This window comes from Streptomyces sp. MA5143a (assembly GCF_900290235.1).
Lineage (GTDB): Bacteria > Actinomycetota > Actinomycetes > Streptomycetales > Streptomycetaceae > Streptomyces.
This window is the reverse complement of record NZ_OLMK01000034.1, coordinates 1-115,343: the sequence shown is the minus strand read 5'-3', so window position 1 is coordinate 115,343 and position 115,343 is coordinate 1. Positions and strand designations below refer to the sequence as shown.

98 protein-coding genes, 2 pseudogenes and 1 riboswitch (1 of these 101 running past the window's edge) are annotated in these 115,343 nt (G+C 71.7%); of the genes and pseudogenes, 67 read left to right on the top strand and 33 right to left on the bottom strand.

The features are described from left to right. The 3 genes in view from SMA5143A_RS17075 to SMA5143A_RS17065 are tightly spaced (at most 52 nt apart) and all read right to left on the bottom strand, a layout consistent with a single transcriptional unit that may run on beyond the window. Positions 1-130 carry the beginning of an ABC transporter permease gene (locus tag SMA5143A_RS17075; protein WP_107463771.1) on the bottom strand. Its footprint begins 911 nt before the window's first position, so the window shows 130 of its 1,041 coding nt (coding positions 1-130); its start codon is at positions 128-130; the stop codon falls past the left edge of the window. Positions 131-132: 2 nt separating this feature from the next. Further along, complete coding sequence (locus SMA5143A_RS17070; RefSeq protein ID WP_107463770.1) at positions 133-1,761, bottom strand: sugar ABC transporter ATP-binding protein; 1,629 nt, start codon at positions 1,759-1,761, stop codon at positions 133-135. A gap of 52 nt (positions 1,762-1,813) precedes the next feature. After that, positions 1,814-2,866 (bottom strand): sugar ABC transporter substrate-binding protein, encoded by a 1,053-nt coding sequence (locus SMA5143A_RS17065; RefSeq protein ID WP_107463769.1) that lies wholly within the window; start codon positions 2,864-2,866, stop codon positions 1,814-1,816. Between the two features lie 456 nt (positions 2,867-3,322). Here SMA5143A_RS17065 and SMA5143A_RS17060 point away from each other — a divergent pair, with 456 nt between their 5' ends. Genes SMA5143A_RS17060 through SMA5143A_RS17035 form a run of 6 tightly spaced genes read left to right on the top strand, consistent with a single transcriptional unit; the run spans position 3,323 to position 8,558 of the window. Beyond that, entirely contained in the window at positions 3,323-4,174 is an 852-nt protein-coding gene (locus tag SMA5143A_RS17060) for a fumarylacetoacetate hydrolase family protein (protein ID WP_107463768.1), read from the top strand. A gap of 11 nt (positions 4,175-4,185) precedes the next feature. Beyond that, entirely contained in the window at positions 4,186-5,523 is a 1,338-nt protein-coding gene (locus SMA5143A_RS17055; RefSeq protein ID WP_107463767.1) for an L-fuconate dehydratase, read from the top strand. Next, positions 5,520-6,275 (top strand): SDR family NAD(P)-dependent oxidoreductase, encoded by a 756-nt coding sequence (locus SMA5143A_RS17050; protein WP_107463766.1) that lies wholly within the window; start codon positions 5,520-5,522, stop codon positions 6,273-6,275. The genes SMA5143A_RS17055 and SMA5143A_RS17050 overlap by 4 nt, the downstream gene beginning before the upstream one ends. Next, positions 6,272-7,321: an aldo/keto reductase gene (locus SMA5143A_RS17045; protein WP_107463765.1), complete on the top strand. Its 1,050-nt coding sequence runs from the start codon at positions 6,272-6,274 to the stop codon at positions 7,319-7,321. Before SMA5143A_RS17050 ends, SMA5143A_RS17045 begins: the two co-directional genes overlap by 4 nt. After that, on the top strand, positions 7,318-7,629 hold the full coding sequence (locus SMA5143A_RS17040) for an L-rhamnose mutarotase (protein WP_107463764.1): 312 nt from the start codon (positions 7,318-7,320) through the stop codon (positions 7,627-7,629). Before SMA5143A_RS17045 ends, SMA5143A_RS17040 begins: the two co-directional genes overlap by 4 nt. Beyond that, a complete protein-coding gene (locus SMA5143A_RS17035) occupies positions 7,626-8,558 on the top strand; it encodes an amidohydrolase family protein (protein ID WP_107463763.1) in 933 nt (310 codons plus the stop codon). The genes SMA5143A_RS17040 and SMA5143A_RS17035 overlap by 4 nt, the downstream gene beginning before the upstream one ends. Before the next feature lie 41 nt (positions 8,559-8,599). Here SMA5143A_RS17035 and SMA5143A_RS17030 read toward each other — a convergent pair whose 3' ends face one another. From SMA5143A_RS17030 to SMA5143A_RS17015, 4 genes are read right to left on the bottom strand one after another with little or no spacing between them, the layout of a single operon-like run. After that, positions 8,600-9,457 (bottom strand): energy-coupling factor ABC transporter ATP-binding protein, encoded by an 858-nt coding sequence (locus tag SMA5143A_RS17030; RefSeq protein WP_107463762.1) that lies wholly within the window; start codon positions 9,455-9,457, stop codon positions 8,600-8,602. Then, positions 9,454-10,203, bottom strand: coding sequence for a cobalt ECF transporter T component CbiQ (gene cbiQ / locus SMA5143A_RS17025; protein WP_055711212.1), 750 nt, complete (start codon positions 10,201-10,203; stop codon positions 9,454-9,456). Before cbiQ ends, SMA5143A_RS17030 begins: the two co-directional genes overlap by 4 nt. 6 nt (positions 10,204-10,209) lie before the next feature. After that, positions 10,210-10,569 (bottom strand): energy-coupling factor ABC transporter substrate-binding protein, encoded by a 360-nt coding sequence (locus SMA5143A_RS17020; protein WP_107463761.1) that lies wholly within the window; start codon positions 10,567-10,569, stop codon positions 10,210-10,212. Continuing rightward, positions 10,566-11,264: an energy-coupling factor ABC transporter permease gene (locus tag SMA5143A_RS17015; protein ID WP_107463760.1), complete on the bottom strand. Its 699-nt coding sequence runs from the start codon at positions 11,262-11,264 to the stop codon at positions 10,566-10,568. Before SMA5143A_RS17015 ends, SMA5143A_RS17020 begins: the two co-directional genes overlap by 4 nt. Positions 11,265-11,294: 30 nt before the next feature. Beyond that, a riboswitch (cobalamin riboswitch) is annotated at positions 11,295-11,478 on the bottom strand. A 242-nt stretch (positions 11,479-11,720) separates the two neighbouring features. Between SMA5143A_RS17015 and SMA5143A_RS17010 the strand changes: the two genes are divergently transcribed. Continuing rightward, positions 11,721-12,458, top strand: a complete 738-nt coding sequence (locus SMA5143A_RS17010) for a DUF1775 domain-containing protein (protein ID WP_107463759.1) — start codon at positions 11,721-11,723, stop codon at positions 12,456-12,458. Between the two features lie 134 nt (positions 12,459-12,592). Further along, positions 12,593-13,717 carry a HoxN/HupN/NixA family nickel/cobalt transporter gene (locus SMA5143A_RS17005; protein ID WP_107463758.1) on the top strand — a complete coding sequence of 375 codons (1,125 nt, stop codon included), beginning with the start codon at positions 12,593-12,595 and terminating at the stop codon, positions 13,715-13,717. An 85-nt stretch (positions 13,718-13,802) separates the two neighbouring features. Here SMA5143A_RS17005 and SMA5143A_RS17000 read toward each other — a convergent pair whose 3' ends face one another. Further along, a complete protein-coding gene (locus SMA5143A_RS17000) occupies positions 13,803-15,119 on the bottom strand; it encodes an MFS transporter (RefSeq protein ID WP_107463757.1) in 1,317 nt (438 codons plus the stop codon). A gap of 181 nt (positions 15,120-15,300) precedes the next feature. Here SMA5143A_RS17000 and SMA5143A_RS16995 point away from each other — a divergent pair, with 181 nt between their 5' ends. Further along, on the top strand, positions 15,301-15,660 hold the full coding sequence (locus SMA5143A_RS16995) for an ArsR/SmtB family transcription factor (RefSeq protein ID WP_055540448.1): 360 nt from the start codon (positions 15,301-15,303) through the stop codon (positions 15,658-15,660). A gap of 60 nt (positions 15,661-15,720) precedes the next feature. Here the strand turns inward: SMA5143A_RS16995 and SMA5143A_RS16990 are convergent, their stop codons facing one another. Further along, positions 15,721-17,811 (bottom strand): family 43 glycosylhydrolase, encoded by a 2,091-nt coding sequence (locus SMA5143A_RS16990; protein ID WP_107463756.1) that lies wholly within the window; start codon positions 17,809-17,811, stop codon positions 15,721-15,723. A 188-nt stretch (positions 17,812-17,999) separates the two neighbouring features. On the opposite strand from SMA5143A_RS16990, the gene SMA5143A_RS16985 reads away from it, so the two are divergent. Then, positions 18,000-18,569 carry a cysteine hydrolase family protein gene (locus tag SMA5143A_RS16985; protein ID WP_107463755.1) on the top strand — a complete coding sequence of 190 codons (570 nt, stop codon included), beginning with the start codon at positions 18,000-18,002 and terminating at the stop codon, positions 18,567-18,569. Here SMA5143A_RS16985 and SMA5143A_RS16980 read toward each other — a convergent pair. Together SMA5143A_RS16980 and SMA5143A_RS43035 are read right to left on the bottom strand one after the other, a co-directional pair. After that, positions 18,559-18,885 (bottom strand): annotated as a pseudogene (locus SMA5143A_RS16980) (mycothiol transferase); the annotation flags it as partial. The gene SMA5143A_RS16985 and the pseudogene SMA5143A_RS16980 overlap by 11 nt on opposite strands. Positions 18,886-18,930: 45 nt before the next feature. Further along, positions 18,931-19,581 carry a polysaccharide deacetylase family protein gene (locus tag SMA5143A_RS43035; RefSeq protein ID WP_181361892.1) on the bottom strand — a complete coding sequence of 217 codons (651 nt, stop codon included), beginning with the start codon at positions 19,579-19,581 and terminating at the stop codon, positions 18,931-18,933. 561 nt (positions 19,582-20,142) lie between these two features. Between SMA5143A_RS43035 and SMA5143A_RS16970 the strand changes: the two genes are divergently transcribed. Continuing rightward, positions 20,143-20,982 (top strand): patatin-like phospholipase family protein, encoded by an 840-nt coding sequence (locus SMA5143A_RS16970; protein WP_107463752.1) that lies wholly within the window; start codon positions 20,143-20,145, stop codon positions 20,980-20,982. Between the two features lie 251 nt (positions 20,983-21,233). Here SMA5143A_RS16970 and SMA5143A_RS16965 read toward each other — a convergent pair whose 3' ends face one another. Next, positions 21,234-22,013, bottom strand: coding sequence for a (2Fe-2S)-binding protein (locus SMA5143A_RS16965; protein WP_181361901.1), 780 nt, complete (start codon positions 22,011-22,013; stop codon positions 21,234-21,236). 352 nt (positions 22,014-22,365) lie between these two features. Between SMA5143A_RS16965 and SMA5143A_RS16960 the strand changes: the two genes are divergently transcribed. From SMA5143A_RS16960 to SMA5143A_RS16940, 5 genes are all read left to right on the top strand, one after another. Further along, on the top strand, positions 22,366-23,565 hold the full coding sequence (locus SMA5143A_RS16960) for an ATP-grasp domain-containing protein (RefSeq protein WP_107463751.1): 1,200 nt from the start codon (positions 22,366-22,368) through the stop codon (positions 23,563-23,565). A 197-nt stretch (positions 23,566-23,762) separates the two neighbouring features. Further along, positions 23,763-25,448 carry an IucA/IucC family protein gene (locus SMA5143A_RS16955; protein ID WP_258193581.1) on the top strand — a complete coding sequence of 562 codons (1,686 nt, stop codon included), beginning with the start codon at positions 23,763-23,765 and terminating at the stop codon, positions 25,446-25,448. Between the two features lie 242 nt (positions 25,449-25,690). Beyond that, the gene (locus SMA5143A_RS16950) at positions 25,691-27,394 is read left to right on the top strand and encodes an IucA/IucC family protein (protein WP_107463749.1); all 1,704 of its coding nucleotides are present in this window, start codon (positions 25,691-25,693) and stop codon (positions 27,392-27,394) included. Then, positions 27,391-28,581, top strand: a complete 1,191-nt coding sequence (locus tag SMA5143A_RS16945; protein ID WP_107463748.1) for a type III PLP-dependent enzyme — start codon at positions 27,391-27,393, stop codon at positions 28,579-28,581. The genes SMA5143A_RS16950 and SMA5143A_RS16945 overlap by 4 nt, the downstream gene beginning before the upstream one ends. 224 nt (positions 28,582-28,805) lie before the next feature. Next, positions 28,806-29,990 carry a 4-hydroxybenzoate 3-monooxygenase gene (locus tag SMA5143A_RS16940; RefSeq protein WP_107463747.1) on the top strand — a complete coding sequence of 395 codons (1,185 nt, stop codon included), beginning with the start codon at positions 28,806-28,808 and terminating at the stop codon, positions 29,988-29,990. Between the two features lie 18 nt (positions 29,991-30,008). On the opposite strand, the gene SMA5143A_RS16935 is transcribed toward SMA5143A_RS16940, so the two are convergent. Both SMA5143A_RS16935 and SMA5143A_RS16930 read right to left on the bottom strand, forming a co-directional pair. Continuing rightward, the gene (locus tag SMA5143A_RS16935; protein WP_055715812.1) at positions 30,009-30,353 is read right to left on the bottom strand and encodes a hypothetical protein; all 345 of its coding nucleotides are present in this window, start codon (positions 30,351-30,353) and stop codon (positions 30,009-30,011) included. Positions 30,354-30,494: 141 nt separating this feature from the next. Next, complete coding sequence (locus SMA5143A_RS16930; RefSeq protein ID WP_055512508.1) at positions 30,495-30,857, bottom strand: DUF6479 family protein; 363 nt, start codon at positions 30,855-30,857, stop codon at positions 30,495-30,497. A gap of 284 nt (positions 30,858-31,141) precedes the next feature. On the opposite strand from SMA5143A_RS16930, the gene SMA5143A_RS16925 reads away from it, so the two are divergent. Then, entirely contained in the window at positions 31,142-31,522 is a 381-nt protein-coding gene (locus tag SMA5143A_RS16925; protein ID WP_107463746.1) for a four-helix bundle copper-binding protein, read from the top strand. Between the two features lie 148 nt (positions 31,523-31,670). Continuing rightward, complete coding sequence (locus tag SMA5143A_RS16920; RefSeq protein WP_107463745.1) at positions 31,671-32,849, top strand: acyl-CoA dehydrogenase family protein; 1,179 nt, start codon at positions 31,671-31,673, stop codon at positions 32,847-32,849. A gap of 260 nt (positions 32,850-33,109) precedes the next feature. Here SMA5143A_RS16920 and SMA5143A_RS16915 read toward each other — a convergent pair whose 3' ends face one another. After that, on the bottom strand, positions 33,110-34,897 hold the full coding sequence (locus SMA5143A_RS16915; protein WP_258193569.1) for a PucR family transcriptional regulator: 1,788 nt from the start codon (positions 34,895-34,897) through the stop codon (positions 33,110-33,112). Between the two features lie 217 nt (positions 34,898-35,114). On the opposite strand from SMA5143A_RS16915, the gene SMA5143A_RS16910 reads away from it, so the two are divergent. The 10 genes from SMA5143A_RS16910 (at position 35,115) to SMA5143A_RS16865 (ending at position 45,838) form a co-directional block, all read left to right on the top strand. After that, entirely contained in the window at positions 35,115-35,405 is a 291-nt protein-coding gene (locus SMA5143A_RS16910) for a hypothetical protein (protein ID WP_258193568.1), read from the top strand. A gap of 51 nt (positions 35,406-35,456) precedes the next feature. Further along, positions 35,457-37,367, top strand: coding sequence for a molecular chaperone DnaK (dnaK, locus tag SMA5143A_RS16905; protein WP_107463879.1), 1,911 nt, complete (start codon positions 35,457-35,459; stop codon positions 37,365-37,367). 9 nt (positions 37,368-37,376) lie between these two features. Beyond that, entirely contained in the window at positions 37,377-37,994 is a 618-nt protein-coding gene (locus SMA5143A_RS16900; RefSeq protein ID WP_107463744.1) for a nucleotide exchange factor GrpE, read from the top strand. A gap of 6 nt (positions 37,995-38,000) precedes the next feature. Further along, positions 38,001-38,951: a DnaJ C-terminal domain-containing protein gene (locus SMA5143A_RS16895; protein WP_107463743.1), complete on the top strand. Its 951-nt coding sequence runs from the start codon at positions 38,001-38,003 to the stop codon at positions 38,949-38,951. Then, entirely contained in the window at positions 38,948-39,355 is a 408-nt protein-coding gene (locus SMA5143A_RS16890; protein ID WP_107463742.1) for a chaperone modulator CbpM, read from the top strand. The genes SMA5143A_RS16895 and SMA5143A_RS16890 overlap by 4 nt, the downstream gene beginning before the upstream one ends. Further along, positions 39,346-41,985, top strand: a complete 2,640-nt coding sequence (gene clpB / locus SMA5143A_RS16885) for an ATP-dependent chaperone ClpB (protein WP_107463741.1) — start codon at positions 39,346-39,348, stop codon at positions 41,983-41,985. Before SMA5143A_RS16890 ends, clpB begins: the two co-directional genes overlap by 10 nt. After that, entirely contained in the window at positions 41,982-42,452 is a 471-nt protein-coding gene (trxA, locus tag SMA5143A_RS16880; RefSeq protein ID WP_107463740.1) for a thioredoxin, read from the top strand. The genes clpB and trxA overlap by 4 nt, the downstream gene beginning before the upstream one ends. Before the next feature lie 6 nt (positions 42,453-42,458). After that, the gene (locus SMA5143A_RS16875; protein ID WP_107463739.1) at positions 42,459-42,722 is read left to right on the top strand and encodes a UBP-type zinc finger domain-containing protein; all 264 of its coding nucleotides are present in this window, start codon (positions 42,459-42,461) and stop codon (positions 42,720-42,722) included. Beyond that, the gene (locus SMA5143A_RS16870) at positions 42,722-44,512 is read left to right on the top strand and encodes an FAD-dependent oxidoreductase (RefSeq protein ID WP_107463738.1); all 1,791 of its coding nucleotides are present in this window, start codon (positions 42,722-42,724) and stop codon (positions 44,510-44,512) included. The genes SMA5143A_RS16875 and SMA5143A_RS16870 overlap by 1 nt, the downstream gene beginning before the upstream one ends. A 204-nt stretch (positions 44,513-44,716) precedes the next feature. Beyond that, positions 44,717-45,838, top strand: a complete 1,122-nt coding sequence (locus SMA5143A_RS16865; protein ID WP_181361891.1) for a hypothetical protein — start codon at positions 44,717-44,719, stop codon at positions 45,836-45,838. 69 nt (positions 45,839-45,907) lie between these two features. Here SMA5143A_RS16865 and SMA5143A_RS16860 read toward each other — a convergent pair whose 3' ends face one another. Next, complete coding sequence (locus SMA5143A_RS16860) at positions 45,908-47,008, bottom strand: NAD(P)/FAD-dependent oxidoreductase (protein WP_107463737.1); 1,101 nt, start codon at positions 47,006-47,008, stop codon at positions 45,908-45,910. A gap of 227 nt (positions 47,009-47,235) precedes the next feature. Next, positions 47,236-47,727: a hemerythrin domain-containing protein gene (locus SMA5143A_RS16855; RefSeq protein ID WP_107463736.1), complete on the bottom strand. Its 492-nt coding sequence runs from the start codon at positions 47,725-47,727 to the stop codon at positions 47,236-47,238. A gap of 346 nt (positions 47,728-48,073) precedes the next feature. Between SMA5143A_RS16855 and SMA5143A_RS16850 the strand changes: the two genes are divergently transcribed. After that, a complete protein-coding gene (locus SMA5143A_RS16850) occupies positions 48,074-49,249 on the top strand; it encodes a glutathione-independent formaldehyde dehydrogenase (RefSeq protein WP_107463735.1) in 1,176 nt (391 codons plus the stop codon). Between the two features lie 205 nt (positions 49,250-49,454). Here the strand turns inward: SMA5143A_RS16850 and SMA5143A_RS16845 are convergent, their stop codons facing one another. Next, entirely contained in the window at positions 49,455-50,885 is a 1,431-nt protein-coding gene (locus SMA5143A_RS16845; RefSeq protein ID WP_107463734.1) for a family 43 glycosylhydrolase, read from the bottom strand. Positions 50,886-51,590: 705 nt separating this feature from the next. Here SMA5143A_RS16845 and SMA5143A_RS16840 point away from each other — a divergent pair. The 6 genes from SMA5143A_RS16840 to SMA5143A_RS16815 all read left to right on the top strand — a co-directional run bounded on the left by SMA5143A_RS16840 (position 51,591) and on the right by SMA5143A_RS16815 (position 59,994). Further along, a complete protein-coding gene (locus tag SMA5143A_RS16840) occupies positions 51,591-52,589 on the top strand; it encodes a LacI family DNA-binding transcriptional regulator (protein WP_107463733.1) in 999 nt (332 codons plus the stop codon). A gap of 195 nt (positions 52,590-52,784) precedes the next feature. Beyond that, positions 52,785-54,086, top strand: coding sequence for an ABC transporter substrate-binding protein (locus SMA5143A_RS16835; RefSeq protein WP_107463732.1), 1,302 nt, complete (start codon positions 52,785-52,787; stop codon positions 54,084-54,086). Between the two features lie 48 nt (positions 54,087-54,134). Then, positions 54,135-55,019: a carbohydrate ABC transporter permease gene (locus tag SMA5143A_RS16830; protein WP_107463731.1), complete on the top strand. Its 885-nt coding sequence runs from the start codon at positions 54,135-54,137 to the stop codon at positions 55,017-55,019. Positions 55,020-55,025: 6 nt separating this feature from the next. Next, complete coding sequence (locus SMA5143A_RS16825) at positions 55,026-55,922, top strand: carbohydrate ABC transporter permease (RefSeq protein ID WP_107463730.1); 897 nt, start codon at positions 55,026-55,028, stop codon at positions 55,920-55,922. Beyond that, complete coding sequence (locus SMA5143A_RS16820) at positions 55,919-58,537, top strand: alpha-L-rhamnosidase (protein ID WP_107463729.1); 2,619 nt, start codon at positions 55,919-55,921, stop codon at positions 58,535-58,537. Before SMA5143A_RS16825 ends, SMA5143A_RS16820 begins: the two co-directional genes overlap by 4 nt. Before the next feature lie 26 nt (positions 58,538-58,563). Beyond that, positions 58,564-59,994, top strand: a complete 1,431-nt coding sequence (locus SMA5143A_RS16815) for a family 43 glycosylhydrolase (RefSeq protein WP_258193566.1) — start codon at positions 58,564-58,566, stop codon at positions 59,992-59,994. A 100-nt stretch (positions 59,995-60,094) separates the two neighbouring features. On the opposite strand, the gene SMA5143A_RS16810 is transcribed toward SMA5143A_RS16815, so the two are convergent. Continuing rightward, positions 60,095-61,126, bottom strand: coding sequence for an alpha/beta hydrolase (locus SMA5143A_RS16810; protein ID WP_258193565.1), 1,032 nt, complete (start codon positions 61,124-61,126; stop codon positions 60,095-60,097). A gap of 150 nt (positions 61,127-61,276) precedes the next feature. Between SMA5143A_RS16810 and SMA5143A_RS16805 the strand changes: the two genes are divergently transcribed. The 13 genes from SMA5143A_RS16805 to SMA5143A_RS16740 all read left to right on the top strand — a co-directional run bounded on the left by SMA5143A_RS16805 (position 61,277) and on the right by SMA5143A_RS16740 (position 77,455). After that, positions 61,277-61,882 carry a TetR/AcrR family transcriptional regulator gene (locus SMA5143A_RS16805; protein WP_258193564.1) on the top strand — a complete coding sequence of 202 codons (606 nt, stop codon included), beginning with the start codon at positions 61,277-61,279 and terminating at the stop codon, positions 61,880-61,882. A gap of 140 nt (positions 61,883-62,022) precedes the next feature. Further along, complete coding sequence (locus SMA5143A_RS16800) at positions 62,023-62,904, top strand: oxygenase MpaB family protein (RefSeq protein ID WP_107463726.1); 882 nt, start codon at positions 62,023-62,025, stop codon at positions 62,902-62,904. A 68-nt stretch (positions 62,905-62,972) separates the two neighbouring features. After that, a complete protein-coding gene (locus tag SMA5143A_RS16795) occupies positions 62,973-65,258 on the top strand; it encodes a serine/threonine-protein kinase (RefSeq protein ID WP_107463725.1) in 2,286 nt (761 codons plus the stop codon). Positions 65,259-65,334: 76 nt separating this feature from the next. Continuing rightward, positions 65,335-66,945 carry a phytoene desaturase family protein gene (locus tag SMA5143A_RS16790; protein WP_107463724.1) on the top strand — a complete coding sequence of 537 codons (1,611 nt, stop codon included), beginning with the start codon at positions 65,335-65,337 and terminating at the stop codon, positions 66,943-66,945. A 122-nt stretch (positions 66,946-67,067) separates the two neighbouring features. Continuing rightward, positions 67,068-69,557 (top strand): SpoIIE family protein phosphatase, encoded by a 2,490-nt coding sequence (locus SMA5143A_RS16785; protein WP_107463723.1) that lies wholly within the window; start codon positions 67,068-67,070, stop codon positions 69,555-69,557. Between the two features lie 45 nt (positions 69,558-69,602). Beyond that, positions 69,603-70,130 (top strand): hypothetical protein, encoded by a 528-nt coding sequence (locus tag SMA5143A_RS16780; RefSeq protein WP_181361890.1) that lies wholly within the window; start codon positions 69,603-69,605, stop codon positions 70,128-70,130. Between the two features lie 62 nt (positions 70,131-70,192). Next, positions 70,193-70,930, top strand: coding sequence for a flavodoxin family protein (locus tag SMA5143A_RS16775; RefSeq protein WP_107463722.1), 738 nt, complete (start codon positions 70,193-70,195; stop codon positions 70,928-70,930). A gap of 152 nt (positions 70,931-71,082) precedes the next feature. Beyond that, complete coding sequence (locus tag SMA5143A_RS16770; protein WP_107463721.1) at positions 71,083-72,399, top strand: NAD(P)/FAD-dependent oxidoreductase; 1,317 nt, start codon at positions 71,083-71,085, stop codon at positions 72,397-72,399. Further along, complete coding sequence (locus tag SMA5143A_RS16765; RefSeq protein ID WP_107463720.1) at positions 72,396-73,154, top strand: DUF1365 domain-containing protein; 759 nt, start codon at positions 72,396-72,398, stop codon at positions 73,152-73,154. Before SMA5143A_RS16770 ends, SMA5143A_RS16765 begins: the two co-directional genes overlap by 4 nt. After that, positions 73,151-74,422 (top strand): class I SAM-dependent methyltransferase, encoded by a 1,272-nt coding sequence (locus SMA5143A_RS16760; protein WP_107463719.1) that lies wholly within the window; start codon positions 73,151-73,153, stop codon positions 74,420-74,422. Before SMA5143A_RS16765 ends, SMA5143A_RS16760 begins: the two co-directional genes overlap by 4 nt. Continuing rightward, positions 74,419-75,747: an SAM-dependent methyltransferase gene (locus SMA5143A_RS16755; protein ID WP_107463718.1), complete on the top strand. Its 1,329-nt coding sequence runs from the start codon at positions 74,419-74,421 to the stop codon at positions 75,745-75,747. Before SMA5143A_RS16760 ends, SMA5143A_RS16755 begins: the two co-directional genes overlap by 4 nt. Then, entirely contained in the window at positions 75,744-76,763 is a 1,020-nt protein-coding gene (locus SMA5143A_RS16745) for a DUF1295 domain-containing protein (protein ID WP_375136499.1), read from the top strand. The genes SMA5143A_RS16755 and SMA5143A_RS16745 overlap by 4 nt, the downstream gene beginning before the upstream one ends. Further along, complete coding sequence (locus SMA5143A_RS16740) at positions 76,760-77,455, top strand: alpha/beta family hydrolase (protein ID WP_107463717.1); 696 nt, start codon at positions 76,760-76,762, stop codon at positions 77,453-77,455. The genes SMA5143A_RS16745 and SMA5143A_RS16740 overlap by 4 nt, the downstream gene beginning before the upstream one ends. A gap of 24 nt (positions 77,456-77,479) precedes the next feature. Here SMA5143A_RS16740 and SMA5143A_RS16735 read toward each other — a convergent pair whose 3' ends face one another. Both SMA5143A_RS16735 and sigK read right to left on the bottom strand, forming a co-directional pair. Beyond that, a complete protein-coding gene (locus SMA5143A_RS16735) occupies positions 77,480-78,232 on the bottom strand; it encodes an anti-sigma factor (protein ID WP_107463716.1) in 753 nt (250 codons plus the stop codon). Continuing rightward, the gene (gene sigK / locus SMA5143A_RS16730) at positions 78,229-78,813 is read right to left on the bottom strand and encodes an ECF RNA polymerase sigma factor SigK (RefSeq protein ID WP_107463715.1); all 585 of its coding nucleotides are present in this window, start codon (positions 78,811-78,813) and stop codon (positions 78,229-78,231) included. The genes SMA5143A_RS16735 and sigK overlap by 4 nt, the downstream gene beginning before the upstream one ends. 202 nt (positions 78,814-79,015) lie before the next feature. Between sigK and SMA5143A_RS16725 the strand changes: the two genes are divergently transcribed. The 4 genes from SMA5143A_RS16725 to SMA5143A_RS16710 all read left to right on the top strand — a co-directional run bounded on the left by SMA5143A_RS16725 (position 79,016) and on the right by SMA5143A_RS16710 (position 84,469). Next, positions 79,016-80,662: a serine/threonine-protein kinase gene (locus SMA5143A_RS16725; protein ID WP_107463714.1), complete on the top strand. Its 1,647-nt coding sequence runs from the start codon at positions 79,016-79,018 to the stop codon at positions 80,660-80,662. Further along, positions 80,659-81,597 (top strand): hypothetical protein, encoded by a 939-nt coding sequence (locus SMA5143A_RS43910; protein WP_258193563.1) that lies wholly within the window; start codon positions 80,659-80,661, stop codon positions 81,595-81,597. Before SMA5143A_RS16725 ends, SMA5143A_RS43910 begins: the two co-directional genes overlap by 4 nt. A gap of 182 nt (positions 81,598-81,779) precedes the next feature. Beyond that, positions 81,780-82,892 carry an NAD(P)H-dependent flavin oxidoreductase gene (locus SMA5143A_RS16715; RefSeq protein ID WP_107463713.1) on the top strand — a complete coding sequence of 371 codons (1,113 nt, stop codon included), beginning with the start codon at positions 81,780-81,782 and terminating at the stop codon, positions 82,890-82,892. Beyond that, on the top strand, positions 82,889-84,469 hold the full coding sequence (locus SMA5143A_RS16710; RefSeq protein WP_107463712.1) for an acyl-CoA synthetase: 1,581 nt from the start codon (positions 82,889-82,891) through the stop codon (positions 84,467-84,469). Before SMA5143A_RS16715 ends, SMA5143A_RS16710 begins: the two co-directional genes overlap by 4 nt. A 3-nt stretch (positions 84,470-84,472) precedes the next feature. Here the strand turns inward: SMA5143A_RS16710 and SMA5143A_RS16705 are convergent, their stop codons facing one another. Both SMA5143A_RS16705 and SMA5143A_RS16700 read right to left on the bottom strand, forming a co-directional pair. Further along, positions 84,473-85,291 (bottom strand): SAM-dependent methyltransferase, encoded by an 819-nt coding sequence (locus SMA5143A_RS16705; protein WP_107463711.1) that lies wholly within the window; start codon positions 85,289-85,291, stop codon positions 84,473-84,475. An 82-nt stretch (positions 85,292-85,373) separates the two neighbouring features. After that, entirely contained in the window at positions 85,374-87,791 is a 2,418-nt protein-coding gene (locus SMA5143A_RS16700; protein ID WP_107463710.1) for a penicillin acylase family protein, read from the bottom strand. Positions 87,792-88,020: 229 nt separating this feature from the next. Between SMA5143A_RS16700 and SMA5143A_RS16695 the strand changes: the two genes are divergently transcribed. The 3 genes and pseudogenes from SMA5143A_RS16695 (at position 88,021) to SMA5143A_RS43905 (ending at position 90,790) form a co-directional block, all read left to right on the top strand. After that, positions 88,021-89,520 (top strand): acyl-CoA synthetase, encoded by a 1,500-nt coding sequence (locus SMA5143A_RS16695; protein WP_107463709.1) that lies wholly within the window; start codon positions 88,021-88,023, stop codon positions 89,518-89,520. A 70-nt stretch (positions 89,521-89,590) separates the two neighbouring features. Continuing rightward, positions 89,591-90,424 (top strand): annotated as a pseudogene (locus SMA5143A_RS16690) (alpha/beta fold hydrolase); the annotation flags it as partial. 9 nt (positions 90,425-90,433) lie between these two features. After that, positions 90,434-90,790 (top strand): DUF6193 family natural product biosynthesis protein, encoded by a 357-nt coding sequence (locus SMA5143A_RS43905; RefSeq protein ID WP_258193580.1) that lies wholly within the window; start codon positions 90,434-90,436, stop codon positions 90,788-90,790. A 34-nt stretch (positions 90,791-90,824) separates the two neighbouring features. Here the strand turns inward: SMA5143A_RS43905 and SMA5143A_RS16685 are convergent, their stop codons facing one another. Continuing rightward, positions 90,825-92,444 (bottom strand): acyl-CoA synthetase, encoded by a 1,620-nt coding sequence (locus tag SMA5143A_RS16685; RefSeq protein WP_107463708.1) that lies wholly within the window; start codon positions 92,442-92,444, stop codon positions 90,825-90,827. Between the two features lie 212 nt (positions 92,445-92,656). On the opposite strand from SMA5143A_RS16685, the gene SMA5143A_RS16680 reads away from it, so the two are divergent. The 5 genes from SMA5143A_RS16680 to SMA5143A_RS16660 all read left to right on the top strand — a co-directional run bounded on the left by SMA5143A_RS16680 (position 92,657) and on the right by SMA5143A_RS16660 (position 97,055). Beyond that, on the top strand, positions 92,657-93,457 hold the full coding sequence (locus SMA5143A_RS16680; protein ID WP_107463707.1) for a crotonase/enoyl-CoA hydratase family protein: 801 nt from the start codon (positions 92,657-92,659) through the stop codon (positions 93,455-93,457). A 112-nt stretch (positions 93,458-93,569) separates the two neighbouring features. After that, positions 93,570-94,511 (top strand): Zn-ribbon domain-containing OB-fold protein, encoded by a 942-nt coding sequence (locus SMA5143A_RS16675; protein ID WP_107463706.1) that lies wholly within the window; start codon positions 93,570-93,572, stop codon positions 94,509-94,511. Continuing rightward, entirely contained in the window at positions 94,508-95,560 is a 1,053-nt protein-coding gene (locus tag SMA5143A_RS16670) for a thiolase domain-containing protein (RefSeq protein ID WP_107463705.1), read from the top strand. The genes SMA5143A_RS16675 and SMA5143A_RS16670 overlap by 4 nt, the downstream gene beginning before the upstream one ends. Further along, a complete protein-coding gene (locus tag SMA5143A_RS16665) occupies positions 95,557-96,723 on the top strand; it encodes a thiolase domain-containing protein (RefSeq protein WP_107463704.1) in 1,167 nt (388 codons plus the stop codon). The genes SMA5143A_RS16670 and SMA5143A_RS16665 overlap by 4 nt, the downstream gene beginning before the upstream one ends. Before the next feature lie 83 nt (positions 96,724-96,806). After that, positions 96,807-97,055, top strand: coding sequence for a DUF397 domain-containing protein (locus tag SMA5143A_RS16660; RefSeq protein WP_055512994.1), 249 nt, complete (start codon positions 96,807-96,809; stop codon positions 97,053-97,055). A 97-nt stretch (positions 97,056-97,152) separates the two neighbouring features. Here SMA5143A_RS16660 and SMA5143A_RS16655 read toward each other — a convergent pair whose 3' ends face one another. After that, entirely contained in the window at positions 97,153-98,151 is a 999-nt protein-coding gene (locus SMA5143A_RS16655; protein WP_107463703.1) for a glycosyltransferase family 2 protein, read from the bottom strand. A 92-nt stretch (positions 98,152-98,243) separates the two neighbouring features. Between SMA5143A_RS16655 and SMA5143A_RS16650 the strand changes: the two genes are divergently transcribed. The 4 genes from SMA5143A_RS16650 to SMA5143A_RS16635 all read left to right on the top strand — a co-directional run bounded on the left by SMA5143A_RS16650 (position 98,244) and on the right by SMA5143A_RS16635 (position 101,473). Beyond that, positions 98,244-98,714 carry a GtrA family protein gene (locus SMA5143A_RS16650; protein WP_107463702.1) on the top strand — a complete coding sequence of 157 codons (471 nt, stop codon included), beginning with the start codon at positions 98,244-98,246 and terminating at the stop codon, positions 98,712-98,714. A gap of 37 nt (positions 98,715-98,751) precedes the next feature. Continuing rightward, positions 98,752-100,194, top strand: coding sequence for a hypothetical protein (locus SMA5143A_RS16645; protein WP_107463701.1), 1,443 nt, complete (start codon positions 98,752-98,754; stop codon positions 100,192-100,194). Positions 100,195-100,292: 98 nt separating this feature from the next. Then, positions 100,293-100,898: a CGNR zinc finger domain-containing protein gene (locus tag SMA5143A_RS16640; RefSeq protein ID WP_107463700.1), complete on the top strand. Its 606-nt coding sequence runs from the start codon at positions 100,293-100,295 to the stop codon at positions 100,896-100,898. Positions 100,899-100,975: 77 nt separating this feature from the next. Then, the gene (locus SMA5143A_RS16635) at positions 100,976-101,473 is read left to right on the top strand and encodes a hypothetical protein (protein WP_055513004.1); all 498 of its coding nucleotides are present in this window, start codon (positions 100,976-100,978) and stop codon (positions 101,471-101,473) included. Between the two features lie 154 nt (positions 101,474-101,627). Here the strand turns inward: SMA5143A_RS16635 and SMA5143A_RS16630 are convergent, their stop codons facing one another. From SMA5143A_RS16630 to SMA5143A_RS16620, 4 genes are all read right to left on the bottom strand, one after another. After that, a complete protein-coding gene (locus SMA5143A_RS16630; RefSeq protein ID WP_107463699.1) occupies positions 101,628-103,598 on the bottom strand; it encodes an N-acetylmuramoyl-L-alanine amidase in 1,971 nt (656 codons plus the stop codon). 207 nt (positions 103,599-103,805) lie between these two features. Then, positions 103,806-104,918 (bottom strand): ABC transporter substrate-binding protein, encoded by a 1,113-nt coding sequence (locus tag SMA5143A_RS16625; protein WP_375136498.1) that lies wholly within the window; start codon positions 104,916-104,918, stop codon positions 103,806-103,808. A gap of 129 nt (positions 104,919-105,047) precedes the next feature. Continuing rightward, entirely contained in the window at positions 105,048-105,218 is a 171-nt protein-coding gene (locus SMA5143A_RS43030; protein WP_181361888.1) for a hypothetical protein, read from the bottom strand. 200 nt (positions 105,219-105,418) lie between these two features. After that, on the bottom strand, positions 105,419-106,561 hold the full coding sequence (locus tag SMA5143A_RS16620) for an aminoglycoside phosphotransferase family protein (protein ID WP_107463697.1): 1,143 nt from the start codon (positions 106,559-106,561) through the stop codon (positions 105,419-105,421). Between the two features lie 234 nt (positions 106,562-106,795). Between SMA5143A_RS16620 and SMA5143A_RS16615 the strand changes: the two genes are divergently transcribed. Continuing rightward, positions 106,796-108,292, top strand: a complete 1,497-nt coding sequence (locus tag SMA5143A_RS16615; RefSeq protein ID WP_107463696.1) for a DNA-binding protein NsdB — start codon at positions 106,796-106,798, stop codon at positions 108,290-108,292. Between the two features lie 22 nt (positions 108,293-108,314). On the opposite strand, the gene SMA5143A_RS16610 is transcribed toward SMA5143A_RS16615, so the two are convergent. Continuing rightward, positions 108,315-109,739 carry a PP2C family protein-serine/threonine phosphatase gene (locus tag SMA5143A_RS16610; RefSeq protein WP_107463695.1) on the bottom strand — a complete coding sequence of 475 codons (1,425 nt, stop codon included), beginning with the start codon at positions 109,737-109,739 and terminating at the stop codon, positions 108,315-108,317. 472 nt (positions 109,740-110,211) lie between these two features. On the opposite strand from SMA5143A_RS16610, the gene SMA5143A_RS16605 reads away from it, so the two are divergent. Then, the gene (locus SMA5143A_RS16605; protein ID WP_055711411.1) at positions 110,212-110,625 is read left to right on the top strand and encodes an SsgA family sporulation/cell division regulator; all 414 of its coding nucleotides are present in this window, start codon (positions 110,212-110,214) and stop codon (positions 110,623-110,625) included. Positions 110,626-110,651: 26 nt separating this feature from the next. Here SMA5143A_RS16605 and SMA5143A_RS16600 read toward each other — a convergent pair whose 3' ends face one another. The 3 genes from SMA5143A_RS16600 to SMA5143A_RS16590 form a co-directional block, all read right to left on the bottom strand. Continuing rightward, the gene (locus tag SMA5143A_RS16600; protein ID WP_107463694.1) at positions 110,652-111,749 is read right to left on the bottom strand and encodes a baeRF3 domain-containing protein; all 1,098 of its coding nucleotides are present in this window, start codon (positions 111,747-111,749) and stop codon (positions 110,652-110,654) included. A 210-nt stretch (positions 111,750-111,959) separates the two neighbouring features. After that, positions 111,960-112,490 (bottom strand): DUF4232 domain-containing protein, encoded by a 531-nt coding sequence (locus SMA5143A_RS16595; protein ID WP_107463693.1) that lies wholly within the window; start codon positions 112,488-112,490, stop codon positions 111,960-111,962. A gap of 125 nt (positions 112,491-112,615) precedes the next feature. Then, positions 112,616-114,196: an alpha/beta hydrolase gene (locus tag SMA5143A_RS16590; RefSeq protein WP_107463692.1), complete on the bottom strand. Its 1,581-nt coding sequence runs from the start codon at positions 114,194-114,196 to the stop codon at positions 112,616-112,618. Positions 114,197-114,500: 304 nt separating this feature from the next. Here SMA5143A_RS16590 and SMA5143A_RS16585 point away from each other — a divergent pair. Next, a partial coding sequence (locus SMA5143A_RS16585) for a GNAT family N-acetyltransferase (RefSeq protein WP_107463691.1) occupies positions 114,501-115,343 on the top strand: 843 nt, incomplete at its 3' end.

Sequence of the window (115,343 nt, the reverse complement as noted above, 5' to 3'; positions counted from 1 at the left end):
CCAGCACGAGGATGGCGGGGACCAGGGACAGCTCACGGAAGCGACCGAGGTCGAGCCCGCGGCGCTTGCCGCCCGCGGTCTCCCGTGCCACGCCCGCTGCGGGGTCGGTGACATCAGTGGTGGCGGACATGGCTACCTTCCGTGATCTTCGGTGGTGTCGGATGCTGCGGTGCGGTCGGTCCCGTTCTCGTCGGACGTTCCGGTCCGGCCGGCCACGCCCTCCATGGCGGCGACCACCTGCTCGTCCGTCCAGCCGCGGTCGAACTCGGCGACCGTACGGCCGTGGAACATGACGACGACCCGGTCGCACACCCGGAGGTCGTCCAGCTCGTCGGAGACGATCAGCGCGGCCTTCCCGCCGTCCGCGACCTCGCGGATCCGGCGCAGCAGGAACTCCTTGGACTTGACGTCCACGCCGTTGGTGGGCCGGATCGCCACCAGCACCCTGGGGTCGGTGGCCAGCGCGCGGGCCACGACGACCTTCTGCTGGTTGCCTCCGGAGAGGGCGGAGACCGGGGTCGCCGCCCCCGGCGTCTTGATGTCGAGGGCCCGGATCATGCGCTGCGCGAAGACCCGGGTACGGGCCGGCAGCACGGTGCCGTACGGGCCGAGCTGGTCGGTGACGGTGAGCGTCGCGTTCTCCGCCACGCTGCGGTCGTTCACCAGGCCCTGCAGATGCCGGTCCTCGGGGACCAGGCCGACGCCCACGGCGAGCGCCGAGGGGACGTCTCCGGTGCGGACGCGCCGGCCGCCGACCGAGACGGTGCCCTCCTCGGCGGGGTGCAGGCCGGCTATGGCCTCGCCGACCCGTACGTTGCCGCTGGCCGTGGCGCCGGCCAGGCCGACGACCTCACCGGCCCGCACGGTCAGCGACAGGTCCCGGCAGGCGCCGGGCAGGGTGAGCCCGCGCACGACCAGGAGTTCGGCGGAGTCGGACGCGACCGGGCCCCGGTTCTCCACGGTCTCCGCGGCGGTCGTGGTGGACTCCCCGGTCATCGCCTCCACGAGCGCCCGGTGGCCGAGTTCCGCGACGGGCGCGGTCAGGATGTGCGCCGCGTCGCGGTAGACGGTGACCGTGGCGCACAGGTCGTACACCTCCTGGAGGTGGTGCGAGATGTACAGGAACGCCACGCCCTGCCGCTGGAGGTCGCGGAGTTTGTCGAACAGCCGGTTGATGCCGCGGGCGTCGAGCTTCGCGGTCGGCTCGTCGAGGATGATGAAGCGCGCCCCGAACGACAGGGCCCGGGCGATCTCCACGAACTGCCGCTGTTCGACCGTGAGGTCCTTCGCTCGCGCGGCGGCGTCGACGTCCACGCCGTACTCGCCGAGCAGTTCCTCCGCCCGCCGCCGCAGCTGCTTCCAGCGGATCGGCTGCAGCGGCCCGGCGCTCTGCCGGTTCAGGAAGAGGTTCTCGGCGACGGTCAGGTCCGGGATGATCGTCGACTTCTGGTAGACGCAGGCGACCCGTGAGCGCCAGGCGTCGATGTCGCCGACGGCGGGCGCCGGTGCGCCGGAGAAGCGCAGGGTGCCCGTGTCGGCGTGCTGGAGGCCGGTCAGGATGGACACGAGCGTCGACTTGCCGGCGCCGTTGCGGCCGACGAGTGCGTGCGACTCGCCCGCGGCGACGGTGATACGGGCGTCACGCAGGGCGACGGTCGCGCCGAACCTCTTGGTGATCCCGGTGGCCTCGGCCACCGGAGCGGGGTTCCGGCCGGCCGCGGGCCCGCCGCCGTTCGCCGGGGCGGTCGCGGTGTCCGCCATGGTCAGTACCGTCCTTCGTCGGGTGCGTACGAGGGGTCTCCGGTCGGGCCGGTCACGAGCCGACGGTGTTGCCCCAGAGGGTCTTGTCGTCCACGTTGTCCTTGGTCACCAGCGGGGCGGGCAGCTGGTCCTCCAGCCCGCCCGGGATCTTGATGATGGTGGAGTCGTGGTCGGTCGGGCCCGGCTCGAAGGTCTTGCCCTCGGCGGCCGCCTTGGCGTAGTACAGCGCGTACTTGGCGTAGAGGTCGGCGGGCTGGGAGACGGTGGCGTCGATCTGGCCCTTGCGGATGGCGTCGAACTCCTGCGGTATGCCGTCGTTGGAGATGATCGAGATGTGGCCCTTCTGGCCGGCCGGCTTCAGCAGCCCCTTCTGCTCCAGCAGGGCCAGCGTGGGCTGGAGGAACACACCGCCGGCCTGCATGTAGATGCCGTTCAGGTCGGGATGCTGCGCGAGCAGGCTCTGCAGCTTGGCGGAGGCCACGTCGCCCTTCCAGTCGGTGGGCAGCTCGAAGACCTTGATCTTGGGGAACTTCTCCTTCATGCAGGCGGCGAAGGCCTCGGAGCGGTCGCGGCCGTTGATGGAGTCCAGCGCGCCCTGGAGTTCGGCGACCTTGCCCTTGCCGCCGAGTTGCTCGCCGAGGAACTCGCACGCCTTGGTGCCGTACGCGCGGTTGTCGGCGCGGACCACCATGTAGACGTCGCCCTTGTCGGGCCGGGTGTCGACGCTGACCACGGGGATCTTCTTCGACGCGAGGGTGTCGAGGGTGGAGGCGATGGCGCCGGTGTCCTGGGGGGCCATGACGACGGCCTTGGCGCCGGTGTTCTGGAAGACCTGCACGTTGGCGACGAGCTTGGTGACGTCGTTCTGCGAGTTGCTGAGCGGCAGCGCGTTGACGCCCTCGGTCTTGATGTCCTTCTTCATGTAGTCCGCGTAGGAGTTCCAGAAGTCCGAGTCGGACCGCGGCAGGTCGATGCCGATGGCGGGCTTGTCACCGCCCGAGCCCGCCGAGGTGGAGGAGCTGTCGCGGTTGCACGCGGTGAGCAGACCGAGGGCAGCGACGGCACAGGCCGCTACGGCGGTGGAGCGGGTGCGAGCGAACTTCATGGCCGGGTTCTCTCCTTAGCCAGGATGGGGGAAGCCCCCTGAGGGCATGCGCGGACCGATGGGAGGGGCGGGGAGGGGAGGGGAGGGGCGAGGGTCAACCGGTGTGCGAGCAACGGAGTTTGAGCAGACATGACGCCGTGGGAATCCGTGGGAACCCGCGGAACGATTCCTCCGATGTATCTCGGACGACGAGGACGTTACGACGGCATTGCGGGCACTGACAAGAGGTAGTTCGCAGTGATTTCCGTCGGCGGTCCGACGACCCTCTCTCGGTGACCACAGGACTATTTCGCCCATGAAGGACCTTTGACCTGCGGGGAGTGGCCGCATCCGGCAAATACATCCGAGGAATGCGTTGTCAGTCCGCCGTTCGACCTCTACAGTCACGGTGCGCCATTCCTCCGATGACTCCTGATCTCCTGATCTCCTGATCTCCTATGGCAAGGGAACTGCTCAGTGAAACTGCTACGCGTCGGCGCCCCCGGCGAGGAGCGCCCCGCGGTCCGCGCCGCTGACGGCCGGCTGCTGGACCTGTCCGCCGTGACCGCTGACATCGACGGCGCCTTCCTCGGCTCCGGCGGCATCGAGCGGGTCCGCGCCGCCCTCGAAGCGGGCGGACTGCCCGAGCTCGACCCCGGCGGCCTGCGGATCGGCGCCCCCGTCGCCCGCCCCGGCAAGATCGTCTGCGTGGGACTCAACTACCGCGACCACGCCGCCGAGACCGGGGCCGCGATCCCCGAACGCCCCGTCGTCTTCATGAAGGACCCTGGCACCGTCGTCGGCCCCCACGACGAGGTGCTGGTCCCGCGCGGCTCGGTGAAGACCGACTGGGAGGTCGAGCTCGCCGTCGTGATCGGCCGCCGCGCCCGCTACCTGGAGGGCCCCGACGAGGCGGCCGGGGTGATCGCGGGCTACGCGGTCAGCCACGACGTCTCCGAACGCGAGTTCCAGCTCGAGTACTCGCCCCAGTGGGACCTCGGCAAGTCCTGCGAGACCTTCAACCCGCTGGGGCCCTGGCTGGTCACCGCCGACGAGGTCGACGACCCGCAGGACCTGGAGCTGCGGCTGAGCGTCAACGGCGTCAAGCGCCAGCACGGCCACACCCGCGACATGATCTTCCCGGTCCACCAGATCGTGGCGTACCTCAGCCGGTACATGGTCCTGGAGCCGGGCGACGTGATCAACACCGGGACGCCCGCGGGCGTGGCCCTCGGCCTGCCCGGCACCCCCTATCTCCGCGCCGGCGACACCGTCGAGCTCGAGATCGACGGGCTCGGAGGCCAGCGCCAGACCTTCGGCCAAGCGTGAAAGGCACTCCCTTGACTGCAACCCCCGCCCGGATCACCGCGGTCGACACCTACGACATCCGGTTCCCCACCTCACGGGAGCTGGACGGGTCCGACGCCATGAACCCGGATCCCGACTACTCCGCCGCCTACGTCGTGCTGCGCACCGACGCCGGCGACGGGCTCGAAGGCCACGGCTTCACCTTCACCATCGGCCGCGGCAACGACGTCCAGGTCGCCGCCATCGGCGCCCTCCGCCCCCACCTCCTCGGCCGCTCGGTGGACGCGCTGTGCGCCGACCCCGGCTCCCTCAACCGCGACCTGATCGGCGACAGCCAGCTGCGCTGGCTCGGCCCCGAGAAGGGCGTGATGCACATGGCGATCGGCGCCGTCGTCAACGCCGTGTGGGACCTGGCCGCCAAGCGGCAGGGCCAGCCGCTGTGGCGGCTGCTCGCCCACGCCGACCCCGAGTGGCTGGTCTCCCAGATCGACTTCCGCTACATCGCCGACGCCCTCACCCCCGAGGACGCCCTCCGTATGCTCCGCGAGGGCAGGACCGGGCTCGCCGAGCGCGAGGCGGCACTGCTGGAGCGCGGCTACCCCGGCTACACCACCTCACCGGGCTGGCTCGGCTACTCCGACGAGAAGCTCACCCGGCTCGCCGTGCAGGCCGTCGCCGACGGCTTCACCCAGATCAAGCTCAAGGTCGGAGCAGACCTCGCCGACGACGTCCGCCGGATGCGCACCGCACGTGCCGCCGTCGGATCCGGGGTCCGCATCGCCATCGACGCCAACCAGCGCTGGAACATCGGCGAGGCCGTCGAATGGACCCGCGCCCTCGCCGAGTTCGACCCGTACTGGATCGAGGAGCCCACCAGCCCCGACGACATCCTCGGCCACGCCGCCGTCCGCGAGGGCGTCACCCCCGTGAAGGTCGCCACCGGCGAACACGTCCAGAACCGCATCGTGTTCAAGCAGCTCCTCCAGGCGGGCGCCATCGACGTCCTCCAGATCGACGCCGCCCGCGTCGGCGGCGTCAACGAGAACCTCGCCATCCTGCTGCTCGCCGCGAAGTTCGGCGTACCGGTCTGCCCGCACGCCGGCGGGGTCGGCCTGTGCGAACTGGTCCAGCACCTGTCGATGTTCGACTACCTGGCCCTCTCCGGCACCACCGACGACCGGGTCATCGAGTACGTCGACCACCTCCACGAGCACTTCACCGACCCGGTCGTGCTGCACGAGGGCCACTACCTCGCACCACGCACCCCCGGTTTCTCCGCCACCATGCACCCCGGGTCGCTCGCCCAATACCGTTACCCCGACGGCACGTTCTGGGCCGCCGACCTCGCTGGACGGGAGGAAGTCGCATGACGGATCTGACAGGGCTGCGCGCGATCGTCACGGGTGGCGCGTCCGGGATCGGACTGGCCACCGCCCGGCTGCTGGCCGCGCGGGGGGCCGGGGTCGCCGTGTTCGACCTGAACCCCTCCGACGTCCCGCCGCCGCTGCTGGCCGTCAAGGCGGACGTCACGGACGACGCCTCCGTACGGGCCGCCGTGGGCGACGCCGTCGCACACCTCGGCGGTCTGGACATCCTCGTCAACAACGCCGGCGTCGGCGCCATCGGCACCGTCGAGGACAACCCCGACGAACAGTGGCACCAGGTCCTCGACGTCAACGTCCTCGGCATCGTGCGCACCAGCCGCGCCGCCCTGCCGCACCTGCGGAACTCCGACCACGCGGCCATCGTGAACACCTGCTCCATCGGCGCGACCGCCGGGCTGCCGCAGCGCGCCCTGTACTGCGCCAGCAAGGGCGCCGTCCTCTCCCTGACCCTCGCCATGGCCGCCGACCACGTCCGCGAGGGCATCCGCGTCAACTGCGTCAACCCCGGCACCGCCGACACCCCGTGGGTCGGCCGGCTCCTCGACGCGGCCGACGACCCCGACGCCGAGCGCGCCGCCCTCAACGCCCGCCAGCCCATGGGACGCCTCGTCGCCCCCGACGAGGTCGCCGCCGCCATCGCCTATCTGGCGAGCCCCGCCGCGGCCTCCGTCACCGGCACCTCCCTCGCCGTCGACGGCGGCATGCAGGGCCTCCGGGTCCGACCGGCGGCCTCATGAGGACCAGGACCCTCGGCCGCACCGATGTCGAGGTCACCGAACTGTCCTACGGTGCCGCCGGCATCGGCAACCTCTACCGCCCGGTGACCGACGAGGAGGCCGCCGCCGCGATCGACGCCGCCTGGGACGCCGGGATCCGCACCTTCGACACGGCACCCCACTACGGCCTCGGCCTGTCCGAACGCCGCCTCGGCGAGGCCCTGCGCGACCGCCCCCGCGACACCTACACCGTCTCCACGAAGGTCGGCCGCCTGCTCGTGCCCGCCGAAGGCGACGGGGACGGCGACGACCTGGCCAACGGCTTCGCCGTCCCCGCGACCCTGCGCCGCGTCTGGGACTTCAGCGCCGACGGCGTCCGCCGCTCCCTCGAAGCCAGCCTGGACCGTCTGGGCCTGGACCGGGTGGACATCGTCCTCCTGCACGACCCCGACAACCACGCCGAGCAGGCCCTCGACGAGGCGTACCCGGCACTGGAACGCCTCCGCGGCGAAGGAACCGTCGGCGCGATCGGCGTCGGCATGAACCAGTCCGCGCTCCCCGCCCGTTTCCTGCGCGAGACCGACATCGACGTGGTCCTCCTCGCCGGCCGCTACACCCTCCTCGAACAGGAGGGCCTCACCGAACTGCTCCCCGAGGCCGCCGTCCGCGGCAGAAGCGTCCTCATCGGCGGCGTCCTCAATTCGGGCCTCCTCACCGACCCCGCTCCCGGCGCCACCTACGACTACGCGCCCGCGCCGGAGCCCGTCCTCGACCGGGCCCGCCGCCTCAAGGCGGTCACCGAACGCCACGGCGTGCCCCTGCGCGCCGCCGCCCTCCGCTTCCCGCTCGGCCACCCGGCGGTCGCCAGCGTCCTCACCGGCGCCCGCTCCACCGCCGAGGTGCGCGACACCGTGGATCAGCTGACCGCCCCCCTGCCGGCCGCCCTCTGGGACGAGCTGCGCGCGGAAGGTCTGCTCGCCCCGGACGTCCCGGTGCCCACGCCCCGGACGACGACGCCGCCGCACCCGCCCGTCGAGGGAACCCCGTTGCCGAAGGAGCCGTCGTGAGGGTCGCCCTGCACACCAAGGTCCGCGCGGACCGCGTCACCGAGTACGAGTCGGCGCACCGCGAGGTGCCCGAGGAACTGACCGCCGCGATCCGCGCCGCCGGGGTCAGCGCATGGACGATCTGGCGCAGCGGCACCGACCTCTTCCACGTCCTGGAGGTCGAGGACTACCCGGCGATGATCGCGGAGCTGGAGAGACTGCCCGTCAACATCGCCTGGCAGGCCCGCATGGCCGAGATCCTGGACGTCGTCCACGACTACTCCGCGGACGGCTCCGACGCCTCACTGCCCGTGGTGTGGGAACTGTGAGCGGGACGGACACCGGCGGTCCGCCCGCGTCCGCCGGCGCCACCGTCACGGGTGTCGCGGGCGGGGGCACGGAAGGGGGCGTCGGGGTCGTCGACGCCCACCACCATGTCTGGGACCTCTCCGTCCGCGACCAGGACTGGATCACCGGTCCCGAACTCGCCCCGCTGCGCCGTGACTTCTCCCTCGTGGACCTGGAACCGGAGGCACGTGCCGCCGGAGTCGCCGCCACCGTGCTGGTGCAGACGGTCACGGTGGCCGAGGAGACCCCCGAGTTCCTCGCCCTGGCCGCCGGCAGCGACCTGGTCGCCGGGGTCGTCGGCTGGACCGACCTCACCTCGCCCGAGGTCGCCGACACCCTCGCCGGGCTGCGCGAAGGGCCGGGCGGTGAGCACCTGGTGGGCATCCGCCACCAGGTGCAGGGCGAACCGGACCCCCGCTGGCTGACGCGCCCCGACGTACTGCGCGGCATGGCCGCCGTCGCCGACGCGGGTCTCGTCTACGACCTGCTGGTGAAGCCCCACCAGCTCCCGGCCGCCGTGGAGGCCGCCCGGCGCCTGCCCCGGCTCACCTTCGTCCTCGACCACCTGGCCAAACCGCCCGTCGCCTCCGGTGAACTGGAGCCATGGGCAGGGGAGATACGGCGGCTGGCCGCCCTGCCGAACACCGTCTGCAAGCTGTCCGGTCTGGTCACGGAGGCCGACTGGGACACCTGGCGGGTCACGGATCTCCAGCCGTACGCGGACACCGTCCTGGACGCGTTCGGCCCCGACCGGCTGATGTTCGGCTCCGACTGGCCCGTCTGCCGGCTCGCCTCCGACTACCGCCAAGTCCTGGACACGGCCGAGACATTGGTGTCCGGGCTCAGTCCGGCCGAACACCGCGACGTCTTCGCGGGCTGCGCCGTCCGCACCTACGGCCTGCGGATCTGACCCACGCCGCCGAAGCGCCCGCCCCGGCTGTACGGCCGGGGTCAGCCGTCGGCCGGCACCGGGGGAGCGGCACCCGCCAGCGCGGCCAGCTCGTCGGGGGTGCGCGGGCCGGGCGCGTCGTCCTGCAACAGGCCCTGCTCGCGCAGGAGCCGGGTGACCGCGATGCCCCAGGGGAGGCGCAGCCCCGCCTGTTCGAGGAGGTCCGTGCGGGCCAGCATCGCGGCCACCGGGCCCGTCCGCGCGCCGGCCGGGGTGAGCAGCGCCGCGTCGTCGGCCCACCGCAGCGCCAGATCGACGTCATGGGTGGCCATCACCACGGTCGTGCCGGACCGGCGGAGCCCGTCCAGGGTGGCGAGCAGCCGTTCCTGGCCGTCGGGGTCGAGGCCCGCTGTCGGCTCGTCGAGGATCAGCACCCGGGGGCGCATCGCCACGGCTCCGGCGATCGCGGTCCGCTTGCGCTGGCCGTAGGAGAGCAGATGGGTGGGCCGGTCCGCCAGGGCGGAGACACCGAGCGCGGCGAGTGCCTCGTCCACCCGTATCCGCACCTGGTCGTCGGGCAGTCCGAGGTTCAGCGGCCCGAACGACACGTCCTGGGCGACCGACGCCGCGAACAGCTGGTCGTCGGGGTCCTGCACCACCAGCTGGACGGTCGTCCGCAGCCCGGTCAGGCCCTTGCGGTCGTACGACACCGGCCGCCCCTCGACCGACAACTCGCCCGAGCGGGGCCGCAGTCCGCCGCTGAGGAGCCGCATCAGTGTCGTCTTGCCGCTGCCGTTGCGGCCCAGCAGGGCGAGCGCGCGGCCCTCCCGCACCTCGAAGTCGAGATCGCTGAGCACGGCCGGGCCGTCCTCGTACGCGAAGGACACGCCCCGCAGGGCGACCAGCACGGGCTCGCTCATGTCAGCGGCCTTTCCAGGACGAAGGTGAGAGCGGCCACGGCCGCGAGGAGGACCACACTGACCGTGGTGAAGCGGACGGAGACCCGCGCCTCGGGCACCAGGACACGCAGGGTCCCGTCGTAGCCCCGCCCGGCGAGACCCGTCTGGAGCCGCGCCGCCCGGTCGAAGGCCCGCACGAACGCCGTCGCGCCGAGCCCGGCGAGGGACCGCCAGGTGGCGGCCCGCGTGGTGTGCCCGAGCCGGGCCGCCTGCGCGTCGCGGATCCGGCGTACGGAGTCCAGGAGCAGGAAGCTCATGCGGTACGTCACCAGGGCGACGTCCACCACCGGCGCGGGCACGCCGGCCCGCACCAGCCGGGGCAGCAGATCGGACATGGGGGTGGTGAAGGCGAACAGCAGGACGCCCAGGGAGGCGGCGGAGGTTCGCAGCAGCAGCTCCGCCGCACGGACCGGACCGCCCTCGGCGAGGGTCACGAAACCGTCGGGCCCGCCGACCTGGACGAGCAGCGGCAGCGCCCCGGTCACACAGAACCCGAGCGGCACCCGGTAGGCGCGCCACAGTCGGCGGCGCGGCACGCCTGCCGGTCCCAGCAGCACGACCAGCGACGTCAGCAGGACCAGGGCCGCGCCGGGCCAGGGCGGCAGCGAGATCGCGAGCACGGTGAGGCCGAGCCCGAGCACGGCCTTGTCCACGGGGTGGCGGCGGCGCCAGCGACTGCTGTGCGCCGCCTCGTCGATCGGCAGCACGTGGCGTCAGACCTCTTCGGCGCCGGACCCGGCCGGCGTCTTCGCGGTCCCCTGCTGTGCCAGCGACCGCGCCTCACCCTGGCGGCGGCCCCGGTGCAGGCCGAAGTAGTAGGCGAGGACGCCCGCGCCGAGGGCGGCCTGGAGGGAGAACAGCGCGGACTCGATCTCACCGGAGGGCGGCTGGTACAGGGGGGAGAACCACGGCTTGTAGTCCGGCTCGATCTCGGTGATCGCGCTCTCGGCCTCCCCGTCCGACCCCGTGAACGGTTCCTTCTTGTGGTCGCCGAGGCCGAGGGCCAGCGGCAGCACCGCGAGCGCGGCCACGACCACCAGCAGCAGGAGGTTGATCTTCGTGTTCCGGCTCATCGCGCCACCGCCTCGGTCGTCGTGTCCCGCTTGCCCGCCACGAGCACCCCGAGCCGCGTCAGCTCGCCCTTGCTCGACTGCGTCAGGAGCCGCATCACGAGCACCGTGAGCAGGCCCTCGCTCACCGCGAGGGGGAGCTGGGTGACGGCGAAGATGGAACCGAACTTGCCGAGCGCGCCCAGGAACCCGCTGCTCGGGTCGGGGAACGCGAGCGCGAGCTGGACGCTGGTGACGCAGTAGGTGGACAGGTCGGCGAAGAACGCGCCGAAGAACACCGCGACCATCAACGGCACGTCGTAGCGCCGCAGCACCTTGTAGACGGCGTATCCGACCCAGGGGCCGACGATCGCCATGGAGAAGACGTTCGCGCCGAGCGTGGTCAGGCCGCCGTGGGCGAGCAACAGGGCCTGGAAGAGCAGGGTGATGGTGCCCAGCACCGCCATGATCGGCGGCCGGAACAGGATGGCGCCCAGTCCGGTGCCGGTGGGATGGGAGCAACTGCCGGTGACGGAGGGCAGCTTCAGCGCGGACAGGACGAAGGTGAAGGCCCCCGAGGCACCGAGCAGCAGCGTGCTCTCCGGGTGCTCCCTGACCTCACGGGTGAGTGACCGTACTCCGTGGACGACGAACGGCGCGGACGCGACACCCCAGGCGATCGCGTGCGCCGGAGGAAGGAAACCCTCGGCTATGTGCATGGCTCAGCAGACCCTCTCCAGCACCTCGTGGATGGTTGACGTGCCTTGGCCGGTCTCCTGGCTGACGGGTACCACCGCCCGTGCTCCGCCTTCCCGGGTCACAAGGACCCAGTGGCTGTCCGCGAGGACTGGAGCCGGACTTCCCGATCACAGTGGCGAGGGCCGCACCGGCATCACACCGGATTTCCCGTTCACCAAGGCGTGGTGACAGTAGTGCCCGGACAAGGGCGCTGACAAGCGCAGACGGGGGCGTGAGGACGGTGGTGAACAGCACACACCCCGGCGCACACCCCAGCAGTCCCACGCGGCGCACACCCCGGGAGGCACAACACCCCTGCCCCGTACGACGGATTTGCCGGTGCCGCGACCGTCCCGGTGCCGGGGGCCGCCCTTTGCCGGTCCGTAAGCCCTGCGCTTGAATGCAGGCTTCACACCTTCGGCACAAGGGAGTCAGCTGTGCACCGCCCGACCCTGGCACGCAGCACGCGCCGTCTCGGCGTCCTCACCGCGACCGCGCTCGCGGTCGCCGTCGCCACCGCGGCACCGGCCGCGGCCCATACGGAGGTCGAGGCGGAGGGCGCCCGCGCCCTCGACCAGAACGTCGAGCTGACCTTCTCCGCCGAGTCGGAGTCCGCCTCGGCCGGCATCACGAAGCTGGAGGTGATCCTGCCGAAGGGCATCGCCCCCGCCGACGTCACGTACGAAGAGGGCCCCAAGGGCTGGAAGTTCGCCGCCACCGACCGGGGCTACACCGTCTCCGGACCGAAGCTCGCGGTGGGGGAGGACGCCGAGTACGAGGTCACCGTACGGCAGTTGCCCGACGTCACGTCGCTCGTGTTCAAGACCCTTCAGTCCTACAGCGACGGCAAGGTGGACCGCTGGATCGAACTGGACGACTCCGGCGGTGACGGACACGGCCACGGTCACCCGGCGCCCCGTCTGGACCTGAAGCCCGCCGCGCCCGGCGCGAAGCTCGTCAGCCCCACCCCCAGCCCTTCGGAGGAGCCCTCGACGGCGGCCCCTTCGGAGGAGCCCAGCGCCGACAAGTCCCCGGATCCGTCGGCGAAGCCCGCGGCGGACGACACCGACGACGACGGCCTCCCCCTGGCCGTCCCCCTCGGCATCGGCGCGGCCGTCCTCGTCCTGGGCGGCGGCCTGTGGTGGTGGCGAAGCCGCCGAGAAGGCTCCGCCTGACCCCGGCGACCGCAGGCCGTGCCGCGACCTGACCGAAACGTGGCACGGGCTTTACTGCGACCTACTTGCAGCTACTGATCGCCGGGCACAAGGCTGAGGGGGCCGACCGCTCGACGACAGAAGGCGCACGCTCCATGGCCACCGTTCCCGACACCGCCCGCCCGGCCCCCGCCCGGGAGGGCGGCTTCTCCTGGCGTCGGATCCGCGCCTCCATGACCCGAGAGGAGTGGGCGAGCCTCGGCACGATGGCCGCGTTCATCCTGGCGCTGCACCTCATCGGCTGGTTCACCCTGGTCGTGATCGTCGCCCCCGAGCACTACAGCGTCGGCAGCAGGACCTTCGGCATCGGCATGGGCGTCACCGCCTACACCCTCGGTATGCGGCACGCCTTCGACGCCGACCACATCGCGGCCATCGACAACACCACCCGCAAGCTGATGAGCGAGGGGCGACGGCCGCTGTCGGTCGGCTTCTGGTTCTCCCTCGGCCACTCATCGGTCGTCTTCGCCCTCACCTTCCTGCTCTCCCTCGGCGTCAAGGCGCTCGCCAGGCCGACCCGGAACGAGGACTCCGGACTGCACGCCGTCGCAGGCTGGATCGGCACCACCGTCTCCGGGACGTTCCTGTACGCCATCGCGATCGTCAACCTGGTGATCACGGCGGGCATCTGGAAGGTGTTCCGCGCCATGCGGACGGGCTCCTACGACGAGGCCGCGCTGGAGGAGCAGTTGAACAAACGGGGTTTCATGAACCGGCTCCTCGGCCGGCTGATGCGGTCCATCACCGAGCCGTGGCAGATGTATCCGCTCGGACTGCTCTTCGGCCTCGGCTTCGACACGGCCACGGAGGTCGCACTGCTGGTGCTGGCGGGATCGGGCGCGGCCTCGGGACTGCCCTGGTACGCGATCCTGTGCCTGCCCGTCCTGTTCGCGGCCGGCATGTCACTGCTCGACACGATCGACGGCTCGTTCATGAACTTCGCCTACGGCTGGGCGTTCTCCCAGCCGGTCCGCAAGGTCTACTACAACCTCACCGTCACCGGCCTCTCGGTCGCCGTCGCCCTCATCATCGGCACGGTCGAACTCCTCGGCCTGATCGCCGAGAAGGCCCACCTGCACGGCCCGTTCTGGGACCGGGTCGCCGGCGTCGACCTCAATACCGTCGGCTATGTCGTCGTCGCCCTCTTCCTCGCGACCTGGGTGATCGCCCTGCTGGTGTGGCGCCTCGCCCGGATCGAGGAGAAGTGGACGACGGGCTGAACTCCCGTAGTGCGCCAGTGCGCCAGTGCGCCACCGAGTCAGTTGCGCCAGTGAGTCACCAGGGGAGCCGTCTGTACCGGTGTCGTCACAGGCCGGCGTGGAGTCCGTCCGTGAGTCGTCCGTGGCTGTGGCGCCAGCCCGTCGGCACCCGTAGCGCGTTCGCCAGATGCGGGTGGCCGAGGGGCAGGTCGGAGTGCACATGGGTCGCGGGCGGCGCCGGCCAGAGCCGTAGGGCCAGCAGCGCCGCGCCCAGCGCGATCGACCCCAGGGCGAGCGTCGTCCAGTCGAGTCCGGCCGTCGCGCCGAGCCAGCCGGCCAGCGGGTAGGTCAGCAGCCAGCAGCCGTGCGAGAGGGAGAACTGGGCGGCGAACGCGGCCGTGCGCTCCCCGGCCGGCACGGACCGCCGGATCAGCCGCCCGGTCGGCGTGAGCACCGCCGAGCACGCCGCGCCGAACGCGGCCCACACGCCGAGCAGCGCGGGCACCCGCCACGCGCCGCCCGGCGCCGCGGTGACGGCGCCCAGCCCGGCGAAGACGACCGTCAGCAGCAGCGCGGCCGGCAGCATCACCGCGCGGTCGGGCACCCGGTCCAGCAGCCGCGGCAGCCCCAGCGCCACCACCATCGACCCGGCCCCGTACGCGCCGAGCGCCAGCGGTACGGCGCCCTCGGACAGGCCCAGCACATCACGGACGTACACCACGGAGTTGACGGTGACCATCGCACCGGCCGCGGCGACCGCCAGGTCCAGCGCGAGCAGCGCCCGGAGCCGGGGAACGGTGAGGAACCCGCGGATGCCCGAGCGGCGGCCGCCCCCCGGCCGGGGACAGGCCGCGCGTTCGGGCAGCACGGCCGAGACGACCAGCGCGGCCGATGCGAGGAAGCCGAGAACGGTACCGGTGAACAGCCAGTTGTAGGTGATGACGGACAACAGGGCCGCCGCGAGGGCGGGGGAGAAGAGGCTCTCCAGGTCGTAGGCGAGACGGGACATCGACAGCGCCCGGGTGTAGGCGCGCTCCTCGGGCAGCACATCGGGGATCACGGCCTGGAACGTCGGCGTGAACACCGCGGACGCCGACTGGAGGAGGAACACCAGGACGTACACCTGCCACACCGAGTCCACGAACGGCAGGAACACCGCGACCCCGGCGCGCACCAGATCCGCCGTCACCATGAGCGCCCGGCGCGGCAGCCGGTCCGCGATCGCGCCGACGGCCGGGGCGACCGCCACGTACGCCACCATCTTGATCGCCAGTGCGGTGCCCAGCACGGACCCGGCGGCGGAGCCCGCCAGGTCGTACGCCAGCAGCCCCAGGGCGACGGTCGCGAGACCCGTACCCACCAGTGCGATGACCTGGGCGGCGAACAGATGCCGATAGGTGCGGTGACGCAGGACGGCGAGCATACGGGCGGCTCCCCTGTGCACGAAGGCTCGGCGCGACGGGTCGAAGCGACCGCGCGCGATGTCCTCCGAGTGTAGCCCTCATGTGCGCATCTGCGCACATGATGGTCCTGGAGTCGCCGTCTCGACCGTCTCGACCGTCTCGATCGGCCCACTGCCCGGCCGATGGCCCTAGGCTGGCCTCATGCCAGAACGCCACGCCGTGTCACCTGCACCTGGTGCGCATCTGCGCGCTCCCGACAGCGCGCGGCTCACCGAGGCGACCGGGGTGTTCGCGATGCTCTCCGACGTCACCCGGCTGCATCTGCTGTGGCTCCTCGCGCAGGGCGAGTCCGACGTCGGATCCCTGGCCGAACGCTGCGACGCGTCCCGGACCGCGGTCAGCCAGCACCTCGCGAAGCTGAGGCTCGCGGGGCTCGTGCAGACCCGCCGCGAGGGGCGCCACATCCACTACAGCCTCAGCGACGGACATCTGCGGCGCCTGGTCGTCGAGGCGCTCAGCCACGCCGACCACCGCGTCAGCGGACAGGCGCCCCACGACTGACGCCGCGTCCTGGTGAACGGCCGCCGTACGACCGATCCGAGGCGTGCGCCCGGAGGGGCCTCAGACGGGGTCGATGGACCCGAGCGTGGGGACGACCTCCTCGATGGAGCCGTCGGCCGCGAACACCAGCCGGTCCAGGGTCGACTCGCGGTGTGTGCCGTCGCCGCGCGGCGTTTTGGGGCCGGGGATCGCGAACCGGTGGTAGCAGATGAACCAGTCGTCGGTGTCGGGGACGTTGACGACCGTGTGATGGCCGGTGGCGAGGATCCCGTACTCGGGGCGCTTGCGCAGGATCACCCCCTTCTTGGTCCACGGCCCGAGCGGTGAGGGCCCGGTGGCGTAGGCGACCCGGTAGTCCTCGCTGCGGGTGTCGTCCTCCGACCACATGAAGTAGTAGACGCCCCGCCGCTTGATGACGAACGCGCCCTCGCGGAAGCCCTCCGGGGTGAACCGGCGCACCCGCTCCGGGTCGAACGACACCATGTCGTCGTGGAGGGGGACCCCGTACGCCTCGGTGTTGCCCCAGTACAGGTACGTGGCGCCGTCGTCGTCCCGGAACACGGCCGGGTCGATCATCTGGCCGGCGTAGTCGTCCCGTGCGATGAGGGGCCGGTCGAGCGCGTCGCGGAACGGGCCGGTGGGGCTGGCCCCGACGGCCACGCCGATCTGCTGGTTCGCGCAGAAGTAGAAGTAGTACGCCCCGTCGCGCTCCCCGGCGGCCGGTGCCCAGGCATACCGGTCCGCCCAGCTCACATCGGTCTCCAGGTCCAGGACGACGCCGTGGTCCTGCCAGGTGACGAGGTCGTCGGAGGAGTGCACCGTGAACCGGGTGCCGCCCCAGCCCTCGAAGCCGTCCGTCGTCGGGTAGATGTAGTAACGGCCGCCGAACTCCTGGATGTTGGGGTCGGCGGTCAGCCCCGGCAGCAGCGGGCTGCGCATGGGGAGCGCCTCGACCGTCCAGGTCCGCCGGGTGCCGTCGGCGGCCGTGACCGTGTACGGGCGCGGGGTGCGGAAGTCGCGCGGGGTGCCGGACGGAGGGTCGATGCTCGCGCCCGCAGCGAGGTCGAAGTCCGGTGCGAGCGTGTCGAGTTCGGTGCCCGGGTGCAGGGGCAGCACGACCTTCGAGGTGTGCTCGTCGACGAGGGCGTACGCCTTCAGCCCCGCCCGCAGATGGGCGTCGACGACGGACGTGCCCGGCGCGTACGCGGCCAACAGCCGCTCGTACTCCGCCCGGGTCACGGGCAGGACGGAGCCGTGCCGGGCCCCGGGTGGCAGTGCGTGGTCCTCGCAGGGCGTCCACGTGCCGGAGTCGAGGTCGGTGGTCTCGAAGGGGACGTAGCCGCGCCCGCTGAACTCGTCGATGAACAGGTACCACTTGGCCTCGGAGTTGGACCTGAACACGATCGGGCCCTCACCCTGTTCGATCACTCCCTGCCCCACGCCGTCGGCCACGAACGCGTACGACGTCGCCCTCAGGTCGGCCGACTTCTCCACGGTGATGAACTTCCCGCCGGGCGCCTCGGGCGAGTTGGCGCGCTCGTCCTTGGTGAAGCGGTAGTAGGCGCCGTCGTGCCGGACGACCGTCGAGTCGATGACGGAGTGACCGGGGTCGTTCCAGAGCCGGGGTTCGCCGAAGACACGGAAGTCGCGGGTGGTCGCGTACAGCATCACGTTGTGCGTGTCGGCGGTGTGCTCCGGGTCGTCGGTGGCGTACAGCTTGGAGGCCCAGAACACGACGTACTCGTCCCGGTCGGGATCGTGACACGCCTCCGGCGCCCAGAGGTTCCCGGCCGTGCCGGGGGCGAGGCGGACCAGGCGCGGGTCGGTCCAGTTCACGAGGTCGGTGCTGTCCCAGACCATCAGCGCGGTGCTGCCCGTGCGCTGGACACGGTCCCAGTCGCCGTCCTGCTCGCCGTGCATACGGAGGTCGGTGGCGATCAGATGGAACCCGTCGCCCCGCGGCGAGCGGACGAGGAACGGGTCACGCAGGCCCTTCGTCCCGAGGTCCGACGTCAGGACAGGGGCCCCGCCGTTCATCTCGCGCCAGCGGAGGGGGTCGTCGCCCCGGCTGAGCGCGAACCGGATCTGCTCGCCGTCCGGGCTGCCCTCGCCGGTGAAGTAGACGAAGACGTAACCGGCGTAGTCCTGCAAGCCGACCTCCAGGGCTGCGAGCTTTTGGCGCTTCCTGTTGGAAACCCGTCGAAGAGTGTTGCTATCTGCGCTGACGCGCGTCAATCACCGAACTACTCCCTGACGCCCTCGAAAGTTTCGACCGCGAAGGAGGGGTGCAGGACAAGGATCAGACTCGCTCGTTTCCCGACGGAGAAGGAATGGCGACCATGGCGAACAGCGCACTTCTGGTGATGGACGTCCAACGGGACGTCGTGGCCATCGCCGACCACGGTTCCGGCTACCTGCCGCGCCTCCGCAGAGCGATCGACGGTGCCCGGGCTGCCGGCATCCCCGTGATCTACGTGGTGATGGGGTTACGGCCGGGCGATCCGCAAGTCAGCCCGCGCAACAAGGTGATGGCGAACGTGCTGCGGGCCGGCCTGTTCACCGAGGGCGCCCCCGGCACCGAGATCCATGACGACGTCGCGCCCCAGCAGGGCGACGTGGTGGTGACCAAGAGGAGGGGGAGCGCGTTCTCGGGCAGTGACCTCGACCTGGTCCTCAGGGCCCGCGACATCGACAGCCTCGTTCTCACCGGCATCGCCACCAGCGCCGTGGTGCTGTCCACCCTGTGGCGCGCCATCGACCTGGACTTCGGTCTCACCGTCCTGACGGACGCCTGCCTCGACACCGACCCCGAGGTCCACACGATGCTCACCGAAAGGCTGTTCCCGCAGTGGGCGGATGTCGTCACCGTCGAGGACTGGCTCAAAATGATCGCACCGTCTACGCCTTGATCGGCGCGGCCGACCTGGCGGCCCGCTCGATCTTCGCGCAGTACGCTGCACGGTCTTCCTCGTCGATCCGCGTCTCGTGTTCGGCGCGCAACCCGGTCCGGCCGTCGAGGCCCTCGCGGAGGACATCGGCGTGCCCGGCACGCCGGACGGACTCGGAGAGGACATGGACCATGACGGCGAACAGGTTCGTGTCGGGACGGGGCTCGGGCCACCACGGCACATGGCCGGGGGCGTCGAGTGAAAGCTCGTTGGTCGTCGCGTCCGAGTGTGCCCACGCACGCCGGTAGAACCCGATGATCTGCTCGCTGGTCTCGTCGGCCCCGCATTCTGCTGCTGAGCTGCTCCGGAGCGGGCGCCTGCCTCAACCCGGTGGGTTCCCGCGGTCTGCCGGGCCGGCCACCGGGGTGAGCAGGGTGCGGAGGTCGATGACGCGGTAGCCACGTGCGGTGATCGCGTCGAGAATCCGCGGCAGGGCCTGCGCGTCGATCACCTCGGCGCCGCCCTCGGACGTACCGACGTGCATTTGCGTGATCGCCCCTGGACGCAGGGCGTCCAGCGCCCGGCCCACCGCGAGGTCCACGGTCATGCCGCCTTCGGTGCCCTTCCATCCATTGGTGTCGGCGGTGTATTCGATGTCCGCGAAACCCAGGCCGTTGACCTCGTCGATCAGGGCGGCGCCGGTCTCGCTGTAGGGAAACCGGAAGAACGGTGTCAGGGACTGTCCCGCCCCGGCCGCGCGCAGGGCCTGGTCCGCTGCCTGGACCTCGCGGCGTCGTCCGGCTGTGGTCAGGTCCTTGAAGGAGGGATGGCTGTAGGAGTGGTTGCCCAGCCCGTGCCCTGCGGCCGCTACCCTCCTGACCACCTCGGGGTGACGGTCGGCGAAAGCGCCGGTCAGGAAGAACGTGGCAGGTGTACGCCGACGGGCGAGGTCGTCGAGAATGCTGTCGAGGCCGGCGTCGTTCCAAGCCGCGTTGAAGGTCACCGCGGCCACCCGCTCAGACGTACGGATCACGCGGTTCTCCGACCCGAACAGCGCCCGCAGACCGTCCGGGGTCGCTCCCGGGCGCGTGCAAGCAGCTCTCGCCGTCCCGGCCAGAGGCCCGGCCGCCACCTCCCAGGCCCCGGCGAGAAGCCCGGCAGTCATCAGACGGCGGGAGACCTGACGGCGTGCAACGGGCGAGTGCGCTTCCATGCCACCGTCATCGGCCGATCCACACCCGCCCTTGAGCCCGTACCGCGAAGACCTCCACGTCCATGCCGCAACAGCCCTCAGGCACGTCCTGACGGCAACAGCGCTCAGGCGTCCGCGAACCAGGCGGCGGCCCTGGGCCCAGTGGGTCACCCACCCCGTGAAACCAGGCTGGCCGGGCATCAGGGCCTCGGGGGATCACGGCCTCCTTGCCTGGTCGGTGGGGCGGGCGCCCGCCGCAACTCCCTCCCTCCCTTCCCGCCCCCTGTTACCGGGGACTGCTCCCCGGTTCAAGTGCTAAGGTCGACCGGGAAAACGGGGACAGCTCCCCGTTCTGTGTCCTGCGGATCGGGTGTCCGCGGGCCTCAAGGGGGAGGAGCGCCCATGTCCAGTACCGCACTCGTGCTCGGTGGTGGCGGACCGGTGGGCGGAGCCTGGATGGCGGGAGTGCTCGCCGGGCTCAGCGGGGCCGGGGTCGATCTCGGGAGCGCCGATGTCGTCATCGGAACGTCCGCCGGCGCTGTCTTCGGTTCCCGGCTCCGGTCCGGCGTCCCGGCCGCGGATCTCTACGAGCGTCAGCTCTCCGGGGCCGACGCGGTCCGGCTGCCGGTGACGGCCCGCCAGACCGCGACCTACCTCTGGGCGGCGCTCGGCTCCCGTGACCCCCAGCGGTCCGTCGAACGCCTCGGCCGGGCGGCACTCCGTGCCCGGACCGGCCCGGAGTCGGACGTCTTCGACACGGTCGCCCCGCTCCTGGGCGGCGTACGCGACTGGCCCGAGGGGGAGTTGCGCATCGCAGCGGTCGACGCGCGGAACGGGCGGACCGAGGTGTTCGACTCGACGTCCGGGGTCACACTCCTCGAAGCGGTCGCGGCGAGCTGCGCCGTGCCCGTCGTGTGGCCGCCGGTCACCGTGGCCGGCCGACGCTGGATGGACGGCGGCAGCCGTTCGACCGCCAACCTCCAACTCGCCCGCGAGTACGGCCGGGTACTGGCCGTCGTACCCGTCCCACGGGCGGTCGGCCCGCATCCGAGCGCCGCGCGGCAGGCCGCCGAACTCTCCGGCGAAGGGGCGCGTGTCGTCCTGCTCACCCCGGACGCTGCCGCGCGTCGCGCGATGGGCCGCAATCTGGCGGACGACACACACCGCCCGGCCGCGGCCCGCGCGGGCCACGCCCAGGCCGGCGCGCTGGCCCCGTCGGTGGTCGAGGGCTGGCAGGGGTGATGTGCGCCAAGGCGAGGCACGTGGTGCGCTCGCCGTCGGCTACGGGGTCGATGGCACGGCGGTCGGCGGGCCCGCAGTCGACTTCAGGGCGTCGGCTTCGGGGTTGACGCCACCGCCGTTCCTTCCCGGTCCACGGAGCCGCCCCGCAACGGAGTCGCCCCGCAGCCCAGGCGCCCGGCAATCGAGCCGCCAGGCTCCCGACCGCCGCCTACGGGCCGCCGCGCCGTCCGCAGGCCGTTGGCCGCCTCGCCTCAGCCCTCCAGCCGTCGCAGACGTTCCGCGTCGCACGTGCGGGGGCAGGTGGAGCAGGCCTCGGCCGGGCGGATCGTGTAGTAGAGGCAGCAGCCCCTGCGGGTGCGGGTCGGGTGCTCGTGGCCGTCGGCCGTGCGCAGTACGCGGAAGTCGGCACCGCCCGGGAAGGGGGCGCGGGCGGCGGGCAGTACCTCCGACGCGGCCCTGACCCCCGCGGCCTCGTCGCCGCGTACGCGCCCGAGGTACCAGAGCCCGGAGACCAGGTCGTCGGAGACCATGCCCCACAGAGCCCGCGAGCCCCGGCGTACATACGGCCCGAACGCCTCCAGCACCGGCCCCATGTGGTCCGCCACGGCCGCCCGCAACTCGGCCCGCAACGCCTCCTGGTGGCCGACCGTCCGCGCGCCGTCGAGCACCGCCGCGGGATCGTCCGGCAGACAGACGAGGGCGCGTCCCGGGCGGATCTCGTACGTGCCCGACGTGACGTCCACCCGAACGTCATCGGGGGCGATGCGCGGCACCCGTCGCTCCAGGTACCAGACACCGCTCATCAGCAGGGCGACCGACCACACATAGTCATGGAGGGCCCGGGACGCGGCGACATGGCGGGGCGCGGTGTGGTCGTAGCGGCTCCGGATCCGCGTGGCCTCGGCCTCGACGAACGCCTCCACCCCCTCCCGGCCGTCCGTCAACAACACGGCACCGGTGGTCATTGCGGGTGACGCCGCCGTGGGGCCTTGGCCCGGTTCCCCGACCCGTACGGACAGCACCTCGCCCATCTCGTCCAGACGGCGGTAGGCGGCGGCGAGGAGACCCGCGACGCCCGTCTGGGTGGAGGGGAGGAGGTCCGCGACGTGCGTGGGGGTGGCGGCGGGGAGGCCCGGGGTGTGCGGGGGAGCGGCGGCCCGGGGGAGCGCCAGGGAGGCCATGGTCATCGGCAACTCCAGAGCGTGAGGGAGTTTGGTGAGGCGAGGAGGTAAGCCTTACCTTAGCTGCAAGATCAAGTGCTGATGGCCAAGTGGGGTGCGGATCGTGAATCGCGGGGCTGACCAGACCGCCTCCGCGGCCCTCTTCGTCGCCGGCCCGCCCCGTCCGACCCCTCATCCGCCAGCGGAAGCCGTGCACCGTCCCATGCGTCTGTACCTCCTCGCCCTGAACCCCACCGACTCCGTCACCGAGGGTTTCCTGCCCGCCGCCGCCCGGCTCGGTCCGGACGTCACGATCCTCACCGACCAGCCGGACGCCCATCGCGCCGTGTACCCGGAGCACCTCGGTGTCGAGGTCCTCCCGTGCGACGTACGCGACTTCCGCGCCGTCATCACCCGGATCTCCACCCACCATCGGCCCGCCGCGGTGTTCACCAACAGCGACCACCTCCAGACCCAGGCCGCCCTCGCCGCGCAGTACTTCGGGCTGCCGGGCAAGGACTGGCGGGCCACCCTGCGCTGCAAGGACAAGGGCGAGATGCGCCGCCGGCTCGCCGCCGCCGGGGTGGACACCGTCTGGTCCTCCGAGATCGCCGAACCGGCGGACCTGACCGGACCGCCGGTCGCCGACGCGCCGTACCCGTGCGTCCTCAAGCCCCGCGAGGGCGTCGCCAGCGAGGACGTCGTGCTCGTCGAGAACGCCGCCGACCTCGTCGCCCACGGCAAGGAGATCCTCGCCCGCCGCCCCGGCGCCGCCCTGGTCGTCGAGGAGTATCTGCCGGGTGAGCTGTACACCCTGGAGACCCTCGGAGACGGTCGCGTCCGGCACGTCCTCGGCGGATTCCACACCGAGGTCTCCCCGCCGCCGTACTTCATCGAGGAGCGGATGACCTTCGTCCCCGCCCACCCGGAGCCGGTCGTCGCGCAGGTCCTCGCCCAACTCGACGCACTGGGCGTCGGTTTCGGAGCCTGCCACACCGAGTTCGTCGTCCACGAGGGCCGGGCCCGCGTCATCGAGGTCAACTACCGGGCCATCGGCGACCAGTGCGACCTGCTTCTCGCCGAACTGCTCGACCTGCCCCTCTTCGAGTACATCCTGCGCACCCACCTCGGCGAGCCACTCCCCGCCGACCTGGAGCCACGACGCGACGGCGCCGCCCTCCTGGAGTACCCGTGCGCCGACCGGGCCGGAACGCTCGTCGCGGCACCGGAGCCGACCGAGCTCCGCCTCGACGGCGTCCACCTGACGTACCGTCCGCTGCGCCGCGTCGGCGAGCGGCACGAGCTGTACCGGACCAACCGCGACTACCTGGGTGTGCTCCGCGTGACCGGCACCGGTCAGGAGGCCGTCGATCAGGCGGTGGGGGAGTTCGTCGCCGCACACAGATGGGAGATCCAGCCGTGACCTCGACCGCCACCGCCGCCGCCGTCGAGACGGCAGCCCTCGCCGACGCCGCCATCCCGGAAGCCGCCGCCCCCGCCGCCCCGGAAGCCGCCGCCCCCGCCACCCCGGGGACCTCCGATCCCGCCGCTTCCGGGGCACCCCACTCCCTCGCCTCCCCCGACCCAGCCGACCCTGCCGAGGCCGCCCTCCTCGTCCGCGTGCTCAGCGCCCTGCTGCGCGAGAACGTCGTCGGGCTGCGGGGGAACAGCACCCTCGTCGAGCGGCCGGACGGCCCCTGGCTGCGTCTGCCCGTCGGCGACGACGCCCTGCTGCTCCCCGTCACCGAGGACGGCTTCCAGCAGGTGTACGCCGCCCGACTGCCGCTGCTCCTCCGGGAGTCGGACGGCACCGCTTACCCGACCTGCGCGAGTGCCCTCGCCCAACTGCGCGCTCTGGCCGACCCCGTCGACCACGACGGCTTCGACGCCTTCGCCGAGGAGTGCCGCGAGACCCTCGTGGCGACGAGGCTGCACGACGACACCGCCGAGGAGGTCGCCGACGGGCTCGGCGAGCTGTACGGCACCGACCTCGCCGAATGGACCGGGCTGCGTGGTCAACTGGCGTACGAGACCCTCGCCGCCCGGCTCGACCACCCCGTCTACCCGACCGCACACGGCCGCGCGGGCCTCGACGAGAAGCAACTCCTCGCCCACGCACCGGAGTTCCACCCAGAGTTCCGACTCCAGTGGCTCGCCCTGCCCCGCGAGTCGGTCACCGTCGCCGGGCAGCTCCCGGACGGATGGCCCACCCCCTCCGCCCTCGGTCTCGCCGACCTCGACCGCACCCATGTCGCCCTGCCCGTCCACCCGTCGACCGTCGGCGCCCCCCTCGACGCCGCGCTGCGCGAGACCGGACTCGCGGGCCGGGCCGTACTCGCCGACTGGCCGTACCTCGACGTCGTCCCCACCCTGTCGATGCGCACGGTCGCCCCGACCGCCGCTCCCTCCCTGCACCTCAAACTCCCGCTGGCCACCTCGACCCTGGGCCTGCGCAACAAGCGATCCGTCAAGCCCGGCACCCTCGTCGACGGTGCCGCCGGCCAGCGGCTGCTGGAGGCGGTGATCGACCGCGAACCCCGCTTCCGGGGCAGGGTGCTGCACGCCGACGAGACGGTGTACGCGCACGCCGGGCACGAACTGCTCGCCGTTCTGTGCCGCCGCTACCCGGGGGACCTCGACGACTGCGCCGTCGTCCCGATGGCCGCCCTCCTCGCCGAGGCGCCCGGCGGCGGCCTGGTCGTCGACCACCTCGCCGCACGCCACCACGGCGGTGACGTGACCGCCCTGCTCGACGCGGTGCTCACCCTGCTGTTCGACTGGCAGACGACCCTCTTCGGGTACGGCATAGCGCTGGAGTCCCACCAGCAGAACATCTCCCTGGTGTTCGGTCCCGCCCCCGGTGAACTGCGGCTGCTGCTGAAGGACAACGACGGCCCCCGCGTCAACAGCACCCGGCTGACCGCCACACTCGGCGGCGGCACCTGGGGCTTCGACGACGACCGGACCTTCGCTCCCGGCGACCGGGCGGTGGCCGACGTGTTCACCACGATCACCGTGCACCTCTGCGCGGGCGCCTACGCGTTCGGCCTCGCCCGACACGGTCGCGCCCCGCTCCCGGTGCTGCTGGACCTCGTACGGGACCGGCTCACCGAGGCCGTCGACCGGCTCGGTGGCGACGCGGCCGCCGCACTGCGGGAGCGGGTCCTCAATGCCCCCGAACTGCCGGTGAAGGCGATGGTGACCGCCGGGACCCTGCTCAGCAAGGAGCGATCGGGTGCCGCCGACATCAACAAGCACTACACGACCGGCCCCAACTACCTCCTCCGAGGCGGAGGTACGGCGTGACGGCCGACGCACGACCGGCGATGCGTCCGGCGATGCTTCCGAGGAAGCCGCCGATGTGCCCGGCGACCGGTCCGGCGACCTGTCCGACGGCGCGTCCGGCGATGCGTCCGGCGACCCGTCCGACGACGCGGCCCGAAGCCGCCCACGCTCGCCGGGCTCCCAGGTGACGAAACCGTCGCCCCGCCCCTCCCCGTGACCCTCCCGCCCCACTCCACCCCCCGCGTACCCGCTGGAGCCCCCGCATGCCCCCGCTGACCGACTCGCTCGGTACCGCTCACCTGCCCACCGCCGACGACGCGACGGCCCACACCCTCCTCAACTGCTTGCTGCGCGAGGTCTCCGGGCCCGAGCGCCAGACCGCCGTCAGCGACGGCCACCTCCTGCTGAGACTGCCCCGCCGTGGCCCGCTCCTCCGCGTGGCCCTGCGCCGTACCTCCCTGCTCGGCGCCCACCGCTTCACCGGCCCGGTGCACGAGCAGACCGCGACCGGCTGGACGGCACTCGACTGGCGCCGCCTCGCCGAGTACACCCACGACGAACTGACCCTGCGCACCGGTCTCCACAACGACGAGTTCCTGCCCCAGGTCGACTCCAGCCACCGCACCCTCGCCGCCGCGCTCGCCGACCGCGACACCGACCCCCACGGGCGCCCCGACTACCTCGCCTCCGAGCAGTCCCTGCTGTTCGGGCACCGCTTCCACCCCACCCCGAAGGCCCGCACCGGCGACGCCGCCGCCTGGCGGTCGTACGCCCCGGAGGCCCGCGCCGTCTTCCCGCTGCGCCACCTCGCCGTACGCGAGGACCTGATCGCCGAGGAGAGCGCCGAGCCCGGCGCCACCGACGTCCTCGACCCGGAACGCGGCGACGTCCCCGAGGGCTACCGGCTGCTGCCCGCGCACCCCTGGCAGTACGAGATGCTCCGCGACCACCGCCTGCTGCGGGAGGCCCTCGGGCGCGGCGACATCCTCGACCTCGGGCCCGGCGGCCCCGAGTACGCGGCCACCGCCTCCGTCCGCACCCTCTTCGACGGTGACGCCTTCCTGAAGTTCAGCCTCAACGTCCGCATCACCAACTGCGTCCGCAGACACGCCCGTTACGAACTCTCCGGCGCCGTCGCCCTCACCCGCGTCCTCGCCCCCGCCCTGGCCGACCTGGAGGCCCGCTTCCCCGGCAGCGCGCTGCTCCGCGAACCCGCCTACCGCAGCCTCGCCCTGCCCGGCCCCGACGGCACCCCCGACCGCACCCTGCTCGAAGGCTTCGGGGTGATCGTCCGTGAGGGCCTGTCCCGGCGGCTCCCGCCCGGCACGACCCCGCTGCTCGCGGCCGCCGTCGCCGACGAGTACCCGACCGGCCCGGCCCACATCTCCCGGCTCCTGTCCGGACGCGGCCCCGAGGCGGCGCTCGACTGGTGGCGGGCCTACCTCCGCCTCCTCGTCCCGCCCGTCCTGTCCGCCTTCTTCGACCACGGCGTCGTCCTGGAACCCCACCTCCAGAACGTCCTGATCTGCGTCGACACCGACGGCATGCCCGTCCGGGTCCTCTTCCGCGACCTGGAGGGCACCAAGCTCGTCCCCGATCACCACGCCGACACCCTCGCCGCCCTCCCGCCCAAGGTCGCCGGCCCGATGACGTACGACGCCCGGCGCGGCTGGGACCGGATCGTGTACTGCCTGCTGGTCAACCACCTCGCCGAGCTGCTCGCCGCCCTCGCCGATCTCCACCCCGAGACCGAGGCCGACCTGTGGGCGGCGGTCCGCGCAGTGCTGCGGACCCACGCCGACGAGGAGAGCCGTCCACCGCTGCTCGCCGCCCTGCTGGCCGGGGTGCCGCTGCCCGCCAAGGCCAACCTGCTCACCCGCTGGGAACGCAGGGCCGACCGCGAGGCCGGCTATGTCCGTCTGCCCTCGCCCCTCGCCGAGGACATCCTCCGCTGGAGCACCCGATGACCGCCCCGACCCCCGCCGTACGCGACCGCGTCCTGTCCCTGGAGCCGACCGAACTCCCCGCCTATGTCCACGACATGACGGCGCTGCGCGAGCACGCCGCCCGGGTACGGTCCGCGCTGCCCGACCGGGTCGAGCTGTACTACGCCGTGAAGGCCAACCCCGAGCCGGAGCTCCTCACCGCGCTCGGCCCGTACGTCGACGGCTACGAGGTCTCCTCCGGCGGTGAACTCGTCCACGTCGCCGAGTCCGTTCCCGGCCGGCCGCTCGCCTTCGGCGGGCCCGGAAAGACACCCGACGAGATCACGACCGCGCTGGAGCGCGGCGTCGAGCGCTTCCACGTGGAGAGCGAGCACGACCTGCGGATGCTCGCCGACCTGTCCCGGCGGGTCGCGCCCGGCCGCCGCGTGGCGGTCCTCCTCCGCTTCAACCTCGCCGTCGCGGACGGCGCCCTCGCGGGCAGCTCCCTCGCGATGGGCGGGCGCCCCACCCCGTTCGGCATCGACCCCACCCGGGCGGCGGACGTCCTGCGCACCCTCACCGACAGGAGCTGCGCCCACCTCGAACTGCGGGGCGTCCACGCACACCTGGCCAGCGGCCTCGACGCCCCCGAGCACCTGTCCGTCGCCCGCTCGATCGTCGACTGGTCGACCGGCCTCGGCGTGCCCCTCGCCGAGGTGAACATCGGCGGCGGCATGGCCGTCGACTACGCCGACCCGGACCGCCGCTTCGACTGGCCGTCGTACGGCGACGGACTCGCCCGCCTCCTCGCCGACCACCCCGGACTGACGCTCCGCATCGAACCCGGCCGCGCCCTGACCGCCTACTGCGGCTGGTACGCCACCGAGGTGCTGGACGTGAAGCACAGCCACGGCGAGGAGTTCGCCGTGGTGCGCGGCGGCACCCACCATCTGCGCACCCCCGCCACCAAGGGTCACGACCAGCCCTGCTCGGTGCTGCCCGTGGGGGAGTGGCCCCATCCGTGGCCACGTCCCACGGCCGAAGGGGACCGTGTCACCCTCGCCGGTCAGCTCTGCACCCCCAAGGACCTCCTCGCCCGGAACGTCCACGCGCCGGGGCTCCGCGCGGGGGACAGGGTGGCGTTCTCCCTCGCGGGCGCCTACGCCTGGAACATCTCCCACCACGACTTCCTGATGCACCCGCATCCCGGGTTCCACTTCGTGGACTGAGCCGCCCTCTCGACCCCCGGCCGCCGCCTCCGCCGCCGCCCCGTCCGAACCGTCCGCCCTCCGCGACCGTCCCTCCGTGTGTGACCGTTGACAGGCGGGCGGGCCGGGCGCAGACTCATCACCACAACTTAGTGAACTGAACTTCACCTGACGAACATCTGACGACCAAGGTCGGCTCCCGAAGGCGGGACGCGGCTCGTCCTCAACGGCGAGGAGTACTACTCATGCACACCACCGTCGGCATCATCGGCGGCGGCCCGGCCGGGCTGCTGCTGGCCCGTCTGCTGCACAACGCGGGCATCGACAGTGTCGTCCTGGAACGCAAGGACCGGGCGTACGTCGAGCAGCGGCAGCGCGCCGGAATCCTGGAGCAGGCCACCGTCGACGTGCTGCGGGCCTGCGGCGCCGGCGCCCGTCTCGACGCCGAGGGGATGCCGCACGACGGCATCGAACTGCGCTTCGCCGGACGTGCCCACCGCGTCGACTTCCCCGAGCTGACCGGTGGCCGCCGCGTATGGGTCTACGCCCAGACCGAGGTCGTCAAGGACCTGATCGCCCTCCAGCTCGCCGACGGCGGCCCGTTGCTGTTCGACGCCGAGGTGCACGCCGTGGAGGGCGTGGACGGCGACCGCCCGGTGATCCGGTACACGCACGAGGGCCGCGAACAGACCCTGACCTGCGACTATGTGGTCGGCTGCGACGGCTTCCACGGTGTGGCCCGAGACGCCGTCCCGGAGGGCGTGCGGACGACGTACGAGCGCACCTACCCCTACTCCTGGCTGGGCATCCTCGCCGACGCCCCGCCCGTCTACGACGAGCTGATCTACGCCCACTCCGAGCGGGGCTTCGCGCTGGCCAGCATGCGCTCGCCGTCCGTGAGCCGCCTCTACCTCCAGGTCCCCAACGGCACCGACCCCGCCGACTGGTCCGACGAGCGGATCTGGGACGAGCTGGACGCCCGGTTCGCCCTGACCGCGAACCCCGGCTGGCGGCTCAAGCGCGGAACCGTCACCGCCAAGGCCGTCCTGCCGATGCGCAGCCACGTCACCGAGCCGATGCGGTACGGCCGCCTCCTCCTCGCCGGCGACGCCGCCCACATCGTGCCGCCCACCGGCGCCAAGGGCCTCAACCTCGCCGCGACCGACGTCATCGTGCTCGCCCGCGCCTTCGCGCGGCTGAAGGAGACCGGGTCGACGGAGCTGCTCGACGCGTACTCCGACACCTGTCTGCGCCGGGTGTGGCGGGCCGAGCACTTCTCTTACTTCATGACCACGACCCTGCACGCCGACCCGGAGCAGTCCCCGTTCGAGACCCAGCTCCAGCTCTCCCAGCTGCACCGCGTCGCCACCTCCCGCCACGCGGCGGCCGAACTGGCCGAGAACTACACCGGGCTGGCGCTGGAGGACTGACCACGCGTGGTCCTGGACCTATGTGCGGTCGCCCTTCGGCCTGCCGCGCTGGTCCGGGGTGCCGTGCGGAGGCGGACTCATCGGCTGCGGCGAGGTCGCCGGCGACACGGGGGAGCCTGAGCGGCGGCCGTGCTGCTCCGGCCGCAGCGCACCGGGGTCGCCCGAGGTGGGCTCGGCGCCCGAGCCCAGCTGGTCCAGGCGCGCCGTCAGCAACTGGGTCACCGGCAGCCGGTCGGCGTGGTCGCGCTCGTACGTCAGCAGCTCCTCCACCTCCTCGGCGGTGAGCGACCGTACGCGGCTCTCCAGGCCGCCGATCGGCAGATGGTCGTAGTCGGGCAGGGGCAGCGTCCGGTGGTCTGCCATGACTCTCACTCCTTCGTGTTCCCTCATGGCCGTACGCGCGCGTGCGGCCATGAGGGAACTGTGTGATCCGGGGGTCGGCCGGGCGACCGTCCGGGCAGCGCGCGGGCCCCTGCCGCAGCCGGGGCCCGTCGCGATGCGGTGTCAGTGGGCGCCGAGCCCACCGCTGCCGAAGGAGCCGCTGCTGTTCTTGCTCCAGCGGGGCCGCTTCTTGTCGGGGTTGGGCCGGGTGCCCTGGTTCCCGTGCACCTCGTACGGCGTCAGCCGGTAGTCGCTCTTCGGGATCTCGTCCGGTTCACGGTTCGCCTGCTCCTCGCGCACGGGGCCGCCCTCGGGCAGCTTCGGCTGCTCCTCGGGGAGGGGACGGCGCGGCTCACGCGCACGGACGCGCGCACCCAGCCACAGGGCCCCGATCAGCACCGACACGACGACCACCCCGGCGATGAACGGGGCGGCGCCGCCCAGCACGCTGCGCTCTGCTGCGAAATTAGCCCATTCCGTGTTCATATCGGATGAATACCCCCAAAGGGTCGGGTGAACCGGGTCGGCTCACATGGGAGGCGGTCGGGACGACCGTTCCTTGCCCCCGTTCCGGGGTGTGCACGGGTGCCCGGTCGGGCGCCGGGGAAAACGGAACTCGGCGAACCGGCCTCGGGCCTGTCGTTTCGATCACGCCTGGGCCGCGACGTGCCGTAGCCCGAAGCCGGCATGATCCAAACGGCAGACCCTGGGTGAATCCGGCTCGGCGGGCGCCCGCGTTTGACGGACACCGCTCCGGCTACCCGCCTCGGGTGACCTCGACGACGACATCCCAGCAGCAGGAACTCATCCGATTCCTCGAGGACCGCTTCGCGTGTGCGCAGGCGTGCACCGAATGTGCGCGTGCGTGTGCCCAGCGGGCGAGCCTCGCCGATCCGGGCGGCCCCGAGGAGCAGGAGCACATGCGGCGCAAGGGCATCATGTGCGCGGAGGTGTGCGACGCCACCTGCCGTGCGCTGTCCGAGCAGACCAACCTCGACGAAGCGGCCGTCCGCGTCCAGGTCGAGTGGTGCCGGACGGTCAGCCTGGAGTGCGCCCGCGTCTTCGACGAGCACCCCGGCGCCGAGGAGAGCGCCCGGGCCTGCCGTGCCTGCGCGCGGGCCTGCACGGACTTCCTCGTCACCCTCGGCTGAACCGCACGGCCCCTCCGGTCCGCTCGGGCGCCGTCGCGCGGTGTCCACGTCGATCGGTCCGACCGCCGGGCTCCCGCGTGTTCCCAATTACTGGAACACGTTCTAGCGTGTGCGCCGTCAGGTCGGCCTTGGGGAGCCTGGAGGCGCCGTGCACCTCGAATACACGCCCGAGCAGCAGCGGTTGCGCACCGAACTGCGCGCCTACTTCGCCGAGTTGGTCCCGGCGGGCGCCTACACCCGGCATTCCGAGCCGGCGGCGCAGAAGCGCTTCTACCGGGAGACCATCCGCCGCCTCGGCGCGGACGGTTGGCTCGGCGTCGGCTGGCCCAAGGAGTACGGCGGACGCGGCCTTAGCGCCATCGAGCAGTTCATCTTCTTCGACGAGGCCGCCCAGGCAGGCGTCCCGCTGCCGCTGATGGCCCTCAACACCGTCGGCCCGACGATCATGCAGTACGGCAGCGAGGAGCAGAAGTCGTACTTCCTGCCGCGCGTCCTCTCCGGTGAGATCGACTTCGCGATCGGCTACAGCGAGCCCGACGCCGGCACGGACCTCGCCTCGCTGAAGACCCGCGCGGTGCGCGACGGCGACGAGTACGTCGTCAACGGGCAGAAGATCTGGACGACCAACGGCGACACGGCGGACTGGGTGTGGCTCGCGACCCGTACCGACCCGGACGCGCCGCCGCACAAGGGCATCACCATGCTCCTCGTCCCGACCACCGACCCCGGCTACTCCTGCACCCTGATCAACACCCTCGCCTCGCACGACACCACCGCCAGCTACTACGAGAACGTCCGCGTCCCCGTCTCCCGCCGCGTGGGCGAGGAGAACAAGGGCTGGCGGCTGATCACCAACCAGCTCAACCACGAACGCGTCACCCTCGCCGCCCACGGCACCATGGCGATCCGTTCCCTGCACAACGTCCAGCGCTGGGCCATGGAGACCAAGCTCGCCGACGGCCGCCGCGTCATCGACCTGCCCTGGGTGCGCCGCCGCCTCGCCCAGACCCACACCAGGCTCGACGCGCTCAAGCTCCTCAACTGGCGCATGGTCAGCGCCGTCCAGGACGCCACCCTCACCCCGCAGGAGGCGTCCGCCGTCAAGGTCTACGGCTCCGAGGCCCGCCGCGACGCCTACGCCTGGCTCATGGAGATCGTCGCCGCCGGCGGCGCCCTCAAGGAGGGCTCGGCGGGCGCGGTCCTGCACGGCGAACTCGAACGCGGCTACCGCTCTGCCGTCATCTTCACCTTCGGCGGAGGCAACAACGAGATCCAGCGCGAGATCATCGCCTGGATCGGCCTGGGGATGCCCCGTGTCCGACGCTGACGCGATGTGGTGACGAGGACTTTCAGTTGGCACAAAAGAGGGATGGACGGCACCAAGGATTCCGAGGTTCATGCCGCTGTCGGTGGTGACCGGTGGCTGCTGCCAGGCGAGGTTTCGGGTTGCACGGCGCGGAGGAACCGCTCGGAGCAGGACACTCGCGGTGTGCGGCAGGCCATCGTCTGACGAGCCATGTCGGCGGACCGCATCCTGCTCCCCGTGGGATGGGGACAGCGGAGCCGGCCCCCCTGCGGGTGGGCGCCTCAACCGGGTCCGCCCAGCATGATCTTCCACACCCGGGTCGCGACCTGCAGGTTGAGGCGGTCCTCCACGTTCGTGAGGTCATGGCCGCTGATCTCCCGGATGCGCTGGAGCCGGTAGCGAAGCGTGCTGCGGTGGATCGTGAGGGACTCGGCGGTCTCGGCGTAGTTGCCGCCACAGTCGAAGTACCGGGACAGGGTCTCCACGAGCGCCGTGCGGTGCCGGCCGTCGTAGTCGGTGAGCTGTCCGAGCCATTCTTGAACGAACGCCTCCAGCTCCCGGTATTCGTTGCCGGGCCCCAGGATGCGGTAGAGGCCCAGATCGTCGAAGAACGTCGTGCCGTACCGACTTCGGGACCGGCGGCGTACCTCCAGGGCACGCAGTGCCTCTTGGTAGCGGCCGGGGATGCCGTCCGGGGTGTCGCAGCGGGCGCTCACCCCGATCGTCCCTTCAGTTGTTCCGGTCTCCCGGGCGAGCGCCTCGTACAAGGCGTGGTCACGGGGCCTGCCCTCGGCGACCAAGACCACGTGGTCGGAACGCCGAGTCACCAATGACGGCATGCCCACGGCCGACGCCGCCCGGTCCACGGTCCGCGCGAAAGCGTCGTCGGAGACCTGGCTCCTCCACTGCACGACGACCACGTACTGGATGCGGTGCAGGTCGTGTCCGAACGCCTCGGACCGGGCGTAGGCGCTCGCCTCGTCCGTGCCCGCCAGAAGATCGTCGACCAGTTCGCGACGCAGTCGCAGCTCCACCCCCGCGAGATGGCGCAGGTGCGACAGTTCCAGGGAGAGTGACGTGGCGGCGTGCCCCAGAGCGAACACGGCGTAATCGTCGGCCTCGTCCCGGGGATCGACCAGGGCCAGCACTCCGAGGACCTCACCGCGGGGGCGTATCACGCAGATGAGCCGGTCCTTGATCCGCACGGGTCCGCCTCTCCGGGCGACCCCCTGGAGCATCGCCTCGTGGCGTGCGGGGTCCGGTTCCGGATAGGGGTCGGGCCGGCCGGGGCCGGTCCAGGACCGCAGTCGGCCGAAGCGGTCCTCCACCAGCACCGGAAATCCGGTGAGCTCATGCAGCGCGCCGGTGATGGCCTCCTCGCTGCCGCCCGCGGCCGCGGCCTCGTCGAGCGCGTCGTGGACGGCTCGCTGGTATCCCGCCTCGACCACGAGGGAGATCAGCCGCTGCTGGAGGGTCGCTCGTTCTCGTCGTAGTCGGTGCAGCTCCAGCGCGTCCTCCTGCTGGCGGCGGTGCGCGACGGCGACCGACAGGGCCGCGGCGGTGAGGCGTACCAGCACGGCGAGCAGGAAGTGCTGGGCATGGGTGGGCCGGGAGCGGGACGTCACCACGAGGTAGCCGTGCGGTCCACCGGGTCCGTGCAGGGCCAGGGCCCGGCCCCGTGACCGGCCGGGAACGGCCACGGGGCCGTCCCGCCCCGCCAGCTCCCGCACCGTCCGGTCGACTTCTGACGCACGGTCCGGCCCGCCCTGCGGGCTGGGGACCAGCTGGCCGTGCACCCTGAGGTATCCGGCCTCGGCTCGGTACGGGCCGACGGCCGACACATGGTCCATGGCCAGGCGCAGGATCTCGCCCTCGTTCCGGGTGTCGAACAGGGCGCGGGAGACCGCCAGCAGTTCGCGGGAAGGGTCGGCCGGGCTGGGAAGGTGCGGGCGGGACCCACTCCGCGAGGTCGTCGGGTGTCGCCCGGGACGGCTCCGTGGAGGGCTGCCTTCCTGGCCGGGACGGCCTCGGCGCATGTTCCGGGCCCAGCGGCCCCAGCGGCCGACCATGGGATCACTCCCTTTCCCGAGCCTCATGGAGGTGGGCGTACTTCGCGTACCCAGCGGCTACCGGCTCACCCGAGGTCTTCGGGGTTTTCGCCTCGTACTCACGGGGGGACGGGCGCCGACGTTCTTTGACCTGCCGGGCGCAGGCGTAGAGCTGCTTCGTTGGCCAGTCTGGGGCGTGCCGGGGGCCGCCGTGCATACCGGCAGGAAGGACTGGGCGATGACCGAGCAGGTCGTCGGACGTATGGACTACGGCCGGGCCGCCCTGCACGGTGCGGCGAGCGGGGCCCTTCCCGGAGCGCTGATCGGCTGGCTCTTCGGCTTGGTCGACTGGGTGGACCCGCTCGTCTCCACCCTGCTCGTCGCCCTCTTCCGCTCGATGGAGCCCAGCCGGTACGACGTCGTCGTGGACGAAGAGGTCGCCGACGAGGCTGTACGGCTGCTCGGCGGGTTGCGAACCACCGGCGTCGGCGGACGTACCGGCGTCGGCGGACGTCCCGCCCATACATGAACGATCGGACCGCGGCCGCGGCGCATGCCGCCGCACCGGGAGGAGCTCCTCATGGCCAAGGCAGTGGGCATCGACCTGGGTACCACGAACTCGGTGATCGCCGTGTGGGAGGGCGGCGAGCCTTCCGTCGTGCCCAGCACCGAGGGCAACCGTACGACACCGTCCGTGGTGGCGTTCACCGACACCGGGGAACGGCTGGTGGGCCAGCTGGCCCGACGCCAGGCGATCCTCAATCCCAAGGGCACCATCTACTCGGCGAAGCGGTTCATCGGCCGGCACTTCGACGAGATCTCGGACGAGGCCAGGGCGGTGGCGTACGACGTCGTCGAGGGTCCGGGCGGCGTCGCCCGCTTCAAGGTGCGTGACAAGCTCCACGCGCCCGAGGAGATCAGCGCCCAGGTGCTGCGCAAGCTCGCCGACGACGCGTCCAAGCAGCTCGGGGAGCGGGTCACGGAGGCGGTCATCACCGTGCCCGCCTACTTCAACGACGCCCAGCGCACCGCCACCAAGGACGCCGGGCGGATCGCGGGACTGGAGGTGCTGCGGATCATCAACGAGCCGACGGCGGCCGCCCTCGCGTACGGCATGGACAAGAAGGAGCACGAGACCGTCCTCGTCTTCGACCTGGGCGGCGGCACCTTCGACGTGAGCATCCTCGACGTCGGCGACGGCGTGGTGGAGGTGCGTTCCACGGCGGGCGACAGTCACCTGGGCGGCGACGACTTCGACCGGCGTCTGGTGGATTACCTCGCGGACGACTTCCAGAAGGAGAACGGCATCGATCTGCGCAAGGACCCGCAGGCCCTGCAACGCCTGTTCGAGGCGGCGGAGAAGGCCAAGACCGAGCTGAGCTCGGTGACGCAGACGCAGGTCAGCCTGCCGTTCATCACGGCCGATGCCTCGGGGCCCAAGCATCTGACCGACTCGGTCATGCGGTCCACGTTCGAGCAGATCACCAGCGATCTGGTGAAGCGGTGCCTGGAGCCGGTCCAGCAGGCGATGGCCGATGCCAAGGTCGGCGAGAGCGACATCGACGAGGTCATCCTCGTCGGCGGTTCCACCCGCATTCCCGCCGTCCAGGCCCTCGTGCGCCGACTGACCGGCGGCAAGGAACCCAACATGAGCGTCAACCCCGACGAGGTCGTGGCCCTGGGCGCCGCGATCCAGGCCGGGGTGCTCAAGGGCGAGGTCAAGGACGTCCTGCTGCTCGACGTCACCCCCCTGTCGCTGGGTGTCGAGACACGGGGCGGTGTGATGACGAAGATCATCGAGCGGAACACCACCATCCCCGTGCGCCGCGCCGAGACCTTCTCCACCGCCGAGGACAACCAGCCCGCCGTCGACATCGTCGTCCTCCAGGGCGAGCGCGAACGGGCCGCCGACAACCGGGTGCTCGGCCGCTTCCAGCTCACCGACATCCGCCCGGCGCCGCGCGGCGAACCGCAGATCGAGGTCACGTTCGACGTCGACGCCAACGGCATTCTCAACGTCAAGGCCCGAGACCGGGACACCGGCAAGGAACAGGGCATCACCATCACCGAGAGCTCCAACCTCGACCGCGGCGAGGTCGAACGCATGGTCAAGGAGGCCGAGCGCAACCAGGGCGAGGACCAGGCCCTGCGCGAGGCCGTCGACGCCCGCAACGAGCTCGACGCCGTCGCCTATCAGGTCGAAAAGCGCCTCGCCGAGCTGGGCGACGCCGCACCCGCGCACGAGAAGGCACGCGCCGAGATGCTGGTGGCGGATGCCCGCGCGGCGGTCAAGGAGGAGGCAGGCGTGGAGCGGGTGTGGCCCCTGACCTCCGAACTCCAGCAGGTGCTGTCCGGGCTGTCGGTGCATCAGGGCGGCGCTACCACGGGCGGTCCCGACCAGGACACCACCGGGGACGGTGCGACCGGCGGCGGCCCGAGCGGCGGTGGCGTTGACGACGACGTCATCGATGCCGAGTTCGACAAGGACTGAGGAACCGCCATGCCCATCCACCCCAGGGAATCCGACCCGGCCGTGCCGGACCCGGTCGACCTGGCTCCGGAGGGCGCCGTACGTCCTCCTCGAGGGGATCTTCCGCGCTCGGGCACGCCGGCCGGGACGGGGCCCGACACGGACGAGGAACCCGGCCCCGACGCGGCCGGCGGCCCCGCCCCGTCCGAGGACGAGCACACGGCCGAGCTCAAGGAACTTGAGGACCACTGGCGGCGCGCGCTCGCCGACCTCGACAACCTCCGCAAGCGCCACGCCAGGGAACTGGAGCGGGAGCGGACGGTCGAGCGGTCCCGCACAGCCGCGGCCTTCCTGCCCGTCGTGGACAACCTCGAACTCGCCCTGACCCATGCGGGATCCGACCCCGGCGCGATCGCGGAGGGCATCCGGGCGGTCCGTGACCAGGCGGTGAACGTCCTCGAACTGCTCGGCTACCCGCGACACGCGGAGACCGGCGTCGCCTTCGACCCGGCCCGGCACGAGGTGGTCGGTGTCGTCCAGGACCCCGACGCCCCACCGGGCACGGTCGTCGACGTGCTCCGCCCGGGCTACGGGGACGGTGAACGGCAGCTCAGGCCCGCCGCCGTGACGGTCGCGAAGCGGGAGTGACCGGTCATGGGACAGGACTTCTACGAGGTACTGGGCGTGTCACGGACCGCGAGCCAGGACGAGATCCAGCAGGCGTATCGCAGACTCGCCCGCAAGTACCACCCCGACGTCAACAAGGACCCGGGGGCGGAGGAACGCTTCAAGGACCTCAACGAGGCATACAGCGTCCTGGCGGACCCCAAGACTCGGGCCCGCTACGACCGCTTCGGCGAGGACTTCCGGAAGGTCCCCGAGGACTGGGAGGAGCGGGTCGGTGCCGGAACCGACGGCGGCTTCCGCGCTCGGAGGACCGCGGGCGCGGGCGGCCCCCGTGTCCGGTACACCGGCTTCGGCGACGACTTCGCAGCGGAGGGCGTCGACATCGAGGACCTGCTCGGCTCGCTCTTCGGAGCAGGCGCCGCCCCCGGCGGTGTACCGGGAGCCGACCAGGAGGCGGAGCTGCCGCTCACCGTCGAGGAGGCGTACAAGGGCGGCCGCCGAAGCGTCACGCTCGCCGGCCCCACCGGGCAGCCGCGACGGTACGAGGTCGACGTACCGCCCGGCGTCACCGACGGGCAGCGCGTCCGCCTGGCGGGCGAGGGCGGACGGGGCAGTGGTGCCGCCGCCGCGGGGGATCTGTATCTGCGGGTGCGTATCCCACCGCACCCTCGGTTCCGGCTGGACGGCCGGGACGTGTACGTGCAGCTTCCGGTCACCCCCTGGGAGGCCACGCTGGGCGCGACGGTTCCGGTGCCCACCCCGGGCGGCTCCACGGCCAAGGTCACGGTGCCCGCAGGCTCGTCAAGTGGCCGGCGACTGCGACTGCGCGGCGAGGGCATGCCGAACCCGCGCGGTGCCGACGGCAACCTCTACGCCGAACTCCGCGTCATGGTGCCGCCCAAGCTCAGCGACCGGGAACGCGAGCTGTTCGAGGAGCTCGCCGCCACCTCTTCGTACGACCCCAGGAGGCCGAGATGAGCGACCGACCCTCAAGGGCTGCGACCGGCGGCCGGACCGCCCGGGCCGAGGCGGGCGGGCGTCCCGTACGGACGAGCGCCGGCTCCACGGCCGTGCGGTACGCGCTCGTCCCCGTGCCCAGGCTTTCCCTGGACACCGTGGCCCGCCGCGCCGGCGTCCATCCCGACCTGGTCCGCCGGTTCGTCGCCCTGGGCCTGGTCGACGCCGAGCGCGACGCCGCGGGGCGCCTGGTGTTCGACTCCGCGGCCCCGGCAGTTCTCGCCCGCGTTCAGCGGCTGCGCTCGGGTCTGTGTCTCAACTACGCATCCATCGGTCTGGTGCTCGATCTGCTGGACCGCATCAGCCTGCTCGAAGCCGCACTGCGCCGCGCCGGTACGAGGAGTGACATACCGCCATGGACATGAACCGTCTCACCCAGAAGTCACAGGAAGCCCTCCAGGAGGCGCAGACCGCCGCCGTCCGTATGGGCCAGACCGAGGTCGACGGTGAGCATCTGCTGCTCGCTCTCCTCGACCAGGAGAACGGCCTGATCCCGCGGCTGCTGCAACAGACGGGCAGGGAGCCCGAGGAACTCCGTGCGGCTGTGCGTGAGGAGATTTCCCGTCGGCCCAAGGTGACCGGCCCGGGTGCGGCGCCGGGCCAGGTGTTCGTCACCCAGCGCCTGTCCCGGCTGCTGGACGCGGCCGAGCGGGAGGCCAAACGCCTCAAGGACGAGTACGTCTCAGTGGAGCACCTCCTGCTCGCCCTGGCCGAGGAGGGCTCGTCCACCGCCGCCGGACGGCTCCTCAAGGAGCACGGCATCACCCGGGACTCGTTCCTGAGCGCGCTCACCCAGATCCGCGGCAACCAGCGCGTGACCTCGGCCAACCCCGAAGTGGCGTACGAGGCCCTGGAGAAGTACGGCCGTGACCTGGTCGCCGAGGCCAGGGACGGCAAACTCGACCCGGTCATCGGCCGGGACGCCGAGATCCGCCGCGTCACCCAGATCCTCAGCCGCAAGACCAAGAACAACCCCGTCCTCATCGGCGACCCCGGCGTCGGCAAGACCGCCATAGTCGAGGGCCTGGCCCAGCGCATCGTCCGGGGCGACGTGCCCGAAGGGCTGCGCGACAAGACCGTGTTCGCACTCGACATGGGCTCGCTGGTGGCCGGAGCCAAGTACCGGGGCGAGTTCGAGGAACGCCTCAAGGCCGTGCTGTCCGAGGTGAAGGCAGCCCAGGGGCACATCCTGCTCTTCGTCGACGAACTCCACACCGTCGTCGGCGCGGGCGCCGCCGAAGGAGCCATGGACGCGGGCAACATGCTCAAGCCGATGCTCGCCCGCGGCGAACTCCACATGATCGGCGCCACCACCCTCGACGAGTACCGCAAGCACATCGAGAAGGACGCCGCCCTCGAACGCCGCTTCCAGCAGGTCCTGGTCGACGAGCCGAGCGTGGAGGACACCATCTCCATCCTGCGCGGACTGCGCGAACGCCTGGAAATCTTCCACGGCGTGAAGATCCAGGACACCGCACTGGTCTCCGCGGCCACCCTCAGCCACCGCTACATCACCGACCGGTTCCTGCCCGACAAGGCCATCGACCTCATCGACGAGGCATGCGCCCGGCTGCGTACGGAGATCGACTCGATGCCCGCCGAACTCGACGAGATCACCCGCCGCGTCACCCGCCTGGAGATCGAGGAGGCCGCCCTCTCCAAGGAGACCGACCCCGCGAGCAGGACACGCCTCGAGGAACTGCGCAAGGAACTCGCCGACCTGCGCGGCGAGGCCGACGCCAAACACGCCCAGTGGGAGGCCGAACGGCAGGCCATCCGCCGCGTGCAGGAACTGCGCCAGGAACTGGAACAGGTCCGCCACGAGGCGGAGGAGGCCGAACGCGCCTACGACCTCAACCGCGCCGCCGAACTCCGCTACGGCCGCCTCCAGGACGTGGAACGCCGGCTGAAGGCCGAGGAGGAGCAACTGGTCGCCAAGCAGGGGCAGAACCGGCTGCTGCGCGAGGTCGTCACCGAGGAGGAGATCGCCGAGATCGTCGCCGCCTGGACCGGCGTTCCCGTCGCCCGCCTCCAGGAGGGCGAACGCGAGAAGCTGCTCCGCCTCGACGAGATCCTGCGCGAGCGCGTCATCGGCCAGGACGAGCCCGTCAAGCTCGTCGCCGACGCCATCATCCGCGCCCGCTCCGGCATCCGCGACCCTCGCCGGCCCATCGGCTCGTTCATCTTCCTCGGCCCCACCGGCGTCGGGAAGACCGAACTGGCCAAGACCCTCGCGGCGGCCCTGTTCGACTCCGAGGAGAACATGGTCCGCCTCGACATGAGCGAGTACCAGGAGCGGCACACCGTCAGCCGGCTGATGGGGGCCCCGCCCGGATACGTCGGCTACGAGGAGGGCGGTCAGCTCACCGAGGCCGTACGCCGCAAGCCGTACTCGGTCGTGCTGTTCGACGAGATCGAGAAGGCGCACACCGATGTCTTCAACACCCTGCTCCAGATCCTCGACGACGGCCGCATCACCGACGCCCAGGGCCGCACCGTCGACTTCCGCAACACCGTGATCATCATGACGTCCAACATCGGTTCCGTGCACCTCCTCGACGGCGCCACCGCCGAGGGCGAGATCAAGCCGGACGCCCGCGCCCTGGTCATGGGCGAGCTGCGCGGGCACTTCCGCCCGGAGTTCCTCAACCGCGTCGACGACATCGTGCTGTTCAAGCCGCTCGGTGAGCCTCAGATCGAGCGGATCGTGGAGCTGCAGTTCGACGAACTGCGCCGTCGCCTCGCCGAGCGCCGCATCACCGTCGAACTCACCGAGGCTGCCCGTGAGTTGATCGCCCACCAGGGCTACGACCCGGTGTACGGGGCCCGGCCGCTGCGGCGTTACATCTCCCACGAGGTCGAGACCCTGGTCGGGCGCGCCCTGCTGCGCGGCGACGTCCAGGACGGCGCGACGGTCCGCGTCGACGCCGAGCACGGCGAGCTGGTGGTCAGCTACGACGAGCCCGAGGAGGAGAAGGGGGCGAGAGCGGCATGAGCACTGTTCAGGCCACCAACGTCACCTGCCCGCACTGCGGGCGCACCAACCGGGTACCCGTGGCCGCCGAGGGCCGCCCCACCTGCGGCAACTGCGAACAGCCGCTGCCGTGGACGGCCGACGCGGGCGACGACGACTTCACCGAGGTCGTCGAGCAGGCCACCGTGCCCGTCGTCGTCGACCTGTGGGCCACCTGGTGCGGACCCTGCCGCATGGTGAGCCCCGCGCTGGAGAAGGTCGCCACCGATCTCGCGGGAAAGATCAAACTGGTCAAGGTCGACATCGACAAGAACCCACGCCTGGCGCAGCGGTTCGAGGTCCAGGCGGTACCGACACTGTTGGTCCTCGACAACGGACAGACCATCGCCCGGCAAGCGGGCGCCGCACCCGCCCCAGCCCTGCGGCGGTGGGTGGAGCAGTCGATCGCGGGCCGCGAACCGGCCCGTCCGCCCGCCGGGAAAGGGTGATCAGCCATGACCGTACGAACCGACCCCCACCTCGCGCTCGTCCGGCCGGTCCAGCCGCGTACCCCCGAAGGGTGCCAGGAGTGTCTGCTGCTCGGCTCCCCGTGGGTCCACCTGAGGCTCTGCCTGACCTGCGGCCACGTCGGCTGCTGCGATTCCTCGCCGAACCGGCACGCGCGCCGTCACGCCGCCGCCGACGGCCACCCGATCGCCGCGTCGCTGGAGCCCGGCGAGGACTGGCGGTGGTGCTTCGTCCACGAGGCGTTCGTGTGATGTCCGGCGACGGGACACGGCCGAGCGCAGCGCAGGTGCCGGACCAGACGGACGAGACGCAGGAGAGCGTCCCCCTCGAGACCGCCGACCTCTACGGCGCCTATCCCCGCCTGTCGGAGGACCAGATCGACCGCCTGGCGCAGCGTGGTCGGCGGCGCGAAGTCGACGCCGGCGACGTGCTGATCCGGGAGGGGGAGCGGTGCGAGACGTTCTACGTCGTCCTCAGCGGCTCGGTCGCCGTCGTCGAGGACTACGGCACGCCCGACGAACGTCTGCTGCGCGTGCACGGCCCCGGCCGCTTCATCGGCGAACTCGGCCTCCTGAACGGGCAGGTGGCCTTCTACACCGCCACGGTCAGGGACCCCGGTGAGGTCCTCGCTCTGTCCATGGAGCAACTGCGTGACCTGGTGGCCCGGGACTCCGTCCTCGGCGATCTGGTGCTGCGCGCCTGCCTGGGCCGCCGTGCCCTGCTCGTCGGGCAGGGCGCCGGTTTCCGCATCGTCGGCTCGCGCTATTCGCCCGACACCCGGCGGCTGCGTGAGTTCGCCGCCCGCAACCGGCTGCCGTACCGCTGGATCGATCTGGAGACGGACGAGGAGGCCGAGGCGCTGCTGCGCCGCTTCGGCGTCGACCCGGAGGAGACACCGCTCGTCATCTGGCGGGACACCACTCTGCTGCGCAACCCCAGCAACGCGGAACTGGCCCGGCTCATCGGCCTGCCCTCGCTGCCCGCGGGAAACCATCACGGCGATCTCCTGATCGTCGGCTCCGGACCCGCCGGCCTCGCCGCCGCGGTGAACGCCGCCTCGGAAGGTCTCAGTACGACCCTGGTCGAGGCGATGGCCACCGGCGGCCAGGCCGGGACGTCGTCCCGCATCGAGAATCTGCTCGGCTTCCCCTCCGGCATCTCCGGCGCCGAACTCACCGACCGCGCCGTGCTCCAGGCCGACAAGTTCGGCGCCCGGATCAGCGTCCCGGTGGAGGCGGCCCGTCTCGAACCGCGGGACGGCCACTACGCCGTCGGGTTCGCCGACGGCAGCGAGATCACCGCCCGCACCGTCGTCCTGGCCACCGGCGCCCGCTACCGTCGCCTCCATGTGCCCGGCATCGAACGCCTGGAGGGAACGAGCGTCCACTACTCGGCGACGGTCTACGAGGCCCAGCAGTGCCGCACCGACCCGGTGGCCGTCGTCGGGGGCGGCAACTCCGCGGGCCAGGCCGTACTCTTCCTGGCCGGGTACGCACCGCAGGTGTATCTGCTCGTCCGTGGGCCGAGTCTTGAGGCACACATGTCGCGCTACCTGATCGATCAGGTCGAGCGCCACCCGCGAGTGCGGGTGCTGCTGCGCACCGAGGTGACCGAGGCACTCGGCGACAAGGTGCTGGAGGCGGTCACCGTGGTCGACCACCGTACGGGCGAGCATCGGCAGCTCGCGGTGCGGGCCCTGTTCGTCTTCACCGGCGCCGACCCCCACACCGAGTGGTTGTCGGGCGCTCTCGCCCTCGACGCGCGCGGCTTCGTGCTCACCGGCACGGAGGCGCAGGCCCGCTCCGTTGCCGAAGTCTGGCAGAGCCAGGGCCGCGACTGTCTGACGCTGGAGACCAGCCTCCCTGGCGTCTTCGCCGCCGGCGACGTCCGCAGCGGCTCGGTGAAACGCGTGGCCTCCGCGGTCGGCGAAGGCGCGATGAGCATCCACTTCGTGCACCGCTACCTGGGCCACACGGCCGCGCCCGGCGGCACCGACAGCTCCCCGCACACCCGTCGGAAGGAGTCCGCTTGGCTCGCATGACCGGAGAAGGAGAAGCAGGCGATGGGGGAGTGACTACGCCCGTCCTTCGCGGATGGCGGACGCGCTCGTGGACCGGTGGGAGCAGACCGTGTGACCGCCTGCACCCGCAGGCGGGGGCAGGCGTGACGCGCGGCATCGACGTTACCTCGGCGGAGTCTGTGGGCACTCGGGAGCGGCGGGGCAGCCGGTGAGGAGGGTCCAGCAATGCAGGTGTCCTCTCAAGGCGTCACGGTCGTGGCTCTCCTGGCGGATCCGGACACGCCTACGGAAATCGCGCAGCGCATGGCCCGGACACTTTCTGCTCGGCTCGCCGACAAGTCGGGCCAGGGGCGACGGTTCGACGTCGAGGTGGTCAGTGAGCCCTTCACCGCCGGGGCGGAAGACCCGCCCACCTTGATGCGCCAGATCATGGACCGTGGGAGTGCGGAGAACTGGGACATCGTCGTGGCCCTCACCGATCTCCCACTGCACGCACACGGGCGCAGGCTCGCTGTGAACCTGAATCACGAACACGGCTTGGCGCTGCTCTCTCTTCCTTCACTGGGAGGCCTGCGGCTGCAGACGAGGGCCCGGCGGGCCGTCGAAGAAGCCGTGCTTGACATCTCGGGTCCGTCAACCACTGGTGCTGAAGGACCTTCACGAGGTCAGCCGCTTCCGGGGCCCTCCGGCAAGCGGCTCGCGCCTGTTCATCCGGGCCGAACCGGCGAGGAGGAGACCGACGATCTTCGGTACGTCGTCGGCGGACCGCGCGGTTACCTGCGAGTGCTCGCCGGGATGGTCCGCGCCAACCGGCCGTGGCGGTTGGTGCCGGGCTTGTCGAAAGCCCTGGCGGCCGCGCTCGCCACCGGGGCAGTCGCCACCGTGAACTCCACCGTCTGGAGCCTGGCCGCGTTCCTCAGCACGCCACGCCTTGTGATCGCCACCGTCGGATCTGTCGCGATCATGATCGGCTGGCTGATCATAGACGCGGAGCTGTGGCATCGATCAGCGGAGAGCTCGCCGGAGGCGAGGCAGAGAGCGCGGCTCTACAACGCCTCGACGGTCGCGACCGTGGGTATCGGGGTGCTCGTCTGCTACGTGGGTTTGATGCTCATCAACTGGGTGTGGGCGCTGTTCATCCTCAACGACCAAGTGTTCGCCTCCATGACGCGAACCCCACTGCACGCCGAGGAGTACGTGACGCTGGCCTGGTTCGTCGCTTCGGTCGCCACGGTGGGCGGCGCACTGGGATCAGGCTTGGAGAGCGACGAGGCGATCCGGGCGGCCGCCTACTCCAAGCGCGAACAGGAACGTCGCCGCAAGCTTCAGAACGGCCGAGATGACTAAAGGGTGTTGCCCGGCGACGCGGCCGGGGCGTACCGCAGGGCGTCCAGCGACATGGCCCCAGTTGGGCGTTCAGCCGGGCCGGCCGAGTGTTGCCGCCGGACGCAGGTTCTCCTCGAGTTTTTCGGCCATGGCCGCGCCGGCCAATGCCCGCCCCAGTCGAGGTGCCTGTTTGAAGAGGTTGTGCCCGGCTACGAAAAGGATTCTGTCGGCTTCCCAGACCGCTAGGCCGTCTTCGCTCCACGGCAGGCTTGTCACCCAGCAGTGCAGGTGCTCGACGGGCTCGGGGTCGAGGCGGGGCAATGCGTGGGAGACATACGCGCTGGCGCGGTCGCTGAGTGCCGCCAGCGCTTCGGGGTCCACGACACTGCCGTCCTCCCGCACCTCGACCGCTTGGCTGAGGCCCACCGCATATCGGCTGTTGCCCGGGTAGGGGGCTGCGTAGACGCCGACCTCCCCGAAGTCGCCGCTGCTGTCCTGCAGACAGGCGACCCGTTCCGGGGGTGCTCCCCTGACCTGGAAGGTGAGGCGGACGTGGGCCGCCGACCGTATGGGGAGCGAAAGCCCCACGTTGCGCGCCAGTCGGGCGGCGCCCAAGCCCGCGCACACCACGACGCTCGCGTACTCTTCGCGGCCGACGGTGCTGAGCACCTCCACCGTGCCGCGGCCCGTGGGACGCAGCGAGAGGACCTCGTCGGTGACCACGGAGTCACCCAGTGCGTCGGCCAGGCACTGGACCGCGACCCGGGCGCGGATGGCACCGCCGTCCTCATCGAGCATCGCGGGCCCGCGGTAGTCCGCGAGCAGCGGCATGCCGGCCTGAAGCTCGTCGCTGTCCACGGTCCGGGCCCGTATGCCGCCGGCATCCCGCAGAATGCGAAGTCTCCCAGGAACGGGATCGCCCAGGGCGACCACGCCATCCTGGGAGATCAGTTCGGCGCCGAACCGGTCGGCCCACTCGTCCCAGACGGCGCGGCCCTGCCGGGTGAATTCAACCAGGCGGGCGTCGTCGTGCGCGTGACGGAATATGCGGGACTCGCCACCGGATTGCCCGTTGCCTGGAAGGCCGCTTTCGTAGACCCGCGCCATCGTTCCGCGTTCGGCCAGTGCATAGGCGGTGCAGAGTCCGACGATGCCGGCTCCTATCACGGCCACCTCGGGAACCCGGTCCATTTGATCGCCTCATTTCGCGTCCCCGAGACTTCCCCTACGGAGCAGGGGTCGGGTCATCTGTCGCCGCCGCGAACCGGTGGGTGACTGGACCCGATGGGCGGCGCTGCCAGGCTCTACGCGATACGGCGGCGGAACCGCCTCTTCTCCAGCGTCACACCGGTCTGAAATAAGTCAAGCGGCCACCTCGGATGGCGGCCCTGATTCCAGGGGAGTGGCACGGGTTGTGGTCAGGAGCTGACGATGCGGCGCACATTGTCGACGGCGCCGCAGCCTTCCTTCAGCTGACGCTCGCGCTCTTCCACAAAAGCCGCGCCCAGTTCCTCGCGGCGCTCCATGGCCACGTTCTCGCGCGCCCCGTTGAGGATGGTGCGCTCCTCCTCGTCGGCGTGGTGGGTGACGGCCTGAACGAGATCTTCCAGCTTCTCGTCCCACTCCGGGGAGCCGACCTCGTCGACTTCCAGCAGTTCCAGGAGTGCCTTGTTGCCCTCCTCGTGCTCCTCCTCGCCGTGTTCCACCTCTTCGTCGTCGATCTTCTTGTAGCGCTTGAGCGCGGGATAGACCTTCGCCTCTTCCGCCAGCGCGTGCGCGATCAGCAGATCGGAGAATTCCCGCAAAGCGGCGGCCCGGTCGGCTTCGACGCTGCGCATCAGGCGAAAGAGCTCCTCCATCTTCCGGTGGTCCTGAAGAATGAGTTCAACGACGTCTCGTGTCTCTGCCATGGGAAGAGGCCTCACTTTCGTGCGGGGGGACCTTGCCGAGTTCCTGCTACCCCGTCCACTGGTGTTCAGCAGGATTGTCTGCATCAAGATTTTCCTGATTGATGTGCGTGTGCTCGTTTCGCGTCGAGGGTCGACGGGGACCCGTGCGGCACGCCGCCGGTACTCCGTATCGCAAGCCGTCGGCCGCGCCGTTGCACCTGATCCGGGTGGACGACCCGTAGAGGCATGTCGGAGCCACGGACCGCGTCCCGCACCCCCCTCGTTCAATGCTCGGGAGTGAGGCATTTCGCGCCGTCTCCATCGCCGCCGTGGTGCGGTCGTGCCGCGACATCAAGGGATTTCAATCATGAAGGCAGCGGTATACGAAGGACCGCGAACGGTCACGGTGAAGGACGTACCGGACGCGAAGATCGAGCATCCCTGCGACATCATCGTCAAGATCACCACCACCAACATCTGCGGTTCGGACCTGCACATGTACGAGGGCCGTACCTCGTTCGAGTCCGGCCGCACGCTGGGGCACGAGAACATGGGCCAGGTCGTGGAGGTCGGCCCGGCCGTGCGCAAGGTCCAGGTCGGCGAGTACGTGGTCCTGCCCTTCAACATCGCCTGCGGCTTCTGCAAGCAGTGCGAGCAGGGGCTGACCAACTACTGCCTGACCATGCAGCCGGAACCGGCCCTGGCCGGAGCCGCCTACGGCTTCGCCGACATGGGCCCCTACCAGGGTGGCCAGGCGGAGCTGCTGCGTGTGCCCTACGGCGACTTCAACGCGCTGCGCCTGGGCGAGGACGCCGCCGAGCGCCAGACCGACTACGTGATGCTCGCCGACATCTTCCCCACCGGCTACCACGCCACCGAGATGGCCAACGTCAAACCGGGCGACCAGACGATCGTCTTCGGGGCCGGCCCCGTCGGGCTGATGGCGGCCTACTCCGCGCTCCTCAAGGGCGCCGGGCGTGTCTGGGTGGCCGACCACCAGCCCGACCGGCTGAGCAAGGCGGAGGAGATCGGGGCCATCCCGATCAACACCGCCGAGCAGGACCCGGCGGAGGTCGTCAAGGAAGCCACCCTCGGCCTCGGCGCCGACAACGGGTGCGAATGCGTCGGCTACCAGGCCCACGACCACGAGGGAGACGAGGACGCCAGCCTCACCCTCAACGGCCTGATCGACTCGGTCAGGTTCACGGGCGACATCGGAGTGGTGGGCGTGTTCCTGCCCCAGGACCCCGGCGGCGAAGAGGCGCAGGGAGAGCTGGAGGCACAGGGCAAGGTACCGATCGACTTCGGGACGATGTGGTTCAAGGGCCAGCACATGGGGACCGGCCAGGCCCCGGTGAAGAAGTACAACCGGGCGCTGCGGGACCTGATCGCCGCCGAGAAGGCGACGCCGAGCTTCATCGTCTCCCACGAGCTCAGCCTGGACGAGGCCCCCACCGCCTACGAGCACTTCGACGCCCGCGACGAGGGCTGGACCAAGGTGGTCCTGCATCCCAACGGCCACGGCAACGGCAGCAAGCGATAGGAACCCAGGGACCGCAGCCCGTCTGCTCCCCGGACCGGTCCGGGTGACGGGTGTCAGTCACCCGGACTCCGCCAGTGGCTGAACCAGCGGCGATCACCGCACGAGTGTGTGACGGCACGACGGCACCCCGGGCGGAGCCTGCCCGCCCGGGGTGCGCATGGCCTGCCAAGCGTGTCGCCCCCTGGGACACCGCTCGCTGTAGCGGTCAGACGACCATCCACTGGTGGTTGGCGCTGGCGGCGCAGGTCGACTGGTCCAGGGCCGCGCCGTTGTCGCCGGACGCCCCGGCGACCTCCAGGCACTTGCCGCTGCGGACGTTGGTCAAGGTGACGTAGCCGCCGATCACCGGTGTCTTCTTCCACAACTGGTGCGAGGCACCGGTGCACGTCGACTGGACGACCGCCGCGCCGTCGGCGGTGGAGGCACCGGAGACCTGGAGGCACTTACCGCTGTTGACGTTGACCAGTTGGTAGTCGCGGCCCACCGGCGTCGACACCCACTGCTGGTTGGCGCCGGAGTTGCAGTTCCCGGAGTTGACCGACGCGTCGTCCGCCGTACTCAGGTACCAGACGTCCGCGCACTTGCCGCTGCTGCGGTTCAGCAGATGGTTGTTGGCGGCACCGCGAGGACCGGCGATGACGGGCCATCCGCCCGCGAAGGTCACCCGGCGGAGGTCGAGGGTCTCCTGCCCGGCGTTGTCGCCGTCGTAGTAGTGGTAGGCGAGATAGTCGGACCTGCCGTCTTCGAACGCGTCGGCGCCACCCGCGGCGACCTTGGGGTACGCGCCGGTGAGGACGGTGGTTCCGCCGTTGGACAGCATGTCCGTGCCGCTCTGGTCCAGGTAGGGGCCGGTGATGCTGGTGGACCGCCCCACCACGGTGTAGTAGGTGCTGTTCACCCCGCTGCAGCACCACCCCTTGGAACCGAAGAGGTAGTAGTAGCCGCCGTTGTGGATGATGGTGGGGTTCTCGATGTTGATGGCGACGTGCCGGAGCTTGTTGTCAGTGCCGGACAACTTGCCGGTGCGAGGGTTCAGGGCGTGCATGTAGGTGCCGCTGCCGGTCCAGGAGCCCCAGGAGATGTACAGCCGGCCGTGGGGCCCCTTCTCGACGTTGGGGTCGATCGGGTAGTTGACGTCCGTGACCATGCCCTGGTCGGTCCACGGGCCTTCGATGTGCCTGGCGGTGGCCAGGCCCATCACCGCGTAGTTCGTCCCCCATCGCGAACCGGCGTAGTACAGGTGGTACTTGCCGTTGAAGTACGCGATGTCGGGGGCCCAGATGTTCGGCGGAGTCGCGCCGAGCTTGCTGCTGATCCACGACGGGGTCGTCTCCCAGACGTTGCCCACCTTCGCCCAGCCCGTCGCGGCGGTGCGGGCGCATGTCCTGCGGATGGTGATGGATCCGCTGGGGTTGAGCGGGTCCTTCTCGAACCCGGTGGAGAATCCGTAGTAGCAGTGTCCCACCTTGATGACACTCGGGTCGTGCATCCGGACGTCACCGCTGAGTGCCTTTGCCGGGCCGGCGGTGACCAGACCCATGACGACCAAGAGGGTGGCCAGGATCGCGGCAAGGGTGGGAGGGACACAACGTCTGCGGATCTCGGGGTATGCGCCTGCGGCGCGCCGGCTTGTCATTCGAGACTCCTTCGTGTCGCTGATGCATGGGCGCGACCGCGCGGCGGGTGTCCGGTCGCCGCCTCGCGCGTCCACAGCTCGATGCGGACCCGACACGTCCCTGTCTCCCCACCCCGCCCTGGGGGCGCCGAGGCCGGCTGTCATGGCTTCGCGGCTTCCTCGGCGGTGTGAGAGGACGGCGGGCGGGTTTGGCTGCGTGAGGGCCGACCATGTGCTCCCGCGCGGAACCGGAGCACATGGTCAGGCCTGTGCATGGCCGGTACGGCTGTGGGGAGGTCGCCGCGTGGGCCAGCATTCCAGAGCCGAAGCGCGGATTGATACGCTTCAATCGCTTCAGCGGTGTGAGGCTGGCACTGTCCGGTCCGCACGTCAAGGGCTCCCGCAGCATCCTGCGGACAGCAGCAAGTCCGGTGCGTGCCGCCGCTCCTGTGGCGAGGCTCGTGGAGTGGGCGCTGCCCCGGAGACTGACAGCTCGCGAGCACACCAGTCAAAACCCCGCGAGCCGGGCATATGGGCTCGCATCCAGCGAGTTCCGGGGTGTGAGTCACCTACAGACGTTGGAGCGCTTTAACGCCAGCGTGTATCCTGCGGGTGTTCACACCGACTGGGCCCTGTCAGTGACGTGTCCAGTTCGAAGGAGACCGGAAGCCGAGGAGCGTCGTGGCAGCCGCAGGTCCACGAGCACAGGGACATGCCGGTCCGAGCATGCAGGATGTCGCGAAGGCGGCGGGCGTCTCGCTCGGAACGGTTTCCAACGTCCTGAACCATCCGGCCAAGGTCAGCCCCGTGACCGCGCAGCGCGTGCGTGAGGCCATAAGCCGGCTGGGTTTCGTGCGCAACGACGCGGCCCGCTCATTGGCCTCGGGGTCCAACGACAGTGTCGGCATGGTGCTCGCGGACATCGAGAACTCGCTGTTCATCGACATGGCGCACGGCGCGCAGGAGGCTGCCCGCACGGCCGGCCTCAACCTGCTGCTCGCGAACACGGCGTGCGACATGGGACTCCAGAACGACTACCTGGACGTGTTCGACGAGGCCCGGGTGACCGGCGTGCTGCTGGCTCCGATGGAGGACTCCACCGAGGGCATCGCCCGGATGCGCTCGCACGGACGTCAGATCGTGCTCCTCAACTACGCGCCGCGGCCGGGCACGTGCTGCTCGGTGCTGGTCAACAACGAACACGTGGGGTATCTGGCGGCCCGCCACCTCATCGACACGGGCCGCACCAGGCTGGCGTACGTGGTCGCGCACGACGACTACCAGCCCGTGCGTGACCGCCGCAGGGGGGTGCGCGCGGCGGTCGAGGAGACCGGCGGACGTGTGGCGCTGGAGGAGATCGACAGCGCCGGCCTCACCACGGCGCACGGGCACCTGGTCGGCCGGGCGCTCGCCGGACGGGAGCCCGACGACCTGCCGGACGGTCTGGTCGTCGTCACCGACGAGCTGGCCAACGGCATCATCCACGAACTGCACACGGTGGCGGGCACGGACGTGCCCGGCCGGATCGCGATCGTCGGATGCGAGAACAACCGGACAGCCGGATCCGCGGCCGTTCCCCTGACCGCGGTGGACCTGCCGGGGCGGGCGATGGGGCAGGAAGCGATGCGACTGCTGTTGGACGAGGTGGCCTCGGGCGCGCAGCACCGGCATGCGACCGTCGTGCTCGAACCGGAGCTGATCGTCCGGGCCAGCGCGCCGCACTGAGTCGCCCCATCCGTCCCGGCAGAGAACAGGTGCCCCCCGTCTCCGACTCGGGGGGCACCTGTTCTCTGCCGGGACGGGCACATTGCGGTTCGGAAATACCGGCGAATCATTCTTGACATGGTCGCGTAGCGGGCCGTAGGTTCCGGGGCAACATTGAAGCGCTTCAATGCGCTGTGCACCGCGAGGAGCAACCCCGTGCACCACACCCTCAAGCCCCGCAGCCTTGCCGTCCTGGCGACCGCCACCTCCGCCGGTCTTCTGCTGAGCGCCTGCGGCGGCGGTTCGAACACGTCGAGCGGCGGCGCCAAGGAATTCAGCCTCACCATCAACGATGACAACCACATCGTGCAGCAGGAGCTCACCACCCTGAGCAAGGGCGCGTGCAAGACGCAGAACACGGCCCTACCGCTGAAGATCCAGACGCTCCCGATCGGCAACGTCGACCAGAAGGTGCAGCTGCTCGCCGGGCAGAACGCCCTGCCGGTGCAGTTCGCGGCGGGCGGCACCCCGCAGCTCACCAAGACCCTGGACAAGGCCGGCCAGGTCCTCGACCTGGAGAAGACGCTCAAGGACCTCGGTGTCTGGGACGACCTCCAGCCGGCGGCGATCAAGACCGTCGAGAACTTGTACGGCAAGTTCAACGTGATGCCGTACCAGTTCAACATCGAGGGCATCTGGTACAACAAGAAGCTCTTCACCGAGAACGGCGTCGCCACGCCGACCACCTACGACGAACTGGTCGCCGCGGCCAAGAAGTTCAAGGGTGCCGGTGTCACCCCGTTCTCCGCGGACGGCAAGGACGGCTGGCCCCTCACCCGCCTCGTCAGCGGCTACCTCTACCGCGACCTCGGCCCGGACGCCCTCCAGGACGTCGCGGACGGCAAGGCCAAGCTGACCGACCCCGCCTATGTGAAGGCCGCCCAGGCCATCGCCGACCTCGGCAAGGCGGGCTACTTCGGCAAGGGCGTCGGATCGATCGACTACGACACCGCGACCCAGCAGTTCCTCACCGGCAAGGCCGCCATGTTCTACATGGGCAGCTGGGCACTCGGCGACTTCAACGACAAGACCAAGAACAAGATCGGCGCGGACAACGTCGGCTTCATGCCGTTCCCCACGGTCGCGGGCGGCAAGGGCAGCGCGGACCAGATCCCGGCCAACGTCGGTCTGCCGGTCGCCGTCTCCGCCAAGTCCTACGACGCCAAGGTCGGTGCCTGGCTCTCCTGCATCACCAAGAACTACGGCGCCGCTTCCCTGAAGGACCAGGGCACCGTCTCCGGGTTCAAGCCCAACGGCGACACCGGCACCCTTCCCCCGCTCACGCAGACGGTCCAGGACACCATCGGCAAGACCACGACCAGCACCCTGTGGTTCGAGGCGCTGTTCAACACGAAGGCGACGGAGACCAGTCAGACGAACGCCGCGTCGCTCGTCAACGGATCCCTCTCGGCCAAGGACTTCATGCGGAAGATCCAGACCGATCTCGACAACGGCTGATCCCGCCGCACCACCGCCGTCCGCCACACCCTTCGTGAAAGAGCCGTCATGCGTTCAGTTCTGGGAGACCGCCGTGCCATCGCCGTCCTGCTGGGCCCCGCGCTGCTGGTGTACACCCTGGTGATGCTGGTCCCGATGGGCTGGTCCCTCGGGTACACCTTCTTCAAGGGCAACGTGATCGAGGGCTTCACCTTCGGAGGGTTCGGCAACTTCGACAAGCTCTGGAACGACCCGCAGGCGCACTCGGCCCTGTGGTTCACCTTCAAGTACGGACTCGCCGTCAGCGTCGGGCAGGTTCTGTGCGGATATCTCCTCGCCCTGCTCTACGTGTTCGTCCTTCGCAGGTCGTCCGCGACCGTCCGGACGCTGGTGTTCTTCCCGGTGATCCTCCCGACGGTCGCGGTCGCCCTGATGTTCCAGAAGCTCTTCGCCGTCGCCCCGCAGAACGGCCTGGCCAACGCGGCCCTCGAGGGGCTCGGCCTCCACCACGGCGACTGGTTCGCGAGCGCCGGCGGCTCCTTCGTCGTCCTCGTCGTCATGGACGTGTGGCGCTCCATGGGCTTCTACGGCGTCCTGATCTTCGCCGGGCTCCTCGACATCCCCGAGGAGACGCTCGAGTCGGCACGGCTGGACGGCGCCACCGGCTGGCGGCTGATCCGGCACATCGTGCTGCCCCTGTCCGCGCCCGTCCTGCTCTCCTCGATCGTGTTCAGCATCAACGGCACCCTCAAGGTGTTCGACTCGGTCCTCGCCCTGACCAACGGCGGACCGGGCAGCGACACGACCCCCCTGACCCTCTACATGTTCCGCACCGCGTTCTCCTACGGCGACTACGGCTACGGCAGCACCATCGCATCCCTGCTCACCGTCGTCTGCCTCGGCGTCACCCTCATCATCTTCCGCTTCTCGCGACGCGACCTGACCAAGGGCTGAACCCCCATGACCGAGACCCTGACGGCCCCGCCGCGGAAACTCCAGCCCACCTCACGGCCCGCCGGCGTCCGCAAACGCGAGTACGCCCGGCGCCTGACCCGCAACCTGCTCGTCGCCCTGCTGGTGGTCGTCGAGCTGACGCCGCTGGTGTGGCTGCTGCTCAGCTCCTTCAAGACCCAGTCCGAGTTCGTCAACGACCCCGCCTGGTCGCTCCCCGGCACGTGGGACTTCCACAACTACGCCGAGGCGTGGACGACCGGGCACGTCGCCCTCTACGTCCGCAACAGCCTCCTGGCCACGGTTCCCTCGCTCGCCCTCATCATCGTGCTCGGCACCGCTGCGGGATTCGCCCTGGAGGTCATGATCTGGCGCGGACGCCACCAGGTCCTCCTGGTCTTCCTGCTGGGCATCATGGTGCCGAGCCAGATGATCCTGCTGCCACTGTTCCGGGTGTACTTCCAGTCCGGACTGTCCGGCACGTTGTGGCCGCTGATCATCACCTACACCGCGGTCGGCCTCCCGCTCACCGTCTTCATGATGGCCACCTACTTCCGCGCGGTCCCGCGCGAGATGTTCGAGGCCGCCACTCTCGACGGGGCCTCCATGCTCACGGCCTTCTGGCGGATCGGGTTCCCCGTCGTCCGCAACGCCGTCTTCACGGTCGCGCTGGTGCAGTTCTTCTTCATCTGGAACGACCTGCTCATCTCGCTGACCTTCACCACCGACGACGACCTGCGCACCATTCAGGTCGGACTGCTCAACTTCACCGGCCAGTACGGCGAGACGTCCTACGGCCCGCTGTTCGCCGCGATCAGCATCAACGTCGTAGGCGCCCTGGTGCTCTACCTGCTCATCAACCAGCGCATCATCAAGGGTTTGACCGCCGGGGCGGTGAAGGGATGACCCACCGGCCCGTACCGAGCGTGGCCGCTCCGACCGCGGAGCACCACCGGGAGCCGTTCGGCATCGGCGAGTCCTCTCCCCGGCTCTCCTGGAAGACCGCGGCGCCTCCCGGGTGGACTCAGCACGCCTACCAGATCGAGATCGCCCGCCCCGAGGGAACGCACCGCGCGCCCTGGACGACCTCCGAGGCATCCGTCCTCGTCGACTGGCCGGACCGGCCACTGGCATCGCGGGAACCCGCCAGGGTACGCCTCCGGGTCCGCGGAGCCGATGGCGCGGCCTCCGACTGGAGCCCGGCCCTGCACCTGGAGACGGGCCTGTTGGAGCCCACGGACTGGACCGCGCAGGCCATCTCGCCGCAGCGCGGGTCGGTCGAGCGGCGCGACGCGGAGCGGCGTCCACCGCTGCTGCGCAAGGACTTCCAGGCCGGCGCGGAGGTGGAGCGCGCCCGGCTGTACGTCACCGCCCACGGCCTGTACGAGATCGAGATCAACGGCCGCCGCGTCGGCGACCACACGCTCGCCCCCGGCTGGACCAGCTATCACCACCGGCTGCGCTACCAGACCCACGACGTCACCGAGCACCTGCGCGTCGGCGACAACGCCATCGGCGCCTGGCTGGCCGACGGCTGGTACCGCGGCCGCCTCGGTTTCGGCGGCGGCCATGCCGACCTCTACGGCGACCGCGTCGCTCTCCTCGCGCAGTTGGAGATCCTCCACCGCGACGGAACCGTCACCGTCATCGGCACCGACAGCTCGTGGCGGGCCGGCCGGGGACCCATCCTCTCCTCGGGACTGCTCGACGGCGAGACGTACGACGCACGGCAGGAACGGTCCGGCTGGTCGAGCCCCGGATTCGACGACGGCGACTGGGCAGCGGTGGACGTCGTCACGCGGGACCCGGCGACACTGGTCGCGCCCACCGGACCGCCGGTGCGCTGCACCGAGGAGATCGCGCCGGTGCTGGTGACCGCTCTGGACGGCGACCGGCTCCTGGTGGACTTCGGACAGAACCTCGTCGGGAGAGTCCGCGTCACGGTCTCCGGCCCGGCCGGGCACACGGTGGTCATCCGCCATGCCGAGGTGCTCCAGGACGGCGAGCTGTGCGTACGCCCGCTGCGCGACGCGATCTCCACCGACCGGTACGTGCTGCGGGGCGGGGGCCCGGAAACCTGGGAGCCGCGTTTCACCCTCCACGGCTTCCGCTACGCGGAGATCACCGGCTGGCGGGGCGGCGACCCCCGTCGCGACATCGTCGCCCGCGTCCACCACACCGACATGGCGAGGACCGGCTGGTTCGAGTGCTCCAACGAGCAGGTCAACCGCCTGCACCAGAACGTGGTGTGGAGCCTGCGCGGCAACTTCGTCGACCTGCCCACCGACTGCCCGCAGCGCGACGAACGGCTCGGCTGGACCGGCGACATCCAGATCTTCGCCCCCACCGCCGCCTTCCTGTACGACTGCCACGGCATGCTCGCTTCCTGGTTGCGGGACGTCGCCATGGAACAGCACGCCGACGGGACCGTGCCCTGGTACGTCCCCGAGATCCCCGGCGGTGAACAGTGGACCCCGGCCAGACCGGGCGCCGGCTGGGGCGACGTCGTGGCACTGACGCCGTGGGACCTGTACCGGGCCTCGGGCGACGCCGGACTCCTCGCCGCGCAGTATGCCTGCGCACGGCGCTGGGTCGACCTCGTCACCGAGCTCGCCGACGAGTCGGGCCTGTGGAACCGCGGGTACCAACTCGGCGACTGGCTCGACCCGTTCGCACCCCCCGAGGACCCGGGAGCGGGGCGCACCGACCGGCACCTCATCGCCACGGCGTACTACGCCTGGTCCCTCCGTCATGTGGCCTGGACCGCCGGTGTCCTGGGGCGCGAGGACGAACGCCGCCGCTACGAGGTACTCGCGGACCGGGTCCGGCAGGCCTTCGTCGCCGAGTACGCCCGACCCGGCGGCCTGATGTCCAGCGACACCCAGACCGCCTACGCCGTCGCCCTCCAGTTCGACCTCCTCCCCGACGCGGCGACCCGGGCCGCTGCCGGGCGGCGGCTGGCCGACCTGGTCGCGACGGGCGGGCACACCATCCAGACCGGTTTCATCGGCACCCCGCTGGTGGCACCCGCCCTGAGCGCCACCGGCCACGACGACAGCGCCTACGCCCTGCTCCTCCAGCAGGAGTGCCCCTCATGGCTCTACGCGCTCAAGCACGACGCCACGACCGTCTGGGAACGCTGGGACAGCATGCTGCCCGACGGCACCGTCAATCCGGGCGAGATGACCTCGTTCAACCACTACGCCCTGGGCGCCGTCGCCCAGTGGCTGCACACCACCGTCGCGGGACTCGATGCGAGCGCGCCCGGTTATCGGGAGGTCGTCTTCCGCCCCCGTCCGGGTGGCGGCATCAGCTGGGCGAGCGCCGCCCACGAGTCGCCGTACGGGCGCGTGGCGATCCGATGGGAGCTCGGACGGACGGAGCTCACCGTGCGGACGACGGTGCCCACCGGCGCGACCGGACGCATCGAGTGGCCCGACGGAGGCGTGACCTTCCTGCCGACCGGGACCACGAGCACGCGTCGGCACCACCTTGGCTCCGACCCCGACACGACCCACTGAGCCACAGCGACACGAAGGAGTCTCGCGTGACCGGACATGACACCGAACCGCCCCGCCCCGCCATACGCGGCAGGGCCCGACGCCCCGCCCTCGCATCGATCCTGGTGGCACTGCTCACCCTCCTGGGCCCGGTCACCGCCGGGCCCGCGCAGGCACTCAGCGGTGACCTGCGCATGCACGACCCCAGCCTCATCAAGGTGGGCAGCTGCTACTACGGCTTCTCCACCGGTTTCGAGAACGACCCGCTCAACCCCAGCGGATCCATCACCGTGCGCAAGACGTGCGCCGGCACCGCGGCGTCCGGGTGGACGAAGGTCGGCAACGTCTGGTCGTCGACGCCGTCCTGGATCACCGCCAAGCTCGGCTCGACCCCGCCGAACATCTGGGCCCCCGACATCAAGTACTTCAACGGCAAGTACCACTTGTACTACGCCGGTTCACTCTGGGGTTCCGCCTACGCGGTGATGGGTCTGGCCACCGCCACCGACATCGAGGGCCCCTGGACCGACCAGGGCATGGTCACGGACGTCAACTACCCGATCGACCCCAACGTCGACTGGGGACCCGACGGCCGGCTGTACATCACCTGGGGCTCCTTCACCGGCCCCGGCACCTACATGCACGTCCTGGACGAGGCCACCGGCAAACTGTCGACCACCGACAACAACCTCTGGCACCTCGCCGTCGGCATCGAGAACCCCACGATCATCCTCAACGGCGGCTACTACTACCTCTTCGGCTCCAAGGGGCTGTGCTGCAGCGGAACCAACAGCAACTACTACACGGTGGTCGGGCGGTCCACCAGCATCACCGGCCCGTACCTCGACCAGAGCGGCGTCAACATGCTCTCGAACGGCGGAACCACCGTCCTCACCGGAGCCCGCCCCAAGGTGGCGGCCGGTGGCGCGGACGCCTACGACGACGGCGCCTCCAAGTTCCTCGCCTACCACTACTACGACGCCGACAACGCCGGACGGGAGACGCTCGACATCCGTCAGGTGACCTTCGCGAACGGCTGGCCCGTCCTCGCGGGCCCGCTCGGGGCCGCGAACAACCACCTCCTCAACCGCAACGCCGACAAATGCGCCGACGTCTGGTTCGCGAGCACGGCCGACGAGGCATCGGTGAACTCGGGGAACTGCAACTCCGGTACCAACCAGCAATGGGTCCCCACCGCCGTCGGCTCCGACTACCGGCTCGTCAACGTCAACAGCGGCAAGTGCCTGCAGATCGCCGGCGCCGCCACCGCCAACGGCGCCGCGGCCGTTCAGTCGACCTGCACCGGAGCCTCGCACCAGCTGTGGAGGAAGACCGCCGTGATCGGCGGCTACGTCACCTACACCAACGTCAACAGCGGCAAGTGCCTGCAAGTCGCCGGAGCATCCACCGCCAATGGGGCGGCCCTGGAACAGTCCACCTGCAACACCGGTGTCAACCAGCAGTGGATGGTCGTCTGACACGTGAATGACCCCTGTGTCGCCGGGCGTGAGGAGCACCTTCTCCTCACGCCCGGCGACGCATCGTGAGGAAACGCCCTCTCAGGGTCGACGCCGATGATCAACTGTCATGACTACTCCCATCGGGGTCGATTCGAACCGGCTGAATGCCGAGAGCCCTGCGAAGCGCCCGGAACCGGACCGTCCACATGTGGCGGGCCACTTCCGCGTCGGGTGCGTAGTGCTCCGCAGCGTGGTAGACGCCGGGGTAGACGTGTAGCTCTGTGGTGACACCTGCGGCGAGGAGCCGCTGCGCCAGGGCGAGGTCCTCGTCCCGGAAGACATCGGCGGTTCCGACGTCGATGAACGTGGGCGGCAAGCCGGCCAGGTCCTCCGCGTGCAGCGGAGCGGCATATCCGTCGGGCTCCTGCCCGGCGAGGAACCACTCCCAGGCCTCGACGTTGGTCCCTCGGTCCCACACCCCGATCTCCGTGACCTCGTGAGCCGACGGTGTGGTGTTGCGGTGGTCGACCATCGGATAGAGGGCCATGACATAGGAGAGTGCGGGTCCTGCGAGGTCTCTCGCCTTGAGGGCAGTGGCAAGGGCCAGGTTGCCGCCCGCGCTTCCCCCGAAGACCGCCAACCGTCCTGGGTCGAAGTTCAGGGATGTCGCGTGGTTGCTCATCCAGCTGAGGGCGGCGTAGCAGTCGTCGACCTGTGCCGGGTGCGGATGTTCGGGCGCCTTGCGGTAGCCGGTGGAGACGACGAGTACCCCGAGTTCCTCGCAGATCTTCACGGCCGCTCCGTGCTCGAAGTCGATGTCACCGAGGCACATCCCGCCGCCGTGGATGAAGAACACCGCGGGCGAGGCCGGCTCAAGCCGCCTGGGCCGGTAGATGCGAACGGGTACGTCTGCGCACCCCACCGGACCTGGCACCCGAACGTCCTCGGTGGAGCATGTCTGGGCTGCCTTGACCACCTCGGCCATCTCGGCCGCATGCGTGGCATCGATACGCCTACGCTCCGCCAGGTCCTCGATGGCACACACCCCACCGGGGAAGTTCTCGAGGAGCTCTTCCAACGGTGCCCGTAGCTCAGGATCGAGGCTGTCGTGCTGACTGACCTTCACTGCGGCCCCCTGTCGGTTGCGCAATTCTCAATGGCACAACGCGATGACGACGCCCGGTCGGGAGGCTCGGCGGTGATCTCGCCGGGGGGCGATGCCATAACGACTCCTCGGTTTGAAAGGCTTTCAAAATGGGCCTCGCGCCAATGTGGGGCTCCCCGTGGCTAGAGTCAAGAGGTGACCAGACAAAACCTCAGGCGACGCCGCCGACTCGAGCGTCCGCGCGAGCGGGTCATGGAGGAGGCGTGGGCGCTGCTCGTCGAGCGCGGCCTGGCTGACCTGAGCCTCTCCGAGCTCGGGCGGCGCCTGGACACGAGCGCCGGTCACCTCTCCTACTACTTCGGCAGTAAGAGCGGGCTGCTCCTGGAGCTGCTCCGCTGGAGCGAGGGCGAACTGGCGGAGCAGCGGGCACTTCTGCTGGAGTCCGACAGCTCGGCCGAGGAGCGGCTGCACAGCCTGTGCATGCTCAACTTCCCTCGTGCCGCCGGTGACCCCCGCTGGCTGCTCTGGGTCGAGCTGTGGCCGCGGGTGATGCGCGAGCCCGCCCTGCGCGAGGCTCAGCTCGAGTTCGACGCCGCCTGGCGCGCTGATATCGCCCGGATCCTCGGCGAGCTGACCGACGAAGTCGACACGCTCACCCAGCGAGTGGTCGCCCTCATGGAAGGGCTGAGCGTGGCCCTGCTGACGGGCGACAGCACGCTCACCGTCGAACAGGCGTGGCGGCACGTGAAGGCACTGCTGCCCGCCACCGATCAGGACACGCAGCGGAATACCCGGCGCTGACCCGAGCACACCCGACCACGAGCGGGTGACCTGCCTGTCGGGCACGGTCACCAGCACCTTCCGCTCTGTCTCCCTCTGGGGGGATGATGCTGAACGGTCGACCAGCCGTGCGAGCCGACAGCCATCCGAGGTGACCTCACATGACCGTGACCCGACCCGAAGGCGTGGGCGCCCCGCACCGGGGCGACCCCGGACTCTTCGGGCCCGACTCGGTGACCTGGCAGACGCACGGCGATCCCATGATGTGGATCGCCGGGGTCCGCGCCCTCTACCTCCAGGCCCTGCACCCCCGGGCGGTACGCGGCGTCATGCAGAACTCCGACTTCCGCAAGGACGCCTGGGGCCGGCTGCTGCGCACGGCGGACTTCGTCGGCACCGTCTCGTACGGCACCACGGACGCCGCCGAGCGGGCCGCCGCCCGCGTCCGGAAGATCCACAGCATGCTCACCGCCACCGACCCGCACACGGGGGAGCGGTACGGCGTCGACGAACCCGGACTGCTGCTGTGGGTGCACTGCGCCGAGATCGACTCCTATGTGCACATCCTGCTCCGCTCCGGCTTCCCCCTCGGCGAGAAGGCCGCCGACCGGTACGTGGCCGAACACCGCGTCAGCGCCCGCCTGGTAGGACTCGACCCGGCCGACGCGCCCGGCAGTCGCGCCGAGTTGACCGCGTACTTCGAACGGGTCCGCTCCGAACTGGCCGCCGGACCGGAGGCACGCGACGTGGACGACTTCCTGCGCCGCCCGCCCACCCACCCGTTGCTCGTACCGGCACGCGAAGCGCTCTGGCGGCGCGTGGCCGACCTCGCGTACGCCTCCCTGCCGCCGTACGCCCACGAGTTGTACGGCAGACCGGCCCCCGCGCCGGCGGTCGTCACCCGCCGCCTGCGGCGCGCCGGCACCCTGCTGCGCCGCGTTCCCGCACGTCTGCGCTGGCAGCTCCCGCCCAAGCACATCCTGAAGGCGATGGCGCGGCTCGGTCCCGACACCCGCCCGGCACCGTACAAAGTCATGAGATAGGTCGCCATACTGGACATCGGACACGTCAGGGGAGGGCGGGTCCGTACGGACGGGGGCGATCGTTGGCGATGACGGACACCACGCTGATCCAGGGCCGGTACCGGCTGCTCGATCTGATCGGGCGTGGCGGCATGGGCGAGGTCTGGCGTGCCAGAGACGAGTCACTGGACCGCCAGGTCGCGGTCAAGTGCCTCAAACCCGTCAACACCCGGCCGGACCAGTCCGTCGTCAGTGTGCTCCGCGAGCGGTTCCGGCGGGAGGCGCGCGTCGCCGCCGGACTCCAGCACCGGGGAGTGACCGTCGTCCATGACTTCGGCGAGTCCGACGGAGTGCTGTTCCTCGTGATGGAACTGCTGGAGGGCCGCAACCTCAGCCAGCTCCTGGAGGACAACAAACACCATCCGCTGCCCGTCGCCGATGTCGTCGAGGTGGCCGGACAGGTGGCCTCCGCCCTCGCCTACACCCACCGGCGGGGCATCGTGCACCGCGACCTGAAACCCGCCAACATCATGCGGCTCACCGACGGCACGGTGAAGATCTGCGACTTCGGGATCGCCCGCCTCGGCCGCGACGTCACCTTCACCTCCCGCCTCACCGGCACCGGCATCGCGATGGGCACCCCCCACTACATGTCGCCGGAACAGATCAGCGGCGGCCAGGTCGACCGGCGCAGCGACCTGTACTCGTTCGGCTGCGTCCTCTACGAGATCGCCACCGGGGTACCGCCGTTCGACCTGGACGACCCCTGGGCGGTCCTCATGGGCCACCGCGACACCGTGCCCCTGCCCCCGCGCAGCCACCGCGAGGACCTCCCCGCGTACCTGGAGCGGCTCATCCTGGACCTGCTGGCCAAGCAGCCGGAGGCCCGCCCCCAGGACGCCCGCGAGCTGGGCCGCCGCATCGACGAGGGCCGGACGACGCCGGCTCCGGCACCCTCGGGCGGCCCCGGCCGCGCCCCTACGCCCGACACCACGCCCGACCCCGTACCCGTGACCCCGCGGCCCCCGGCCCGCCCCGAGCCGGCCGCGGCGCGCGAGCCCCGGCTGCCGTCCTGGACCCAGGGCATGACCACCGGCCACAAGGCCACCGGCACCGGACTGCGCCTCACCCCGCCGGACGCCTCCGCCGGTCTCACCGGTGAGTGGATCGCCCGCCCTGCCGCCGTACGCTCCGAGGAACCCGTACGCACCGAACGGCCCACCCCCTCACCGGCGTTGATCGCCACCCTGGCCGGGCGGCACAACGCGGGCCTGAGCCTGGGCCGCCTCGGCCGCTGGACGGAGGCCGGGGAGGTGCACCGGGCGGTCGCCGCCGAACGGGAGCACGCCCTCGGAGCGGACCACCCCGACACCCTGGCCAGCCGCTACGAGGTCGGCTTCACCCTGAGCCGCACCGGCCGCCCCGCCGACGCGCTGCGCGAGTTCGCCCATGTCGCCCACGCCCGCGAGCGGTTCCTCGGCGCCGACCACCCCGACACGCTCGCCGCCCGGCAGGAGATGGCGTACGTCCTCGGCCAGCTGGGCCGCCACCAGGAGGCCCACCAGGCGTACGCGTCCGTGCTCGCCACCCGGGAGCGCCTCGCCGGCCCCGACCATCCGGACACCCTGCGCTGCCGCCACAACCTCGCCTTCACCCTCAGCAGGCTCGGCCTGCTGGAGGACGCGTACCGCACGGCGAGCGAGGTCGCCGCCGCCCGCACCCGCGTCCTCGGCGCCAACCACCCCGACACCCTCGTCACCCGCTTCGAGGTCGCCTGGGCGCTCGGCCAGCTGGGCCGCTGGCCCGAGGCGCTCCAGACCTACGAGGAGGTCGCCGAGGCCCGCTCCCAGGCCCTCGGCCCCGACCACCCCGACACCCTCGCCGCCCGCCACGAGGTCGGCATCAGCCTCGGCAGGCTCGGCCACAGCACCCGGGCCCTGCCCCTCTACCGCGCCCTCGTCGACGACCGCGCCCGGGTCCACGGCCCCGACCATCCCGAGACGCTGCGCGCCCGCCACGGCCTCGGCGTCAACCTCGGCCGGCTCGGCCGCTGGGAGGAGGCCCTTGCCGAGTCCCGCGACGTGTGCGCCCTGCGCGAGCGCGTCCTCGGCCCCGACCATCCCGACACCCTGGTCAGCCGCCGTGAGGTCGCCGTCGGCCTCGGCTGGCTCGGGCGCTGGGCCGACGCCCTCACCGAGTACCGGGGCGTCGCCGACGCCCGCGAACGGATCCTCGGCGCCGACCACCCCGACGCCCTCGCCAGCCGCAACGACGAGGCCCACTGCCTGGAGCAACTCGGCCGGGGCCCGGAAGCGGTGCGGCTGTACCGCAGGGTGGCGGCCCTACGGCAGCAGCGGGCACTCGGCGGCGCCTGACCCCCAGGCGCGCCGGCGTTGGTCCACCTGCCCCGGCCCCCTGGCCGACCCCGATCGACGCGTGTTACCAAGAGCCATGCCTGCCACCCCCGCCCCAGATGCGCACCCCGGCCGCCCCGGACCCCGACCCCACGACTCCTACGACGCGGTGATCGTCGGAGGCGGCCACAACGGCCTGGTCGCCGCCGCCTACCTGGCCCGCGCCGGGCGGTCCGTGCTGGTCCTGGAGCGGCTCGGGCACACGGGCGGCGCCGCCGTCTCCACCCGCCCCTTCACCGGGGTCGACGCCCGCCTGTCGCGGTACTCCTACCTGGTCAGCCTGTTGCCCAAGAAGATCGTCCGGGACCTCGACCTCGACTTCCGCGTCCGGGGCCGCACGATCTCCTCGTACACCCCCGTCGAACGCGACGGCCGCCCCACCGGTCTGCTGGTCGGCGGCGGCGAGCGCCGCACCCGGGAGGCGTTCGCACGACTGACCGGTTCGGGGCGCGAGTACGAGTCCTGGCAGCGCTTCTACGGCATGACGGGCCATGTCGCCGAACGCGTCTTCCCCACTCTCACCGAGCCGCTGCCCACCAGGGGCGAGCTACGGGCCCGCATCGACGACGAGGACGCCTGGCGGGCCCTCTTCGAGGAGCCGATCGGCGTCGCCGTGGAGTCGGCCTTCCACGACGACCTGGTGCGCGGCGTCGTCCTCACCGACGCCCTGATCGGCACCTTCGCGGACGCCCACGACCCCACCCTCAGCCAGAACCGCTGCTTCCTCTACCACGTGATCGGCGGCGGCACCGGAGCCTGGGACGTCCCCGTCGGGGGCATGGGCGCCCTCACGGACGCCCTCGCCGCCACCGCCCGCGCGGCCGGAGCGGTCCTCGCCACCGGCCACGAGGTACGGAACATCGCGACCGACGGCCGGTCCGCCGAGATCACCTACCGGACACCGGACGGCGAAGGCACCGTCGCCGCCCGGCACGTCCTGGTCAACGCCTCACCCCGGGAACTCGCGAAGCTGACCGGCGACACGCCGCCGGCGCCCGCCGAGGGCGCACAGCTCAAGGTGAACATGCTGCTCAAGCGGCTCCCGAGGCTCCGGGACGGGTCCGTCGACCCGCGCGAGGCGTTCTCCGGCACGTTCCACATCGCCGAGGGCTACGACCAGCTGGCGGCCTCCTACGCGCAGGCCGCCGCGGGCCGGCTCCCCGAGGCACCGCCCTCCGAGATCTACTGCCACTCCCTCACCGACCCGACGATCCTCGGCCCGGACCTGGTCGAGCAGGGCTACCAGACGCTCACCCTGTTCGGGCTGCACACCCCCGCGAGGCTGTTCGAGGCCGACAACGACGCCGTGCGCGAGGAACTCCTGAAGTCGACCCTCGCCCAGCTCGACGCCCATCTCGCCGAGCCCCTCGCCGACTGCCTCGCCACCGACGCCGACGGCCGCCCCTGCATCGAGGCCAGGACCCCCCTCGACCTGGAACGCGACCTCGGTCTGCCCGGCGGCAACATCTTCCACCGCGCCCTCGCCTGGCCCCACACCCACGAGGACACCGGACGCTGGGGCGTGGAGACCCGCCACCCGAACGTGCTCCTGTGCGGCGCGGGCGCCGTACGCGGCGGCGGGGTCAGCGGGGTGCCGGGACACAACGCGGCGATGGCCGTGCTGGAGGCCCTCGACGGCCCGTCCTGACCCGTGGACGACCTCCGCTCTCGATCGCGCATTCCGGCCGGGCGGGCGACGCTGTAGGTACCTTCCTTCCGCACCCGAGCCGAGTGTGCGGATACGGCTTCGTCCACAGAGTTGAGTACGCGGTGACGGGAGAGCAGCGGGCGTCCCAGCCGCCCGGCGCGGGTGGAGCGACGCAGGCCGGGGGCCTGCCGTTCCACGCCCCGGTCCTGACCGCCGCCCGGGCGGGGGCTCGGATCGCCGCCCTGCTGGCCGCCCTGTTCGGAGCGCTGAGCCTGACCGGATGGATCGTCGACGCCGACGCGCTCAAGAGCCCGCTGCCCGGCGTCGACGTCTCCATGAAGGCGAACACCGCGGTGGCGGTCCTGACCCTCGGCCTGTCCCTCTTCCTGGCCGCCCGCCGCCCCGTCGGCGGGCGGACGCTCACCACGGCCCGCGTCGCCGCTCTCCCGGCCCTCCTCGTCGGCGGACTCACCGTGCTCGAATACCTGACCGGGAGGGGACTCGGCCTCGACGAACTCCTCTTCGACGACGACACCGCCGGGGTCGGCACCGGGACACCCGGGCGGATGTCACCGAACGCGGCCGCGGCCCTGGTCCTCGGGGGAGCCGCCGCCCTGTCCGCGGCCACACCCCGGGCACCCGCCTGGACCAGCCAGGTCCCCGGCCTCGCCGTCCTCGGCCTCGGCATGCTGCGGCTGTACGGGGCCGCCTACGCCGTGACCGAGCTGGAACGGTTCGGCCCCTACACCGGCATGGCCCTGCACACCGCGATCGCCCTGGTGCTGCTGGGCACCGCCGCGTTCCTGGCCCGGCCGGACGAGGGCCTCGCGGGACTGCTGATGAACGCGGGCACCACCGGCGCTCTCGGGCGCCGCCTGTTCGCCACCGTCCTCGTCGTCCCGCCGCTGCTCGGCTGGGCCGTCCTCGTGGGCGAGGACGCGGACCTCTTCGGCCCGCGGCTGGGCACCGCGCTGCTCGTCGCGGGCCATGCCGCCGTGTTCACGGCCGTCGTCCTCGCGGCCGCGGCGGTGGGCCGCCGCGTCGAGGAGGCCCATGCCCGCGCCGAGTGGCAGGTACGGCAGAACGAACTCCTCCAGGCCTTCATGGACCACACACCGGCGGTGGTGTTCATCAAGGACCTGGAGGGCCGCTTCCTGGCCGTCAACACGACGTTCGAGGCGAGCACGGGCCTGTCCCGTGACCAGGTGATGGGCCTGCGGGACGAGGACGTCCTGCCGCCCGACCTGGCACGTCAGGCCCGCGCCGCCGACCTCGCCATGCTCGCCCGGGGCGCCCCCGTACAGCGCGAGGAGCTGATCAAGTTGCCGGAGGGCGACCGGGACGTCCTCAGCTCCCTGTTCCCGCTGAACGACGCCAACGGCAAGCCCTACGCCGTGTGCGGGGTGATCACTGACATCACCGAGCGTGTCGCTGCCCAGCGCGAGGTCCAGCGGGCCCGGCGGCGCTTCCTCTCCCTCCTGGAATCCGCGCCCGACGCCACGCTCATCACGGACGGCGACGGCACCATCGTCATGGCCAACGCCCAGGTGGAACGCCTGTTCGGCCTCGCGTCCGGCGACCTCGTCGGCCACGACGTCGTCCGACTCGTGCCCCACGCACGGCGCCGACGGCACAGCGCCCTGCTGAGCGCCTACCTGCGCCTGCGCGATCCCCGGCCGACCGTCGTGGACCGGGACCTGTACGGGCGGCACCCCGACGGCTCCGAGTTCCCCGTCGAGGTGAGCGTCAGCAGACTCCAGGCCGAACAGGAGACCCTGGTGGTCCTGACCGTGCGGGACATCACCGAGCGCAGACTGGCGGAGGCCGCCCGCGCCGAACGCTACGAGCAGCACCGGCACATCGCCTACACCCTCCAGCACAGCCTCATGGGGGACCCGCCCCGACTTCCGCACCTGCCCAGCGCGCACCGCTACCTGGCCTCCGTCCAGGACCCCGGGGTCGGCGGGGACTGGTTCGACGTCATCCCCCTCGGCGAACGCCGCACCGGCGTCATCGTCGGCGACGTGATGGGCCGGGGCCTGGAGGCGGCGGCCGTCATGGGGCAGCTGCGCGCCGCCTCCCACGCGCTGGCCCGCACCGGCGCCACGCCCAGCCGGCTCATGACCGCCCTCGACGCCTTCGTCAGCGACCTCGCGGACCAGCTCGTCACCTGCGTCTACCTCGTGATGGACCAGGAGGCGGACGAGGTCACCCTGTGCTCGGCCGGGCATCTGCCCGTCATCGCCCTGCCCCCGGACGGGGCCGCTCGCCGGCTGTGGAACCCGGTCGGAGTGCCGCTCGGCGTCAACGACCTGGGCGGCGGGGTGCCGTTCGAGGAGTCCACCCAGCCGCTGCCGCCCGGCAGCACCCTCGTGCTCTACACCGACGGACTCGTGGAGAGACCGGGCACCGACATCGAGGTCCAGATCGACGTCCTCACCCACACCCTCGACCTGGCGCTGAAGGGCGCCCCCGACGACCCGGAGCTCCTCGACCGGGCCGCGGACCGGCTGATCACCACCCTCCTGCCGGACCCGGCCGCCCATGACGACGACGTGACGCTGCTGATGATCCGCGTGCCCGGCCCGGAGGGGGAGGACGCCTACGGCTGACCGCGCGGAAGAGGTGCCCGGCAGAACCCGGACAACGTCATCGGCGTGCACGTCGACCAGATCTTCTCCTTCCCCGACGGCACGCCGGGCGAGTTCGAGGGCCTGACCGAGGAGGAGATGGGGCTGCTGGGGTTCCTGCAGTCGTTCAACACCGAGATGTCGGCGTACGCCGAACTACAGGCCACCAAGCCGCAGAACCTGGCCCACGCGCTCGCCGACTCGCCGGCCGGCCAGCTCGCCTGGATCGGCCAGCTGCTGGGCACCGCCGTGGACCCCGACACCGTGCTGACCATCGCCACGATCTACTGGCTGACCAACACCGGCGCCTCCTCGGCCCGGCTGTACTGGGAGGACCGCCACACCGAGCACCCCACGGAGCCGACCACCGCGCCGACGGGGCTGGCGAGCTTCGCCCACGACTTAAGCCCGGTCCGCAAATTCGCCGAGCGCGACCACAAGAACATCGTCTCCTGGTCGCGGTTCGACCGCGGCGGTCACTGGGCGGCCCACGACGCCCCCGACCTGCTCGTCACCGACCTGCGCACCTTCTTCGGTCCGCTGCGCCGGAGCTGAGGTGACCTACGGGCGGTGCGTCGGAGTGGGACAAGTCGGATGTCGCGCGAGACGCTGACCCCATGACAGCTCCTTCGGCGCCCGCCGCTGACCAGCCGTACCGTTTCGACGACCTGACCGCCCTGTTCATCAACTGCACGCTGAAGCCGTCCCCGCAGCTCAGCCACACCCAGGGCCTCATCGACAAGAGCGCGGCCATCATGATGTCGCGCGGGGTCACCACCTCCGAGGTCCGTGCCGTCGACCACGACATCGCGCCCGGTGTCTACCCGGACATGACCGAGCACGGTTTCGCGACGGACGAGTGGCCGGCCCTGTACGAGCAGGTGATGGCCGCGGACATCCTGGTCGTCGCCGGGCCGATCTGGCTCGGCGACAACAGCTCGGTGACCAAGAAGGTGATCGAGCGCCTGTACGCCTGCTCCAGCGAACTCAACGAGCAGGGACAGTACGCGTACTACGGCCGCGTCGGCGGCTGCCTGATCACCGGCAACGAGGACGGCGTCAAGCACTGCGCCATGAACGTCCTCTACAGCCTCCAGCACCTCGGCTACACGATCCCGCCCCAGGCCGACGCCGGCTGGATCGGCGCGGCCGGCCCCGGACCGTCGTACCTGGACCCGGGCTCGGGCGGACCGGAGAACGACTTCACCAACCGCAACACCGCCTTCATGACCTGGAACCTCATGCACATGGCAGCCCTGCTGAAGCGCGCCGGAGGCATGCCCGCCCACGGCAACCAGCGCACCCAGTGGGACGCGGGCTGCCGCCCGGGTGCGGAGAACCCCGAGCACCGCTGACCCCTTTCGTCGCAGGTCACGAGGGTCCCGGCGGCCCGCGCGGCCCGTCCGTCCCCGCCCGCAGCCACAAGATTCACCGCTGTGCCAATCCACCGCCCGACCTGCTCCGGATTACGCGAGAACCGGAGCACGCAGGGTGGGAGGCAGAGGCGATGGATCCGCGGGACAGAGGGAAGGCTCCGCACGACTCGGAGCACACGGCACGGTACGGACGGCGCACGGCCGTGGTGGGCGCCGGGGTGGCCGGCCTGACGGCCGCGTACATCCTGGGGCGGGCCGGGCACATCACCCTGTACGAGGCCGACGACCGGCTCGGCGGACACGCGCACACCCACGAGCTGACCTCGGCGCACGACGGACGTGTGCACCGCGTCGACTCCGGGTTCATCGTGCACAACCGGCGCACCTATCCACGGCTGCTGCGACTCTTCGACGAACTCGGCGTCACCACGCAGGAGTCGGACATGAGCATGTCGGTCCGATGCGAGGGGTGCGGACTGGAGTACGCCGGCGCCCGGGGCCCCGCCGGACTGTTCGCCCGCCCCGGCAACCTGCTGCGCGGCCGCTATCTGCGGCTCCTGGCGGAGGTGCCCCTCTTCCACCGGGCGGCCCGGCGACTGCTCGCCCGGGGTGGTGATCCGCCGCTCACCCTGGGGGAGTTCCTGGACCGGGAGGGCTTCTCCGCCTACTTCCGCACCCATTTCATGACCCCGGTCGTCTCCGCCGTCTGGTCCTGCGACGCCGCCACCGCCCAGCGCTACCCGGCCGCCTATCTGTTCCGCTTCCTCGAACACCACGGACTGCTGTCGGTGGGCGGCTCACCGGTGTGGCGCACGGTCACCGGCGGATCGCGCGAGTACGTCGACCGCGTCGCCAAACACATCGACGAGGTCCGCACCGGCACCCCCGTCCGAGCCGTACGACGCCATGCCGACGGCGCCTCGGTGACGGCCGCCGACGGCACCACCGAGTCGTACGACGCCGTCGTGATCGCGGTCCACCCGGACCAGGCGCTGCGGACGCTGGCCGACCCGACCGAGGCGGAGCGGGACGTACTGGGCGCGTTCCGCTACTCCCGCAACACCACCCTCCTGCACACCGACCCCCGGCTGCTGCCGCGGTCCCGGGGCGCCCGCGCCTCCTGGAACCATCTGCTGCCGTCCTGCGACGCGGGCGCCGACCGGGTACGGGTCAGCTACGACATGAACCGGCTGCAACGCCTGGACGCCGCCGAGACGTTCGTGGTCACGCTGGGCGGCGAGGACCGTGTCGACCCCGGCCGGGTCCTGGCCCGCATGGTCTACGAACACCCCGTCCACACCTCCGAGTCGGTGGCCGCCCAGCGGCGGCTGCCGGAACTGAACAGCGGGGTCTGCGCCTTCGCCGGCGCCTACCACGGGTGGGGGTTCCACGAGGACGGCTGCCGCTCGGGCGTCGAGGCCGCCGCGGCCCTGGGAGCGCGCTGGTGAACGCCGTACCGGACTCCGCCGCCCCCGCCCTCTACTCCTGCGTGATCGCCCACGTACGGACCACGCCCCGGAGCTACGCGCTGCGGCACCGCACCTACCTGTGGTTCCTCGACCCCGACCGTCCGCCCCTACTGCCCCGCCTCCTGCGGCCGTTGGCCCGGTTCGACCCGCGGGACCACTTCACCGGCGACCAGCCCTCCATCCGGGCCGGCCTCGACGCGTTCCTCGCCGAGCGGGGCGTGCGCCTCGACGGCGGCCGAGTGCTGATGCTCACCCACGCGCGCGTACTCGGATACGTGTTCAACCCGCTCACCCTGTTCTGGTGCCACGGACCCGACGGCGAACTGCGCTGCGTCGTCGCGGAGGTCCACAACACCTACGGCGGACGCCACTGCTACCTCCTGCCCGCCGACGGCACCGGCACGGCCGGCGGGCCGTACCGCGCCGACAAGGAGTTCTACGTCTCGCCGTTCCTCCCGGTCGACGGCCGCTACCGCATGCGGCTGCCGTCGCCCGGAACGCGGCTCGACCTGACCGTCCACCTGGACCGCGAGGAGGGCCGCACGCTCACCGCCACCGTCCGGGGCACCCGGCACGAGGCGACCGCGCGGACCCTGCTGCGGCTGGCGGCGCGCCACCCCTGGTCCACCCTCACCGTGTCGGCCGCCATCCGGGCCCACGGCATACGCCTCTACCTGCGGGGACTGCCCGTCCACCCGCGCCCCGACCACCGCATCCCGGAGAACGCCGCATGACCACAGCAGAACCCCGTGTCGTCCCCGGCGGCCCGACCGCCCCGGTCGATCCCGCGCGCTGGCCCGATGTCGCCGCCGTCCCCGTCTCCTCCCCGCTGCGCACGGCCGTGACCTCCGCCCTCGTCCGGCGGGCCCTGCGCGACCTGCCGCTGCGGTCCCGGCTCGCCGGACAAGGCACCGTCGGCCTGGGCGGGCCGCTGCTGGACGTGCGCGACCCGGCCGCCTTCCACGCCCGCGTCGGCACCTCCGGCCTCGTCGGGTTCGGCGAGTCGTACATGGCCGGCGAGTGGGACGCCCCCGACCTGGTCGGCGCCCTCACGGTGCTCGCCGCCCACGCCGCCGAACTGATCCCGGCCCCGCTGCAACGCCTGCGCGGCCTGTGGACGCCGCGCCAGCCGCACGAGGAGCGCAACACACCCGAGGGGTCCCGCACCAACATCAGCCGCCACTACGACCTGTCCAACGACCTGTTCGCCCTCTTCCTCGACGACACCCTCACCTACTCCTCCGCCGTCTTCCGCGGCTTCCCCGCCCACCGGGACCGGCTCGCCGCCGCCCAGCACCGCAAGATCGACCGCCTTCTCGACCTCGCCGAGGTCGGCGAGGGCACCCGGCTGCTGGAGATCGGCACCGGCTGGGGCGAACTCGCCCTGCGGGCCGCCGCCCGCGGCGCCCACGTCACCTCCCTCACCCTCTCCCGGGAACAACGCGACCTGGCCCGCGACCGCATCCGCGCCGCGGGCCTGGACCAGCGGGTCTCCGTCGAACTGTGCGACTACCGCGAGGCACGGGGGGAGTACGACGCCGTCGTCAGCGTCGAGATGATCGAGGCGGTCGGCGCCGAGTTCTGGCCGGTGTACTTCCGCGCCCTCGACGAGCGGCTCGCCCCCGGCGGCCGGGTGGCGCTCCAGGCCATCACCATGCCGCACGACCGGATGCTCGCCACCCGCGACACCTTCACCTGGATCCACAAGTACGTCTTCCCCGGCGGACGCATCCCCTCCACCCGCGCGATCGAGGAGACCGCCCGCGACCACACCCGGCTGCGCCTCGCACGGCGCGACGCCTTCGGCGCCCACTACGCCGAGACGCTGCGCCTGTGGCGGGAGCGGTTCACCGAGCGCGCCGACGACGTCGCGGCGCTCGGCTTCGACGAGACCTTCCGCAGACTGTGGACCTTCTACCTGGCCTACTCCGAGGCCGGGTTCCGGGCCGGCTACCTCGACGTGCACCACTACCTGTTCGCCAAGGAGGGCCCCAGCCGATGACCACCACCGCCCCCACCACGGCCCGCTCCGGCGCCGCCCACCTGCTCACCGCCCTCGCCGAGGACGTCCTCGGCGGCCCCCTGCCGGTGCGGCTGCGCGCCTGGGACGGCAGCGAGACCGGCCCGGCCGACGCCCCCGTGGTCGTCGTACGGTCCCGGCGCGCGCTCCGCCGCCTCCTGTGGCAGCCCGGCGAACTGGGCCTCGCCCAGGCGTACGTCACCGGCGAACTCGACATCGAGGGCGACCTCGCGCACGGCCTGCGCACGGTGTGGGCCGCCCACCGCGAGCTGCGTCCGCGCCCGCCGAGACTCACACCCGCCGACCGGGCGCGCGCCGTCACCACCGCCGTACGGCTCGGCGCGCTCGGCCCACGGCCGTCCGCCCCCGCCTCCCAGGCCCGGCTCCGCGGCGGACTGCACAGCCGGGCCCGCGACCGGGCCGCCATCAGCCACCACTACGACCTCTCCAACGACTTCTACGCCCTCCTCCTCGACGGGACCATGGCCTACTCCTGCGGCTACTGGGCCCCGGAGCACGCCACGGAGCACGCCGAGTTCGGGCCCGCCGACGCCCAGCGGGCCAAGCTGGAGCTGATCTGCCGCAAGCTCGCCCTGGCACCCGGCGCCCGGCTCCTCGACATCGGCTGCGGCTGGGGCTCGCTCACCCTGCACGCGGCCCAGCGGTACGGCGCCCGGGTCACCGCCGTCACCCTGGCGCGCGAACAGGCCGCACATGTGCGGGAGCAGGTCCGCGAGCGCGGTCTGACCGACCTGGTGGACGTGGTCCGCCAGGACTACCGCGACATCGAGGGCGGCCCCTACGACGCCGTCGCCACCGTCGAGATGGGGGAACACGTCGGGGACGCCGAGTACCCGGCGTTCACCGCCGCCCTGCACCGCCTCGTCCGGCCGCGCGGCCGGGTGCTGGTCCAGCAGATGTCCCGCGGCCGGGTCGCCCCCGGCGGCGGGCCCTTCATCGAGGCGTACATCGCCCCTGACATGCACATGCGCCCCCTGGGCGAGACGGTGGGCCTGCTGGAGGGGGCGGGCCTGGAGGTCCGGCACACCGAGTCGCTGCGCGAGCACTACGTCCGCACGATCGGCGCCTGGCACCGCACCCTGGAGGACCGCTGGGAGCGGTTCGTCCGCCTGGTGGGGGAGGAGACCGCTCGCGTGTGGCGGCTGTACCTGGTGGGGGCGGCCCTGGCGTTCGAGGAGGGCCGGATGGGCGTCGACCAGATCCTCGCCGTTCGGCCCGGCCCCGGCGGCGACAGCGGCCTCCCGGCGACCACGCACACCTGGTACGAGGGGCTGGAGCGGCCGTGAGCGACTTCCCGTGGAGCGCCTTCGCGCTGAACCTCGCCTGGTCCGCCGTTGCGGCCCTCGCGGTCATGCTCGTCACCTTCGCCGTCGCGGTCCGCCCAGGGGGTGTTGTGGAAGTCCCGCACAGCACCCACGGCGCCCGGCACGCTCCCCCAAGCTCTTCGAGCAGGGGGTACCCCCACTCGCCGCACCGGCCAAAGACCCACGTAGCGCCGCTACGAGGGCCTTCGTCCGGCACGACGAGGCCACGCACCGGACACCGCGGGCACCGCACTGGACTTCCACAACACCCCCTCGGTCTGCACCGGATCGTGGACATCGCCTGGGGCGTCGGCTTCACCGCGGTCGCCGTCGTCACCTGCGTCGCCTCCGCCGGCCAGGGCGACCCCGTGCGGCGGCTGCTGGTCACCGCGCTGACGGCGATCTGGGGGCTGCGCCTCGCGGCACACATCGCCCGCCGGGGCCGTGGTCACGGCGAGGACCCCCGCTACGAGGCCATCCTGTCCAAGGCCCCCGGCAACCGGAACGCTTACGCCCTGCGCATGATCTACCTGCTCCAGGGCGCCCTGGTGTGGCTCGTGTCGCTGCCCGTGCAGGCCGCGCAGTACGTACCCGACCCGCCGTCGGTCCTCACCTGGGCCGGCGCGGGGCTGTGGGCGGTCGGCCTCGGCTTCGAGGCGGTCGGTGACGCCCAACTGGCCCGGTTCAAGGCCGACCCCGCCAACCAGGGCAGGATCATGGACCGGGGCCTGTGGTCGTGGACCCGGCATCCCAACTACTTCGGGGACTTCTGCGTCTGGTGGGGCCTGTTCCTCACGGCCTGCGACTCCCCGGCGGCGGGCGCCGTCTCCGTGGTATCACCGGTGGTGATGAGCCTGCTGCTCACCCGGGGCAGCGGCAAACGGCTGCTGGAGAAGCACATGGCCGACCGGCCCGGCTACACCGAGTACCAGGCCCGCACCAGCGGCTTCTTCCCCAGGCCGCCGAAGCGGAAGCACAGTGGGGCGGGAGCACGATGACATACGGACCGCGGCAGGCGGAGGCCCTCCTCCTGAGGGCCTCCCCGACCCGGCCGCAGGCGGCCGTCCTGGTGCTGCACGGCGGGCAGGCGGTGAGCCACCGCCCCGCCCGCCCCTGGCAGCTCGCCGCGCTGCGGATGGACCCCTTCGTCCGGGCGGTGTCCGCCGCGCTGCCCGACCGGGACGTCCTGGTCGCCCAGGTCCGCTACCGCCTGCGCGGCTGGAACGACCTGCGCGCCGACCCCGTACGGGACACCGAACTCGCCCTGGACGACCTCGGCGCACGCGTCGGCCCCGTCCCCACCGTCCTGCTCGGCCACTCCATGGGCGCCCGCGCCGCCCTGCGCGCCGCCGGTCACCCACAGGTGGCCGGCGTCGTCGCCCTCGCTCCGTGGTGGCCGCCGGACGAGCCCGTGGACCACCTGACGGGCCGTCAGGTCGTCGCCCTGCACGGCGACCGCGACCGCATCACCTCACCCGCCGACTCGGCGCACTGCGTGCGCCGGGCCCAGCACACGGCGGCACGCGCCGGCATGGCCGTCGTCCACGGCGGCGACCACGCGATGCTCCGCCGCCGCCAGTTCTGGCACCGCACCGCGACCACCCTCGTCGCCCACCTCCTCGACCCCACCGACGCACCGGACCCCCTCCCCGAGGAGTCCTACGGCACGGACGGCTTCCCCGTGCTCTGAGCACGCTCGGCGGTCTTCTCCCGGTCAGACGGGGAACGGCAGCTGGGCGAGCGGGGCGGAGGTGGGGTGGTCGGAGCCGCCCTCGGGTTCCAGGGTGATGCCCATGCCGGACGCGCCGTCGACGGCCCCGCGCAGCAGCACGGTCTGGTCGGCGCGGCCCGGGTCCATCAGACCGGCCGACCGCATGCCGACACCGTCGTCGAACCAGAGCTGGTAGACCTTGCCGCCCGGCGGACGCGTCATCCCCGAGGCGACGAACACGGCCCGGTCCTGGTCGCGGGAGACGACGACGGCACCGGACGCGCCGCCGGACAGCTCGGCCGCCCGCACCTTGGCGTCCGGCGCGGCCAGCACGGCGGCGATCTCGTCCGCCGTCCGCGCGGCACCGCGCGCCTCAGCGCGGGCGTCCTCCGCCCGCTCGTGCTGCCACACGGCCGTCCCGCCGAGAGCCGAGGCCGCCGCGAGGCAGGCGGCCAGGGCCCAGCGGGAGACCGGCCGGGCCCGCGGCCCGGCCCGGCCGCGGCGTCCCGGCCCCGGCCCGCCGGGCGTCTCCTGCCGCACGGTGGTGATCCGGCGCAGTACCTGGTCCCGCATGCCCGGCGTGGTGGCCGTGGCGACGGCGAGTCCCAGCCGGGCCGCCGTCGCCGACAGCTCGGCCGTCTCCTGTGCGCAGGCGTCGCAGCCCGCGAGGTGACGCTCGAACCGCACGGTCTCCTCCGGGGACAGGGCGTGCAGCGCGTAGGCCCCGGTCAGCCGGTGCGGGTCGACGGTCCTCACGCGGTCACCCCCAGGCAGTCGCGCAGCCGGATGAGGCCGTCGCGCAGCCTGGTCTTGACGGTGCCCAGCGGGACCGCGAGCGCCTCGGCCACCTCACGGTGGGTGAGCCCCCGGTAGTACGCCAGGGTGACGGCCTGGTGCTGGACCTCGGTCAGTGTGCGCAGACAGCGCCGGACCTGCTCGCGCTCCAGCCGCGCCTCGACCTGCTCCGCCACCTCGTCGTACTCGGGCAGCCGCGCCAGCAGCGCCGCCCTGTGGTCACGGGCGGCCGCGGCGTCCACCGAGCGGACCCGGTCCACCGCTCGGCGGTGGGCCAGCGTGAGGATCCAGTTGATGGCGGTGCCCCGGTCGGACCGGTAGCGGGGTGCGGTCCGCCACACCTCCACCAGGACCTCCTGCGCCACCTCCTCCGACTGTGCCCGGTCCCGCAGCACCGAGAGCACGACGCCGAGGACGGGACCGGCCACGGAGTCGTAGAGCGGGGCGAACGCCTCCTCGTCCCCCAGGGCCACCAGGCCCACCAGTTCCTGGAGGTCGGGCTCCGCCGAGGGATGCCTGCCGATACGCACCGCTTCTGTCACCGAGGGCCTCCACCATCGCGCCGTGTCCGGATGCCATCCGTTCCTGTCGAGCCCCCGGTTCGGTTGCACCCGCGGGGAAAGTCCACGGGCTGGACCGCGGGTGTCGGACCGCAACCGAAGTGGCCGAATATGTGTCTCAGGACGCGTGGTCCTACTCCGGGGCGTGGGGGTTCCGGCGGCACGGCGGCCTTGGGGGGCTGGAATGAACACATGGGCGGTGCCCGGATACACCGAGTCACTGGAGCTCGGGGCGGGGGCGAGCGGGCGGGTCGTCCTCGCCGTGCACGAGGAGACCGGTGTCCCGGTCGCGATGAAGTACCTCAGCGAGTCACTGCGTGACCGGCCCGGCTTCGTACGCGACTTCCGTGCCGAGGCCCGGCTCCTCGCCGGCCTGGAGAGCCCGTACGTCGCCGAGCTGTACGAGTACGTCGAGAGCACCGACGGCGCCGCCATCGTGATGGAGCTGGTGGACGGGGTCTCGCTGCGGACCCTGCTCACCCGGGAGGGCCCCCTCGACGCGGAGGCCGCCCTCGTGATCCTGAAGGGCTCGCTGCTCGGACTCGCCGACGCGCACCGCGTCGGGGTCGTCCACCGCGACTACAAGCCCGAGAACGTCATGGTCGTACCGGACGGGGCGTCCAAGCTCGTCGACTTCGGGATCGCGGCGGACGCCGGCACCAAGGCCGGTGCCGCCGGTACCCCCTCCTACATGGCGCCCGAGCAGTGGACCGGCGCGCCCGCCTCGCCCGCCGCCGACGTGTACGCGGCCACGGCCACGTTCTTCGAGTGCCTGACCGGCCACAAGCCCTACGCGGGCGACAACCTGGCCGCCCTCGCGCTCCAGCACGTCGACGCGCCCGTCCCCGCCGAGGAGGTCCCCGCGCCGGTGCGGGACCTCGTCCGGCGCGGTCTCGCCAAGAACCCCGGGGACCGCCCGTCGCACGCCGAGGAGTTCGTCGCCGACCTGGAGGCGGTCGCCGGTGCCGCCTACGGGCCCGACTGGGAGGAACGCGGCCGTGGCCGGCTCGCCGCGCTGGTGGCGCTGCTGGCCCTGCTGCTGCCCTCGGCCCGCAGCACCCCGGAGACCACCACCGACACCGCCCGCACCGTCCTGAGCCAGGGGCCGCGCCGCGACTGGGCCCGCTCGTGGCGCCCCGGTCGGCCGGGCCTCGCGGTGTCCGGCGCCGCGCTGCTCCTGGGCGCGTTCCTCACCTACGGTGTGCAGCACACACCGGTGACCCCGCAGGAGGCGGCGCAGGCCCTGGCCACCACCAGCTTCGAGCCCGGCGCCGAGTCGTCGGATCCCGCCGACCCGACCGGGACGCCTTCCTCCTCGTCCTCGGCGTCGACCACCCCCAGCGAGTCCACCAGCCCGTCGGCCTCGGCCTCGGCGTCGGAGAGCACCGACACGGGGGATCCGTCCCCGTCCACCACCACCACCGCTCCGACGACGACGGAGACGACACCGCCGACGGAGACGACCACCGAGGCGACCCCGACGAGCGCGTCCCCCAGCGCCCCGAGCGCGCCGGCCGTCAAGGACATCACGGTGACGGGCTTCCGGCAGACGGGCCTGACCACCGCCACGGCGACGATCCAGATCACCACGGACGGCACCGGGCCGTTCTCCCTGACCGTCTCGTGGCTGTCGGGCGAGATCCGGCAGCTCGCCCCGGACGGCGCCGCCCAGACGTTCCAGCGCAGCGGAGCCAGCACGTACACCCTCACCGTCGTTCACACCTTCCAGGGCAAGGGCTGCTACTGGGCGGTGCGGGCCACGACCACTCCGGCCTCCGCCGACGGCGGCGCCTCGCAGCAACTCCTGACCAGGCAGTGTGAGATCAGATGACCGCACCGTACGACCGCGACCCCGCGTCCGCCGAGGGCCAGGACGGCGAGCACACCCAGGTGCTCGACACCGCCGGCCGCTCCGCCCCGCACGACCCGTCCGGCTACGACGACCCCGACTACAGCGCCACCGTCCTCGGCAGCCAGTGGATCCAGCGGCCCGACCCGGACACGACGCTGATCGAGCCCGAGACGACGCCGTTCGAGCCCGACACCACCACGCCGGAACCGCGGGACGCCACCCCTGCCGGTGCGGCCCCCGTCGCCTTCGGCCCGGACGGCACCTTCGTCGAGCCCGACGGCACGCGGGCCGAACCGGACGTGACCCTCGTCAAGCCGGACACGACACTCGTGAGGCCGGACACGACCCTCGTGAGGCAGGACACCACGCTGGTCGGCCCGTCCGACGCGGAGGCGCCGCTGCCGCAGCCGGACCGCACCGACGGCACCGTGCTCCGTTTCGGCCCCGGCGTGACGGCCACCGTCGCGCAGCGCACCCACCGGACGCTGCCCACGATGCCGCCGCTCCCCGCGCCCCCGCGCCGACGCCGCCTGCGCCGACACGCGCTGCCCGCGTTCGTGCTGCTCTGCGTCATCGCCTTCCTCGCCTGGCAGCGTCTCGGCCCCTCCGTCGAGGTGCGCGCGGTGGCGGTCAAGGCCCGGCCGGCGGTGCTGGGCTGCGACAAGACGGTGGACATCGTCGGCCTGGTCACCACCGACGGCCGCCCCGGCACCCTCACCTACCGCTGGACCCGCAGCGACGGCACCGAATCGGGCGTCCTGCGCGAGGTGATGGTCCGGGGCCAGACCAGGGCCAAGCTCCACCTCCTGTGGACCTTCGAGGGCAGGGGCCGCCAGACGGCCCGGGTCGACCTCCACATCCTCACCCCCACGGACCACAAGACCACGAAGCGCTTCACGTACGCCTGCCCCTGACGGCAGCCGACCCAAGGGGCGCGGGGAACTGCGCGACAAGCCCCCACGAACCCGCAGCCGCCCGTCATCCTGCACCCATCCCCTCCCTGGGCGGCCACCGCACGTCCGCGCTACACACAAAAACTGACGGTGCATCAGAAAACCCCTTCCCTCGTCCGGAGGACTGCGGCATCCTGCGCACCATGCAGACGGAGCTGAGCAGAAAACTCGGAGTCGAGTACGCCGTCTTCGGCTTCACGCCGTTCCCCGCCGTCGCCGCCGCCATCAGCAGGGCCGGCGGTTTCGGCGTGCTCGGCGCGGTCCGCTACACGGCCCCCGACGACCTCAAGCGCGACCTCGACTGGATCGAGGCCCACGTCGACGGCAAGCCGTACGGGCTCGACGTCGTCATGCCGGCCAAGAAGGTGGAGGGCGTCACCGAGGCGGACGTCGAGGCGATGATCCCCGAAGGGCACCGCCAGTTCGTCAAGGACACCCTCGCCAAGTTCGGCGTCCCGGAACTCGCCGAGGGCGATCCCTCCGGCTGGCGCATCACCGGCTGGATGGAACAGGTCGCCCGCACCCAGCTGGACGTCGCCTTCGACTACCCGATCAGACTGCTCGCCAACGCCCTCGGCTCCCCACCCGCCGACGTCATCGACCGCGCCCACGATCAGGACGTCCTGGTCGCCGCGCTCGCCGGCAGCGCCCGCCACGCCCGCAAGCACGCCGACGCCGGAATCGACATCGTCGTCGCCCAGGGCTACGAGGCCGGCGGCCACACCGGGGAGATCGCCTCCATGGTGCTCACCCCCGAAGTCGTGGACGCCGTCGCCCCGTTGCCCGTGCTCGCGGCCGGCGGCATCGGCAGCGGGCAGCAGATCGCCGCCGCGTTCGCGCTCGGCGCTCAAGGAGTGTGGCTGGGCTCGCTGTGGCTCACCACCACCGAGGCCGAACTGCCCTCGCCGCGTCTGATCGAGAAGCTCCTCGCCGCCGGCTCCGGCGACACCGTCCGCTCCCGCGCCCTCACCGGCAAACCCGCACGCCAGCTCCGCACCGAATGGACCGACGCCTGGGACGACCCGCAGGGCCCGGGCGCCCTCCCCATGCCTCTGCAAGGACTGCTCGTCGCCGACGCGGTCTCCCGCATCCAGAAGTACGAGGTGGAGCCGCTCCTCGGCACCCCGGTCGGCCAGATCGTCGGCCGCATGACCAGCGAACGCAGTGTCCAGGCCGTCTTCGACGACCTCACCCGGGGCTTCGAGCAGGCCGTGGACCGCGTCAACAGGATCGCCGGAAGGAGCGAGGAACAGTGAGCCGAGCCCTTCAGCAGCACGCCGCGCAGGCGCAGGCCCCGCAGGGGTTCTGGGCCCAGGCGACCGCCGACCCCGACCGCCCCGTGCTCGTCGCCCCCGACGGCGAGGAATGGACCGCCGGACGCCTGCACGCCGCCGCCAACCGGCTGGTGCGCGGACTGCGCGCGGCCGGCCTCGAACGCGGCGACGCCTTCGCCGTCGTCCTGCCCAACGGCGTCGAGTTCCTCACCGCCTACCTCGCCGCCAGCCAGGCCGGCTTCTACCTCGTCCCCGTCAACCACCATCTCGTGGGCCCCGAGATCGCCTGGATCGTCTCCGACTCGGGCGCCAAGGTGCTCATCGCCCACGAACGGTTCGCCGGGGCCGCGCGCCACGCGGCCGACGAGGCCGGCCTCCCCGGCAGCCACCGGTACGCGGTCGGCGAGGTCGACGGATTCCGCCCGTACCCCGAACTCCTCGCCGGGCAACCGGAGTCACCGCCCGAGGGCCGCACCCTCGGCTGGGTGATGAACTACACCTCGGGCACCACGGGCCGCCCGCGCGGCATCCGCCGCCCCCTGCCCGGCAAACTCCCCGAGGAGTCGTACCTCGGCGGTTTCCTCGGCATCTTCGGCATCAGGCCGTTCGACGGCAACGTCCACCTGGTGTGCTCGCCGCTCTACCACACGGCCGTCCTGCAGTTCGCGGGCGCGTCCCTGCACATCGGGCACCGACTCGTGGTGATGGACAAGTGGACCCCCGAGGGCATGCTCCGCGCCATCGACACCCACCGCTGCACCCACACGCACATGGTTCCCACCCAGTTCCACCGGCTCCTGGCGCTCCCCGAGGAGGTGCGCGCCCGCTACGACGTGTCGTCCATGCGGCACGCCATCCACGGCGCCGCCCCCTGCCCGGACCATGTGAAGCGGGCCATGATCGAGTGGTGGGGGCACAGCGTCGAGGAGTACTACGCGGCCAGCGAGGGCGGGGGAGCGTTCGCCACCGCCGAGGACTGGCTGAAGAAGCCCGGCACCGTCGGCAAGGCCTGGCCCATCAGCGAACTCGCGATCTTCGACGACGACGGCAACCGGCTGCCCCCGGGTGAACTCGGCACCGTGTACATGAAGATGAGCACCGGCGGATTCTCGTACCACAAGGACGAGGGCAAGACGCGCAAGAACCGCATCGGTGACTTCTTCACCGTCGGCGACCTCGGTCTCCTCGACGAGGACGGCTATCTCTTCCTCCGCGACCGCAAGATCGACCTCATCATCTCCGGCGGCGTCAACATCTACCCCGCCGAGATCGAGTCCGCCCTCCTCACCCACCCCGCCGTCGCCGACGCCGCCGCCTTCGGCATCCCGCACGACGACTGGGGCGAGGAGGTGAAGGCCGTCGTCGAACCGGCCCCCGGCTTCACCGCCGGGCCCGCGCTCGCCGAGGAGATCCTCGCTCACTGCGCCCGCGAACTCGCCGGGTACAAACGGCCGAAGACCGTCGACTTCACCGACGCGATGCCCCGCGACCCCAACGGCAAGCTCTACAAACGGAGGCTGCGCGAACCGTACTGGGAGGGACGTCAGCGGACCGTGTGAGCGTCACGGCTTGCGCGCCACCCCGCCGAGCGCGATCACCTCACCGGACCCGCCGCGACCCTCCGCCGGATCGGGGCGCCAGTCGTTCAGCGGGACGACCCCCGGCTCCAGCAGCTCCAACCCGTCGAAGAACCCGGCGAGTTCCTCCGGGGCGCGCAGGAAGTACGGCACCGCGCCGCTCTCGTTGTACTGCCGGGTGGCCTCGGCGTTGGCCTTGTGCGTGTCGACGCTGTCGTTGAACGCGAACCAGCTGCCGGAGGGCAGGGCGTCCAGCAGGGTGCCGATGAGGGCGCGGGCCCGGTCGTAGTCCGCGATGTGCCCGGAGACCTGCATCATCGTCAGCGCGACCGGACGGGTGAGGTCGAGCGTGCGCGCCGCCTCGCGCAGCACGGTCGCGGGGTCGTGGAGGTCGGCGTCCACGTAGTCGGTCGTGCCCTCGGGCGTGCTGGTGAGCAGGGCCCGTGCGTGCGTCAGGACCAGCGGGTCGTTGTCGACGTAGACGATCCGTGCCTCGGGCGCCACCCGCTGGGCGATCTGGTGGGTGTTGTCCGCCGTCGGGAGTCCCGTGCCGATGTCGAGGAACTGGCGCACCCCTGCCTCACCGGCGAGGAAGCGCACCGCCCGGCCGAGGAAGGCGCGGGAGTCACGGGCGAGGTCGGTGATGCCGGGGAACACCGCGCGGAACGCGTCGCCCGCCTCGTGGTCGACGGGGTAGTTGTCCTTGCCGCCGAGCCAGTAGTTCCAGATCCGGGCCGAGTGCGGCACCGTCGTGTCGATCTTGGCGAGAGCGTCGGTCTCCGGGCGTAACGAGTCCTGCGCCACCGGATCGCCTCCTACGGGGAAAGGGTTATATGCCAACGGCATGGTGCCGTCCCGCACCGGGACGGCACCACACCTCCCCGGATCATTGGCTCACGCGCACCACCTTGAGCTTCGGCGACGACCGGATGTCCTTCTCGCAGAACCGGGTCGTCACCCACTTCTTCGCGGAGAACAACCGGGTCTGATCGCCGTAGTGCGGGGAGTTCGGGTTCGAGGACTGCCCGTAGGTCAGCAGGGTGCGGGCCACCGGGCAGCGGCTGCCGTCCCAGCCGACCGCCTGGATGTGGCTGGAACCCGACGACACCTCGGCATAGCCGCCGGCGGCGGCGTTCCACGGCGCCTCGATCTTGTTCCAGACGCCCAGCGACTCCGTACCGCCGTGCACCGGGATGCGCCGGTCCCCCCGGACGACGAACTGGTGTTCCCCGAGCCTCGCGTCCAGCGCGATGCCCGCCGCCCGCAGCTCCGTCACCGTGTCCGCGAGCGCCGTGGCGAAGCCGGGCGCGGCCGTGTTCAGCGTGTTCGGCGTCCTCACCGGATCGGCCGCCGAGAACGGCACCTTCCACAGCTGCGCGTTCGGCACGGCGCGGGTCAGCTTGCGCCAGAACCGGTCGTAGAGCAGCGCACCCCGGCTGCCGGTGTCCGCGGTCCGGTCCCACCCCGCGAGGACCCGGCAGGCCTCGGACACGTCGACGGCCGTGCCGTCACTGCCCGTCGCCGTGCCACCCGGCAGCGCGGCACACGCCCGCGCCGCGTCGCCGACGGCCAGATCGGCCGCGGGCACCCGGTTGGCGAACTGCTGCTTCTGCAGGTCCCGTACGGTCAGCCCGCCCTTGCCGGCCATCGCCGCGACGTCCTCGACCGCGCCGCGCGTGCGCATCGACCGCTGGGTGCCGAGGTTGCCGAAGACCCGCTCGTAGCCGGTGAGCGGCCGGTCCGCGTTGGCCAGCCACGCGCTGTCGTTGGAGTTCTCCGCGTACGGGGCGTCCTTCAGCGTCGGCATCCTCGCCGGCCCGAAGACCCCCGGCTGGAGGGCGTCGGGATCACTGCCGGGCGCACAGTCGCCACGCGCGCCGTCCAGGACGGCGACACCCGCCGCCGGGTACGTGGCCCGGCCCAGCGGGGTGGAGCAGCGCGCCGCCAGCTCGTCGGTGATCCGGGGCAGCACCTGCGACTGGGTGAACAGGGTGTGCCCGGCGGAGTCCGCGGCCACGGTGTTCACCCAGGGCAGCCCCTGGTGCCGGCCGAGGGCCTTCAGGATGTCGGCCGTTCCGCGTGCCTTGGCGAAGCCGAGGGAGGTGTCGGCGAACCTCAGGTTCGTCGTGTTCGGGTCGGACAGCGCGTACGCGGTGCCGGCCGTCCACGGCAGCGAGAGGTCACTGCCCAGGGAGGTGACGACCGGTCCGTAGCGGGTCCACCACTGGGTGCGGGTGACCGGCGCGCCGTCCTTCACGGCGACGGTGACGCTCCGCTTCGTCATCCGCTCCGCCTTCCCGTCGACCAGGTACGTCGTCGGGTCGGCCGGATCCAGGGTCAGCTGGTGCAGGTTCATGGGGGTGCCGGTCGCGACCGTGTGGCTCCACGCCACCTTCGCGTTGAACCCGATCTGGGTGATGGGCGAGCCCAGCAGCGAACCGCCGGAGACGTTCAGCTCGCCGGGGATCGTCTGCTGCGCCTGCCAGAAGCGGCGGCCCCCGGCCCACGGGTAGTGCGGGTTGCCCAGCAGCAGACCGCGCCCGTTCGCCGTGGTGTCGCCGCGGAAGGCGACCGCGTTGGAGCCCATATCGGCGTCGCCGGCGGAGAACAGCTCGCTCGCGGCCCGCGCGGCGGCCTTCACGTCCGGCGCCGCGGCCTTCGGCGCCGCTCCGGGGGCGGGCGGCTGGGCGGTGGCGATGGCGTCCACGAACCGCCCCTCGCCACCGAGGACGGCCAGGGCGTACGCGCGGGAGAAGACGTCGAGCGTGGTCACCGGCCGCACCCAGGCGGCGCCCCGGCACGCGGGGTCGGTGATCCGGTTCTTCCTCAGCCAGGCGTTGTAGCCGGCCGCCCAGCCGCGCATCAGCTCCTTGACCTCGCGGCTCGGGCCGACCGGCGCGGGCCGCTCCAGCAGCCGCCGCACGGAGCCGGTGTCCCGGACGCCCCGGAAGTACAGGTCACTCGTGAGGTTCTTCGTCGCCGAGGAGAGCGAGAAGTCGGGCGCGGTGTCCGGCCCGAAGTGGCGCGACCGCTCGCCGCGCACGGTCACGAATCCGTCGGCCAGCACGCACACCTGGTCGGCGGCCTGCGCCCAGCCGGTGCCGAAGCCGAGATCCGCGTAGTCATCGGCGACGATGTGCGGAATGCCGTACTCGGTGTAGCGGATCACGGCGGACAGCCCGCCGTGGGAGGGATGGTCACCGCCGCCACGGTCGCCATCGGCGGCGGTGGCCGCGGGTAAGGCGGCCGAGGCGGTGAGCAGGGCGACGGCCGAGACGACGAGATGTCTCAGACGGGTGCGCATGGGGGCCTCCCGACGTCATGGGGGAAGAAACGGTTGAGCCTGACAGTGCGTTCGTACGTAGTCCAGAGGTGCGTTGATCTTCACCTTGGTTGACTCGTGAACCAGGGAACGGAGTTGAGTCGTTTCCCGCCACGCGGACCGGATTCCGGCCAGGTGCGCGGCACGCTTGACCTTGCTCGCGCGGCCGAACGAGGATCACGCCGGGAACCGGTGGACGAAAGGGCGGATCATGACGGCTGGACGCAATGTGACGGTCGACGGGGTGCTGCGGCGCAGTGCCCGGCGGACCCCGGCGCGCGTCGCGATCCGCTACGGCGACCGTTCCTGGACGTACGCCGAGCTGGACGACGCCGTCTCCCGCGCCGCCCGCGCCCTGCGCGACACCGGACTGGGGCCGGGCGACCGGGTCGCCGCCTACGGCCACAACTCGGACGCCTATCTGATCGCGTTCCTGGCCGCAGCCCGCGCCGGCCTCGTCCACGTCCCGGTCAACCAGCACCTCACCGGCGACGACCTGGCGTACCTCCTCGACCAGTCGGGCAGCACCCTCGTCCTCACCGACCCGGACCTCGCCGGGAACCTCCCCGAGGCGACCCGCACCCTCCCGCTGCGCGACGCGGACGACTCACTGCTCGCCCGGCTCGCCGCCACCGAGCCGTACGACGGCGAGGAGCCGAAGGCCGAGGACCTGGTCCAACTGCTCTACACCTCCGGCACCACCGCCCTGCCCAAGGGCGCGATGATGACGCACCGCGCGCTGGTCCACGAGTACCTGAGCGCCATCACCGCCCTCGACCTGTCCGCCGGTGACCGGCCGGTGCACTCGCTGCCGCTGTACCACTCCGCGCAGATGCACGTCTTCCTGGTGCCGTACCTCGCCGTCGGCGCCACCAACACCATCCTCGACGCGCCCGACGGCGACCGGATCCTCGACCTCGTCGAGTCGGGCGCCGCCGACAGCCTCTTCGCCCCGCCCACCGTGTGGATCGCGCTGTCGAACCGTCCCGACTTCGACAGCCGCGACCTCAGCGGCCTGCGCAAGGCGTACTACGGGGCGTCGATCATGCCGGTGCCCGTCCTGGAGCGCCTCAAGGAGCGCCTGCCGAAGCTCGCCTTCCACAACTGCTTCGGCCAGAGCGAGATCGGCCCCCTCGCCATGGTCCTCGGCCCCTACGAGCACAAGGGCCGCATGGATTCCTGCGGGCGCCCCGTCATGTTCGTCGAGGCCAGGGTCGTCGACGACAAGGGATCGGACGTGCCCGACGGCACCCCCGGTGAGATCGTCTACCAGTCCCCGCAGCTGTGCGAGGGCTACTGGGACAAGCCCGAGGAGACCGCCGCCGCGTTCCGCGACGGCTGGTTCCACTCCGGCGACCTCGCGGTCCGCGACGCCGACGGCTTCTTCACCATCGTCGACCGCGTCAAGGACGTCATCAACTCCGGCGGCGTCCTCATCGCCTCCCGCCAGGTCGAGGACGCCCTCTACACCCATGAGCAGGTCGCCGAGGTCGCCGTCGTCGGACTGCCCGACGACCACTGGATCGAGGCCGTCACCGCGGTCGTCGTCCCGCGTGGCGAGGTCACCGAGGCCGAACTCGTCGCCCACGCACGGGAGAAGCTCCCGCACTTCAAGGCGCCGAAGAAGGTGCTCTTCGTGGACGAACTGCCGCGCAACGCGAGCGGGAAGATCCTCAAGCGGGAACTGAGGGACCGGTACGCGCGACCCTGAGCCCCGCTCCCGCGCCGTTCCCCTCGAACTCCGTTGCGTGGCACCACCCCCGGCCAGCAAGATCGACTCCATGCCACGCCTCACCGCACCCGACGGAACCGAACTCGCCTACCACGTGCGCGGCGAGGGCGATCCGCTGATCGTCCTCCCCGGCGGCCCCATGCGCGCCTCCGCCTACCTGGGCGACCTGGGCGGACTCGCCGCCCACCGTCGTCTGATCCTGCTGGACCTGCGCGGTACGGGCGACTCGGCGGTCCCGGCCGACCCGGCGACGTACCGGTGCGACCGGCAGGTGGACGATGTGGAGGCCCTGCGCGCGCACCTGGGCCTGGAACGCGTGGACGTCCTCGCCCACTCGGCGGGCGGCAACCTCGCCACGCTGTACGCGGCCCGCCACCCGCACCGGGTCTCCCGGCTGGCCCTGATCACCGCCACCCCCTGGGCGCTGGGCCTGCCGGTAACGGTCGAGGACCGGCTCGCGGCGGCCCGCCTGCGCGCGGACGAGCCCTGGTTCGCCGACGCGTACCCGCACTTCGAGGCCGCCTGGACCGGACGCGGCCCCTTCGACGACGCGATGATGCCGTTCTTCTACGGCCGCTGGGACACCGCCGCCGAGGCCCACATGGCCGCCGAGGTGGCGCAGACCAACGACGACGCCGCCGATGCCTACGGCTCCGCCGGCGCGTACGACCCCGAGGCCACCCGAGCCGCCCTCGCCGAACTGGCCGCCCCCGTCCTCTACCTCGGCGGCGCGCTCGACACCGGCCCGACCCCGGGGCTCGTACGGCAGGCGGCCGGTCTCTTCCCCGAGGGCGAGTACTCGATCCAGCCCGGCGCCGCGCACTTCCCCTGGCTCGACGACCCGGAGTGGTTCGTACGCCGTGTCACGACGTTCCTCGCCGGTGACGAGTCGGTGGTGGAGCGGACCTGGCGCATGCTGCGGGAGGGGCACCCCGAGGCGCGCCGGGGCTGTCCCGAGGTGATCGAGGCGGCGTTCGCCGAGCCGAGACTCCGCCGGCTGTACCCGTTCCCCAGCCACGGTGCCCTGTTCTTCCACCGCAACACCGAGTTTCCCTGGAGCAACGACCTTCCCCACATCGCCACCGGCTTCACCGGCTACGTGGTGTACGCCGCCCGGTCCGCCGAGATCCTCGGGGAGACGGCCACCCCGGAGGAGGCCGCCGCGCTCGTCGTCGCCCATCTGCCGGACGACTGCGGGCCCGCCGTCGAAGGGCCGTGGCCGGAGGCGGCCGACAGCCCCTCGGAGTAGCCGGGGCGGCCCCGCCCGGCGGGGCCCGAGGCGCTCACCCGTCCGCCGACACCGCCACCGACCGGGCCCACCGGTAGTCCGCCTTGCCGCTGGGGGAGCGTTGGATGGTGTCGGTGAGGACGAGCTGGCGGGGGATCTTGTACCCGGCGAGGCGGGTGCGGCAGTGGGTCTGGATGTCCTCCAGGGTCGGGCGCAAGGCGCCCTCGCGAAGCTGCACCACGGCCGCCACATGGTTGCCCCAGCGGGCGTCCGGCACCCCGGCGACCAGCGCGTCGTACACGTCGGGGTGGGCCTTGAGCGCCTGCTCGACCTCCTCCGGGTACACCTTCTCGCCACCGGTGTTGATGCACTGCGAACCCCGGCCGAGGACGGTGACCACCCCCTCCTCGTCGACGGTCGCCATGTCGCCGAGGAGCACCCAGCGCTCGCCGTCCTTCTCGAAGAAGGTCTCGGCCGTTTTCCGCGGGTCGTTGTAGTAGCCGAGGGGCACATGGCCGCGCTGGGCGACCCGGCCCGGCACGCCGACCGGGACGGGCTCGTACGTCGCCGGGTCCACCACCCGGGTTCGGGCGTGGACGCGGATCCTGAAGCCGTCGCCCGCCCCCGAGTCGTCGGTCGCCGTGCCGTTGAAGCCGGACTCCGACGAACCGAAGTTGTTCAGCAGCATCACGTTCGGCACCAGGGCCTGGAACTGCCGGCGCACCGTCTCCGACATGATCGCGCCGGACGACGACACACTGAACAGCGACGAACAGTCCGTACCCTTCATCGGGCCGTTCAGCGCGTCGATCAGCGGACGCAGCATCGCGTCGCCCACCAGCGACACACTGGTGACCCGCTCCCGCTCGATCGTCCGCAGTACCTCCTCGGGCACGAACTTGCGGTGGATGACGACCCGTTGGCCGAAGTTGAACCCGATGAACGCCGTGAGCGTCGACGTGCCGTGCATCAGCGGCGCGGTGGGGAAGAACGTGATCCCGTCACCGCCCGCCGCGACCCGCTCGGCCAGCTCCTCGGGTGCCTTCACCGGCTCCCCGGTCGGCGCCCCGCCGCCCAGCCCCGAGAAGAACAGGTCCTCCTGACGCCACATCACACCCTTGGGCATGCCCGTCGTGCCGCCGGTGTAGATGATGAACAGATCGTCGCCCGAGCGGGCCGGGAAGCCCCGACCGGCCGACCCGGAGGCCTCGGCGTCGGCGAAGTCGGTCGCGGGCAGATCGGGCGCGTCCGGCGCGGAGGTCCCCACCCGCACCAGATGCCGCAGCTTCTCCGTCCGCGGCACGGCCTTCGCCACGCGCCCGCCGAACTCCGCGTCGAACACCAGGCCCGTCAGATCCGCGTCGCGGTAGAGGTACACCAACTCCTCTTCGACATAACGGTAGTTGACGTTGACCGGTACGAGCCGCGCCTTGAGGCAGCCCAGCGCGGTCTGGAGGTACTCGACGCCGTTGTACAGATGCAGGCCCACGTGTTCACCGGGCCGCAGCCCGCTGTCCAGCAGGTGGTGGCCGATCCGGTTCGCCGCCGCGTCCAGTTCCGCGTAGGTGAGCCGCCGGTCCGCGCCCGTACCGGGGATGTCGAGATACGTGAGCGCCGCCCGGTCCGGGACGACGTCGACCACCGACTCGAACAGGTCGGCAAGGTTGTACTCCACCGTGCTCCTCCTGACCCCGGGCGCGCCTGGCGGGTGGCTGCCATCCGTCGGTTGCCGGTCATCAGAGCAAAGGGGGCCGTGACTGTGAAGGGCTCGCGCAGAAGAAATCTGACTGACTGTCAGAAAACTCTTGTACTGGCTCCGCGCCTCCTGCAACCTGTTCTCGTTCCGCAGACGGAACCTGTTCTCGCCCTGCCCCACGGGAGGAAGCGATGGGTGGCACGGAACACCTCACCGTGCGGCGCGAAGGCGCCACACTGGTGCTCACGCTCAACCGGCCCGAGGCCAAGAACGCGCTCTCACTGTCCATGCTCGTCGGCCTGTACGACGGCTGGCTCGCCGCCGACGCGGACGACGAGATCCGCTCGATCGTCCTCACCGGCTCCGGCGGCTCCTTCTGCGCCGGGATGGACCTCAAGGCGCTCGCCGGCAGGGGCATGGACGGCGAGCAGCACCGGGAGCGGCTCAAGGCCGACCCCGACCTCCACTGGAAGGCGATGCTCCGCCACCACCGGCCCCGCAAACCCGTGATCGCCGCCGTCGAGGGCCACTGCGTCGCGGGCGGCACCGAGATCCTCCAGGGCACCGACATCCGCGTCGCGGGGGAGTCGGCCACCTTCGGCCTCTTCGAGGTGCGGCGCGGCCTCTTCCCGATCGGCGGCTCCACGGTCCGCCTCCAGCGGCAGATCCCCCGCACCCACGCGCTGGAGATGCTGCTCACCGGCCGCCCGTACTCCGCCCGCGAGGCCGCGGACATCGGACTGATCGGGCATGTCGTGCCCGACGGCGACGCCCTGGCGAAGGCCCTGGAGATCGCCGAGCGGATCAACGCGTGCGGTCCGCTCGCCGTGGAGGCCGTCAAGGCGTCCGTGTACGAGACGGCCGAGATGAGCGAGACGGACGGACTGGCCGCCGAGCTGAAACGGGGATGGCCGGTCTTCGACACGGACGACGCCAAGGAAGGGGCCCGCGCCTTCGCCGAGAAACGGCCCCCCGTCTACAAACGGGCGTGAGCGCCCCGCCGGGGGCGGCTCCCGGCCGCCCGGCGCCCCCGGTGCGGCCACGTGGAGGCTCACTCCCGCGCCCCGGACGCGTCGCCCCCTTCCCGAAGGAGTAACCCCGCCGATGTCCGCAGTCCTCAAGGCACCCCTGACCGTCGAGTTCCCCTTCACCCGATCCCTCGGGCCCGTGCAGAGCGCCTTCCTCACCGGGCTGCGCGAACGCGTGATCCTCGGCGTGCGCACCGGCGACGGACGGACCCTCGTCCCACCCGTCGAGTACGACCCCGTCACCGCCGAGGAGATCCGCGACCTCGTCGAGGTCGCCCCCACCGGCACCGTCACCACCTGGGCCTGGAACCACGCCCCCCGCCGTGGACAGCCTCTGACCACCCCCTTCGCCTGGGTCCTCGTACGGCTCGACGGCGCCGACACCGCGCTCCTGCACGCCCTCGACGCCCCCGGCCCCGACGCCGTGCACACCGGGATGCGCGTCCGGGTCCGGTGGGCCGGGGAACGCAGCGGGGCCATCACCGACATCGCCTGCTTCGAGCCGTACGACGGAGAGCGCGCCGAACCGGGCGGCCACAGCGGTGAGTTCGCCGACGCGGTGACCGGGATCGTCGCCCCGGCCCGCCTCGACTACACCTACTCGCCCGGCCGCGCCACCACCGGATACCTGCACGCCCTCGCCGGGCGCCGCATGGTCGGCGAGCGCTGCCCGTCCTGCCGCAAGGTGTACGTGCCACCGCGGGGCGCCTGCCCCACCTGCGGCGTGGCCACGGCCGAACAGGTCGAGGTCGGCCCCGGCGGCACCGTCACCACGTTCTGCATCGTCAACATCAAGGCGAAGAACCTCGACATCGAAGTCCCCTACGTCTACGCCCACATCGCCCTCGACGGCGCCGACCTCGCCCTGCACGGCCGGATCGCCGGCATCCCCTACGACCAGGTGCGGATGGGGCTGCGCGTCGAACCCGTGTGGACGGAAGGAGGCCGCTACCCCGACCACTACCGGCCCACCGGCGAGCCGGACGCCGCGTACGACACGTACAAGGAGCTGCTGTGAACCGGGAGATCGCCGTCGTCGCCTTCGCCCAGACCGACCACCGCCGCACCAGCGACGAGTCCTCCGAGGTGGAGATGCTCATGCCGGTCCTGCACGAGGTACTGGCACGGACCGGGCTGAAGACCGCCGACATCGGCTTCACCTGCTCCGGGTCCAGCGACTACCTCGCCGGCCGGGCCTTCTCCTTCACCCTCGCACTCGACGGCGTCGGCGCCTGGCCCCCGATCTCCGAGTCGCACGTGGAGATGGACGGCGCCTGGGCCCTGTACGAGGCATGGGTGAAACTCCAGACGGGCGACGCCGACACCGCCCTCGTCTACTCCTACGGCAAGTCCTCACCCGGCTCCGTGCGTGACGTACTGACCCGCCAGCTCGACCCGTACTACGTGGCCCCCCTGTGGCCCGACTCCGTCGCCCTCGCCGCCCTCCAGGCGCAGGCGCTCATCGACGCCGGCCGCACCGACGAGCCGGCCCTCGCGGCGGTCGGCGCCCGCAGCCGCGCCGACGCCGCGACCAACCCGCACGCCCAGCTCAGGGGTTCGGTGCCGCAGGGCGAGTACCTCGTACGGCCGCTGCGCACCGGCGACTGCCCGCCCATCGGCGACGGGGCCGCGGCCGTGATCCTCGCGGCGGGGGAGCGGGCCCGGGACCTGTGCGAGCGGCCCGCGTGGATCCGGGGCATCGACCACCGCATCGAGGCCCACGGCATCGGCGTCCGCGACCTCACCGACTCGCCCTCCACCCGCCTCGCCGCCGAACGCGCCGGGGCCTTCGAACGCCCCGTGGACACCGCCGAGTTGCACGCCCCGTTCAGCTCCCAGGAGGTCGTCCTGCGCGAGGCGCTGCGACTCGACGACGACGGCGTGCGCGTCAACCCGTCGGGAGGCGCCCTCGCCGCGAACCCGGTGATGGCCGCCGGGCTGATCCGCATCGGCGAGGCCGCCGCCCGCATCCACCGCGGCGAGTCGGACCGCGCCCTCGCCCACGCCACCTCCGGGCCCTGTCTGCAACAGAACCTGGTCGCCGTACTCGAAGGGGATCCCCGATGAGCAAGGAGCCCGTGGCCGTCATAGGCGTCGGCCAGACCAAGCACGTCGCGGCCCGGCGGGACGTGTCGATCGCCGGACTCGTCCGCGAGGCCGCCCGACGCGCCCTCGACGACGCCGAGTTGACGTGGGCCGACATCGACGCCGTCGTCATCGGCAAGGCGCCCGACTTCTTCGAGGGCGTCATGATGCCCGAGCTGTACCTGGCCGACGCACTCGGCGCGGTCGGCAAACCCATGATGCGGGTCCACACGGCGGGCTCCGTCGGCGGATCGACCGCGCTGGTCGCCGCGAGCCTGGTCGCCGCCCGCATCCATGGCACCGTCCTCACGCTGGCGTTCGAGAAGCAGTCCGAGTCCAACGCCATGTGGGGCCTGTCCCTGCCGATCCCCTTCCAGCAGCCGCTGCTGGCCGGCGCCGGCGGCTTCTTCGCCCCGCACGTCCGCGCGTACATGCGACGCAGCGGCGCCCCCGACACCGTCGGCTCCCTCGTCGCGTACAAGAACCGCCGCAACGCCCTGAAGAACCCGTACGCACACCTCCACGAGCACGACATCACGCTGGAGAAGGTCCAGGCGTCACCCATGCTGTGGGACCCCATCCGCTACTCGGAGACCTGCCCGTCCTCCGACGGGGCCTGCGCGATGGTCCTCACCGACCGCGCCGGGGCCGCCCGCGCGCCCCGGCCGGCCGCGTGGATGCACGGCGGGGCGATGCGCAGCGAGCCGACCCTGTTCGCCGGCAAGGACTGCGTGTCACCGCGCGCAGGGCGCGACTGCGCCGCCGACGTGTACCGGCAGGCGGGCATCGCCGATCCCCGCCGGGACATCGACGCGGTGGAGATGTACGTGCCGTTCTCCTGGTACGAGCCGATGTGGCTGGAGAACCTCGGCTTCGCCGCCGAGGGGGAGGGCTGGAAGCTCACCGAGTCGGGCGTCACCGAACTGGACGGAGACCTCCCCGTCGACATGTCCGGCGGGGTGCTGTCCACCAACCCCATCGGAGCCTCCGGGATGATCCGCTTCGCCGAGGCGGCGCTCCAGGTACGGGGCCTCGCCGGGGAGCACCAGGTCGACGGCGCCCGCCGGGTCCTCGGGCACGCCTACGGCGGTGGTTCGCAGTTCTTCGCGATGTGGCTGGTCGGCGCCGAGCCGCCCACCTCCTGAACCTCCCTCCTCACGTGGCCTGTCCGCGGCGGGGACCGATCGCTAGTCTGGCGGGCGGACGACGAACCGGGAGGAGCACGGACGTGGCCGAGAGCACCATGGAGCAGCAGCGATCGCTCGACGGCTGGCGCAAGCCGGCGGAGCTCGACCTGAGCAACGCGGACTGGCGGTCCAGCAGCCGAGGGCGGGGAGACGTCCAGATCGCCTTCGTCGAGGGCTTCATCGCCATGCGCAACAGCCGCCGCCCCGAGAGCCCTTCACTGATCTTCACCCCCGCGGAGTGGGGTGCCTTCGTGTCGGGCGCGAGGGAGGGCGAGTTCGACCTGACCTAGAACCGCCCCCGCGAAGGCCGTCGGTGGGCGCCCGAGCCGCTCACCGACCTGCCCGCCCGCGCCCCTCGGCGGCCGGGGCGGTCGTGGCCCGAGCTGGTCACAGGCCGCCGGAGACGTTCCGCACGCGGACCCGGCCGGTCCCCACGTGGTGTGTGGTGTAGCGCGGCACGCGGGTCGGCGCCGCGTACGCGAGATGCACCAGCCGGGACTGCTCCTGACGCATGTGCATGAGCGATTCCAGGATGTACCCGACGAGCAGGACGAGCGCCGCGATCGTCATGACCGCCGCGGCGAGGATCGCCGTGGGGATGCGAGGGACCGTGCCCGTGCGGATGTAGTCGGCGATGACGGGGATGCCGAGGACGACCGAGACGAGAGCCAGGAGCCCCGCGACCGCGGTGTGGACGAGCGAGGGCCGCTCCCGCCGCGCCAGATCGAGGATGACCCGCAGGATGTGCCAGCCGTCCCGGAACGTGCGCAGTTTGCTCTCGCTCCCGGCGGGCCTGACCCGGTAGTCCACCTCCAGCTCCGCCGTGGGAAGCCGGAGATGGAGCGCATGGATGGTCATCTCGGTCTCGGTCTCGAACTGGCGGGCCAGCGCCGGGAAGGACTTCACGAAGCGCCGTGAGAAGACCCGGTACCCGCTCAGCATGTCCGTCACGTCGTTGCCGAACAGGGACCCGACGACGCCCGTGAGCAGTTTGTTGCCGAACGCGTGTCCCGCCCGGTAGGCGGCGCTTACCGTCTCCCGGCGTGCCCCGACCACCTGGTCGTACGGCCCCTCGAAGAGCAGGTCCACCAGGTCCCGCGCCCGGGAGGCGTCATAGGTGTCGTCGCCGTCGATGATGAGCAGGGCGTCCGCGTCGACATCGGCGAAGGCGCGCCGGATGACATTGCCCTTCCCCTTGCGCCGTTCCTCCCGGACGATCGCGCCCGCCTCCCGGGCGACCTCCACGGTCCGGTCGGTCGAGGCGTTGTCGTACACATAGATGTCCGCCTCCGGGAGCGCGGCCCTCAGGTCGCGCACCACCTTGCCGACGGCCGCCTCCTCGTTGTGACACGGCACGACACACGCGATCGTCGGTGGCACGTCCACTCCCTGTCCGCATCGGCGACACATGAGGTGGAAATCATGCGATATGGGCGCGTCCGGGGGGCGGGGGCGCGCCGTGTCGTTACTCTCGCGGGGTGTCGGTCCTCGCGTCTGTGGCGCTGCGTGCGCGTGACGCCGTCAGGGGTGTCTGGCGCGAGGTCACCAAGTTCGGGGTGGTCGGAGCGCTGGCCTTCGTCGTGGACAACGGCGGCTACAACCTGCTGGTGTTCGGGCTTCCCGGCGGCTCCGAGGGCGGGGTGATGCGGGAGCTGCCCGTCCAGGCGTCCGTCCTCGCGACGGGCGCCGCCGCGCTCCTCAGCTGGGCGGGGAACCGTTACTGGACCTACCGCCACCGGCATCGGGAGAAGCTGACCCAGGAGTTGGTCCTCTTCCTGCTGGCGAACCTCGTCGGCGTAGCCATCACGGCGGGAACGGTGTACGCGTCACGACATCTGCTCGGCCTGGGCTCGGTGCTCAGCGACAACGTCGCACGCGTCTTCGGCTGGGTCCTCGCCACCCTGTTCCGCTTCTTCGCCTACCGGCGCTACGTCTTCGTCGCGCCCTGATCCGTGCGGTCCGGTCGCCGCTGTTAGCATCCGCCGCATGGGACGAAATGTGTGGTTTCAGGGTGAAAAGCTCTGGGGCTGGGGGCTGGCCGCTGTCGCCGTCGCGTGCTGTCTGGGCACGACCGTCGTGTTCGCCCCGGGGTACATGAGTCCCGACAGCATCGAGCAGCTCCGACAGGCGATGGGCAGGACACCGCTCACCGACTGGCACCCGCCCGTGCTGAGTCTGGTGTGGCGTGCGCTCATCGCCGTCACCGGCACGCCCTCCTCCATGGCCGTCCTCCAGTCCGTCGTCCTCTGGGGCGCGCTGTGGGTGGTCGCCCGGTGCGTCTGGGACCTGACCGCGAGCCGTGCCGGTTCGCTCGCCGTCCTCGGTATCGGGCTGACTCCTCCCGTACTGACGTTCGTCGGCGTGGTGTGGAAGGACGTCCACGCGGCCGCCGCCCTGCTCGCCGCGTGCGCGGTGGCGTTCGTGGGACTGCGACTGCGGGAGCGCGACGTGCCCCCTGCCGTGCGCTGGGGCCTGTTCGGGTTGGGCGTTCTCTTCCTCGCCTACGCCATGCTCGTCCGCAAGAACGTGTTCGTCGCGGCGATCCCCCTGTTCGTCCTGCTGGTTCTCGCGCTGTGGCCCGCACCAGGCCGCCGTACCTGGGCGCTGTGTGCGGCGGCGCTCGTGGCCGCGCTCGTCGTGCCCGCCGTCGCGATCTCCCGGATCGCGCATCCCGTGCAGACACGGCAGGGCGCGCAGATCATGCTCGACGACCTGGTCCACGTCCTGACCGTGGAGGAGCTGCGGTCGGCGGACGTCCCGCCGGACCTCCGCAACCGCCTGGTGACGGCCGCCGAGCAGTGCCGCAGCGTCGGCGCCCTCTCGGACGCCTACTGGGCCTGCTACGAACGCAGGCCGGACGGGATGGCCAGGGACGCGGACGGCATCACCTCCCTGTGGCTGAGCGAGATGGGCTCCCACGCCCCCGGCTATCTCCAGTACCGGATGCGGCTCTTCGCCGGCCTGCTCTTCGAGACCGGCTACCCGTACCAGGCAGGGGTCTTCCCCAACGAGCTCGGCATCGAGGTCGCCCACCCCCGGCTGGAGGCCGGTCTCGGCGCGTACATCGGGGGCCTGGGCGCGGATCTCCGGCCGCTGTTCCGGGGCTGGTTCTGGCTCGCCGTCGCCCTCTTCCTCACCGTCCGCCCCGGCAGGGGGCGGTTCTCCCTGCCCGTCCGGGCGCTGGGCGTCAGCTCGATGGTCTACGTGCTCGGGTACCTGCCCATCATGCCGGCGACGAACTACCGCTACGTCTACTGGTCGGCGCTGGCCTGCACACTCGGTCTCCTGCTGCGCTGGCTGGACCGCCGCCCCGCCACCTCGGCCCCCTCCGCCCCGGACGCCGCACGCACCGGCTCCGCCGTGACGCCGACCGGTGCCGTGACGGCGCATCACCCGGCGGCCCCCGAGGAGCAGCGCCAGCCGCGGTGACATCGCCGAGCGGCGCGCACCCCCTACGCGGGAGGGAGTGGAAGGAAGCGGAACGCCGACTCGATCTAATGGATGCCGACTCACCTATCATTAACGTCATGGAGTACTCGATCAGCGCGGACGCGCGGCTAGCCCTCGACCTCGCCCTCACCGTGCGCCACGACGGCGACGGCGGGGTGGCCGACGACCTGGCCGAGCCCGCCGGGCTCGCCGGCTGGGTCCGCGCCCACGCCGATCTCCTGCCGGGCGCCGCCGGCCTCACCGCCGACGAGACCGCCCTCGCCGCCGTACGCGATCTCCGGGGGGCCGTCCGCGCCCTGTTCGCCCGTGCCGTCAGCCCCGCCGAGCCCAGCCCGGCCGACGCCGCCCGGCTGCTGTCCCTCCCCGAAGCCCTGGAGCACGTCAACCGGGCCGCGGCCCAGTCCCCGACCGTCCCGGTGCTGACCTGGTCCCCGAGCGGCGACCCCGTCCTGCGCCAGGAGCCCGCGACCGGGGGCGACCCGCTCACCGCGGCCCTCGCCCGAGCCGCCATCGCCTTCCTCGCGAGCCCCGAACGGCGGCGGCTGCGGGCCTGCCACGCACCCCGCTGTGTGCGCTACTTCCTGAAGGAGCACCCCCGCCAGGAGTGGTGCAAACCGGCCTGCGGCAACCGGGCCCGGGTGGCCCGCCACCACGAACGCCACAAGGCGTCCACCGGCCGGTGACGAGCAGCTTCCCCTCCGGCCCTGGAATGGCCTCGCCCACCCGGCACCGACCACCTTCGGACACGTACCATGGCGGCATGTCCTTCCTCCGCCGCCGCAGTGCCACCCCTGCCGGGCCCGAATTCGACGTACTGGCCATGGACCCGGGCGACTGGCCGGGCAATCTCGGCGCGGGCCTGCTGCCCGCACCCGACGGAAGTTGCCAGGGCGTCTTCCTGCGCTACGACCTGTACGGCGGCCGCGGCCCCGCGATGATCATCGGCAACCTCCCGGAGGGCTCCCCCGCCCGCGAGGTCGCCGACGGCGAGATCCCCTTCGAGGTGGCCCAGCTGCTGCTGGCGCTGGAGAACGAGGAGGACATCACCGTCGTCGGCACCGAGGACATGCCGGTGATGCAGGGCGACAACCTCCTGATCGTCCGCCGCCTCAAGCTCTCCGAGTCCCGGATCTCCTGCGTCCAGTTCGACCGCAGCGACAACGTCCTGGTGACCATCGCCGCCTGGGACCGTCCGATCACGGACGATCTGTACGCGCTGCTGAAGCCACTCCCCGCAGAGCTGTTCCAGCAGGGCTGACCCCGGCCGGGCCCCACAGACCCGCGGACGCGCCGTCCGCGGGAGGGGGGGCGGGCCGTAGGCCCGCCCCTCCAGGAGCGCGGGGAACTGCGCGAGCAATCACACACCACCCGCACCCGCCGACGAACACGCACCCCGAGCTACGAGGCGCCCCTCAGATCAACGGCAGCACCCGCACATCCGCCGCCCGCACGAACGCCACCCGGTGTCCGAACTGGATCTCGTAGTAGACGTCGTCACCCCTCACCACCCTGTGTCCGGACGTGTCGAAGGAGACGGCGTAGTAGTACTCGCCCTTCAGCCGGTCACCGACCACGTAGCGCTGCCCCTTGAGGAGCTTGTACGGCAGCGGCGACACCGCCTGGGCCGGGACGTCCGTCGGATACGCCTCCTGCTCCGGGTAGGCCCTGCCGTACACGGGGATCTCCGCGAGATCCTTCCGGGGCGTCACGACCAGACCGGCCGCGCCGACCGCCGTGCGCTGTGCCGCCGGGTTGTGGAACCACGCCTTCTGCCCGAGGTACCAGATCGCCGTCCACGCGCCGCGCCGCTCGGCGACCGCGTACTGCTGGCCGGTGGAGACCCGTGAACCGAGGTCGTTCACATCGGTCGTGGAGGGGCTCCCGTCCGGCCGCAGACCGATGTCCTTGATGAGCGGCGAGGACGTGTCGGGCTCGCTGTACAGGCGTACGGCGCTGGAGCCGTGCACCGGGCACGGCTGTCCGCCGCTCACACAGCCGGTGAACTCGGGCCGGTTGTCCGCGTAGTCGGGGAGGATGGTGACGAGACGGCTGTTCTGGCCGGCGGTCGGGCCGAAGGGCCTGCCGAGCAGCTCGAAGTAGTGCCGCCAGTCCCAGTACGGGCCGGGGTCGGTATGCATGCCCGGGACGTTCGCCGTCGTCGGGCCGGGCACGGTGTCATGGCCGAGGATGTGCTGGCGGTCCAGCGGGACGCGGTATTTGGCGGCCAGGTACTTCACCAGCCGTGCCGACGTCCGGTACATCGCCTCCGTGTACCAGGCGTCCGGCGAGGCGAGGAAGCCCTCGTGCTCCAGACCGATCGACTTGGCGTTGACGTACCAGTTGCCGGCGTGCCAGGCCACGTCCTTGTTCTTCACATGCTGGGCGATGTGCCCGTCCGTGGAGCGCAGCGAGTAGTGCCAGGACACATACGTCGGGTCCTGGACCAGCTTCAACGTGGTGTCCCAGGTGCCCTCGGTGTCATGGACGACGATGTACCGGATGCTCTGGGACGCCGGGCGGTCGGCCAGATCGTGGTTGCCGTAGTCCTTGTCACCGAACTCCTCGTACGGCGCCGGGATCCACTCGCACGACACCGTCCTCGGGCACTCCGTGCCGTCCGCCGCGGCGGCGCGCAGCCCGACCCGCGACAACTGCCCCTTGTCGGGGGCGAGTCGGGGCTCGGCGGGGAGTGTCACCCGCTGACCGGCGTCGGTGAGCCGGTGGACGCCGTCCCGGATCACCGCGAAGACCTCGTTCGCGTACGCCGCCGCCGTGGCCCGGTCGTCGGCTCCGGAGAACCGCGCCACCGCCCCGTACCAGTCGGCCGGGTCGGCGCTCGGCTCGCGGCCCAGCTCCCGTTGCGCGGCGGCGAGCAGTGCCGCGCCGCCGGCCACATTGGTTTCGGCGTCGGTGCGCAGGGTCTCGGCCGGCAGTCCCGTCAGTTCGGCCGCCCGCGGCAAGGTCCGCAGCCGGGGCGGGAGTTCGGCGTTCTCGGGCAGGTGCGCCTCGGGTCGCAGCGGTGGACGGGAGCCGTCACCGCGCGGGTCCTCGGCGCCCTCGCTGTGGTGCGGGGCCTCGGCCAGCGCCGTACGCGCGTCCGTGAGGTGCATGGGGCCGTAGCCGCCGGTGACGCTGGGGGAACCGCCGTGCGCGTCCCAGCGGGACTGGAGATACGACACACCCAGCAGCACACTGCGGGGCACCTGGTACTCGGCGGCCGCGGCCGCGAAGGCGCCCTGCAGCCGGGCCGAGGACGACTGGCTTTCGGGCGGGGCCGCGCCCAGCAGCGGCAGCATCAGCACCGCCGGGGCGGCGGTGACCGCCGTACCGCGAAGACGTCTGCGACGGGTGGTGGGCCTGCGGTCGATGGGGGATCCTCGCAAGGCGGCCTCCTGGAACGGTGGGGCGTGGGGGGGGCGTGCGGGGCCGATCGTGCACCAGTGCTATCGGGTCGGCCGACGATCCGTCAATCATGCCCGCCCGGAGGCCCGGTCACCGGCCATGACGGCCCGTGGCGCGTGGAACGGCGGACAGCACTCTCCCCCCGGGCCTCCGCCTCCTTCCGACCTCGCTCGCCGCCCTCCTGCGCGTCACCCGCTCCGGAGGATCCGGAAGCGCTCGGGCTCCGTAGGATCCCGATCGACGACCTGCACCGGCGGCCAGGCCCACTGCCAGACACCGACGCCCGGGCTTCGGGAGAACCGGATCTGCCCCCGGGTCCCCTCGACCACCACACGCGGCCAGGAGGCGGCGATCCGTGCCCGGTCCGTGCCCTCGGAGCGCAGTACGTCGGTGAGGACGGCGATCGTGTCGTAGCCCTCGAAGGCGACGAACGAGGGGGCCTCGCCCAGCCGCTCGCGCAGGGCCGCCTCGACACGTGTGCCGAGGGCACCTGGACGCTCGGACAGATAGCGCAGGAACGGGACCCCCGCACCGTCGCCGCCCAGCAGAGCCGCCCACGAGGGGAGCTCCGGTTGCCCGGCCGGGGCACCGACCAGGACGTCGGCGAGCCGCGGGTCGCGGCGGACGGCCCTGACGATCGGCACGACCGGCTCCGGGTGGCCGGTGAGCAGCAGCAGGGCCGTCGCTCGCAGGCGGACGAGTTCGTCGCACACGGCCGTGGGGTCGAGCAGACCCATGTCGAGTACGGCGACGGAGCCGCCGTGCGGGGCGAGGTGGTCGCGCAGGATGCGGGTCCCGGCCGCCCAGTAGACGCTCGACTGGGCCGCCACGGCGACCCGCCGGTGGCCCGCGTCGAGGAGGTGCTCGGCGTAGATCCGCCAGCCGTGGGACTGGGCCGGGCACAGGCGCGCCACCCGATCCGTCGGCTGGTCGGTGAGCACGTCGAGGACCGCCGACGAGCACAGGAACGGCAGACCGAGGGCGTCCGCCCGCGCGGCGGCGGAGCGCGCGACGACGCTGTGGTACTCCCCGGCCAGGGCGGCGACACCCAGCCGAGCCAGCTCGTCCACGACCGCCGCGGCCCTCCGCGGGTCGGCCGCGGTGTCCCGGACCAGCAGTTCCAGGGGTCTTCCGCCTATTCCACCGCCGTCGTTGACCTCGTCGGCGGCGAGTTCGAGGCCGGCCAGCAAGTGCCGCCCTGCCTCCACCCAGCCGGGTGGGCTCAGCGGGACGAGTACACCGATCCGGACGGCCGAGGGGCCCCTCTCACTCCGCCCCGGCGAGCGCATGTGCGTGATCATGACGCACATTGCATCCATGACCGCCGCCGAGGGGCAAGCGACAAGTCATGCGGGTGGCCAGCCGGCCCCGGCCACACCAGAGCACGGGTACGGGGCACGGGGCCAGTGGCTGCGGTGCAGTGCGGCCTCCTAGTGCCGCGGGGCCTTCTTCTCTTTCTTCCGCACGGCGTCGACCTGGGTCTGTTCGCTGTGGTCGGTCAGGGCCGAGACCACATCGCTGACCGCTGGTGCGGCGAGCACTCCGCAGAGGAGGAAGCCGCATGCGGTGACGGCCGTGCGCTTACTGATGACAGCCTGCATAGAGATCACCTGCCAGGACTGCTCTGGTACAGCCCCTCCGTCCACGATCCGCCCCGGCCGCGACAGGAGTCAAGCCCCGCCTGCCTGCCTATCTGCCCGTGGCACGGCGGTGGTTGAGCGCGACAACTACTCGGGGGCTGACATGACGAAGGCCCGCGGTGCGCCGGTGTGCGGGGCGCGCCGCGAGCCTTCGTTTCCCCTCAGCGAGTGCCGACCGCCGCCCGTACGGCCTTGCGGGCCAGTTGGCAGTCGTCGTGCAGCCGCCTGAGCAGCAGCCGCTGTTCCTCGCCGGACGGCGCAGCAGCCGGGTGGGCCGGGCCCGGTGCCGCCGGGGTCGCGTCGTGCATCGAACGCTGCACGGCCGTCTCGTAGGTACGGATCTCACGGGTCAGTACGAGCATCAGATTCACCAGGAACGCGTCCCGCGAGGCAGGGCCCGCGGACTGCGCCAGCTGACTGATCTGACGCCGCGCCACGGGGGCGTCCCCGAGCACCGCCCACAGCGTCGCCAGGTCGTAGCCCGGCAGATACCACCCCGCGTGTTCCCAGTCCACCAGCACTGGACCGGCCGGTGAGAGCAGGATGTTCGACAGCAGGGCGTCGCCGTGGCAGAACTGGCCCATGCCCTGACGGCCCGCCGCGTGCGCGATGCCGTGCAGGAGCTTCTGCAGATCGCCCATGTCCCGGTCGGTGAGCAGACCCAGCTCATGGAATCGGGAGATCCGCTCCGCGTAGTCCAGCGGGGCGTCGAACGTGCCCGCCGGTGGCCGCCACGCGTTCAGCCGACAGATCGCGCCGAGCGCCGCCCGGATGTCGGCACGCGGCGGCGCCTCCACCGGATGCCGCTGTAGCGCGGCCACCCGGCCCGGCATCCGCTCGACGACCAGGGTGCAGTTGTCCGGGTCCGCCGCGATCAGCCTCGGCGCCCGCACCGGGGGGCGGTGCCGGACGAACGAGCGGTATGCGGCTATTTCGTGGCGGAGCCGCTCCTCCCAGATGGAGGAGTGGTCCAGTAAGCACTTGGCGACGGCCGTGCTGCGCCCGGTCGTGCCGACGAGCAGCACCGAGCGGCCGCTGCGGCGCAGCACCTGGACCGGAGCGAACTCCGGACAGATGCGATGCACCGAGGCGATCGCCGTGCGCAGCTGCGCGCCCTGGGGGCCGGACAAGTCGAGTCTCCCGCTGAGCGGTTGGTGGCCGAGCCCCGGAACACGCCGGGCCCGGCCGGCACCGAGCCCGGGGGCCGCGGAACGGGTGGGGTCGAGATAGGGGCCGCCACCGCCCGGCTGGCGGGGTGCGAGCGGCCGGGGCGGAGCGGACACGGAGGACGATGCTGCGTACATGGGCGAATACAGATCCCTTCGTGTGCCTGCGATGTCACGCGCCACCCGCCCCGGCCGACCGGGGGCACCCTGGGGAGTGCCTGTCGGGCGACCGGGCCGGGGTGGCGCTTTCCTACCTGACACCGCACGGCCCGTGGCACACCATCTAGCGCACCCTGGCGAAGCCTGGCGAATAGTCCCCCAGCAACTGACAGCGGGCTACATTCAACTCAGCCGAGAACCTGGGGGCTTGACGTGAGCGGACAACCCAACACCCGACTCGCAGACCTGTTCGGCCTGGCCGGCTGGTCGAAGGGCGAGCTCGCGAGGCTGGTCAACCGGCAGGCGGCGGCCATGGGCCATCCGCAGCTGGCGACCGACACCTCACGGGTGCGGCGGTGGATCGACATGGGAGAGATCCCGCGCGATCCCGTGCCGCGGGTGCTGGCGGCGCTGTTCACCGAGCGTCTCGGCCGTGTCGTGACCATCGAGGACCTCGGTCTGGTCCGGCACGGGCGTACGGGGAAACGGCAGGGCGGCGGGAATGCGGAGCATCCCGACGGTATGCCGTGGGCGCCCGAACGGACTGCCGCGGTCCTCACCGAATTCACGGGAATGGACCTCATGCTCAACCGACGCGGCTTGGTGGGTGCGGGCGTCGCGCTCACCGCGGGATCAGCACTCAGCAGCGCCATGCACGACTGGCTGCACACCGACCCGACGCTCAAGGCCGACGCTCCCGACCTCGACAACCCCCTGCACGCCGACCCCGCCGGGTTCGACCGCTATGAGGCCGCCCCCATCGGATCGCAGGAGATCGAGGAACTGGAGCGCTCCGTCGAGGTGTTCCGGGCCTGGGACGCGGCCCGTGGCGGCGGGCTGCAACGCAAGGCTGTCGTGGGACAGCTCAACGAGGTGGGAGGCATGCTCTCCTACCGCCACCCCGAACACCTCCAGCGGCGCCTGTGGGGCGTCGCCGCCAACCTCGCCGTCCTCGCGGGCTGGATGTCGCACGACGTCGGCCTCGAACCCACCGCCCAGAAGTACTTCATCATCGCCGCCCACGCCGCCCGGGAGGGCGGTGACCGGCCCCGCGCCGGCGAGGCCCTCTCCCGGGCGGCCCGGCAACTGGTGCACCTCGGCAAACCCGACGAGGCGCTCGACCTCATGAAACTCGCCCAGTCCGGCTCCGGCGAGCGGGTGCTGCCCCGGACCAAGGCCATGTTCCACACCATCGAGGCGTGGGCGCAGGCGTCCATGGGCAAGGGCCAGGCCATGCGCCGCACCCTGGGGCAGGCGGAAGACCTCTTCGTCTCCGACAAGGGCGACACAGCGCCGCCGAGTTGGATGCAGACCTTCAAGGACGAGGACCTGTACGGCATGCAGGCCCTCGCCTACCGCACCCTCGCCGAGTTCGAGCCCGGCGCGGCCGCGCACGCCCAGCACTACGCGGAGAAGGCCCTGGCCCTGCGCAACGACGGCCGGGAACGGTCGAAGATCTTCGACCATCTCTCCATGGCGTCCGCCTGCTTCATCGCGGACGACCCCGAGCAGGCGAACCGGTACGCCAGGCTGGCCCTGATGTCGATGGGGTCGAACTCGTCGGGACGTACGTGGGACCGGCTGCGCCAGATGTACCGGCTCACCGGTCAGTACTCCAGCTATCCCAAGATCCAGGACCTTCGGGAGGAGATCAAACTCGCCCTGCCGAAGCCGCAGTCGAGGAACAGGGGCGACATCGCACCGGCGTGACCGCCGGCGGGGCGACCTGACGTCAGGCGAGGACCCTGGCGACGAGCACGCACGCGTCGTCCTCGCGCTCGCCCTCGCCGAACTCCTCCACCACGGCCCGTACGCCGTCCCGGGCCGTCCGCGCCTCGGCGAACCGCGGGGCCAGGTCCAGTAGCCGCTGGACGGCTGCGGTGCCCCCGGGCACCAGCCCATCGGTGTGCAGGAGCAGGAGATCACCCGGTCGGAGTGTCACCTCGGCCTGCCCGTAGACGGCGCCCGAGGTCGCTCCGAGCAGGATGCCGTCCGGCGCCGGCAGCACGCGCCCCGTCCCGTCGCGGAACAGCAGCGGGGCGGGGTGCCCCGCCTGCGCCCACACCAGGCTGCGGGTCGCCGGCCGGTAGCGGCAGCACACGGCGCTGCCGAGGGCGGGTTGCCCGGTCGCGTCGAGTAACTGGTTGAGGCAGGCCATCAGCTGCCCCGGTTCGGTGCCGGCCATGGCCATCCCGCGCACCGCGCCGATCAGCGTCGCCATGCCCGAGGTGACGGCCACTCCCTGCCCCGTGAGATCGCCGACGCTCAACAGGCTTTCACCGCCCGGCAGTTCGAGCGCGTCGTACCAGTCCCCGCCGATCAGTGCGGTCGTCGAGCAGGGCAGATAGCGGGCCGCCACGTCCAGGGTCTCGGGGCCCCGGTGCGGGAGCCGCAGGGCGCCACGCCACGGCGGCAGCACGGCCTCCTGGAGCTCGACCGCGATCCGGTGCTCGGCCCGAGCGATGTGCCGTCGGCGTTCGAACGAGTCACGGGTGTCGCTCACCGCCCGCTCACTGCGCCGAAGTTCGCTGACGTCCCGGAGCACCGCCCACATGGAGGCGGTGCTGCCGTCGTCGTCGAGTACGGGCTCGCCCATCATGTGCACGGTGCGTACCGCCCCGTCGGGGAGTACGATCCGGAACTCGCCGTCGATGCGCCGGGCGTCGATCAGACAGTCCGTCACCATCGCCGTCAGCTGCGGCCGGTCCTCCTCCAGCACCAGCGACGGCAGCTCGTCGAGCGTGAGCGCCGGAGCCGACGGATCGCGCCCGAGGATCTCGTACAGCTCCCCGGACCAGCTCGCCTCGTCCGTGAGGAGGTTCCACTCGGCACTGCCGACCCGGCTGAGCAGCGACTCGCGCGGGCGCGCCGCGACCGGTTCGGCGGGAGCGCCGGCCTCGTCCGCGTCGGCCGCCGGGACGTCGGGACCGTCCCGCAGCTGGGCCAAGTGTTCGTCCAGATCGTTCAGTTGATGAAGGGCCAGGTCGTACAGGGCGCGCTGCCACCGGCCCTCGGCGTCCGTCCCGTCGGCGGCGGTGCCACGCCGTACCGCGTCCATGTCGCCGCGCAGCCGGCGCGTCTGCGAGATGAGCGCGTCGACCGTGCCGCGCCGGGGCGGCTGCGCGGCGGGGCGATCCGCAGAGAGATGGGACGGCATCACGTACTCCGAGGGGGGACGGTACGACCAACGCTGACGGATGGGCCGGTTACGACTGTTGCACAGCCCGCGACGCGCTGTAAGGGATTTGGCAAGACACGATACGGTGGTGCTTCCGGCATATGCCGCTGTCCTCGCGGACCGGGTCCGCCAGGGCATCTCGCCACGTGCCCCGAGGGAGCAAGTCGTAGGCAGCGTACGCGACTTGATGGGTTGTCGGCTCTGCTCCGAGCCGCTTTCAAGCCCGTGTTCGAAGGTCGTTTGTGCGAGCCGCTTTGATCCTGTGCGGCGGTGTCGGTACATCCGAGAAGAACCGGCGTCCGCCGGGGGAACGAGGGACTCGGGTACGGGGGAAACGGGTGACTTGGGTCACAGCGGTGAATCCAGGAAAGCGTGGCGCGCGAATGCCCTTCGCGAGGCCGATGAGGCATGTCGGCGCAGGGCCGACCCGGATCCGAAACGGAGAGCGCGCATGACCGTCACACTGGAACAGCCCGCACGAGTCCTCCTGGTCACGGCCGAGGACCGCGAGCTGCCGGTGCCCACCACGCTGCGCTACACCTCCGACGACCCGCTGGCCGTGCATCTCGACTTCCCCGCGGACATCTCGCTCAGCGGGTCCATGGTGACCTGGACGTTCGCCCGAGAGCTGCTCGACGAGGGGCTGCGGGGGCCCGCCGGAACCGGGGACGTGCACATCTGGCCCTGCGGGCGCACCCGCACGGTCGTGGAGCTGCACTCGCCGCACGGCATGGCCCTGCTCCGGTTCGACACCGCCGCCCTCCGGCGCTTCCTGGTGCGCACCTTCGCCGTCGTCGGCTCCGGCAGCGAGCCGGTCGGGCGGGCCGTCGACCGGGGCCTCACGGCCCTCTTCGACGGTGTCTGACCGACGGCGTGCACGGGACGGCGGGTTCAGTAGCGCAGGACGCCCGCGATGCCGCGCGCGTCGCCGAGGGTGCCGTCGGGCACGAACCGCACCTCGGCCCCGGTGTCGAGGCACCGTTCGACGATCTCGTCCACGATGTCCTCGCGGGCGTCCAGCTCACCGCTCTCCGCCGGGACGAGGTGGACCCCGCCGTCGGCGCGGACGGTCGCCCGGTAGTTCTCCTCCACGGCCAGGAGCTGGACGCGCCCCTGCTCCGCGTTCTGCCGGACCTCGTCGACGCCGGCCGCGAACGCCTTGCTGCCGCGGGCCGCCTCCAGCCGCCGGGCGACCGTGTCGACGTTCCTGCGGTTCTCGGCCTCGATCATCGGGCCGATCGCCTGCCACACCGCCTCCGGGGTGCCGTGCGCCAGACCGCCGTGCGGAATGTGGGTGGCGTCCTTGGTGACGGTGCCGATCTCGTCCAGGAGGGACAGCGCCGCCGTCTCGCCCGTCACGTACAGGGGCCGCGGATGTGTGCGCAGCACGCGGCCCATCGCGCTGTCGGCGTCCCGCAGGAAGTGCCGGGTGTCCTCGTCCCGGAAGGCGCTCGGCATGTCGCCGATCCGCTGCTGCCGCTCCGCGTCGAAGTTGTCGCGGTCCCGGGTGAGGGGGAACCCGCCGGAGCGCGCGGGCGTGACCCGGCCGCCGCCGCCGTTCCACAGCGCGACCCGGTCGGAGGAGACCGACAGCACCCAGAAGGGGCGCTCGGCGGCCTGCGCGGCCACCAGGTTCCGGGTCAGGAAGGTCTCCGCGAGCACCACGCGCTCCGGTACCGGCCGGGCCAGTGACCACACCTGGTGCTCGCCCGGCGCCGCGAAGATCGCCAGACCGTCCTCGGCGTGCGTCAGGTCGACCTCCGCCAGCGCGCGGTCCAACTGCTCGACGACGTCGTTGCGCCGCTCACGGCTGACCGCGGGATCGTGGTCCAGCTGCTTCTTCGCCTCGGCGAGCACATTGCGGAGCCGCACCGGATCCTGGGCGTTCTCCGGTTCCCGCCGATGCGTCGGCGTCAGCACCGACACGGCGGGGTAGGGCCGCGGACGGCGCAGCTCGGTGAGGGTCGCGGGGCTGAGGACATGCTCCATGACTTCACGATAGGACTGATTCGCGTATCGGGCATTTGGGGTATCCGGGTCACCCGACACGGTGGGCCGGAGCCCGGACCGGGGCGGGGGCGAGGGGGCGGGCGGGCCTGCGGCGAGCACGGGTCGGGCCCGCCGTCGCGCACCGGTGAGGGTGCGCGCCCGACGGGCCCGACTCGGTCGTTCAGCGGTGGCGGGTGCCCGCCGTGCGCGTCAGCCGACTTCCTTCTTCAGCGACTTGTCCGCGGCGGCCTGGGACGTCTTCCACCAGGTCGTCACCGGGTCGTAGACCTTCACCTTCTTGGTCGCGCCCAGCTGCTTCAGCGTGAACAGACGGCCGCCGAGGTTCGGGTTGGCCGACACGCCGATCGTGTCGACGCGGCGCGCCTCGGGGTCCTTGAGGTCGGCGATCGTACGGACCGTCGCGTACGCCGTCTTCCCGGCGCCCAGCTTGTACGGCCCGCTCTCGCCCGACGGCACCGGCTGGGCCGACCCGTCCAGGTCGCCGAACGTGACCACGGGCAGGCGGTCGATCGTGCAGGTACGGGTGCCGGTGTTCTTGACGGTGATGTGCACGATCCTCGTGTCCTTCGCCTGCTTGGCGCCGATCTTGAGGACCTTCGCCTTGCAGACGGGAACCTTGGCGGCCGGCTGGGCGGCCAGACCCTGCGGCGCGGCCGCGAGGAGCAGCGCGGCGCCGGCGGTCGCCACGGTCGAGACGGTGAGGACGGAACGGATACGCATCGGTGTATTCCCCCAGGTTCGGTCACATACGAGTGCGGGTCGCGTGAAATGCGACGCACACCCAGTGTGACGGGCGAGGTGCGGGCAGGGTTGTAGCCGATCCGCCCGTGTTACACGCCTGATGCTCAATCGTCGGCTCCGCATGAACTTCCGTCGTCGGGCAGCGAGCCGTACAAGAGGAACTCGTCGACCGTCTCGCGCACGCACTTCGACGAGGCGTACCCCGTGTGCCCCTTCCCCTTGTTGTCGAGGACGACCGCCGAGGAGCCGAGGCGCTTCGCCGTCTCCACGGTCCAGCGGTACGGCGTCGCGGGGTCGCCCCGGGTGCCCACCAGCAGCATCCTCGGGGTGTCCACGTTCCGCACCTCCTCGCGGATGAAGTCGGTGCCCTTCGGGCGGCCGTAGCACATCAGCACCTGCGTGAGGCGGTACTTGCCGAACACCGGGGAGGCGTCCTCGTACGCGGCGCGCAGGTCCGCGATCTCCTCCGTGATCCGGCCGGCGGTGGGCCGGTCGGGGTCGTCGGCGCAGTTGATCGCCATCAGCGCGGCGGGGACGTTGTCGAGCGGCACGTCCTCCTCGTCGACGAGTCCGCCGCTCGGACTCGGGGTCGCGGACCGGGGAGGCTTACTCATGCCGCCACCCGCGAGCGCCACGACGCCCCGGGTGTCGCCGTCGTGGACGAGCATGTTGAGGGCCTGCGTCAGCGCGGGCCACATCTGCTCGCTGTACAGGGCCTGGCTGATGGCGCCCACCAGGTCCTGCCCGGAGAACTCCGGCCCGAAGTCCGTCGGTACGGGGTACTCGTCCAGCGACTCGACGAGGTCGACGACCTGTTCCCTGGCCGACCGGGCGTCCTGCCCGAACGGGCAGGTCAGTTGCTCCGCGCACGCGTCGAGATAGTCCTCCAGCGCGGTCTGCTGGCCCTGGGCGCCGACGAGGCCCTGCTCGGCCAGCGGCTCGGTGAGGGTGTCGACGCCGTCGAGCACCATGCGGCCCACCTTCTTCGGGAACTGCGCCGCGTACACCGCGCCGAGCCGGGTGCCGTAGGAGAAGCCGAGGTAGTTGAGCTTCTTGTCGCCGAGGGCGGCGCGCATCACGTCCAGGTCGCGGGAGGCGTTGATCGTGCCGATGTGCGGCAGCACCGGACCGGAATGCCTGCCGCAGGCCGCGGCGGCCTTCTTCAACTGCTGGAGCGCGACCTCGGGGTCGCTCGCGTCGTTGCCGTCGTCCGTCGCCTCCACGGCTTCCTCGGTGCCCTCGCCGCAGCTCACGGGGGAGGAGCGGCCGACGCCGCGCGGATCGAAGGAGACGACGTCGTACCCCTTGGTGAGGGCCATGAACTCCGCGCCGCCATAGGCCAGTTCGGGGACACCCGGGCCGCCGGGGCCACCGAAGTTCAGCAGCAGGCTGCCCCGTGAGTCGCCCGTCGCCCGGTAGCGGGCCAACGCCAGGTCGAGCGTCCCCTTCGCGGGCCGCGCGTAGTCGAGGGGCACGGTGACCTTGCCGCAGCGCAGTTCCTTGGGCATCTCCACGCCCGTGCATCTGCGCCACTTGATCTTCTGGTCGTAGAAGCGGGACAGGTCGGGCTGCTTGTCGTCCTGCTCGTCGGCGCCCGCCGCCGCGGCCGGCAGCCCGGCGCCCAGCAGGGCCAGCACCATGACCGCGGCTCCGCTGAACGGACGCCGTCTGCGCGTGGACCGCATGCGTGCCTCCAGGGGCACCCGGCCAGGGGCGGCCGGGGACGACCCCCGGATCACGATAGGCGGGCACCCGCGCCCACGCCTCCCGGCGGGCGGCCCGCCCGGACCTGCCGTAACCTGCGCCGCGACACCCGCCGGAACCGGCCGGACGTCACTCACCCGTCCGCGTGAATCCGGCCTCCGCGAAGCCCGAGGGACGACCGATCTCGTCCGTATCCCGCGTCGCGGCGGCCCCCGGATTCGACCAGGATGCTGCGGGCGTGCGGCCGACCACCGCACGCGCGACCCCATGGAACGGAGCGCACAGATGACCACTTCGGGGGCTCAGGACCTCGTCGTCAGCCGGGCCACGCTCGACGACTGGGCGGTGGTGGCCGCATGGGCGGGGGAGGAGGGTTGGAACCCGGGGCTCTCGGACGCCCCCTGCTTCTTCGCCCAGGACCCGGACGGTTTCTTCATCGGCAGGATCGACGGGGAGCCGGTGTCGTCCGTCTCCGTCGTCACCTACGGCGCCGACTACGCTTTCCTCGGCTTCTACCTCGTCCGCCTCGACCGGCGTGGCCGCGGCTACGGCCTCACCACCTGGAAGACCGCCCTCGCCCACGCAGAGGGCCGCACCATCGGGCTCGACGGGGTGGTCGCGCAGCAGGACAACTACCGGCAGTCCGGTTTCGAGTTCGCCTACCGCACCTTCCGCTACACGGGCACAGCCCCCGGGGCGGAGGTGCCCGCCGACGTCCGCCCCGTCGAGGACCCGCGGACCGTCGCCGCGTACGACAGCGCCTGCTGCGCCGCCGACCGCCCCCGCTTCCTGGAGCGGTGGCTGACCACCGAGGGGCACCGGGCCCTGGCCCGGGTCGTCGACGGACGGCTCACCGGCTACGGCGTCATCCGGCCCGGCCGGGACGCGCTGCGCGTCGGCCCCCTGTTCGCGGACACCGCCGCGGACGCGCGGGCGCTCCTCGCGGGCCTGGCCGCCGAGGCCGCGGGCCGGGTGTTCGCCGTCGACATCCCCGAGGAGAACACGGCGGCGGTCGCCCTGGCCGAGGAGTACGGACTGACGCCGTCCTTCGAGACGGCCCGTATGTACACGGGCCCGATCCGGCCGTACGCCCGCGACCGTGTCTTCGGGGTCACGACCCTGGAGCTC

Coding starts and splice junctions, on each gene's coding strand:
- SMA5143A_RS16915 (WP_258193569.1), bottom strand. CDS start 34,897: ATGGTCGGCCGCTGGGGCCGCTGGGCCCGGAACATGCGCCGAGGCCGT.
- SMA5143A_RS16715 (WP_107463713.1), top strand. CDS start 81,780: ATGCAGACGGAGCTGAGCAGAAAACTCGGAGTCGAGTACGCCGTCTTC.
- SMA5143A_RS16960 (WP_107463751.1), top strand. CDS start 22,366: ATGCGTCTGTACCTCCTCGCCCTGAACCCCACCGACTCCGTCACCGAG.
- SMA5143A_RS16725 (WP_107463714.1), top strand. CDS start 79,016: ATGAACACATGGGCGGTGCCCGGATACACCGAGTCACTGGAGCTCGGG.
- SMA5143A_RS16620 (WP_107463697.1), bottom strand. CDS start 106,561: ATGTACGCAGCATCGTCCTCCGTGTCCGCTCCGCCCCGGCCGCTCGCA.
- SMA5143A_RS43030 (WP_181361888.1), bottom strand. CDS start 105,218: ATGCAGGCTGTCATCAGTAAGCGCACGGCCGTCACCGCATGCGGCTTC.
- SMA5143A_RS17000 (WP_107463757.1), bottom strand. CDS start 15,119: ATGCTCGCCGTCCTGCGTCACCGCACCTATCGGCATCTGTTCGCCGCC.
- trxA (WP_107463740.1), top strand. CDS start 41,982: ATGAGCACTGTTCAGGCCACCAACGTCACCTGCCCGCACTGCGGGCGC.
- SMA5143A_RS16950 (WP_107463749.1), top strand. CDS start 25,691: ATGCCCCCGCTGACCGACTCGCTCGGTACCGCTCACCTGCCCACCGCC.
- SMA5143A_RS16985 (WP_107463755.1), top strand. CDS start 18,000: ATGGCGAACAGCGCACTTCTGGTGATGGACGTCCAACGGGACGTCGTG.
- SMA5143A_RS16930 (WP_055512508.1), bottom strand. CDS start 30,857: ATGAACACGGAATGGGCTAATTTCGCAGCAGAGCGCAGCGTGCTGGGC.
- SMA5143A_RS16610 (WP_107463695.1), bottom strand. CDS start 109,739: ATGCCGTCCCATCTCTCTGCGGATCGCCCCGCCGCGCAGCCGCCCCGG.
- SMA5143A_RS16940 (WP_107463747.1), top strand. CDS start 28,806: ATGCACACCACCGTCGGCATCATCGGCGGCGGCCCGGCCGGGCTGCTG.
- SMA5143A_RS16910 (WP_258193568.1), top strand. CDS start 35,115: ATGACCGAGCAGGTCGTCGGACGTATGGACTACGGCCGGGCCGCCCTG.
- SMA5143A_RS16800 (WP_107463726.1), top strand. CDS start 62,023: ATGACCGTGACCCGACCCGAAGGCGTGGGCGCCCCGCACCGGGGCGAC.
- SMA5143A_RS17020 (WP_107463761.1), bottom strand. CDS start 10,569: ATGAGCCGGAACACGAAGATCAACCTCCTGCTGCTGGTGGTCGTGGCC.
- SMA5143A_RS16595 (WP_107463693.1), bottom strand. CDS start 112,490: ATGCGTATCCGTTCCGTCCTCACCGTCTCGACCGTGGCGACCGCCGGC.
- SMA5143A_RS17050 (WP_107463766.1), top strand. CDS start 5,520: ATGACGGATCTGACAGGGCTGCGCGCGATCGTCACGGGTGGCGCGTCC.
- SMA5143A_RS16945 (WP_107463748.1), top strand. CDS start 27,391: ATGACCGCCCCGACCCCCGCCGTACGCGACCGCGTCCTGTCCCTGGAG.
- clpB (WP_107463741.1), top strand. CDS start 39,346: ATGGACATGAACCGTCTCACCCAGAAGTCACAGGAAGCCCTCCAGGAG.
- SMA5143A_RS16600 (WP_107463694.1), bottom strand. CDS start 111,749: ATGGAGCATGTCCTCAGCCCCGCGACCCTCACCGAGCTGCGCCGTCCG.
- SMA5143A_RS16775 (WP_107463722.1), top strand. CDS start 70,193: ATGACAGCTCCTTCGGCGCCCGCCGCTGACCAGCCGTACCGTTTCGAC.
- SMA5143A_RS17015 (WP_107463760.1), bottom strand. CDS start 11,264: ATGCACATAGCCGAGGGTTTCCTTCCTCCGGCGCACGCGATCGCCTGG.
- SMA5143A_RS16850 (WP_107463735.1), top strand. CDS start 48,074: ATGAAGGCAGCGGTATACGAAGGACCGCGAACGGTCACGGTGAAGGAC.
- SMA5143A_RS16860 (WP_107463737.1), bottom strand. CDS start 47,008: ATGGACCGGGTTCCCGAGGTGGCCGTGATAGGAGCCGGCATCGTCGGA.
- SMA5143A_RS16645 (WP_107463701.1), top strand. CDS start 98,752: ATGGGACGAAATGTGTGGTTTCAGGGTGAAAAGCTCTGGGGCTGGGGG.
- SMA5143A_RS16970 (WP_107463752.1), top strand. CDS start 20,143: ATGTCCAGTACCGCACTCGTGCTCGGTGGTGGCGGACCGGTGGGCGGA.
- SMA5143A_RS16825 (WP_107463730.1), top strand. CDS start 55,026: ATGACCGAGACCCTGACGGCCCCGCCGCGGAAACTCCAGCCCACCTCA.
- SMA5143A_RS16640 (WP_107463700.1), top strand. CDS start 100,293: ATGGAGTACTCGATCAGCGCGGACGCGCGGCTAGCCCTCGACCTCGCC.
- SMA5143A_RS16995 (WP_055540448.1), top strand. CDS start 15,301: ATGCCAGAACGCCACGCCGTGTCACCTGCACCTGGTGCGCATCTGCGC.
- SMA5143A_RS16625 (WP_375136498.1), bottom strand. CDS start 104,918: ATGATCACGCACATGCGCTCGCCGGGGCGGAGTGAGAGGGGCCCCTCG.
- SMA5143A_RS16870 (WP_107463738.1), top strand. CDS start 42,722: ATGTCCGGCGACGGGACACGGCCGAGCGCAGCGCAGGTGCCGGACCAG.
- SMA5143A_RS16965 (WP_181361901.1), bottom strand. CDS start 22,013: ATGGGCGAGGTGCTGTCCGTACGGGTCGGGGAACCGGGCCAAGGCCCC.
- SMA5143A_RS16680 (WP_107463707.1), top strand. CDS start 92,657: ATGGGTGGCACGGAACACCTCACCGTGCGGCGCGAAGGCGCCACACTG.
- SMA5143A_RS16840 (WP_107463733.1), top strand. CDS start 51,591: ATGCAGGATGTCGCGAAGGCGGCGGGCGTCTCGCTCGGAACGGTTTCC.
- SMA5143A_RS16605 (WP_055711411.1), top strand. CDS start 110,212: ATGACCGTCACACTGGAACAGCCCGCACGAGTCCTCCTGGTCACGGCC.
- SMA5143A_RS16760 (WP_107463719.1), top strand. CDS start 73,151: ATGACCACAGCAGAACCCCGTGTCGTCCCCGGCGGCCCGACCGCCCCG.
- SMA5143A_RS16845 (WP_107463734.1), bottom strand. CDS start 50,885: ATGACAAGCCGGCGCGCCGCAGGCGCATACCCCGAGATCCGCAGACGT.
- SMA5143A_RS16590 (WP_107463692.1), bottom strand. CDS start 114,196: ATGCGGTCCACGCGCAGACGGCGTCCGTTCAGCGGAGCCGCGGTCATG.
- SMA5143A_RS16865 (WP_181361891.1), top strand. CDS start 44,717: ATGCAGGTGTCCTCTCAAGGCGTCACGGTCGTGGCTCTCCTGGCGGAT.
- SMA5143A_RS16700 (WP_107463710.1), bottom strand. CDS start 87,791: ATGCGCACCCGTCTGAGACATCTCGTCGTCTCGGCCGTCGCCCTGCTC.
- SMA5143A_RS16790 (WP_107463724.1), top strand. CDS start 65,335: ATGCCTGCCACCCCCGCCCCAGATGCGCACCCCGGCCGCCCCGGACCC.
- SMA5143A_RS16900 (WP_107463744.1), top strand. CDS start 37,377: ATGCCCATCCACCCCAGGGAATCCGACCCGGCCGTGCCGGACCCGGTC.
- SMA5143A_RS17065 (WP_107463769.1), bottom strand. CDS start 2,866: ATGAAGTTCGCTCGCACCCGCTCCACCGCCGTAGCGGCCTGTGCCGTC.
- SMA5143A_RS16830 (WP_107463731.1), top strand. CDS start 54,135: ATGCGTTCAGTTCTGGGAGACCGCCGTGCCATCGCCGTCCTGCTGGGC.
- dnaK (WP_107463879.1), top strand. CDS start 35,457: ATGGCCAAGGCAGTGGGCATCGACCTGGGTACCACGAACTCGGTGATC.
- SMA5143A_RS16890 (WP_107463742.1), top strand. CDS start 38,948: ATGAGCGACCGACCCTCAAGGGCTGCGACCGGCGGCCGGACCGCCCGG.
- SMA5143A_RS16770 (WP_107463721.1), top strand. CDS start 71,083: ATGGATCCGCGGGACAGAGGGAAGGCTCCGCACGACTCGGAGCACACG.
- SMA5143A_RS43910 (WP_258193563.1), top strand. CDS start 80,659: ATGACCGCACCGTACGACCGCGACCCCGCGTCCGCCGAGGGCCAGGAC.
- SMA5143A_RS16675 (WP_107463706.1), top strand. CDS start 93,570: ATGTCCGCAGTCCTCAAGGCACCCCTGACCGTCGAGTTCCCCTTCACC.
- SMA5143A_RS17005 (WP_107463758.1), top strand. CDS start 12,593: ATGGCCACCGTTCCCGACACCGCCCGCCCGGCCCCCGCCCGGGAGGGC.
- SMA5143A_RS16820 (WP_107463729.1), top strand. CDS start 55,919: ATGACCCACCGGCCCGTACCGAGCGTGGCCGCTCCGACCGCGGAGCAC.
- SMA5143A_RS16855 (WP_107463736.1), bottom strand. CDS start 47,727: ATGGCAGAGACACGAGACGTCGTTGAACTCATTCTTCAGGACCACCGG.
- SMA5143A_RS16755 (WP_107463718.1), top strand. CDS start 74,419: ATGACCACCACCGCCCCCACCACGGCCCGCTCCGGCGCCGCCCACCTG.
- SMA5143A_RS16665 (WP_107463704.1), top strand. CDS start 95,557: ATGAGCAAGGAGCCCGTGGCCGTCATAGGCGTCGGCCAGACCAAGCAC.
- SMA5143A_RS16895 (WP_107463743.1), top strand. CDS start 38,001: ATGGGACAGGACTTCTACGAGGTACTGGGCGTGTCACGGACCGCGAGC.
- SMA5143A_RS17045 (WP_107463765.1), top strand. CDS start 6,272: ATGAGGACCAGGACCCTCGGCCGCACCGATGTCGAGGTCACCGAACTG.
- SMA5143A_RS16795 (WP_107463725.1), top strand. CDS start 62,973: ATGACGGACACCACGCTGATCCAGGGCCGGTACCGGCTGCTCGATCTG.
- SMA5143A_RS16695 (WP_107463709.1), top strand. CDS start 88,021: ATGACGGCTGGACGCAATGTGACGGTCGACGGGGTGCTGCGGCGCAGT.
- SMA5143A_RS16875 (WP_107463739.1), top strand. CDS start 42,459: ATGACCGTACGAACCGACCCCCACCTCGCGCTCGTCCGGCCGGTCCAG.
- SMA5143A_RS16740 (WP_107463717.1), top strand. CDS start 76,760: ATGACATACGGACCGCGGCAGGCGGAGGCCCTCCTCCTGAGGGCCTCC.
- SMA5143A_RS17030 (WP_107463762.1), bottom strand. CDS start 9,457: ATGAGCGAGCCCGTGCTGGTCGCCCTGCGGGGCGTGTCCTTCGCGTAC.
- SMA5143A_RS16935 (WP_055715812.1), bottom strand. CDS start 30,353: ATGGCAGACCACCGGACGCTGCCCCTGCCCGACTACGACCATCTGCCG.
- SMA5143A_RS17070 (WP_107463770.1), bottom strand. CDS start 1,761: ATGGCGGACACCGCGACCGCCCCGGCGAACGGCGGCGGGCCCGCGGCC.
- SMA5143A_RS16635 (WP_055513004.1), top strand. CDS start 100,976: ATGTCCTTCCTCCGCCGCCGCAGTGCCACCCCTGCCGGGCCCGAATTC.